Annotated in this window: 97 protein-coding genes, 2 pseudogenes and 1 riboswitch (2 of these 100 running past the window's edge); of the genes and pseudogenes, 49 read left to right on the forward strand and 50 right to left on the reverse strand. The window is 70.9% G+C overall.

The window, feature by feature from the left end:
- On the forward strand, positions 1-917 hold the 3' portion of the coding sequence (locus tag ACIBLC_RS15725) for an acyl-CoA dehydrogenase family protein (RefSeq protein ID WP_399211491.1). The gene continues 274 nt to the left of window position 1, outside the view; 917 of the gene's 1191 nt are visible here — the last part of the coding sequence; the start codon falls outside the window, past its left edge; it ends in the stop codon at positions 915-917.
- 66 nt (positions 918-983) lie between these two features.
- On the opposite strand, the gene ACIBLC_RS15730 is transcribed toward ACIBLC_RS15725, so the two are convergent.
- On the reverse strand, positions 984-1424 hold the full coding sequence (locus tag ACIBLC_RS15730) for a cell division protein SepF (protein WP_399211493.1): 441 nt from the start codon (positions 1422-1424) through the stop codon (positions 984-986).
- A 290-nt stretch (positions 1425-1714) separates the two neighbouring features.
- Between ACIBLC_RS15730 and ACIBLC_RS15735 the strand changes: the two genes are divergently transcribed.
- On the forward strand, positions 1715-2890 hold the full coding sequence (locus ACIBLC_RS15735; RefSeq protein ID WP_399211495.1) for a DUF5685 family protein: 1176 nt from the start codon (positions 1715-1717) through the stop codon (positions 2888-2890).
- A gap of 121 nt (positions 2891-3011) precedes the next feature.
- Here the strand turns inward: ACIBLC_RS15735 and ACIBLC_RS15740 are convergent, their stop codons facing one another.
- Positions 3012-3974, reverse strand: coding sequence for an ABC transporter substrate-binding protein (locus ACIBLC_RS15740; protein ID WP_399211496.1), 963 nt, complete (start codon positions 3972-3974; stop codon positions 3012-3014).
- Positions 3975-4514: 540 nt separating this feature from the next.
- Between ACIBLC_RS15740 and ACIBLC_RS15745 the strand changes: the two genes are divergently transcribed.
- The 10 genes from ACIBLC_RS15745 to ACIBLC_RS15790 all read left to right on the forward strand — a co-directional run bounded on the left by ACIBLC_RS15745 (position 4515) and on the right by ACIBLC_RS15790 (position 15711).
- A complete protein-coding gene (locus ACIBLC_RS15745; protein ID WP_399211497.1) occupies positions 4515-5360 on the forward strand; it encodes an amino acid ABC transporter permease in 846 nt (281 codons plus the stop codon).
- Complete coding sequence (locus tag ACIBLC_RS15750) at positions 5357-7156, forward strand: FAD/NAD(P)-binding protein (protein ID WP_399211498.1); 1800 nt, start codon at positions 5357-5359, stop codon at positions 7154-7156. Before ACIBLC_RS15745 ends, ACIBLC_RS15750 begins: the two co-directional genes overlap by 4 nt.
- A 103-nt stretch (positions 7157-7259) precedes the next feature.
- Positions 7260-8141: an amino acid ABC transporter permease gene (locus ACIBLC_RS15755; protein ID WP_399211499.1), complete on the forward strand. Its 882-nt coding sequence runs from the start codon at positions 7260-7262 to the stop codon at positions 8139-8141.
- Positions 8142-8188: 47 nt separating this feature from the next.
- On the forward strand, positions 8189-8941 hold the full coding sequence (locus ACIBLC_RS15760) for an amino acid ABC transporter ATP-binding protein (protein ID WP_399211805.1): 753 nt from the start codon (positions 8189-8191) through the stop codon (positions 8939-8941).
- Between the two features lie 83 nt (positions 8942-9024).
- On the forward strand, positions 9025-10002 hold the full coding sequence (locus tag ACIBLC_RS15765; RefSeq protein ID WP_399211500.1) for an ABC transporter substrate-binding protein: 978 nt from the start codon (positions 9025-9027) through the stop codon (positions 10000-10002).
- 70 nt (positions 10003-10072) lie between these two features.
- A complete protein-coding gene (locus ACIBLC_RS15770) occupies positions 10073-11152 on the forward strand; it encodes an LLM class flavin-dependent oxidoreductase (RefSeq protein WP_399211501.1) in 1080 nt (359 codons plus the stop codon).
- Positions 11149-12447, forward strand: coding sequence for an NtaA/DmoA family FMN-dependent monooxygenase (locus ACIBLC_RS15775; RefSeq protein WP_399211502.1), 1299 nt, complete (start codon positions 11149-11151; stop codon positions 12445-12447). Before ACIBLC_RS15770 ends, ACIBLC_RS15775 begins: the two co-directional genes overlap by 4 nt.
- 4 nt (positions 12448-12451) lie before the next feature.
- Positions 12452-13234: a DUF1684 domain-containing protein gene (locus tag ACIBLC_RS15780; protein ID WP_399211503.1), complete on the forward strand. Its 783-nt coding sequence runs from the start codon at positions 12452-12454 to the stop codon at positions 13232-13234.
- A 451-nt stretch (positions 13235-13685) separates the two neighbouring features.
- The gene (locus tag ACIBLC_RS15785) at positions 13686-14588 is read left to right on the forward strand and encodes a S1 family peptidase (protein WP_399211504.1); all 903 of its coding nucleotides are present in this window, start codon (positions 13686-13688) and stop codon (positions 14586-14588) included.
- 196 nt (positions 14589-14784) lie between these two features.
- Entirely contained in the window at positions 14785-15711 is a 927-nt protein-coding gene (locus ACIBLC_RS15790; RefSeq protein WP_399211505.1) for a slipin family protein, read from the forward strand.
- A gap of 241 nt (positions 15712-15952) precedes the next feature.
- Here ACIBLC_RS15790 and ACIBLC_RS15795 read toward each other — a convergent pair whose 3' ends face one another.
- Positions 15953-16996: a DUF3533 domain-containing protein gene (locus tag ACIBLC_RS15795; RefSeq protein WP_399211506.1), complete on the reverse strand. Its 1044-nt coding sequence runs from the start codon at positions 16994-16996 to the stop codon at positions 15953-15955.
- Between the two features lie 366 nt (positions 16997-17362).
- Between ACIBLC_RS15795 and ACIBLC_RS15800 the strand changes: the two genes are divergently transcribed.
- Together ACIBLC_RS15800 and ACIBLC_RS15805 are read left to right on the forward strand one after the other, a co-directional pair.
- Positions 17363-20851 (forward strand): DNA polymerase III subunit alpha, encoded by a 3489-nt coding sequence (locus ACIBLC_RS15800; protein WP_399211507.1) that lies wholly within the window; start codon positions 17363-17365, stop codon positions 20849-20851.
- A 5-nt stretch (positions 20852-20856) separates the two neighbouring features.
- Complete coding sequence (locus ACIBLC_RS15805) at positions 20857-21849, forward strand: DNA polymerase thumb domain-containing protein (RefSeq protein ID WP_399211508.1); 993 nt, start codon at positions 20857-20859, stop codon at positions 21847-21849.
- A 69-nt stretch (positions 21850-21918) separates the two neighbouring features.
- On the opposite strand, the gene ctaD is transcribed toward ACIBLC_RS15805, so the two are convergent.
- Entirely contained in the window at positions 21919-23631 is a 1713-nt protein-coding gene (ctaD, locus tag ACIBLC_RS15810) for a cytochrome c oxidase subunit I (protein WP_399211509.1), read from the reverse strand.
- 436 nt (positions 23632-24067) lie between these two features.
- Here ctaD and ACIBLC_RS15815 point away from each other — a divergent pair, with 436 nt between their 5' ends.
- From ACIBLC_RS15815 to ACIBLC_RS15830, 4 genes are all read left to right on the forward strand, one after another.
- Positions 24068-25339 carry a PP2C family protein-serine/threonine phosphatase gene (locus tag ACIBLC_RS15815; RefSeq protein WP_399211806.1) on the forward strand — a complete coding sequence of 424 codons (1272 nt, stop codon included), beginning with the start codon at positions 24068-24070 and terminating at the stop codon, positions 25337-25339.
- Positions 25340-25817: 478 nt separating this feature from the next.
- Positions 25818-26108 carry a hypothetical protein gene (locus ACIBLC_RS15820; protein ID WP_399211510.1) on the forward strand — a complete coding sequence of 97 codons (291 nt, stop codon included), beginning with the start codon at positions 25818-25820 and terminating at the stop codon, positions 26106-26108.
- A gap of 156 nt (positions 26109-26264) precedes the next feature.
- On the forward strand, positions 26265-26657 hold the full coding sequence (locus ACIBLC_RS15825) for a hypothetical protein (protein ID WP_399211511.1): 393 nt from the start codon (positions 26265-26267) through the stop codon (positions 26655-26657).
- Entirely contained in the window at positions 26654-26857 is a 204-nt protein-coding gene (locus ACIBLC_RS15830; protein WP_399211512.1) for an antitoxin, read from the forward strand. The genes ACIBLC_RS15825 and ACIBLC_RS15830 overlap by 4 nt, the downstream gene beginning before the upstream one ends.
- 163 nt (positions 26858-27020) lie before the next feature.
- Here ACIBLC_RS15830 and ACIBLC_RS15835 read toward each other — a convergent pair whose 3' ends face one another.
- The 4 genes from ACIBLC_RS15835 to ACIBLC_RS15850 form a co-directional block, all read right to left on the reverse strand.
- On the reverse strand, positions 27021-28577 hold the full coding sequence (locus ACIBLC_RS15835; protein WP_399211513.1) for an FAD-dependent oxidoreductase: 1557 nt from the start codon (positions 28575-28577) through the stop codon (positions 27021-27023).
- A 195-nt stretch (positions 28578-28772) separates the two neighbouring features.
- A complete protein-coding gene (gene tkt, locus ACIBLC_RS15840; protein ID WP_399211514.1) occupies positions 28773-30989 on the reverse strand; it encodes a transketolase in 2217 nt (738 codons plus the stop codon).
- A gap of 109 nt (positions 30990-31098) precedes the next feature.
- Positions 31099-32772, reverse strand: a complete 1674-nt coding sequence (gene tal / locus ACIBLC_RS15845) for a transaldolase (protein WP_399211515.1) — start codon at positions 32770-32772, stop codon at positions 31099-31101.
- Positions 32773-33514: 742 nt separating this feature from the next.
- Positions 33515-35776 (reverse strand): catalase, encoded by a 2262-nt coding sequence (locus ACIBLC_RS15850; protein WP_399211516.1) that lies wholly within the window; start codon positions 35774-35776, stop codon positions 33515-33517.
- 329 nt (positions 35777-36105) lie between these two features.
- On the opposite strand from ACIBLC_RS15850, the gene ACIBLC_RS15855 reads away from it, so the two are divergent.
- Positions 36106-36579 (forward strand): hemerythrin domain-containing protein, encoded by a 474-nt coding sequence (locus tag ACIBLC_RS15855; protein WP_399211517.1) that lies wholly within the window; start codon positions 36106-36108, stop codon positions 36577-36579.
- Between the two features lie 63 nt (positions 36580-36642).
- Here the strand turns inward: ACIBLC_RS15855 and ACIBLC_RS15860 are convergent, their stop codons facing one another.
- From ACIBLC_RS15860 to ACIBLC_RS15870, 3 genes are all read right to left on the reverse strand, one after another.
- Entirely contained in the window at positions 36643-38259 is a 1617-nt protein-coding gene (locus ACIBLC_RS15860) for a phytoene desaturase family protein (RefSeq protein WP_399211518.1), read from the reverse strand.
- 181 nt (positions 38260-38440) lie between these two features.
- On the reverse strand, positions 38441-38944 hold the full coding sequence (locus tag ACIBLC_RS15865) for an SRPBCC family protein (protein ID WP_399211519.1): 504 nt from the start codon (positions 38942-38944) through the stop codon (positions 38441-38443).
- A 197-nt stretch (positions 38945-39141) separates the two neighbouring features.
- Entirely contained in the window at positions 39142-39612 is a 471-nt protein-coding gene (locus ACIBLC_RS15870) for an MSMEG_6728 family protein (protein ID WP_399211520.1), read from the reverse strand.
- A gap of 212 nt (positions 39613-39824) precedes the next feature.
- On the opposite strand from ACIBLC_RS15870, the gene ACIBLC_RS15875 reads away from it, so the two are divergent.
- Positions 39825-40055, forward strand: a complete 231-nt coding sequence (locus ACIBLC_RS15875) for a DUF6479 family protein (protein ID WP_399211521.1) — start codon at positions 39825-39827, stop codon at positions 40053-40055.
- Between the two features lie 991 nt (positions 40056-41046).
- Positions 41047-41907 (forward strand): esterase/lipase family protein, encoded by an 861-nt coding sequence (locus ACIBLC_RS15880; protein ID WP_399211522.1) that lies wholly within the window; start codon positions 41047-41049, stop codon positions 41905-41907.
- Between the two features lie 58 nt (positions 41908-41965).
- Here the strand turns inward: ACIBLC_RS15880 and ACIBLC_RS15885 are convergent, their stop codons facing one another.
- Both ACIBLC_RS15885 and ACIBLC_RS15890 read right to left on the reverse strand, forming a co-directional pair.
- Positions 41966-43036, reverse strand: coding sequence for a lytic polysaccharide monooxygenase (locus tag ACIBLC_RS15885; RefSeq protein WP_399211524.1), 1071 nt, complete (start codon positions 43034-43036; stop codon positions 41966-41968).
- A 231-nt stretch (positions 43037-43267) separates the two neighbouring features.
- Positions 43268-43402 (reverse strand): hypothetical protein, encoded by a 135-nt coding sequence (locus ACIBLC_RS15890; protein WP_362068809.1) that lies wholly within the window; start codon positions 43400-43402, stop codon positions 43268-43270.
- 137 nt (positions 43403-43539) lie between these two features.
- On the opposite strand from ACIBLC_RS15890, the gene ACIBLC_RS15895 reads away from it, so the two are divergent.
- Positions 43540-44187: a class I SAM-dependent methyltransferase gene (locus ACIBLC_RS15895; protein ID WP_399211525.1), complete on the forward strand. Its 648-nt coding sequence runs from the start codon at positions 43540-43542 to the stop codon at positions 44185-44187.
- On the opposite strand, the gene ACIBLC_RS15900 is transcribed toward ACIBLC_RS15895, so the two are convergent.
- Together ACIBLC_RS15900 and ACIBLC_RS15905 are read right to left on the reverse strand one after the other, a co-directional pair.
- A complete protein-coding gene (locus ACIBLC_RS15900; RefSeq protein ID WP_399211526.1) occupies positions 44180-44689 on the reverse strand; it encodes a DUF402 domain-containing protein in 510 nt (169 codons plus the stop codon). The genes ACIBLC_RS15895 and ACIBLC_RS15900 overlap by 8 nt on opposite strands.
- Positions 44670-45599: a GNAT family N-acetyltransferase gene (locus ACIBLC_RS15905; protein ID WP_399211527.1), complete on the reverse strand. Its 930-nt coding sequence runs from the start codon at positions 45597-45599 to the stop codon at positions 44670-44672. Before ACIBLC_RS15905 ends, ACIBLC_RS15900 begins: the two co-directional genes overlap by 20 nt.
- A gap of 71 nt (positions 45600-45670) precedes the next feature.
- Here ACIBLC_RS15905 and ACIBLC_RS15910 point away from each other — a divergent pair, with 71 nt between their 5' ends.
- On the forward strand, positions 45671-46039 hold the full coding sequence (locus ACIBLC_RS15910; RefSeq protein WP_399211528.1) for a GntR family transcriptional regulator: 369 nt from the start codon (positions 45671-45673) through the stop codon (positions 46037-46039).
- Between the two features lie 382 nt (positions 46040-46421).
- Here the strand turns inward: ACIBLC_RS15910 and ACIBLC_RS15915 are convergent, their stop codons facing one another.
- Entirely contained in the window at positions 46422-47516 is a 1095-nt protein-coding gene (locus ACIBLC_RS15915) for a DUF5925 domain-containing protein (RefSeq protein WP_399211529.1), read from the reverse strand.
- Between the two features lie 218 nt (positions 47517-47734).
- Here ACIBLC_RS15915 and ACIBLC_RS15920 point away from each other — a divergent pair, with 218 nt between their 5' ends.
- Positions 47735-49150, forward strand: a complete 1416-nt coding sequence (locus ACIBLC_RS15920) for a xylan 1,4-beta-xylosidase (RefSeq protein WP_399211531.1) — start codon at positions 47735-47737, stop codon at positions 49148-49150.
- A gap of 77 nt (positions 49151-49227) precedes the next feature.
- Here ACIBLC_RS15920 and ACIBLC_RS15925 read toward each other — a convergent pair whose 3' ends face one another.
- The 7 genes from ACIBLC_RS15925 to ACIBLC_RS15955 form a co-directional block, all read right to left on the reverse strand.
- Positions 49228-53181: a lipopolysaccharide biosynthesis protein gene (locus ACIBLC_RS15925; protein WP_399211532.1), complete on the reverse strand. Its 3954-nt coding sequence runs from the start codon at positions 53179-53181 to the stop codon at positions 49228-49230.
- Positions 53174-53971, reverse strand: coding sequence for a polysaccharide deacetylase family protein (locus ACIBLC_RS15930; RefSeq protein ID WP_399211533.1), 798 nt, complete (start codon positions 53969-53971; stop codon positions 53174-53176). Before ACIBLC_RS15930 ends, ACIBLC_RS15925 begins: the two co-directional genes overlap by 8 nt.
- A complete protein-coding gene (locus ACIBLC_RS15935; RefSeq protein WP_399211534.1) occupies positions 53968-54984 on the reverse strand; it encodes a glycosyltransferase in 1017 nt (338 codons plus the stop codon). The genes ACIBLC_RS15930 and ACIBLC_RS15935 overlap by 4 nt, the downstream gene beginning before the upstream one ends.
- Positions 54981-55799: a glycosyltransferase family 2 protein gene (locus ACIBLC_RS15940; RefSeq protein ID WP_399211535.1), complete on the reverse strand. Its 819-nt coding sequence runs from the start codon at positions 55797-55799 to the stop codon at positions 54981-54983. The genes ACIBLC_RS15935 and ACIBLC_RS15940 overlap by 4 nt, the downstream gene beginning before the upstream one ends.
- A gap of 371 nt (positions 55800-56170) precedes the next feature.
- A complete protein-coding gene (locus ACIBLC_RS15945; protein ID WP_399211536.1) occupies positions 56171-57265 on the reverse strand; it encodes a GNAT family N-acetyltransferase in 1095 nt (364 codons plus the stop codon).
- Position 57266: 1 nt separating this feature from the next.
- Positions 57267-57695, reverse strand: a complete 429-nt coding sequence (locus ACIBLC_RS15950; RefSeq protein WP_399211537.1) for a hypothetical protein — start codon at positions 57693-57695, stop codon at positions 57267-57269.
- Between the two features lie 186 nt (positions 57696-57881).
- Positions 57882-59090: a S8 family peptidase gene (locus tag ACIBLC_RS15955; RefSeq protein WP_399211538.1), complete on the reverse strand. Its 1209-nt coding sequence runs from the start codon at positions 59088-59090 to the stop codon at positions 57882-57884.
- Positions 59091-59400: 310 nt separating this feature from the next.
- Between ACIBLC_RS15955 and ACIBLC_RS15960 the strand changes: the two genes are divergently transcribed.
- Positions 59401-60210, forward strand: a complete 810-nt coding sequence (locus ACIBLC_RS15960; RefSeq protein ID WP_399211539.1) for an SGNH/GDSL hydrolase family protein — start codon at positions 59401-59403, stop codon at positions 60208-60210.
- A 32-nt stretch (positions 60211-60242) separates the two neighbouring features.
- Here the strand turns inward: ACIBLC_RS15960 and ACIBLC_RS15965 are convergent, their stop codons facing one another.
- The 4 genes from ACIBLC_RS15965 to ACIBLC_RS15980 form a co-directional block, all read right to left on the reverse strand.
- A complete protein-coding gene (locus ACIBLC_RS15965; protein ID WP_399211540.1) occupies positions 60243-61877 on the reverse strand; it encodes a serine/threonine-protein kinase in 1635 nt (544 codons plus the stop codon).
- A gap of 57 nt (positions 61878-61934) precedes the next feature.
- The gene (locus tag ACIBLC_RS15970; protein WP_399211541.1) at positions 61935-63713 is read right to left on the reverse strand and encodes a sulfite exporter TauE/SafE family protein; all 1779 of its coding nucleotides are present in this window, start codon (positions 63711-63713) and stop codon (positions 61935-61937) included.
- The gene (locus ACIBLC_RS15975; protein WP_399211542.1) at positions 63710-65320 is read right to left on the reverse strand and encodes a tetratricopeptide repeat protein; all 1611 of its coding nucleotides are present in this window, start codon (positions 65318-65320) and stop codon (positions 63710-63712) included. The genes ACIBLC_RS15970 and ACIBLC_RS15975 overlap by 4 nt, the downstream gene beginning before the upstream one ends.
- A 174-nt stretch (positions 65321-65494) precedes the next feature.
- Complete coding sequence (locus ACIBLC_RS15980; protein WP_399211543.1) at positions 65495-67030, reverse strand: DUF4331 domain-containing protein; 1536 nt, start codon at positions 67028-67030, stop codon at positions 65495-65497.
- 271 nt (positions 67031-67301) lie between these two features.
- Between ACIBLC_RS15980 and ACIBLC_RS15985 the strand changes: the two genes are divergently transcribed.
- The 4 genes and pseudogenes from ACIBLC_RS15985 (at position 67302) to ACIBLC_RS16000 (ending at position 69292) form a co-directional block, all read left to right on the forward strand.
- Complete coding sequence (locus tag ACIBLC_RS15985) at positions 67302-67847, forward strand: sigma-70 family RNA polymerase sigma factor (protein WP_399211807.1); 546 nt, start codon at positions 67302-67304, stop codon at positions 67845-67847.
- Positions 67844-67978, forward strand: a pseudogene (locus ACIBLC_RS15990) (zf-HC2 domain-containing protein); the annotation flags it as partial. The gene ACIBLC_RS15985 and the pseudogene ACIBLC_RS15990, both read left to right, overlap by 4 nt.
- A 400-nt stretch (positions 67979-68378) precedes the next feature.
- Positions 68379-68440: riboswitch (guanidine-III (ykkC-III) riboswitch) on the reverse strand.
- Between the two features lie 307 nt (positions 68441-68747).
- Complete coding sequence (locus ACIBLC_RS15995) at positions 68748-69017, forward strand: hypothetical protein (RefSeq protein ID WP_399211544.1); 270 nt, start codon at positions 68748-68750, stop codon at positions 69015-69017.
- A 131-nt stretch (positions 69018-69148) separates the two neighbouring features.
- Positions 69149-69292, forward strand: a complete 144-nt coding sequence (locus ACIBLC_RS16000) for a hypothetical protein (protein WP_399211545.1) — start codon at positions 69149-69151, stop codon at positions 69290-69292.
- Between the two features lie 365 nt (positions 69293-69657).
- Here the strand turns inward: ACIBLC_RS16000 and ACIBLC_RS16005 are convergent, their stop codons facing one another.
- From ACIBLC_RS16005 to ACIBLC_RS16015, 3 genes are all read right to left on the reverse strand, one after another.
- The gene (locus tag ACIBLC_RS16005) at positions 69658-70866 is read right to left on the reverse strand and encodes a CaiB/BaiF CoA transferase family protein (RefSeq protein ID WP_399211546.1); all 1209 of its coding nucleotides are present in this window, start codon (positions 70864-70866) and stop codon (positions 69658-69660) included.
- 426 nt (positions 70867-71292) lie between these two features.
- Entirely contained in the window at positions 71293-72045 is a 753-nt protein-coding gene (locus ACIBLC_RS16010) for an ABC transporter permease (protein WP_399211808.1), read from the reverse strand.
- Positions 72046-72071: 26 nt separating this feature from the next.
- Positions 72072-73076 (reverse strand): ATP-binding cassette domain-containing protein, encoded by a 1005-nt coding sequence (locus tag ACIBLC_RS16015; RefSeq protein WP_399211548.1) that lies wholly within the window; start codon positions 73074-73076, stop codon positions 72072-72074.
- 62 nt (positions 73077-73138) lie between these two features.
- Here ACIBLC_RS16015 and ACIBLC_RS16020 point away from each other — a divergent pair, with 62 nt between their 5' ends.
- On the forward strand, positions 73139-73855 hold the full coding sequence (locus tag ACIBLC_RS16020; RefSeq protein WP_399211550.1) for a TetR/AcrR family transcriptional regulator C-terminal domain-containing protein: 717 nt from the start codon (positions 73139-73141) through the stop codon (positions 73853-73855).
- Between the two features lie 43 nt (positions 73856-73898).
- Here the strand turns inward: ACIBLC_RS16020 and ACIBLC_RS16025 are convergent, their stop codons facing one another.
- The 3 genes from ACIBLC_RS16025 to hmgA form a co-directional block, all read right to left on the reverse strand.
- The gene (locus tag ACIBLC_RS16025) at positions 73899-75083 is read right to left on the reverse strand and encodes a type ISP restriction/modification enzyme (RefSeq protein WP_399211551.1); all 1185 of its coding nucleotides are present in this window, start codon (positions 75081-75083) and stop codon (positions 73899-73901) included.
- Positions 75084-75107: 24 nt separating this feature from the next.
- Positions 75108-75857: a GntR family transcriptional regulator gene (locus tag ACIBLC_RS16030; RefSeq protein ID WP_399211552.1), complete on the reverse strand. Its 750-nt coding sequence runs from the start codon at positions 75855-75857 to the stop codon at positions 75108-75110.
- 117 nt (positions 75858-75974) lie between these two features.
- On the reverse strand, positions 75975-77291 hold the full coding sequence (hmgA, locus tag ACIBLC_RS16035; RefSeq protein ID WP_399211553.1) for a homogentisate 1,2-dioxygenase: 1317 nt from the start codon (positions 77289-77291) through the stop codon (positions 75975-75977).
- Positions 77292-77441: 150 nt separating this feature from the next.
- Here hmgA and ACIBLC_RS16040 point away from each other — a divergent pair, with 150 nt between their 5' ends.
- The 7 genes from ACIBLC_RS16040 (at position 77442) to ACIBLC_RS16070 (ending at position 86636) form a co-directional block, all read left to right on the forward strand.
- Positions 77442-78047 carry a hypothetical protein gene (locus ACIBLC_RS16040; protein WP_399211554.1) on the forward strand — a complete coding sequence of 202 codons (606 nt, stop codon included), beginning with the start codon at positions 77442-77444 and terminating at the stop codon, positions 78045-78047.
- Positions 78044-78679 carry a TetR family transcriptional regulator gene (locus tag ACIBLC_RS16045; RefSeq protein ID WP_399211555.1) on the forward strand — a complete coding sequence of 212 codons (636 nt, stop codon included), beginning with the start codon at positions 78044-78046 and terminating at the stop codon, positions 78677-78679. Before ACIBLC_RS16040 ends, ACIBLC_RS16045 begins: the two co-directional genes overlap by 4 nt.
- 127 nt (positions 78680-78806) lie before the next feature.
- Positions 78807-81119 (forward strand): molybdopterin oxidoreductase family protein, encoded by a 2313-nt coding sequence (locus ACIBLC_RS16050; protein ID WP_399211556.1) that lies wholly within the window; start codon positions 78807-78809, stop codon positions 81117-81119.
- A gap of 137 nt (positions 81120-81256) precedes the next feature.
- Complete coding sequence (locus ACIBLC_RS16055; RefSeq protein WP_399211557.1) at positions 81257-82678, forward strand: CitMHS family transporter; 1422 nt, start codon at positions 81257-81259, stop codon at positions 82676-82678.
- Positions 82679-82781: 103 nt separating this feature from the next.
- Positions 82782-84014, forward strand: coding sequence for an MFS transporter (locus ACIBLC_RS16060; protein ID WP_399211558.1), 1233 nt, complete (start codon positions 82782-82784; stop codon positions 84012-84014).
- 133 nt (positions 84015-84147) lie between these two features.
- Positions 84148-85536: an aldehyde dehydrogenase family protein gene (locus tag ACIBLC_RS16065; protein WP_399211559.1), complete on the forward strand. Its 1389-nt coding sequence runs from the start codon at positions 84148-84150 to the stop codon at positions 85534-85536.
- Positions 85537-85547: 11 nt separating this feature from the next.
- Positions 85548-86636, forward strand: a complete 1089-nt coding sequence (locus ACIBLC_RS16070; protein WP_399211560.1) for a Zn-dependent alcohol dehydrogenase — start codon at positions 85548-85550, stop codon at positions 86634-86636.
- A 533-nt stretch (positions 86637-87169) separates the two neighbouring features.
- Here the strand turns inward: ACIBLC_RS16070 and ACIBLC_RS16075 are convergent.
- The 3 genes and pseudogenes from ACIBLC_RS16075 to ACIBLC_RS16085 form a co-directional block, all read right to left on the reverse strand.
- Positions 87170-88024, reverse strand: a complete 855-nt coding sequence (locus ACIBLC_RS16075) for a DMT family transporter (RefSeq protein ID WP_399211561.1) — start codon at positions 88022-88024, stop codon at positions 87170-87172.
- A 34-nt stretch (positions 88025-88058) separates the two neighbouring features.
- Positions 88059-88622: pseudogene (locus tag ACIBLC_RS16080) on the reverse strand (ArsR/SmtB family transcription factor); the annotation flags it as partial.
- Between the two features lie 39 nt (positions 88623-88661).
- Entirely contained in the window at positions 88662-89321 is a 660-nt protein-coding gene (locus ACIBLC_RS16085) for a TetR/AcrR family transcriptional regulator (protein WP_399211562.1), read from the reverse strand.
- 67 nt (positions 89322-89388) lie between these two features.
- Between ACIBLC_RS16085 and ACIBLC_RS16090 the strand changes: the two genes are divergently transcribed.
- The 3 genes from ACIBLC_RS16090 to ACIBLC_RS16100 all read left to right on the forward strand — a co-directional run bounded on the left by ACIBLC_RS16090 (position 89389) and on the right by ACIBLC_RS16100 (position 91597).
- Positions 89389-90540, forward strand: a complete 1152-nt coding sequence (locus tag ACIBLC_RS16090) for an acyl-CoA dehydrogenase family protein (RefSeq protein ID WP_399211563.1) — start codon at positions 89389-89391, stop codon at positions 90538-90540.
- A gap of 60 nt (positions 90541-90600) precedes the next feature.
- Complete coding sequence (locus ACIBLC_RS16095; RefSeq protein WP_399211564.1) at positions 90601-90888, forward strand: YiaA/YiaB family inner membrane protein; 288 nt, start codon at positions 90601-90603, stop codon at positions 90886-90888.
- Positions 90889-90970: 82 nt separating this feature from the next.
- Complete coding sequence (locus tag ACIBLC_RS16100) at positions 90971-91597, forward strand: TetR/AcrR family transcriptional regulator (RefSeq protein ID WP_399211565.1); 627 nt, start codon at positions 90971-90973, stop codon at positions 91595-91597.
- Between the two features lie 79 nt (positions 91598-91676).
- Here ACIBLC_RS16100 and ACIBLC_RS16105 read toward each other — a convergent pair whose 3' ends face one another.
- Complete coding sequence (locus ACIBLC_RS16105; protein ID WP_399211566.1) at positions 91677-92138, reverse strand: MaoC family dehydratase; 462 nt, start codon at positions 92136-92138, stop codon at positions 91677-91679.
- Between the two features lie 107 nt (positions 92139-92245).
- On the opposite strand from ACIBLC_RS16105, the gene soxR reads away from it, so the two are divergent.
- Positions 92246-92776 carry a redox-sensitive transcriptional activator SoxR gene (gene soxR, locus ACIBLC_RS16110; RefSeq protein ID WP_399211567.1) on the forward strand — a complete coding sequence of 177 codons (531 nt, stop codon included), beginning with the start codon at positions 92246-92248 and terminating at the stop codon, positions 92774-92776.
- A 45-nt stretch (positions 92777-92821) separates the two neighbouring features.
- Here soxR and ACIBLC_RS16115 read toward each other — a convergent pair whose 3' ends face one another.
- From ACIBLC_RS16115 to ACIBLC_RS16125, 3 genes are all read right to left on the reverse strand, one after another.
- Positions 92822-93889, reverse strand: coding sequence for an RNA ligase (ATP) (locus tag ACIBLC_RS16115; RefSeq protein WP_399211568.1), 1068 nt, complete (start codon positions 93887-93889; stop codon positions 92822-92824).
- Between the two features lie 170 nt (positions 93890-94059).
- The gene (locus tag ACIBLC_RS16120) at positions 94060-94794 is read right to left on the reverse strand and encodes a 3-keto-5-aminohexanoate cleavage protein (RefSeq protein ID WP_399211569.1); all 735 of its coding nucleotides are present in this window, start codon (positions 94792-94794) and stop codon (positions 94060-94062) included.
- A gap of 568 nt (positions 94795-95362) precedes the next feature.
- Positions 95363-95968, reverse strand: coding sequence for a hypothetical protein (locus ACIBLC_RS16125; RefSeq protein WP_399211570.1), 606 nt, complete (start codon positions 95966-95968; stop codon positions 95363-95365).
- A gap of 328 nt (positions 95969-96296) precedes the next feature.
- Here ACIBLC_RS16125 and ACIBLC_RS16130 point away from each other — a divergent pair, with 328 nt between their 5' ends.
- Positions 96297-99092: a penicillin acylase family protein gene (locus tag ACIBLC_RS16130; RefSeq protein WP_399211571.1), complete on the forward strand. Its 2796-nt coding sequence runs from the start codon at positions 96297-96299 to the stop codon at positions 99090-99092.
- Positions 99093-99189: 97 nt separating this feature from the next.
- Here the strand turns inward: ACIBLC_RS16130 and ACIBLC_RS16135 are convergent, their stop codons facing one another.
- A complete protein-coding gene (locus ACIBLC_RS16135) occupies positions 99190-100428 on the reverse strand; it encodes an exo-beta-N-acetylmuramidase NamZ domain-containing protein (RefSeq protein ID WP_399211572.1) in 1239 nt (412 codons plus the stop codon).
- Positions 100429-100673: 245 nt separating this feature from the next.
- On the opposite strand from ACIBLC_RS16135, the gene ACIBLC_RS16140 reads away from it, so the two are divergent.
- Genes ACIBLC_RS16140 through ACIBLC_RS16150 form a run of 3 tightly spaced genes read left to right on the forward strand, consistent with a single transcriptional unit; the run spans position 100674 to position 103730 of the window.
- Entirely contained in the window at positions 100674-101438 is a 765-nt protein-coding gene (locus ACIBLC_RS16140; protein WP_399211573.1) for an SDR family oxidoreductase, read from the forward strand.
- Positions 101435-103102, forward strand: a complete 1668-nt coding sequence (locus ACIBLC_RS16145; RefSeq protein ID WP_399211574.1) for a class I adenylate-forming enzyme family protein — start codon at positions 101435-101437, stop codon at positions 103100-103102. Before ACIBLC_RS16140 ends, ACIBLC_RS16145 begins: the two co-directional genes overlap by 4 nt.
- Positions 103103-103136: 34 nt before the next feature.
- Positions 103137-103730 (forward strand): TetR/AcrR family transcriptional regulator, encoded by a 594-nt coding sequence (locus ACIBLC_RS16150; protein WP_399211575.1) that lies wholly within the window; start codon positions 103137-103139, stop codon positions 103728-103730.
- 17 nt (positions 103731-103747) lie between these two features.
- Here the strand turns inward: ACIBLC_RS16150 and ACIBLC_RS16155 are convergent, their stop codons facing one another.
- Both ACIBLC_RS16155 and ACIBLC_RS16160 read right to left on the reverse strand, forming a co-directional pair.
- Positions 103748-104470, reverse strand: a complete 723-nt coding sequence (locus ACIBLC_RS16155; RefSeq protein WP_399211576.1) for a response regulator — start codon at positions 104468-104470, stop codon at positions 103748-103750.
- Between the two features lie 56 nt (positions 104471-104526).
- On the reverse strand, positions 104527-104793 hold the full coding sequence (locus ACIBLC_RS16160; protein WP_399211577.1) for a sensor histidine kinase: 267 nt from the start codon (positions 104791-104793) through the stop codon (positions 104527-104529).
- On the opposite strand from ACIBLC_RS16160, the gene ACIBLC_RS16165 reads away from it, so the two are divergent.
- A complete protein-coding gene (locus ACIBLC_RS16165) occupies positions 104781-105317 on the forward strand; it encodes a hypothetical protein (RefSeq protein ID WP_399211578.1) in 537 nt (178 codons plus the stop codon). The two genes, ACIBLC_RS16160 and ACIBLC_RS16165, sit on opposite strands and share 13 nt — an antisense overlap.
- A 78-nt stretch (positions 105318-105395) precedes the next feature.
- On the opposite strand, the gene ACIBLC_RS16170 is transcribed toward ACIBLC_RS16165, so the two are convergent.
- The 3 genes from ACIBLC_RS16170 to ACIBLC_RS16180 form a co-directional block, all read right to left on the reverse strand.
- Positions 105396-106610 carry an acyl-CoA dehydrogenase family protein gene (locus ACIBLC_RS16170; protein WP_399211579.1) on the reverse strand — a complete coding sequence of 405 codons (1215 nt, stop codon included), beginning with the start codon at positions 106608-106610 and terminating at the stop codon, positions 105396-105398.
- A 6-nt stretch (positions 106611-106616) separates the two neighbouring features.
- Complete coding sequence (locus ACIBLC_RS16175; RefSeq protein WP_399211580.1) at positions 106617-107639, reverse strand: phosphotransferase family protein; 1023 nt, start codon at positions 107637-107639, stop codon at positions 106617-106619.
- Positions 107640-107785: 146 nt separating this feature from the next.
- Entirely contained in the window at positions 107786-108082 is a 297-nt protein-coding gene (locus tag ACIBLC_RS16180; protein WP_399211581.1) for a hypothetical protein, read from the reverse strand.
- A 119-nt stretch (positions 108083-108201) separates the two neighbouring features.
- Here ACIBLC_RS16180 and ACIBLC_RS16185 point away from each other — a divergent pair, with 119 nt between their 5' ends.
- A complete protein-coding gene (locus ACIBLC_RS16185; RefSeq protein WP_399211582.1) occupies positions 108202-109137 on the forward strand; it encodes an NADP-dependent oxidoreductase in 936 nt (311 codons plus the stop codon).
- 69 nt (positions 109138-109206) lie between these two features.
- Here the strand turns inward: ACIBLC_RS16185 and ACIBLC_RS16190 are convergent, their stop codons facing one another.
- Both ACIBLC_RS16190 and ACIBLC_RS16195 read right to left on the reverse strand, forming a co-directional pair.
- Complete coding sequence (locus ACIBLC_RS16190; protein ID WP_399211583.1) at positions 109207-109596, reverse strand: DUF202 domain-containing protein; 390 nt, start codon at positions 109594-109596, stop codon at positions 109207-109209.
- A 2-nt stretch (positions 109597-109598) separates the two neighbouring features.
- Positions 109599-109991 (reverse strand): YidH family protein, encoded by a 393-nt coding sequence (locus tag ACIBLC_RS16195; protein WP_399211809.1) that lies wholly within the window; start codon positions 109989-109991, stop codon positions 109599-109601.
- Between the two features lie 52 nt (positions 109992-110043).
- Between ACIBLC_RS16195 and ACIBLC_RS16200 the strand changes: the two genes are divergently transcribed.
- A complete protein-coding gene (locus ACIBLC_RS16200; protein WP_399211584.1) occupies positions 110044-110832 on the forward strand; it encodes a hypothetical protein in 789 nt (262 codons plus the stop codon).
- On the opposite strand, the gene ACIBLC_RS16205 is transcribed toward ACIBLC_RS16200, so the two are convergent.
- Together ACIBLC_RS16205 and ACIBLC_RS16210 are read right to left on the reverse strand one after the other, a co-directional pair.
- Positions 110814-111329, reverse strand: a complete 516-nt coding sequence (locus ACIBLC_RS16205) for an NUDIX domain-containing protein (RefSeq protein WP_399211585.1) — start codon at positions 111327-111329, stop codon at positions 110814-110816. The two genes, ACIBLC_RS16200 and ACIBLC_RS16205, sit on opposite strands and share 19 nt — an antisense overlap.
- Positions 111330-111525: 196 nt before the next feature.
- On the reverse strand, positions 111526-112419 hold the full coding sequence (locus tag ACIBLC_RS16210; RefSeq protein ID WP_399211586.1) for a DMT family transporter: 894 nt from the start codon (positions 112417-112419) through the stop codon (positions 111526-111528).
- Between the two features lie 362 nt (positions 112420-112781).
- Here ACIBLC_RS16210 and ACIBLC_RS16215 point away from each other — a divergent pair, with 362 nt between their 5' ends.
- Positions 112782-113809, forward strand: the 5' portion of a protein-coding gene (locus ACIBLC_RS16215; protein ID WP_399211587.1) for an FAD-binding dehydrogenase. Its footprint extends 628 nt past the window's final position; 1028 of the gene's 1656 nt are visible here — the first part of the coding sequence; its start codon is at positions 112782-112784; the stop codon falls past the right edge of the window.

Consider the following 113809-nt stretch of genomic DNA (forward strand, 5'->3'; position numbering starts at 1 on the left):
TGGAACTCGAGGCGGCCGACTCCGGGATCCGGTCGCTCGTGTCCGTGCAGGGGTCGCTGGCGATGTACGCGATCCACCGGTTCGGATCCGAGGAGCAGAAGCAGCGGTGGCTGCCCGGGATGGCCGCAGGTGAGGTGATCGGATGCTTCGGGCTCACCGAACCCGACCACGGTTCCGACCCCGGCTCCATGCGGACGTACGCCAAGCGCGACGGCGGGGACTGGGTCCTCAACGGGCGGAAGATGTGGATCACCAACGGGTCCGTCGCCGGGGTCGCCGTGGTGTGGGCGCAGACCGACGAGGGGATCCGGGGATTCGTCGTGCCCACCGACGCGGCCGGGTTCTCCGCTCCCGAGATCAAGCACAAGTGGTCGTTGCGCGCCTCCGTCACCAGCGAACTGATCCTTGACGACGTGAGGCTGCCCGCCGACGCCGTACTGCCGGAGGTCACCGGGCTGAAGGGGCCGCTGGCGTGTCTGTCACACGCGCGGTACGGGATCGTGTGGGGCGCGATGGGCGCCGCGCGGGCCAGTTTCGAGGCCGCCCTCGAATACGCCAAGACGCGCGAGCAGTTCGGGCGGCCCATCGGCGGCTTCCAGCTCACCCAGGCCAAACTCGCCGACATGGCGGTCGAACTGCACAAGGGGATTCTGCTCGCCCATCACCTGGGGCGGCGCATGGACGCGGGGCGGCTGCGCCCGGAGCAGGTCAGCTTCGGCAAGCTCAACAACGTGCGGGAGGCGATCGAGATCTGCCGGACCGCCCGCACCATTCTCGGCGCCAACGGCATCTCGCTGGAATACCCGGTGATGCGGCACGCCACGAACCTGGAGTCGGTGCTCACCTACGAGGGCACCGTCGAAATGCATCAACTCGTGCTGGGCAAGGCGCTCACCGGACTCGATGCCTTCCGGTAGGAATCTCGCGACTCCGGAGGAACCCGCAAGGACCCCGGCAAGGCAGGGCCGGTGAGCGGCCCTGCCTCAGCTCTGGTTGAAGAAACCGTCCGTGGGACGGCTCGCGGCCTCGCCGCTGACGATCTCCGTGTTGGCAGGGGTCAGCAGGAAGACGCGGGTGGCGACCCGCTCGATGGTGCCGCGCAGGCCGAAGGTCAGGCCGGCCGCGAAGTCCACCACGCGCTTGGCGTCGGCGGGCTCCATGGACGTGAGGTTGATGATGACCGGGACGCCGTCCCGGAAGAGTTCGCCGATTCCACGTGCGTCCCGGAAGCTGTCCGGGGTGACCGTGCCGATCCGGCGGCCCTTCACCTCAGCCGTCTCGGACGCGACCTTCACACGAGGGTCGGTCACCCAGGCATCGCCGGTCTCCGGGCTTTCGGCGTAGTTGTCGTCGTCGTAGTAACGCTCGTCATCGTTGTCGTCGACGAGGCCAAGCCAGGCACTCGCCTTGCGCACCGATCCCATGGACGCCTCCTCTCACAGCGGTCTTTCTTGCTTTCCGCATCCCCATGGTCGTCCATGATGCGGATGTAGCGCCAAGGGGATAGACGCCGCGCGGGGGTTTCGTGACGGTACTGGTGCACAGCGAATTCGTCGAGAGCCCGCGTTTCCCAAGGGTCCTGCTGTGTACGGCTGCTGACTGAGAGTGAAATATGATTCTCGACGGCGTTCGGGTGACGGATGGTGCGTACGGGTGAACGAGGTGGTGGATACGATGCCGCAGCTCAACTTCGTACGCATCACGGGGGAGTGTCGTGTTCGGGATTGTGAGGCCTTGCAGTCATCGCCTCGGTGAAGGACTCAAGACGCAGTGGATGGCGCATTTGTGCGGGCTGTGCCTCGCGCTGCGCGGGGACCACGGTCAGTTCGCCAGGGTCGTCACCAACTATGACGGGCTGCTGGTATCGGTTCTGACGGAAGCTCAGGCCGGACCCGATGGAGGGTTGCGGCGTACGGCGGGGCCCTGTCCGTTGCGCGGCATGCGCACGGCGTCCGTCGCGCAGGGCGAGGGCGCTCGCCTCGCCGCCGCCGTGTCACTGGTGCTCGCGTCAGCCAAGGTGCGCGACCACGTGGCGGACGGGGACGGGCTGTTGGCGCGCGGGCCGGTGGCGCTCGCCGCGCGCCGGGTCGCCAGGAACTGGGGGCGCGCGGGTGCGCGTACCGGCGCGGACGTCGGATTCGACACGGCGGTGCTGGTCGACGCCGTGGACCGCCAGATCGGTGTCGAGGCGCTCGCCGGGCTCGGGACGCCGCTGCTGACCGTCACCGAGCCGACCGAGACCGCGACCGCGGCGGCCTTCGCGCACACCGCCGTCCTCGCCGGACGCCCGGGCAACGCGGTGCCGCTCGCCGAGGCCGGACGGCTCTTCGGGCGGCTCGCACATCTCCTGGATGCCGTGGAGGACCGGGAAACTGACGCCGCGTCGGGCGCGTGGAACCCGCTCACGGGGACCGGGACGTCTCTCGCGGAGGCGCGGCGGCTCGCCGATGACGCGCTGCACGGTATACGGCTGGCGCTGCGCGAGGTCGAGTTCACCGATGCGCGGCTGGCGCACATCCTGCTCGCGCACGAACTGCGGAACTCCGTGGACCGCGCCTTCGGTACGAGCTCGTGCGGGCACCGGGTAGATGTATACGGTCCGCCGACCGGACCGTACGCGCCGCCCGGCGGACCGGGCGGACCACCGTTTCCGCCGGAGCCGCCGCGCCGTGACCGGCGCGGGCTCATCGCGGGCTGTCTGGTGTGGGCGGGGCTGGCCTGTACGTGTCAGATGTGCTGCGGTGAGTTCGAGGACCCGTGGAGCCGGCAGCGCAGGGAAGGACTCTGCAACCAGGGCGACTGCGACTGCAGTGGGTGCGGCGACTGCTGCCAGTGCGGTGACTGCTGCGGCAACTGCTGTGACGGTTGCGACTGCGGGTGCGACTGCTGACGGACGCGCCGGGCTCCCGCGATGCTTGGGGGTTCCGTCCCGCCGCCTGCGCGGGACGGAACCCGGGCTTCGCGGTGGGTGGTCTGTACGGGACGGACCCCGGCCGCGGCGGGCGACCGCCTCAGTCCTTGATCTCCGGCGGCGAGATCTCCGACTTCTCGATCTCCGAGCCGGTCGTGCCCCACTTCTTGAGGATCTTGCCGTACGTCCCGTCGGCGATGAGCTGGTTCACCGCGGCCCGGAAGGCGGGTGCCAGCTCCGTGCCCTTCTTGAAGGCGAAGCCGACGTCGAGGCGGTGGTACTCGCTGAGGAACTTCACGCCCTGCTGGTGAGCGACCGCGTAACGCAGACCGTTGATCGTGCTCATCACGATGTCGCTGCGGCCCTGTTGCAGCGAGGACCAGATCGCGCCCTGCTCGCTGTACGTCTGCACCTTGTACGCGTCCTCGCCCGCGTCCGTGCAGACCTTCTTGTTGTCCTCCAGCGTCGCCTCGAAGGTCGTGCCCGCCGCGGTCGCCACGTTCAGACCGCACAGCTGCTTCAGATCGGTGATCTTCGTCAGTTTGCTGTCGTCGCGGGTGGCGAAGCCCTGGCCGTCGTTGATGTACGTGACGAAGTCGATGGTCGCGCGACGCTCGTCGGTCACACCGAAGTTGCCGATCCCGAGGTCGTACTTGCCGCTGTCGAGGGCCGGCAGGATCGCCTCGAAGCTCGCGGCCTGGTAGTCGAGGTCGATGCCGAGGGCCTTCGCGACCGCGTTCGCGAAGTCGACGTCCTGACCTGCGAGCGTCTTGCCGTCCTCCAGGTAGGCGGTGCCGGGCGGCTGACCGGAGACGCTGACCGCGATGTCGAGGCCGCTGACCCCGGAGGGCAGCAACCTCGCCGCCGCCGCGTCCTTCTTGACGGCCGAGACCACGTCGGTCGTCGGGATTCCGTCGCTGTTGACCGCGGCCTGGGCGTCGGTGCCGCCGGAGCCCGTGCTTTCCGGGTCTCCGGAACCGCATGCCGTGAGCAGCAGCGCCGCGGAGGTCATCAGGGCGAAAGGTATGAGACGGCGACTTCGGGGTCGCGAAAGCGTACTCATGGCGTACGGATCTCCTGAGCAGGCGGAAGGCGGAAGGCGGAAGGCGGAAGGCGGAAGGCAGGCGGAAGCCGGGCAGGGGCAGAGAGCAGGCCGGCGGAAGGCAGCGGGAAAGTGAGATCAGTGCGCGAGGGGGGCGCGGAGAACGCGTGTGAAGGCGTGGGCGACGGTGCTCAGGAGGCACCGGGAAAAAGCAGAAAGCACCCGTCGGACAGGGTGCCGGAGGTCAGCTCAACAGGAAGAGGACCACACTCGACCGAAGTCGATGTGGGAGCGCGTGACCAGCCACTGCTGCGAGTGCATGGGCCAAGTGGAACAGGCATCCGTATTCGCGTCAACTGGCCTGAGACGTACGGCTCACAGTGTGGACACCCTTGACAGTGAGGGGAAACGCCCCCGTACTCTCGACCGACGGCCATGCTGAGGGGCTCGGCCGTCGGGGCGTCCTCGTGACGCCCTGTGTGGTCCGCCCGGTCCCGGTGACCGTGCGGCCCCGTGTGAAGGCACCACCGTGTTCGACTCGACGCATCACGGAGCCTTCGCATGTCGTCCGACACCCTCACCAAGGTGGCCGCGCCGGAAGACGCGGCACCCCCGCGCATCGTCCCGCGGCGCCGTCTCGGCCAGTGGACCGCCGCCGCTGTGGTCCTGGTCCTGCTCGGGCTCGCTCTCAACTCCGTAGTGCGCAACGACGCCTTCCAGTGGGATGTCGTGGGCGACTACTTCACGACCGCCGCGGTGCTGCGCGGACTCTGGCTCACCCTCTGGCTGACCGTGCTCGTCATGGCGCTCGGCTTCGCCCTCGGCACCCTGCTCGCCGCGTTCCGGCTGTCCGCCAACCCCGTGCTGAGGGCGGTGAGTTGGGGATACGTCTGGCTGTTCCGGTCGATGCCGATCCTGGTGCAGCTGCTGTTCTGGTTCAACATCGGGGTGCTGTACCCGGAGATCCTCGGGATCAAGACGGTGAACCTGTTCGGCCCGGTCACCGTCGCCATCATCGGCCTCACCCTGCACGAGGCCGCGTACGCCGCCGAGGTGGTGCGCGGCGGCATCCTCTCCGTCGACCGCGGCCAGATCGAGGCCGCGCAGGCGCTCGGTCTGAGCCGGTGGCGCCGCTGGTGGAAGATCGTGCTGCCGCAGGCGATGCGCTCCATCGTGCCGCCGGCCGGGAACATGCTGATCGGCACCCTCAAGGGCACCTCCATCGTCAGCGTCATCGCCGTGCAGGACCTGCTCTACTCCGTCCAGCTCGTCTACCACCGCACCTACCAGGTCATGCCGCTGCTGATGGTGGCCACGCTCTGGTACGTCGTCGTCACCTCGGTGCTCAGCGTCGGCCAGTACTACGTGGAGCGGCACTACGCGCGCGGTTCGGAGCGCACCCGATGAGCACCGGACGCCCCGCGCTCGTGATCGTCGGCGCCGGGCCGCGCGGGACCGGCCTCCTGGAGCGGATCGCCGCCAACCTGCCCGACCTGTACGGGGATCCGGGCGCGCAGGGCGCCGAGGGCGCCGAGGGCGCCGAGGGTTTCGACATCCACCTCGTCGATCCCTGTCCGCCGGGCGGCGGACGCATCTGGCGCGAGGAGCAGTCACCGCTGCTGTGGATGAACTCGCAGGCCCAGGACGTCACCATGTTCACCGACGAGACGGTGGCCATGGACGGGCCGGTGCTCGAAGGCCCCACGCTGCACGAGTGGGCGGGCCTCGACGGACGCGTCTTCGCGGACCGGCAGCGTCAGGGCACCTACCTGCGCTGGGTGTACGAACGGACCGTGGACGCCCTCCCGTCGGGCATCCGGGTCCAGCACCACCAGCGGCGCGCCCTGCGCGTCGACGGGCCTCGCGGAGGCCGCCAGCGGGTGTGGCTGGAGGGCGTGCCGCACCCGCTCCTCGCCGACCTCGTGGTCCTGGCACTCGGTCACCTCGACGCCGAACTCGACGACGAGCAGCGGGACTTGGCCGCGTACGCGGAGCGGCACGGGCTGGTGCACCTGCCGCCCGACTTCACCGCCGACAGTGACCTGTCCGCGCTGGAGGCGGGTGAACCGGTGCTGGTGCGCGGCTTCGGGCTCGCCTTCGTCGACCTGATGGTGCTGCTGACGGAGGGGCGCGGCGGCCGCCACGAGGGGGAGACGTACATTCCGTCCGGGCGCGAGCCGATCCTGTACGTCGGCTCACGGCGCGGGGTTCCCTATCACTCCAAGATCGGTTACGACTGGGAGGGCGAACGGCCGCCGCTGCCGCGGTTCCTGGGGCCCGCCGAGATCGACGGACTGCTCGCGCGGCCGGACGGGTTCGACTTCCGGCGGGACGTCCAGCCTTTGGTCGAGAAGGAGCTGGGGTTCGCGCATTACCACCGGCTGTTCGCGGCCCACTCCGAGCGGACGCGGATGGCCTGGACGGACTTCGAGGAGAAGTACGCGGGCGCCGACTCCGCCGAGATCCAGGCACTGGTGGCGTCCGCCGTGCCCGACCCGGCCGACCGGCTCGACCTCGCCGCCCTCGACCATCCGCTGGACGGGGTGCGGTTCACGTCGTACGAGGAACTGCAGGCGGGCCTGCGCGCGTACATCGAAGGGGATCTGACACGGCGTCATGATCCGTCCAGCAGCCCGGATCTGGCCGTCTTCCTCGGGCTGCTCTCCGTATACGGTCAACTGGTCCGGCTCGGCGACATCGGCCCGTGGTGGCACGCGTTCTTCAGCTATCTGGCGTCGGGGCCGCCCGGGCCCCGGCTGCGGCAGATGCTGGCCCTGTCGCGGGCCGGGATCCTGAGGTTCGTGGGCGCCGACATGACCGTCACCGCGGAGGACGGCGTCTTCCGGGCGGCCGGCGCCACCCTGCCCGGCGCGAGTGTCGAGGCCCGCGCGCTCGTCGAGGCACGGCTGCCGCACCCCACGGTCGAGCGCACCAGCGATCCGCTGCTGCGCGGGCTGTACGCGGAGGGGGCCGCCGCCACTCCCGAGGGACTGCTCGCCGTGGACCCCGTCGACAGCCGGGTCCTGGACCGCTCCGGCACTCCGCACCCCCGGCGTTTCGCGCTCGGTCCGCACACCGACGCGCGCGGCTCCGGAGCGTTCACCCGGCCGCGCACCGGCGGTCCGGCCTTCCGGCAGAACGACGCTGCCGCCCGTGCGGCGCTGGCGTTCCTGCGCGCGCTCTCCTGTCGGGCCGCGGCCTGAAGTTCCGAGCACGACGCGCTCACCTCCCGGCTCTCCGCCTCCCGGCCCGCCGCCGTACCCGCCCGGCGTTCCGCTCACGTCCCATCACGCCCCGAGGAACCCCATGTCTCTGACCAGTGATCCACCCCGAGCCAGAACGGCTACCGAACCGGAGGATCTCGGCGCGCTCAAGGTCGTGCCCGTCCGCCACCCCTGGCGCTGGGCCGCCGTCGTCGCGACCGCCGTGCTGCTCGCGCAGTTCGCGCACGGGCTCGTCACCAACGCCGGCTGGGAGTGGGAGGTGTTCGCCGACTACATCACCGCGGACGTGGTCCTGAAGGCCGTCTGGGTAACCATCCAACTGACTTTCTACGGAACGGCGTTGGGCTTCGCGCTCGGTATCGTGCTCGCCTTCATGCGGCTGTCGGCGAGCCCGTTCCTGAAGGGCGTGGCCTTCGCGTACATCTGGGCGTTCCGCTCGATCCCGCTGATCGTGCAACTGCTCTTCTGGTTCAACCTCGCCTATCTCTACCAGGAGTTGCAGTTCGGCATCCCGTTCGGGCCCGGCTTCTTCTCCTTCCCCACGATGGACCTGGTGGGGGCCATGAGCGCGGCGGTGCTCGGGCTCGCGCTGCACCAGGCGGCCTATGCGGCGGAGATCGTGCGTGGCGGCGTACTGGCCGTCGACAGCGGCCAGTTGGAGGCGGCGGCAGCGCTCGGCATCCCCAAGCTGCGGCAGATCCGGCGGATCGTGCTGCCGCAGGCGATGCGCTCGATCCTGCCGAACGCCGCCAACGAGGTGATCTCCCTCTTCAAGGGCACCTCGATCGTCTCCGTGATGGCGATCGGCGAACTCTTCTACCAGGTCCAGGTGATCTACGGCCGCAACGGCCGGGTCGTCCCGCTCCTGATGGTCGCCACCGCCTGGTACATCCTCCTGACCACGGTGCTCTCGGTCCTCCAGTACTACGTCGAACGACACTTCTCGAAGGGGGCCACCCGATGAGCGCCACGGTCACGAAGGACGAGGGCACACAGGACCGGACGGGACCGATGGTCGACATCAAGTCCGTCCACAAGAGCTTCGGTTCGCTGGAAGTGCTCAAGGGCGTCGACCTCGAGGTGCGGACCGGAGAGGTCACCGTCATCCTCGGCCCTTCCGGATCCGGCAAGTCGACGCTGCTGCGCACCATCAACCACCTGGAGAAGGTCGACCAGGGCTGGATCAGCGTCGACGGCACCCTCGTCGGCTACCGGCGCTCCGGCGACAAGCTGTACGAACTGCGCGAGCGCGAGATCCTCAGGCAGCGCACCCAGATCGGCTTCGTCTTCCAGAACTTCAACCTCTTCCCGCACCTCACCGTGCTCGACAACATCGTCGAGGCGCCGGTCTCCGCGCTGAAGCGTCCGCGCAGGGACGCCGTGCAGGCCGCGCGGAAACTGCTCGACCGGGTGGGTCTTTCCGACAAGGCGGACGCCTACCCGAAGCAGCTGTCCGGCGGTCAGCAGCAGCGCGTCGCGATCGCCCGCGCGCTGGCCCTGGAGCCGAAACTGCTGCTCTTCGACGAGCCCACCTCCGCACTCGACCCCGAGCTGGTCGGCGAAGTCCTCGACGTCATCAAGGACCTGGCCCACCAGGGCACCACGATGATCGTGGTCACGCACGAGATCGGCTTCGCCCGCGAGGTCGCCGACACCGTCGTCTTCATGGACGACGGCCGCGTCGTCGAGCAGGGCGCCCCTGGAGACGTACTCGACAAGCCGCGGCACGAACGGACCCGGGCGTTTCTCTCCAAGGTCCTCTGAAGCCGCCTTCCGTCCTGTCCGTTCCTTCCTTCCGTTCCTTCTGTCTGTTTCTGAAATTCCCTGCCACTCATAGGAGTTCGCCCATGCTGTCCCGACGCACCTTCGCAGTCTCCGTCGCCGCCCTCGTCACCGCACCGCTGCTCAGCGCCTGCGGCGGTGACAGTGACGCGGCTACCGGGACGGGCGGTTCGGACACCAAGAAGGTCGGCAACATCAACATCGGCCCCGACCAGAACCGCGTTCGCGGCAAGAAGGTCGACGAGATCGCCGCGCTCGTGCCTGCCGCCGTCATCAAGCGCGGCACGCTGAAGCTCGGCCAGAGTGCCGACGCCTCGCCGCCACTCGGCTTCTACGCGACCGACGACAAAACCCGGATCGGCTCGGAGATCGACCTCGCGACGCTCGTCGCGGACACCCTCGGGCTCAAGCTCGACAACGAGGAGGTCTCCTGGGAGAACCTCTTCGTCGGGCTGGACAGCGGCAAGTTCGACGCCGTGTTCTCCAACGTCACCGTCACCGAGGAGCGCAAGGAGAAGTACGACTTCGCGACCTACCGCCTCGACAACATCTCGTTCGAGGCGAAGAAGGACGTCGACTGGGCGGTCAAGGTGCCCAAGGACATCGCGGGCAAGACCATCGCCGTCTCCTCCGGCACCAACCAGGAGAAGATCCTCGTCGACTGGAGCAAGCAGAACGAGGACGCCGGTCTCGAGCCGGTGGACATCAAGTACTTCCAGAAGGACACCGACTACTACCTGGCGCTCCAGTCGGGACGTATCGACGCCTACCTCGGCCCGAGCCCGTCCGCCGCCTACCACGTCGCGTCCGCCGGCCAGACCGTCGTCGTCGGCACGCTCTCCGGCGCCGGCGACGAGCTCCAGGGCAAGATCGCCGCCACCACGAAGAAGGACAGCGGCCTCGTGGACGCCTACGCGGCCGCCATCGACCACGTGATCGAGAACGGCACGTACGCCGAGGTGCTCAAGCGCTGGGGGCTGTCGACCGAGGCCGTCGAGAAGTCCGAGATCAACCCCGCCGGTCTGCCGAAGACCGAGTCGTAGTCCACCCGGGTCCGGCGGGACCCGCACGGGTCCCGCCGCTCCCCGGCTCCCCGCTGAGAGGTTCCACTCAATGACCGCACCGAACGGCCGGGCGCTGCTGCACCTGGCCGCCGCCCTCGACCAACGGGCGGCCTACGACGCCGCCTCCCACGTGGAGCTGGCGCAGCTCGCCGAGCGCGGGGCACTCGACTTCGTGACGGTCGGCGACACCTTCGCGCGTCCGGGGCCCGACGCGCTCGCCGTCCTCGCACGGGTCGCGCCCGTCACCCGCCGGGTCGGTCTGGTGCCGACCGTGACCACCACGCACACCGAGCCCTTCCACGTCCAGGCGGCCGTGGCCACCCTCGACTGGGTCAGCCGGGGCCGGGCCGGCTGGCAGATCGACGTGTCGACGTCCGAGGGCGAGGCGCGGCTGTTCGGCCGTCGGCACGCCGCGCCCGCCGACGCGCTGTGGCGGGAGGCCGGTGAAGTCGCCGACGTGGCCGCCCGGTTGTGGGACAGCTGGCAGGACGACGCCGAGATACGCGACGAAACGACCGGGCGCTTCATCGACCGGGACAAGCTGCATCACGTCGACTTCGAGGGCCCGACCTTCTCGGTGAGGGGTCCCTCGATCGTGCCGCGCCCTCCGCAGGGTCACCCCGTCCGGGTCGTCGACGCGACCGGGGGCCATGCCCGGCAGACCGCGGCCCGGTACGCCGACGTGGCGCTCGTGCGGGTCGCGGGCCCGGCGCAGGCCCGTGCCGTAAGGGCCGAACTGCGGGACGGGGCCGCGCGGTTCGGGCGGGACCCGGACGAGCTGCGCGTCCTCGCCGGACTCACCGTCGACCTCGGTGACGGCGAGCACGCGGCCGAGCGGGGGCACGGCGGCGGCGGACCCCGGCAGACCGCGCAGGGCCCGCTGTACCGGGGCGGCCCCGTCGACCTCGCCGACCTGATCGCCTCCTGGCACCAGGCCGCCGCCGTCGACGGCTTCCACCTCACGCCCGTCGAACCGCACCGTGACCTGGAGCGGCTCGTCAACGGAACGGTGGCACTGCTCCAGCACCGCGGCCTGTTCCGCACCTTCTATCCGGGCAGCACGCTCCGGGAGCACCTCGGGCTCGCCCGGCCCGCCAACCAGTACGCCGTGACAGGGGGAACGTCATGACCGTACGCAGGCAACTGCACCTCGCCGCGCACTTTCCCGGCGTCAACAACACCACCGTCTGGGCCGATCCGCGGTCCGGGTCCCAGATCGGCTTCGCCTCCTTCGAGCATCTCGCGCGCACCGCCGAGCGCGGTCTTTTCGACTTCTTCTTCCTCGCGGAGGGGCTGCGGCTGCGTGAGCACCGGGGGCGTATTCATGACCTGGACGTGGTGGGACGGCCCGAGTCGATCACCGTGCTCAACGCGCTCGCGGCCGTCACCGAGCGGCTCGGTCTGGCCGCCACGGTCAACGCGACCTTCAATGAGCCGTACGAACTCGCCCGCAGATTCGCCACGTTGGACCACCTCAGCGACGGCCGGGCCGCCTGGAACGTGGTGACCTCCGCGGACGCCTTCACCGGGGAGAACTTCCGGCGCGGCGGCTACCTCGACCGTGCCGACCGCTACCAGCGTGCCGCCGAGTTCCTCGCCACGGCACGGGAGTTGTGGGACTCCTGGACGCCGGACGGTCTGCCGCGTCCGTTCGCGCACCGGGGGCGGCACTTCGACATCGCGGGCGAGTTCGCCGTCCCGCGCTCGCCGCAGGGCCATCCGGTCGTCATCCAGGCCGGGGACTCGCCGGAGGGGCGCGAGTTCGCCGCGTCCGCCGCCGACGTCGTTTTCACGCGGCACGGCACGCTTGAGGCGGGCCGTCAGTTCTACGCCGACGTGAAGGGGCGGCTCGCGAGGTACGGCCGGGCGCCCCAGGACCTGAAGATCATGCCCGGGGTCACCGTCGTGCTCGGCGACACCGCCGCCGAGGCCCAGGAGCGGGCCGCCGAGATCCGCCGCCTGCAGATATCGCCGCAGAACGCGATCCTCGCGCTGGAGCAGATCTGGGGTGTCGACCTCTCCTCGTACGACCCCGACGGCCCCCTTCCGGACATCGGCCCGGAGCCCGAATCGACCCTGGTCCAGGGGCGGGTGAAGGTCGCCGATCCCTTCGCGGTCGCCGAGAAGTGGCGGGCCCTGTCGCACGAGAAGGGGCTGTCGATCCGGCAGACGGTGATCGAGGCGAGCGGCCGGCAGTCCTTCATCGGCACCCCGGAGGCCGTCGCCGCCGAGCTCGACGAGTTCGTGACGCGGGACGCCGTCGACGGCTTCATCCTCGTACCCCATCTGACGCCCGGCGGCCTCGACGAGTTCGTGGACCGGGTGGTGCCGCTGCTCCAGGAGCGCGGTGCGTTCCGTACGGAATACACGGGCACGACGCTGCGCTCACACCTCGGGTTGCCGGATCCGGTGTGGAAGGGTTGATCACATGACGACGGACGCATCCGAGGACTGGAAGCACTGGCACGAGCACCGCACCACGACGGTGTCCGCGCCCTATGGACCGCTCGCCCTCACGGGCACCCACTGGATCGAGGACTATCCGGAGGGACAGCTTCCGGGCATCCCGGGACGGTGGGCCGCCGAGGACGACGCGGTCCTCCTGACGGCGGCGGCCGAGGACGGTCTCACCGTCGACGGGAAGCCCTTCACCGGTGAGATCACGCTCGGCGCCGACCTCGGCCCGGCGGACGGAGCCCGCGTCGGGCACGGCGAGCACCGGTTCGTCGTTCTCGTACGGGAGGGGATCTGGGGCGTACGCGAGTTCGACCCCGGCTCACCCGGGCGGCAGGCCTTCAAGGGCATCGAGGCGACCGAGTACGATCCGCGCTGGTCGGTGCCGGGGCACTTCACGCCGTACGGCGAGAGCCGCACCGTGCGTGTCGAGAACGCGGACGGGCGGGCGCGCGGGCTGGGACTCGGCGGGGTGCTCGCCTTCACCCTCGACGGACAGGACCTCACGCTCCAGGTCTCGGTGGAGAGCGACGGCTCGCTCTGGGCCGTGTTCGCCGACTCCACGAGCGGGGACAGCAGCCACCGCTTCCGGTTCCTGCGGCCGGCGGCGCCCGACGCCGAGGGGCGTACGACGGTGGACTTCAACCGGGCCGTGCTCCCGCCGTGTGCCTTCGCGGATCACTTCATCTGCCCGTTCCCGCCGCCCGGGAACACCCTGGGCACGGCGATCGCGGCGGGGGAGCGGAACCTGCTCTGAGTCGTCCGACGGGATCGGGTTCACGGCACGCGCGCGCCGACGGTGGTTCTCGTCGGCGCGCGTTCGTGCGCCCGGATCGTATCTCCCTGTGAGATGGCTGTGTGCATGTCAAGAATTCGCCATTCTCGGCCACTGCCCGGCGCGCCGGGTGGCCGGACCCGATGAGGGGGGTGGTCGCCGGTGATCAGTGCGGTGACATGGTCGGCGCCTGTCAACACGCGTAGCTCCGGGGAGTGACTGACGCATGATCAACCCCCTTGTAACGTTGGTCAGTTGAACCTCAGGTGACCAAAAGGGGCCCTTGCGAACACTGGCCGCACCGCCGAATACTCCCCCCACAGCGCTTGTCAGGAGCACGGCTTGTCCGGAATCCGGACGGGGGTGTCTCTGGCTGCGCCTCACGGGCCCCGACCCCACGCGGGCCCCCGACATCCCCATCGGAGGGACGAACGTGAGGATCAAGCGCACCACCCCCCGCAGCGGTATCGCGAGACGGACCCGGCTGATCGCCGTCACCACCGGACTCGTGGCCGCAGCTGCTGTCACCATCCCCACCTCGAGCGCGAGCGGTGCGGAGCCCTTCAGCGCGTCCGAGCTGAAGAGCGCCAGCTCCTCGGTGCTCAAGGCCGATGTTCCCGGCACCGCCTGGGCGGTCGACGCGAAGACCAACAAGGTCGTCGTCACCGTCGACAGCACCGTCTCCGCGGCGGAGATCGCGGAGATCAAGACCACCGCGGGCGGCAACGCCGGTGCCCTGCAGATCAAGCACGTCCCGGGCAAGTTCAACAAGCTGATCCAGGGAGGTGACGCCATCTACGCGAGCAGTTGGCGCTGCTCCCTCGGCTTCAACGTCCGCAGCGGCTCCACGTACTACTTCCTGACCGCCGGTCACTGCACCGACGGTGCGGGCACATGGTGGTCGAACTCCGGGCACACCACGACGCTCGGGACCACGGCGGGCTCCAGCTTCCCGACCAACGACTACGGTCTGGTGCGCTACACCAACACCACGATCGCCAAGGCGGGCACCGCCGGCGGCGTGGACATCACCAGCGCGGGCACCCCGTCCGTGGGCACCACGGTCTACCGTGACGGCTCGACCACCGGCACGCACAGCGGCCGGGTCACCGCCCTCAACGCGACCGTCAACTACGGCGGCGGCGATGTCGTCTACGGCATGATCCAGACCACGGTCTGCGCCGAGCCCGGTGACTCCGGCGGTTCGCTCTACTCCAGCTCCGGTATCGCCTACGGTCTGACCTCGGGCGGCAGTGGCAACTGCTCCTCCGGCGGCACGACCTTCTTCCAGCCGGTCGTCGAGGCCCTGAACGCCTACGGCGTCAGCGTCTTCTAGGACCGGCCCGCACCACCTGGCCGACTCACGCGGTACCCGCGGTACGCACCACCGGACCCCCCACGCACCATCTGCGGCCAGCAGCAGACGAGCCCCCGCACGCAACTGCCGTGCGGGGGCTCGCCCTTGCTCGGGTGACGGAGTTACCGTCGACGTACGTGCCTGATGCGCCCACTTCGGACCCTGGGGGGCCGTAATGGTGGAGGAGCTGGTGGCGGCGGGAGTTTCCGTCGCGTCGGTGGGGCTGGTCTATGTGATGGCCGGAGCCCGTGTCGTCAAACAGTACGAACGGGGCGTGGTGCTGCGGCTCGGCAGACTGCGCTCGTCGGTGCGCGGCCCGGGGTTCACGATGGTCGTGCCCTTCGTCGACAAGCTGCGTAAGGTCAATATGCAGATCGTGACGATGCCGGTGCCGGCGCAGGACGGCATCACCCGGGACAACGTCACGGTCCGGGTGGACGCGGTCATCTACTTCAAGGTGATCGACGCCGCGGACGCGGTCATCCAGGTCGAGGACTACCAGTTCGCGGTCTCGCAGATGGCGCAGACGTCGCTCCGTTCGATCATCGGCAAGAGCGATCTCGACGATCTCCTGTCCAACCGCGAAAAGCTCAACCAGGGCCTGGAGTTGATGATCGACAGCCCGGCGGTCGGCTGGGGTGTGCAGATCGACCGCGTCGAGATCAAGGACGTGTCCCTGCCGGAGACGATGAAGCGGTCGATGGCCCGGCAGGCGGAGGCCGACCGCGAGCGCCGGGCGCGGATCATCAACGCCGACGCGGAACTCCAGGCGTCCAAGAAGCTGGCGGAAGCCGCCGGGGTGATGTCCGAGCAGCCCGCCGCGCTCCAACTCCGCCTCCTCCAGACCGTGGTGGCGGTCGCCGCCGAGAAGAACTCCACACTCGTACTGCCCTTCCCGGTCGAACTGCTGCGGTTCCTGGAACGCGCACAGCCTCCGGCGCCGGTGCCGGCACCCCAGCCCCCACCGTCCTCGCCGCACGTCCCGGACTCCTCGTCCGTCTCCCCGTCTCAGGAATCGGTGCGGGAGCAATTCCCGCCTGCCGAGGCCCTGGTGGAATCGGATACCGAAAGGGCGAAAACAGGGCAGGACCAGACCTCGTAGGGTGCACAAGGGGCACTCGCCGAGTGTGTTCGCCCCCTGTCAGCCTTGCGAAAGTGGGCGTCGAGTCAGCCTCGCGATGCAGACGTGGGTGGAGGCTTCGGCCCTGGCCCGTTTCTCGGGCGGGTTGTTGGGCCCGGCCCCGCTTCCTCGGGCGGGTTGTCTGGGCCCGGCTCCGTTCCTCGGGCGGGTTCCTCGGTTCCGGCTCCGTTTCCTCGGGCCGGTTCTGGTCCCGCCCCGTTCCTCAGGCGCCGGAGGGGGCCGGAGAGCGGTTCTGGCGGAGGGTCGCCGCGAGGATGGTCACCGCGCTTCCCGCCACCGCCCACGCCGAGAGCACCAGCAGCGAGCCGGTCAGGTCGTTGCCCTTGAAGTAGGCGATCGAGCGGGCCGCCCAGGTGCCCGCGCCCGGCGGCAGGGCCGGGCCGATCGCCTTCCAGAAGGGCGGCAGCATGGGCAGAGGGAAGGCGCCGCCCGCGCTCGGGTTGCCCGCGATCACCACCAGCAGGATGGCCAGGCCGATGCCGACGATCCCGAAGACGCCCTGGAGGGCGAGGGTGGCCGCGCCGACCGCGAAGGTGATCAGGGCGCCGAGGCCCCAGAGGGCGCAGACGCCGCCGGGCAGGGCGCCCAGGACCGGCCCGACGATGACCGCGCCGCCGAGCCCGCCGATGATCGCGATCAGGGCCATCACGATGAGCCGGATCACCGCGCGCCTCGGGTTCGAGGGCCGTGCGCCCGAGCTGATCGCCAGGATCGACGCGGCGAGGTAGCCACCCACGCACCAGCCGACGACCAGGTAGAAGGACGAGAGCCCGTCGAAGTCCCGCGTGGAGGCCGGGGCCACGTCGACGGTCCTCACCGTGCGCCGCTCGGCCTTCTCGAGCGTGCTGGTGAGCGTCTCCAGCGAGGTGGCGAGGACGGTGCCGCCGCCGGAGGCGACCAGGAGTGTGTCGGTGGTGCCCGCCGGATCGATCACCAGGGCTCCGTCGATCTCCCGGTTCAGGATCCGCTCACGCGCCGTGGCCTCGTCGGCGATCGTGCGCGGGTCCAGCGGCTCGCCCGGGATCTGCTTCAGCCGGGTCACCGTCTGCTCGGCCGCCGCCCGTGGCGCGACGACTCCGAAGGGCACGTCCTTGGGCTTCGGGTCGTGCAGCGCGCCCACATAGGAGGCGATGAAGAGCAACTGGAGGGCGATCACGCCGATGACCAGCAGCGTGGCCCGCGGGGTGACCGCTTCCCTGACCTCGCCGAGGAAGGACCTGCCTGGTGCGTGGGCTGTCTGCGTCATGCCCTCACGGTCGGGGCTGCCCGGTGTCCGCGCAGGTGGGGCGGGGCCGAACGGATGCCCCGGGGCCGTTCGGCCGGCGGCGGGGCCGAGCGCCCCGGCGTCCTTCACCGCGTGACCAAGCTCATCGTGGCGGACGTACGGGCGTGGTTCTCGAGGCGGCGGCTCCCAACTGTGCTGGCCGGGCATGGAGCTGACGGAGAGGCAGCTTTTTCGGCCACCGGCGATGGCACTCAAAATACGTTCACACGTTCGAATAAGGTCGCTGACCGGGGCTGATGGAGCTAGGCTAATCGAACGAGCGTACGATAGACGTATCGGGCGTATCGGACACGTGGCTGAAATGGGGCGGAGTGATGGAGGTGTGGCATGGCGGGCTTCGCTCATCTGCACGTCGCGTCCGGTTACTCCGCCCGCTACGGCGCCGCCCACCCCGAGCAGCTCGCCCGGCGGGCTGCCGAGCGCGGTATGACGGCGCTCGCGCTCACCGACCGGGACACGGTCACCGGTGTCGTGCGGTTCGCGCGGGCGTGCGCCGGGTCGGGCGTCCGGCCGGTCTTCGGTGTCGACCTGGCGGTGGAGGCACTGGCGCCCCCGCCGCCCGCCCAGCGCCGCCGCACCCCCGCGCGCGGAGGCGCGCATGTCGTCGAACCGCCCCTGCGGTTCGTGCTGCTCGCGCGGGACCGGGCGGGCTGGGCGCGGCTGTGCCGCATCACCTCGGCGGCCCATGTCGGTGCCGTGTCCGGTACACCGCCGGTGGTGCCCTGGGAGGCGCTGCGCGAGTACGGCGGTCCCGGTCTGATCGTGCTGCTCGGGCCGCTCTCGGAGCCGGTGCGGGCGCTGGCGGCGGGCCGGGAGGACGTCGCGGTGAAGCTGCTGGCGCCCTGGCGGGAGGCCTTCGGGGACGGGATCCGGTTGGAGACTGTCGTGCAGAAACGTTTCGGCGTCGGGCCTGGATCCCTGCGCCTGGCCGCCCGCACCCTGGCACTGGCCGACCGCACCGGCACCACCGCCGTACTCTCCAACGCCGTCCGCTACGCCGACCCCGACCAGCACCGGCTGGCCGACGTCCTGGACGCCGCGCGGCTGCTGCGGCCGATCGACCGGCGCCGGCTGGACAGCGGGCAGCGCTGGCTCAAGGACGAGGGAGCGATGGCGGACAACGCGCGGCTGATCGCCGAATGCGCGGGAGCGGGCCCCGGACGGGCGGCCCGGCTGCTGGCGGACACCGCCGCCACCGCGGCCGCGTGCACCGTTGATCCCGCGGCGGATCTGGGTCTGGGCACGGCGCACTTCCCGGAGCCGGGCGTGCTCGGTGCCGAGCCCGGGGCGGGCGGTGCGGCACGGTTGCTGCGCCGGCGGTCCGAGGCCGGTCTGGTCCGGCGCGGCCTGGACCGTGACCGCGCCGCACTCGACCGGCTGGACGAGGAGCTCGACATGATCTCCCAGCTGAACTACGACTCGTACTTCCTCGCCGTCGGCCAGGTCGTGTCCGACATCCGGGAGCTGGGGATACGGGTCGCTGCCCGTGGCTCGGGCGCCGGCTCGCTGGTCTGCCACGCGCTGGGCATCGCCACCGCCAACCCGCTCGACCACCGCCTGCTGTTCGAACGGTTCCTGAGCGTCCGCCGCAGGTCGCTGCCCGACATCGACATCGACGTGGAGTCCGCCAGACGCCTGGAGTGCTACGACGCGATCTTCGCCCGGTTCGGCAGGGAACGGGTGGCGGTCACCGCGATGCCCGAGACCTACCGGGCGCGCAGGGCGCTGCGGGACACCGGCCTCGCACTCGGCATCGCGCCCGCGGACGTCGACCGGATCGCCAAGAGCTTCCCGCACCTGCGGGCCTCGGACATCACGAGCGCGCTCGCCGAACTGCCCGAACTGCGGCAACTGGCGGCCGAGGCGGGCCGCTACGGACCGCTGTGGGAGCTGGCCGAGGGCCTCGACTCCCTGGTCCACGGCATGGCCATGCACCCCTGCGGTGTGGTCATCAGCGACGCGACTCTCCTGGACCGGCTGCCGGTGCAGCCCACGCCGCAGGGCGACTACCCGATGGCGATGGCGGCGAAGGAGGAGATCGAGGCGCTGGGCAACATCAAGCTCGACGTCCTGGGCGTCCGTATGCAGTCCGCGATGGCCCACGCCGTCACCGAGATCGAACGGACCACCGGCAACCACATCGACCTGGACGACCCGCAACAGGTTCCGCTGGACGACGTCTTCGCGTTCAAGCTCATCCAGGAGAGCCAGACGCTGGGCCTGTTCCAGCTCGAATCGCCCGGCCAGCAGGACCTGTTGTCCCGCTTGCAGCCCCGCGACCCGCAGGACGTCATCGCCGACATCAGCCTCTTCCGCCCCGGCCCTGTCGCCGGAGGCATGCCCGAGCGGTACATCGCCGCCCGGCACGGCGGCACACCGCACTACGCCCACCCGGACCTGGAACCGGTGCTCGCCGACACCTACGGAGTGACCATCTGGCACGAGCAGATCATCGAGACGCTGTCGGTGATGACCGGCTGCGACCGGGCGATGGCCGAGATCGCCCGGCGCGCGCTCGGCGAAAAGGAGCGGCTGCCCAGGATCAAGGACTGGTTCCACGGTCTGGCACGGGAGCGCGGCTACAGCACGGCGGTGCGGGACGAGGTGTGGAAGACCGTCGAGGCCTTCGGCGCGTACGGCTTCTGCCGGGCGCACGCGGTCGCCTTCGCCGTACCGGCCCTGCAGAGTGCCTGGCTCAAGGCGCACCATCCGGCGTTCCTGCTGGCCGGTCTGCTCGAACACGATCCCGGGATGTGGCCCAAGCGCGTCCTCGTCTCCGACGCCCGACGCCGTGGCGTGCCGATTCTGTCCGTCGACATCAACCGTTCGAAGGTGAAGCACACGGTGGAGAAGGCCGACGGAGAGCAGTGGGGCGTTCGGCTCGCGCTGTCCGCGGTGCACGGCATCAGCGAGGAGGAGTGCGCGCGGATCGAGGAGAGCCAGCCGTACGGATCGCTGTCGGACTTCTGGCAGCGGGCGCGTCCCAGCAGGCCGGTCGCCGAGCGGCTGGCGGAGATCGGTGCGCTCACCTGTCTGCACGACGGGCGCCTCACCCGGCGTGATCTCCTGCTCCAGATAGCCGAGTTGCATCGGCAGTCACAGGGCCGAGCCGCTGGCTCAGGTCAACTGCCCATCGACGCGGGGGCTGTTGGGGGAGCGGAGCCCAGTGGGCTGCCGGAGATGACCGGACGCGAGGCCCTCAGTGCCGAGTTGGGCACCCTGGGCATCGACGTCTCCAGGCATCTGATGGAGCATCACCATCGGCTGCTGCGGGAGATCGGCGCGACCGACTCGGCCCATCTGGCCGGACTGCGCGCCGGTCAGCAGGTGTTGGTCGCGGGCGTACGGGGCTCCACGCAGACCCCGCCGATCGCGAGCGGCAAGCGGATCATCTTCGTCACCCTGGAGGACGGCTCGGGTCTGGTCGACCTGGCGTTCTTCGAGGACTCCCATCCGGCCTGCGCGCACACCGTCTTCCACAGCGGGCTGCTCCTGGTCCGCGGCACGGTCCAGGTCCGCGGCACCCGCCGTACCGTCGTCGGCACCATGGCCTGGGACCTGGACGAGATCGCCGCGGCCCGCCGTGACAACGGCCCCGAGGCCGCCCTCGCCCTCCTCGGGGAGAGCCGGCCGCACCCGACCCCGGCCCAGCCGGCTCCGGGACGGCCGCATCCGGCCTCCGCCCAGCCGCACCGCACCCTGGCCAACGGCACCACCGGCGCCCGCCTGCACCCGTACGCCGACCTCCAGCCCGCCGGCACCCGCTCGGCCGACCTGAAGAAGTTCGGCTACCGCAGCCCGGGGAGTGCGGGGTGAACGGGATGGCGGCGCGGCAGCGGCATATCGCTCACCTTCACCTGCATACGGCGATGGGGGAGGCTCAGTACGATGACGTAATCGAACTGATGTCTGGTGTTACGCCTCATGTGCAGGCGGTCCCGCCCGATGCCGTCCAACTCGACCTGACGTCGGCGCTCAGGTACTTCGACCTGTCTCCCTACGACATGGTCCAGGCGGCGATGATGCGACTGAAGGGTCTCTACGGCATCGACAGCAGCGCCGGCCTCGCGAACAACCGCATGCTGGCGGCGATGGCGGCCGACGCGTCCGCGCCGGGCGGGACCACCTGGATCCGCGACGGGCAGGCCCCCGACTGGCTGCACCCCCGCCCGGTCACGGCGTTGCCGGGGGTCGGCCGTGCCGCGGCGGACACGCTCAGCAGATACGGGCTGCACACCATCGGGCAGGTCGCCGACATACCCGCGGCAACCCTGCAGCGACTACTCGGAGCCGGCTCGGCCCGGCTGTTGGCCGAGCGTGCCCGCGGGCATGATCCCCGCCCGGTCAGCCCTTCGGAACCGGCAGCGCATCTGGTCGCCGATCTCGTGCTGGAGAGGGACTGCCTCGACCCGGAGTGGCATCACCGAGCGGTCCTGGGACTTGCCGACCAAATCGGTCAACGCCTGCGTGGTGAAAGCCGGCTCGCCGGACGGCTCACCCTCACCGTGCGATATGCCGACCGCAGCTCCACCACGCGTACGCGCACGCTGCCGGAACCGACCAGCCACTCACCGGTCCTTGTCACAACCGCCCTGGGGCTGTTGACCTCCCTCGGACTTCAGCGGGCGAGAGTCCGCGCCTTCGCGATCCGTGTCGACGATCTGCTGCCGGCCGACAGTGCCTACTGGCAGCTCACGTTGGATCCTGGCGATGCCCGTCTCCGCGCAACCGAGGCCGCCGCGGATCGCGCCCGCCGACGCTTCGGGCCGAGGGCTGTACGCCCAGCCGCCCTGGCGGACCCGCTTGCTCCATGACCACCGGTTCCCGGCACAGGCCTTTATCTGGACGGCAACTCCGCTGTGCCCGTCGTGTGGTGCCGCGCTTCACCCTGGTTCGCCTTTGTGGCTGTCGGCGTCCACCACGTCGCGCTTGCCGGCGTTCTCACGGGTTTCGAGTTCCGCCAGTGCCGGGTGGTGCAGGTCGAAGGCGGGGGATTCGGAGCGGATGCGCGGCAGGGCGGTGAAGTTGTGGCGGGGCGGCGGACAGGAGGTGGCCCACTCCAGTGAGCGGCCGTAGCCCCAGGGGTCGTCGACCTCGACCCGCTCGCCGTACTTGGCGGTCTTCCACACGTTGTAAAGGAAAGGGAGGGTGGACAGGCCGAGGAGGAAAGCGCCGATGGAGGAGAGGGTGTTGAGAGCGGTGAAGCCGTCGGCGGCCAGGTAGTCGGCATAACGCCGGGGCATGCCTTCGGCGCCGAGCCAGTGCTGGACCAGGAAGGTGGTGTGGAAACCCACGAAAAGAGTCCAGAAGTGGATCTTCTCCAGCCGGTGGTCGAGCATGGTGCCGGTCATCTTCGGCCACCAGAAGCTGAATCCGCCGAACATGGCGAACACGATCGTGCCGAACAGAACGTAGTGGAAGTGGGCCACGACGAAGTAGCTGTCGGTGACGTGGAAGTCCATCGGCGGCGAGGCGAGCAGCACGCCGGTCAGACCACCGAAGAGGAACGTCACGAGGAAGCCGCACGCCCAGAGCATGGGTGGCTCGAACGAGATCGAGCCCTTCCACATCGTGCCGATCCAGTTGAAGAACTTCACCCCGGTCGGCACGGCGATCAGGAAGCTCATGAAGGAGAAGAAGGGCAGCAGCACGGCCCCGGTGGCGAACATGTGGTGGGCCCACACGGTCACGGACAGGCCGGTGATGGCGATGGTGGCGCCGACCAGACTCACGTAGCCGAAGATCGGTTTCCGGGAGAAGACGGGGAGGATCTCGCTGATCACGCCGAAGAAGGGCAGAGCGAGGATGTAGACCTCGGGGTGGCCGAAGAACCAGAACAGGTGCTGCCAGAGGATCGCCCCGCCGTTCTCGGGGTCGAAGACGTGAGAGCCGAACTTCCGGTCCGCCTCCAGGGCGAGGAGGGCGGCGGCCAGGACGGGAAAGGCCAGCAGGACCAGCACCGACGTCAGCAGGATGTTCCAGGTGAAGATCGGCATGCGGAACATGGTCATGCCGGGGGCGCGCATGCAGATGATCGTGGTGATGAAGTTGACCGCGCCGAGAATGGTGCCGAAGCCGGCCAGCGCCAGACCCATGATCCACAGATCGCCGCCGATGTACGGGCTGCGCTCGCCGCCGCTCAGGGGCGTGTAGGCGGTCCAGCCGAAGTCGGCGGTGCCCTGCGGGGTGAAGAAGCTGCTCAGGACGATCAGACCGCCGAAGGCGAACAGCCAGTACGAGAGCATGTTCAGCCGGGGAAAGGCGACGTCCGGGGAGCCGATCTGCAGCGGCATGATCGCGTTGGCGAAGCCCGCGAACGTCGGCGTCGCGAACAGCAGCAGCATGATCGTGCCGTGCATCGTGAACGCCTGGTTGTACTGCTCGCTGGAGAGGAACTGGAGTCCCGGCCGGGCCAGTTCGGCCCTGATCGCCATCGCCAGCGCCCCGCCGACCAGGAAGAACGCGAACGAGGTGATCAGATAGAGGTGGCCGATCTTCTTGTGATCGGTTGTGGTCAGCCAGGTGACGATCACCTGGCCCCGGCTGTGGTGCTCAGCCGCTGGAACTGGAGCAATGGGCTCGGTATCGGTCGCCATCAGGTTCCCATCAGCATCAGCGCGGACACGGTGAGGACGGGCGGTGGGACGAGCATCCGCCCGACCTGTCTTGATGTCGGGCGGCGCGTAACCCGTTCAGCCGAAACTATGCCCCGCCGATGAAGAGGTGCCCGGAAACCGAGGGTTCTCGGCCAGGCGGGCCGTCTGGAGAGGCGGACCGTGGTCGCCTGTCGTCCGGGTGCGTCCTCACGGTGATTCGGTGTTCGCTGCGGTCGGGATACCCCCGGGCCGCGATCGGCACTCAGAGCGGCGCGCACCGTCGCCGGGCCGGCCGCCGCGGACGCCTCGGCCGACGAAAAGAGGGAAGGTGGGCACACGGGAGCAGGGCCACCCTGTGCGGACGCAGCGTGTGGACTTCGATGAGGACGGGACGCTGCTGGTGAGCGATCAGTGTCGGGATTCGCGAGGGCGGCGGATGCTGGCGGGTCTGTTGGCCTCGAGTCATCTGATGCCGCTGGAACTGCTGCCTTCCAAGGTGGCCGAGCACGCGGCGATCGCGGGCTTCCCCCAGGTGCTGATCTACCTGGGTGACCTCCAGCGCCAGGTACTGCGGCTGCTGACCGGCGAGGGCCTGGACGCCGGGCAGCCAGTGGCCGGTGAGGAAGCCGAGCTGAGGATCGAGGGCAGCGTGGCGGGGCGCGCCTACCAGCACGGACAGATCCTTGCCGGAGCATCGGACGGTACGGACCGAGGGCACTGGTGGGTTCCGCTTCTGGACGGCACCGAACGCCTGGGCGTGCTGCGGATCACTACTGTCGACGACGACCCCCGCGCGCGGGAGGACATGAACCTGCTGGCCGCCGTGATCGCCCTGATCATCGACAGCAAGCGGAGCAGCAGCGATTCCCTCGCGCGGCTGACACGGACTCAGCCGTTGAACATCGCGGCCGAGATGCAGTGGAACCTGACGCCGCCGCGCAGCTACGCCGACGGCCGGGTGGTGATCTCCGCGGCGATGGAGCCCGCCTACACGATCAGCGGGGACGCCTACGACTACGCCACCGCCGGCCACGTGGTGCACCTGTCGATCTTCGACGCCATGGGCCACGACACCGCTGCCGGCCTGACCGCCCACCTGGCCATGGGGACCTGTCGCAATTCGCGCCGTCAGGGCGCGGAACTCGCCGAGATCACTGAGAGGATCGAGGAGGCGCTGATCGAGCAGTACGCCCGAAAGCGCTACGCCACCGGAATCCTCGCCCAACTGGACACCCGGACCGGCGTGCTGACCTGGGTCAACCGAGGCCATCACCCGCCGATGATCATTCGCGGTAACCGCTGGCACACTCACCTGAGCTGCCGGCCCGCGCACCCGATGGGCACCGGCCTGGGACTGCCCATCACCCTGTGCCGCGACCAGTTGGAGCCCGGAGACCGCCTGGTCTTCTACACCGACGGCATCACCGAAGCCCGCGCACGTGATGGCGAGGAGTTCGGCCTGGAGCGCTTCGCCGACTTCCTCATCCGCCACCATGCGGCCGGCCTGCCCGTGCCTGAAACACTGCGCCGTCTCATCCACGCCGTACTCGACTACCACGACGGCCGGTTGCAGGACGATGCCACCGTGCTGTTCTGCGAATGGCTCGGACCTGTGGCCGCCCCCACCAGCCGAGCCGCAGCCCTGGCCGGCCTGCCGTCCCATGACCCCACCGAATCGAGCTGCGAGGGCGGAAGCGTTTCTCGATGAGCGCCGACGCCCTTCGAGTGGCGTCCGCGAAGACCGTGACCACCTCACGGTGATCGGCGGCAGCGGACTGCGTTCCGGGAACCCGGCTGCCCGCCGGGTACGCCGGGACGGCGGCGGCCCGCGCCCTGTTGTGCGGCACTGTCACGTACCTGCCGCCCGACGGCTACGGCCTGCGGGTTCTGTCCTCACTCGCGCCGCCGCACCGTCGGCGGCTTCTGCGAGGAGTACGCCGGATACGGCGGCGCCGGGCACGGGGGCAGGCGGAACCCGGAGCGATCCCCAGCCTTCCGGGAGCAGTTCGAACATGAAGGGCAGGCGCAGGGGGCCCCGTCCTTCACCTCTTGAGGAGGACGGTCGTGACTGGCAATCCGCTCGAGCAGCGGGGCATCCCGCTGGACCGACAGGTCCGCAACTGGCGTGAGTTGGACGTCGCTCCGATCGACCCGACCCTCCCAGCGCGAGAAGCGAGGAGTTGGACATGAGTGAACTCACCACCTCGCACGCCGGTGCCGACCTGTCCGACGACACCGACGTGGTGTCGCTGCTGACGCGCCGGCACCACGAGTTCCCGCACATCCGCCGCGGCACCGACCGCGCGAGGCCGGCCGCGATGGCCAGGGCCGCCGAAGCCATGGCACCCACCCGGCCGCACCCCGGGACCGAGTCGGGGGCGGCCAACACGGCCCTGGGACCCGTCGCCGCCCTCGTGGACCGCACCAGGGACGCCGTCCGCAGAGCGACGGGCAAAGACGGGAACAAGGGCTTCTAGTCTCCCGCCGGACTTCCGTGCAGATCCTGGTCACAGGCTCTGGCACGGAGATGTCAGCGGGGCGGTGCCGGGTGCGGACAGTCCCCGGTCCGTCCCGTGCAGACCCTGCCGCATGCAGTGACAGGCACATCCACATCGATCGATTCTGGAGGAGCCTTGAGTGACTTCGACCGCCCGCAGGCGCACGACACGAACCGCGCAGCGGAGGTAGCGAACACCGCGCAGGACAAGGCGGCTGAGGGCGCCGGACTGGGTGGCGGGAAGACTGCCGAGGTGGCCCACACCGCCAAGGACCAGGCCGCGAACACAGTCAACGAGGCCACGGCGCAGGCGCGCAACGTGATCGGGGAGCTGCGGGAGCAGCCGCAGGGTCAGTCCCGCGCGCAGGCCCGGCAGTTGGCGGGCAACGTCCGCCGACTGGCCGACGAACTGCACGAGATGAGCGAGAACGGCAAGCCGGACCCGACAGCTGCCGCCGCGGTCCGGCAGGTGGCCGACAGCGGTCGGCAGGTGGCTTCCCATCTGGAGAGCCTGAGGAGGGGACCATGAGCGGACTGGGAGACCTCGCCGGCAAGGTGGAGAAGGCCGCGGAAGAGCACCCCGACAGGGTCGACAACGCGGCCGACAAGGGGCAGGACCTCGTGGAGGACCGCACCGGGCACCAGCACGACGAGCAGATCGACCGGGGTGTCGACGCGGCGCGGAAGTCCTACGGCGGCGACGCCGACGATCCCGGAAGAAGTGCCTGAGCATCTGCGACACCAGGGGGTCCGGAACCGTCAGCGGCTCCGGACCCCCGATGCGTCCCGTGACCCTGGCTTCCCGGCGTGCGGGCCGACCTCGGCCGCGGCCTGGCTGTCCCTGGGCCGTCCTGTTCTTCGGGCCCAGAGGCTCGGATCCTCTCGTACGGGTCTATCCCTGCGGCGCGTCCCGGGGAGCGAGGGGGCGGGTGGCCGGACCCTGGATCACCGTGCCGTCGGTGGCGAAGCGAGAGCCGTGGCAGGGACATTCCCAGGCGGTCTCCGCCGCGTTGAAGGAGACCAGGCAGCCGAGATGGGTGCAGCGTGCCGAGACAGCCTGCGTGGAACCGGATTCGTCGCGGTAGACGGCGCAACGGCTGCCGTTGAGGCGTACTACCGCGCCCGTCCCGGGAGCGATCTCGGCGACCGAGTCGACGTGGGTGGTGGCGAGCCGGTCTCCCACGAAGTGACGGGCCACTTCTGCCTGGTGTTTCAGTAGTGCGGGTGCCTCACGTACGGCCGTCCACAGCCTGCGCGGGTCGTAGAGCGCCGCCCACGGCGGTGTCTCCCCTTGCAGGAGCCGGGCGAGGAGCTGGCCGGCCAGAACCCCGCCGCTCATGCCCCAGCCGCCGAAGCCGGTGGCGACGTAGGTGTGGCGCGCGCCGGGGTGGAAGCGGCCGATCATGGGCACGCTGTCGCTGACGTCGTTGTCCTGAGCCGCCCATCGGTAGGCGGTGTCGCCGACCGGGAAATGCTTGTGCATCCAGGTGTCCAGGCGGCCGAAACCAGCTACGGGATCGCCTTCGCCGGGGGTGAAGCCCTCACCGGTGACGATCAGCAACCGCTGTCCTTCACCGTAGGGAGCAGTGCGTACGGACCGCTTGCCGTTGTCCTCGGTGAGGTACATGCCCGCCGGGTCCTGGTCGGCGGCCAGGGGCGCCGCGACGACCAGTTCCCGGCGCGGTGTGAGCCTGGTGAACAGCAGGGCACGATCGAAAACGGGATAGTGGGTGGCGATCACGACGTCCTTGGCGGTCACGGTGTGCCCGCTCTCGGTGGTGACCCTGCACGGGGTGCCCTCGTGCAGCCCGGTCACCCGGCTCCGCTCGTGGATCACCCCGCCGCGATCCCGCAGATCGTCGGCGAGCGCGAGGAGGTAGGAGCGCGGGTGGAACTGCGCCTGACCTTCGAGGCGTACCGCTCCCGCGACATCGAAGGGCAGCTGGGTCTCTTCCACGTATTCGGCGTCGAGCCCTGCCGCGCGGGCGGCGGTGGCCTCGGCGCGCAGCGCGGACAGGTTCTCCGGCCGGGTGGTGTAGGTGAAGGCGGGGCGACGCTCCCAGCCGCAGTCGATGTGCAGCTCGGCGCAGACGCCGGCGAGGTGTTCGACGGCCTCCTGCTGCGAGCGGGCGTACAGCCGGGCGGCCTGCTCGCCGCGGGTGCTGAGGAGCCGGTCGTAGACCAGTCCGTGCAGCGCGGAGACCTTCGCGGTGGTGTGCCCGGTGACTCCGGCGGCGATGCGGTCGGCTTCCAGAACGACGACGCGAAGCCCGGCGCGGACCAGTTCCCAGGCGGTGCTGAGCCCGGCGATGCCACCGCCCACGACGACCACGTCGGTCTCGGTGTCCACGGCGAGCGGGGACAGAGAAGTGGACGGGGCCGTGGCCATCCAGAACGACTCGTCGCGGCCGGGCAGCGGTTCTGATCCAGAAGTACGGTAAGCGTCCATGCCGGACGAGTCCCTCGATCCACAGAGTTGATGCCCATTTCCGGGCATGTGGGGGAACGCGACCGCGGTCCTGTCACGGCTTCGAGGGCGCCCTCGCTCCTCCTCGCACGGGAGAGGTGAGCCCGGCCCGGTCGAAGGTCTACGGGCCGGGCCACCTACCACCCGGGGCGAGGGCGAAAGACAGGGTGTGGTCGTTCAGGGGCGGTCGCCGGTGCCGCCCGCGGTGGGCGCGGAAGTCCGCTGGTGGCCGCCCGGACGCGGTGCCTCACGGGTATCGCGGACACTGTCGTGGGCCGCCGCCGCGATGGCCCCGGGAGTGATGCCGAACTCGGTGTAGAGACGCTGGTAGTCGGCCGAGGCGCCGTAGTGCTCCAGGCTGACGATCCGGCCCGCGTCGCCGACGATGTCGCGCCACCCCTGGCCGACGGCGGCCTCGACGCTGACCCGTGCCCGGACCGACGGCGGCAGCACGTGGTCCTGGTACTCCTGTGGCTGGGCGGTGAACCACTCCCGGCAAGGCATCGACACCACTCGCGCGGCGAGGTCTTCGGCCGCCAGCAGAGTGCGCGCTTCCAGAGCGAGGTGGACCTCGGAGCCGGTCGCGACGAGGATGACGTCCGGGGTGCCGCCGTCCGGCGCGTCGACCAGAACATATCCGCCCCTGCTCGCCTCCCGCGCGGGGGCGTACGCTCCGCCGTCGCGGTCCAGGACCGGCACGTTCTGGCGGCTCAGGATCAGTCCGGCGGGGCGGTCGCGGTGTTCGAGTACGGCTCGCCAGCACGCGGTGGTCTCGTTGGCGTCGGCAGGACGCACCACGTCCAGGCCCGGGACGGCCCGCAGCGCGGCCAGGTGTTCCACGGGCTGGTGGGTGGGGCCGTCCTCGCCCAGACCGATGGAGTCATGGGTCCAGACGTACGTGACCGGCAGTTCCATCAGCGCGGCCAGACGCACCGCGGGACGCATGTAGTCGGAGAAGGTCAGGAAGGTGCCGCCGTACGGACGGGTCAGGCTCTGCAGCGCGATTCCGTTGAGGACCGCGCCCATGGCGTGCTCACGGATTCCGAAGTGCAGGGTGCGCCCGTACGGGCCGCCCTTCCAGTCCTTGGTCTGGCGGTCGGCCGGGACGAAGGACGGCTCCCCGTCCATGGTGGTGTTGTTGCTCCCCGCCAGGTCGGCCGAGCCGCCCCACAGCTCCGGCAGCACCGGCGCCAGCGCGCTGAGAACCTCCCCCGACGCGGCACGGGTGGCCATGCCCTTGGCCTCGGCGGGGAAGACCGGCAGGGCGTCGGTCCAGCCATCGGGCAGACGCTGCTCGCTCAGGCGGTCCAGGAGCGCCGCACGGTCGGGGTTCGCCGTCCGCCAGGCCGCGAACCTCTCGTCCCATTCGGCGTGCGCCTGTCGGCCGCGGTCGGAGGCCTCGCGGGTCCGGGACAGCACCTCGTCCTCCACGGTGAAGTGCCGCGCGGGATCGAAGCCGAGCAGCGTCTTGGTGGCGGCGATCTCTTCCTCGCCCAGTGCGGAGCCGTGCGCCTTGCCGCTGTTCTGCTTGTTCGGGGCCGGCCAGCCGATCACGGTCCGCAGCATGATCAAGGAAGGCCGGCCGGTCTCCTCCCGGGCGGCCCGGGTGGCGGCGAGCAGCGCGTCGACGTCCTCGACGTAGGTGCCGGTGCGCGTCCAGTCGACGGACTGCACGTGCCACCCGTAGGCGGCGAAGCGGGCCGGGACGTCCTCGCTGAAGGAGACGTCCGTGTCGTCCTCGATGGAGATGTGGTTGGAGTCGTAGAAGACAGTGAGGTCGCCGAGTTCCTGGTGCCCGGCCAGGGAGGCGGCCTCGGCGGTGACGCCCTCCATCATGTCGCCGTCGGAGGCGATCACGTAGACCTGGTGGTCGAAGGGACTGGTGCCCGCTTCGGCGTCCGGGTCGAGCAGCCCGCGCTCACGCCGTGCAGCCATCGCCATTCCCACCGCTGCGGCCAGTCCCTGTCCGAGCGGCCCGGTGGTGATCTCCACACCCCGGGTGTGCCGGTGCTCGGGGTGTCCGGGGGTGGCCGAGTCCCAGGTCCGGTACGCCTCCAGGTCCGGGAGCTCCAGGCCGAAGCCGGCCAGGTAGAGCTGGATGTAGAGGGTCAGACTGGAGTGGCCGCAGGAGAGTACGAACCGGTCCCGTCCCAGCCACTGGTCATCGTGCGGGTCGTGCCGCATGACGTTCTGGAACAACAGGTAGGCCAGGGGAGCGAGGCTCATCGCCGTGCCCGGGTGGCCGTTGCCCGCCTTCTGCACCGCGTCGGCCGCCAGCAGCCGTGCGGTGTCCACCGCCCGTACGTCCACCTCGTCCCACCCCGCCCGCGCCGCCACCGGATCAGCCAGGGACCTGTCGCGGCGCGCCGTGCTGTCGGACTGTTCACTCGCCATGCTGTTGCTCCTTCGCCAGATCAATGGTCGGACGGCCCGGATCACCCACGGCGAGCCCTCAGTACTGCTGCCGTCCGCTCGGAGTGCGCCTGCGTGGCCCCGGCCGAGGTCACCGCGCGGTCGCGACCCGGGGGTTCAGCGTTCGCGTGGCCGCCGCGATCCGGATCTCCTCCAGGGTGGCGCTCTGGTGCTCGGCGCGCTCCAGGAGGGTGTCGAGGTGTTCGGGGTGGAGCCGGTCGTCGGCCTCGGCCAGGACCCGCAGGGTCCGCCAGCAGGCCGCCTTGCCCAGGACGCCCAGGAGCATGGATTCCGCTTCGAGGACGTCGCTGAGCGGAGAGCGCGAGAAGAGGTGGCCGTTGGGCTTGAGGCGGCCGGCCTTTTCGGCCAGCCAGCCGAGCGCCACCTTGGGGTGGTCGGGGGACACACCCAGGTCGGTCATGATCTGGGTGAGGGAGTCACGGTCCTCCTTCACGAGCTGCGCCAGTTCCGTCAGCGCCGCGTCGTCGTGCCGGCCCTTCTGGGCCTGCGCGGCACGACGGAAGAGCTCCAGGCCGGCGGTCGCTCCGGAGAGATGGTCATTGAGATAGATCGCGAGCAGGCCGTCGCCGTCGACAGAGCTCGCGGGCGACTCCCGCACCTGCTCCCCGGGCTGGACGTCGGCGGAGGCGCCGTGCATCTCGCGCTCCACGGTGAGACCGAGCTCCTGCCAGCTGCTCTCGAACTTCGCCAGCCCTTCACGTTCCAGGGTGTCGGTGACGTCCGCGAAGTCGACGCCGACGTGCTCCAGGGCCGCGAGGTGCGCGGTCGCGGCGGCGTGGTCGGTGGCCGTCGGCGCGTGAGCGGGGAGGGTGCCGTGGTCGGCGAACGCGGCCAGTGTCGTGGCGGGCATGGTGTTCACGGTGCCGGCGATGACGAGTTCGCTGACGTACATCGTGTCGGGATAGGCCGGGTCCTTGACTCCGGTGGACGCCCACAGGGGCCGTTGGACCTGAGCCCCCGCCGCGGCCAGTGCCTGCCACCGGGGCTCGGCGATCATCCGCTCGTACGCCCGGTACGCCAGCCGGGCGTTGGCGACGGCCGCCTTGCCCTTGAGAGCCGCGGCCTGCGAGGTGCCGACGGCGTCCAGTCGGCGGTCGACCTCGGTGTCGACCCGGGAGACGAAGAACGAGGCGACGGATCGGATGCCGGACAGTTCGTGCCCGGCTGTCCGTGCCTGCTCCAGACCGCTCTGGTAGGCGTCCATCACGTCGTGGTAGCGGTCGAGGGAGAAGATGAGCGTGACGTTGACGCTGATTCCCTGTGCGACGACCTCGGTGATCGCCGCCAGGCCCTCACGGGTGGCCGGGATCTTGACGAGCAGGTTCTCCCGGTCGACCGCCTTCCACAGCTTGCGTGCCTGCTCGACGGTGGCCGCGGCGTCACGGGCCAGCCGGGGGTCGACCTCGATGGAGACCCGCCCATCGGTTCCGCCGGTGCGCCGGTACACCGGGCCGAAGACCTCGCAGCCGTGGCGCACGTCGTCGGTGGTCAGGGCGAAGACGGCGTCGTCGACGCCGGCGCCTTCGCCGCCGAGGCGGCGCAGCTGCTCGGTGTAGCGATCTCCCTTGGACAGCGCGGAGGCGAAGATCGTGGGATTCGTCGTGACTCCGACCACATGCCGGTCCGCGATCAACTTCTCCAGCTCACCCCCGGCGAGCAGCTCACGGGAGAGGTCGTCGAGCCATACCGACACCCCCGCGGCGGACAGTGCGGCAAGCGGATCGGATACGGGGGGAACGGACATTCGAGAACCTCCTGGAAAAGGTGCGACGCTGCGTGTCCGGCGGACGCACCGATGGACGGTGATCAAGAGAACCGCGGCAGGAATTCCCGCGTCCGAGGTGAGACGACCGCCTCGGAACGCGATCACCCCTTCAGCTACCGACGAGCTCGTTCTCGCCGACTCCGCGTAGGGCATTCGGTCGGATCCCGGACGTCGGCGGGTGCCCTGAAGACAGCGGACGGACGGACCGGACCACACCGAGGCGGGCACACTTCCGATGGCCCGACGCTCAGCACTGCGCCGTCGGCTCGCGCTTTTCGTGATGGATGCCGACTGCTGCGACGGATGCTGCCGTGGCCGTCTGCCGACCCTCACCCGCTCACACCCGCGCCGAGTACCCTCGCGGGGGCGGGGTATGCGGCACGATCACGGCTTTCTGCGAGCGTGTGCGGACAGGCGCGGGTCAGGGTGCCTGGGGCTGGTTCGGCATCGACGTGGCCGGATGGCGCTCGGGCCGGGACGGTCCAGGTGCGCGACGCCGACGCTCGGCGGATGCGTACCACTGGCGGGCCGGCAGGGCGGCCAGGGCGACTTCCACCAGGTCGCCGCCGTAGTACGTCGACTCCGGGGCCCGCGCCAGGTCATGACCGGAGAAAGCGGTTCCGCGCGGGGCGGTGCTGTACAGAAGCGGCCGGAGGAGCTTGTGCTGTGGCCACTGCTCCGCGGCCCCCGACCAGGTGGGTGGGAGCCCGCAGAGGCGGAGTCAGACGGACGGGGTGAAGCGGTCCCAGGCGCGGTGGTGGGCCAACAGTTCGACGACGCCCTCCAGTGCGGCGGCGGCGTCGCCGGGCGAGGCCACCACGCCGGGGGCGTCAGGGGCGATGCCCGCTGTTTCCAGGGCTTCCACTCCGTCCGCCCAGGCACCCAGCGCCTTGCCGTGCCGGTACGCCTCGGTGATCAACAGCAGCACCCGGGGGTCGATCCCGGCGACCACGGCCATGGCGTCATCGACCTTGGCGTCGCGGGCCCCGTAGGCGTCGGCACCCGGCGCGGGCGCCCCGGCGAGGAGGATGGCGTCGAACTCGGTCGAACGGGCGGTGGCGAAGGTCCGCTGTACGGCGACGGGTTCCCCGTCCTGGTCGAGCTTTCCGCCGGTCGGGGCGATGACCAGTGGGACCATGCCCGCGTCCAGCACCGCCTGGCGTACTGACCGCACGTCGGCCAGATCCTGGTCGCCAGCGGTGACGATGCCGACGATCCTGCCGTCCGCCGGCCACCTTCCGCCCAACTGCGACAGCGCGGGACTGGGCTGCGGCTCGCCCACGGGTACGGTCGCCCGCGGGGCGGGCAGTCCGAGCCCGGCGGCTACCTGTTCGCACAGCTCGCTGTCGATGTTGGCGAGTACGAGCAGAGCCCGTTCCTTGATCGCCGTTTCCCAGCACTTGTTCAGCTCGAACGTGTAGGCGGCGACGATGTGTTCGCGTTCGGTCGGGGTCATGCTGAGCCAGAACAGCCGGGGTTGGCTGTAGTGGTCGTCGAAGGAGGCAGCGGCCTCGCGGACCTTGCGGGAGGCGGCCACCTGCTCGGGAACTTCGATGTAGGCACCCGTGTCCGCGCCGGCGAGGAAGGGGCACCCGCCGTCCAGGGAGTTGGGCCGGTAGGGGGCCGCCCCGCGGTGAACGGCGGTCTGGTGCATGCCGTCGCGGAGCATGTCGTTCACGGGAGCGTGGGTGCGGTTGATCGGCAACTGGCCGAAGTTGGGGCCGCCGAGCCGGCTGATCTGGGTGTCGAGGTAGGAGAACAGACGCCCCTGGAGCAGCGGGTCGTTGGTGACGTCGATGCCGGGGACGAGGTGGCCGACGTGGAAGGCGACCTGCTCGGTCTCGGCGAAGTAGTTCGAGGGGTTGGCGTTGAGGGTGAGCAGGCCGATCGGCTGGACCGGTGCCAGCTCTTCCGGCACGATCTTGGTCGGGTCCAGCAGGTCGATGCCCTCGAACATCTGGTCTTCGGTGTCGGGGAAGGTCTGGACGCCGAGTTCCCACTGGGGGTGGGCGCCGGACTCGATCGCGTCGGCCAGGTCCCGGCGGTGGAAGTCGGGGTCCATCCCGGCGGTGATCTGGGCTTCCTCCCAGACCAGGGAGTGCACGCCGAGCTTCGGCTTCCAGTGGAACTTCACCAGGGTCGTCGCGCCCTTGGCGTTCACGAACCGGAAGGTGTGGACGCCGAAGCCCTCCATCATCCGGTAGGAGCGGGGGATGCCGCGATCGGACATGTTCCACAGGGTGTGGTGGGTGGCCTCGGTGTGCAGGGTGGCGAAGTCCCAGAAGGTGTCGTGGGCGCTCTGGGCCTGCGGGATCTCACGGTCCGGGTGCGGCTTGCCCGCGTGGATGACGTCGGGGAACTTGATGGCGTCCTGGATGAAGAAGACCGGGATGTTGTTGCCGACCAGGTCGTACACGCCCTCGCTGGTGTAGAACTTCGTCGCGAACCCGCGGGTGTCGCGCACGGTGTCGGCGGAGCCGCGCGAACCCAGCACCGTGGAGAAGCGCACGAAGACCGGAGTTTCGACGTCCTTGCCGAGGAACGCGGCCTTGGTGATCTTCTCCGCGGTGCCGTAGCCCTGGAAGACGCCGTGGGCGGCGGCGCCCCGGGCGTGCACCACCCGCTCCGGGATGCGCTCGTGGTCGAAGTGGGTGATCTTCTCGCGCAGGTGGTGGTCCTGGAGCAGGACCGGCCCGCGCGGACCCGCCTTCAGCGAATGGTCGGTGTCGTACAGCCGCGCACCCTGGGCCGTGGTCAGGAACTCACCGCCCTGCGCGACCTCCTCCTGAGGTGTCCCGGTGGCCTGTCCGGTGGGGCTGTACGTGTCCGGGCCGCGCTGGTCGGGCTTGGGCGGCAGCGGACCGGTCGGCTCGGTCGGCTCGTCGACCGTCGGTGGAACCGGACCCGGGGCCCCCGGAATCTCGTTACCGGGGTGAAGGACCTCTTGGACCTTCTCGGAGACCTTTTCCGTGACTGCCGTCACGGGGCTCTTCTTCTTGGCGCTCACAGAGTTCCGATCATCGGAGGAGGGGGAAGGCTTTTCCGCCCAAAGGACGAGCCGCGTGATCCGCAGGAGTTGAGTACCCCCTTCGAAGACCCCAATCCAGCCGCACACCCGCCCGCGCCGGAGGTTCACCCGCTGGATCAATTTCACGGGCTCAGCGGCACTCGAGCGTGGCTCGCGCGCTTGGAGCAGGGAGGCGCCCGTCCGGGTCACAGGCCCGTGTTGCGCGGTGTCCCCGTCACTCCGTCGGGTACACGGCGTGAGGGTGGGCGGCCGTCCACCTCCTGACGTACTCGAAGGAGAACCTGGTGGACGGGATCGTGCTGCTCAAGGAAGACCACAAGACGGTGGAGAAGCTGTTCAAGCGGTTCGAGAAGGCCGGCGAGAAAGCCCACGCCGAAAAGCGGAAGATCGCCGATCAGGTGATCGAGGAACTCACCACCCACACCTGGATCGAGGAGAAGATCTTCTACCCGGCCGCTCGGGAAGCCGCACCGGACACCAAGGACCACGTCCTGGAAAGCGTCGAGGAGCACCATGTGGTGCTGTGGATGCTTTCCGAGATCAAAGGACTCGACCCGGCCGATGAGCGGTTCGACGCCAAGATGGCCGTCCTGATCGAGAACGTGCGTCACCACGTCGAGGAAGAGGAGAAGGAGTGGTTCCCCGACGTCCGCAAGGCGATGGGCCGCAACCGCCTCACCGAACTCGGCGAGCAGATGACCGAGGCGAAGAAAAAGGCTCCGGGTGACCCCCTGGCCGTGCCCAGCGCCGACCAGTAATCGGGCCGGCTCAGACCGTTGACGCGGCAGGGCCGCGGACAGCGGTGGCCGCGATACGGACTTTCAGTGCTGCCCCTTGCGGTCGCGGTGGGTCAGCCGGTCCTGGAGGTGGGACAGGGCGCCGGTGCGGTGCCTGCGCAGGGCGGCCCGCGCGGCGTTGGCACCGGGGGCACCATGGACTCCCCCGCCCGGGTGCGCGGAGGCGGAGGCGAGGTAGAGCCCGGGGACGGCTGCCTCCGGGCGGGCGGTGCCAGGGGTGGGGCGGAAGACCAACTGCTGGTGCAGGGCCGTGGTGCCGCCGTTGATGGCGCCTCCGTGGAGGTTGGCGTCCATGCTCTCCAGGGTGGGCGGGGCGAGGATGCGCCGGGCCCTGATGAGACCGCGGAATCCGGGAGCGTAGCGCTCGATCTGTGCCTCGACACGATCCGCCATCACCTCCTGTTCCCGGGCGCTCCAGGAGCCGGTCAACCCGTCGTCCCCGGCGTCGCCCCGCACGTGGTGCGGAACGTGGGTGTAGGCCCATGCGGACTCGGTGCCCCGGGGCGAGCGGCTGGGGTCGGTGGTGGTCATCTGGCCGAAGAGAGCGAACGGTTCGTCGGGGATGCGGCCCATGGCGATCTGCGCGGCGAAGCGGGTGAGGCCGTCCACGCCCTCCGCGAGGTGGACGGTTCCCGCCCGCGCGGCCTCCGGGGAGGTCCAGGGCACCGGGCCGTTCAGGGCCCAGTCGACCTTGAACGTGGCGAAGTCCCACTGGAAACGCCTCAGGTCGGCGAGCAGTCGCCCGGGGAGGTGCCGTTCTGCCACCAGGGAGCCGTAGAGCGCGGGCGCGGACACATCGGCCAAGACCGCCTTGCGGGCCGGGACCGCCTCGCCTCCCGCGGTGCGGACGCCGACGGCCCGGCCACCACGGACGACGACCTCGGTGACCTCTTCCCCGCAGCGAACGGTGCCGCCGCGCCCCTCCAGACGGCGGACGAGGGCGCCGGTGAGCGCTCCGGCTCCGCCGGTGGGTACGGGGAAGCCGTAGGTCTGGCCGAGCATGGACATGAGCCATCCGAAGCCGCCGCTGCCCGCCGCTTCCGGTGCGAGGTCCGCGTGCAGGGCGTTGCCCGCGAGCAGGAGTCTGCCGCCCTCGCCGCGGAACTCCTCCTCGCCGAGACGCCGCACCGGCAGCATCATCGTCCTCGCCAGCCGCAGTCCCCCCGCCGCACGTAGCCTCAGCGCCAGCCGGGCCCCGGCGCGGACCGGCGGGAACGGGGTGAACAGGGCGTCGAGAATGCCCGGCCGCAGCGTCTCCCAGACCTCCCGCAGTTCCATCCACGCGGCTCCGTCGCCAGGCGCGAAGGCCTCCAGACTCGCGGCCGTCTCCTCCGGGTCACGGCTGAGGACGGCGCAGCGACCGTCCAGCAGGGGATGGGCGAGTACCTTCGGGGCGTGGCTCCAGGCGAGCCCCTCACGCTCCAGACGCAGGCGAGCCAGCACGGGGGAGGCGGCGGCGAGGGGGTAGAAGGCGCTGAAGAGGTCGCTGGCGAACGCGGGGTCGACCCCGTGGTCGTGCCGGACCGCTCCTCCGGGCTCGTCCTGGGCCTCCAGGACTTCCACGCTCCAGCCCGCGTCAGCCAGGAGATTCGCCGCGACCAGCCCGTTGGGACCCGCCCCGATCACTACAGCGTCCGGCATGACTGACTCCCGACTTGGTGACTGGTGCCCCGCCGAGGAGCGCGGCTGCCGCTCCGGTCCCCTGTGCCGTTCGGTATCCCGGTCGGCAATGCCCGGCCACGTAGGAGGAGCTGCCCGGGCTCCCGGCCGATGCCGCACGCGTGCGTGCCGTACGACACGACGGGGATCGCCGGGACGGGCTTCAGACCGCGTGCGGCCGGGGTCGCGCCGGAGTGGTGCGAGCGGTGCTTTCGTCACTGGCGCGAGCAGGGTTTTCGTCGTCCTCGCACAGCCGTGCGAGACGGCCCAGCATCGTGCGGTGCCGCACCTGTATCACTGCCTCCACGAGGCCGTTGTGCAGGGCGCCACCCGCCCCGCGCAGGGGATGCTCGTCGAGGATGATCAGTGTGTGCTCGCCCCAGGGCCGCAGCTCCATCGCGATCCTCGCGGTTCCCAGCGGGCCGCTGTCCGCCTCCAGTTCAAGGACGGCGGTGGGTTCGCTGCGGCGCACGACGGTCCGGTTGTGCAGGGTGAACGGGCCGATTTTGATCTCGTAGCGCAGGGCCGCCCCGAGCTCGGGCCATCGCCCCTCCTCCGGCTCGGACCGTGAGGTACCGACAACCCAGTCCCCGTACTGTTCGGCATCGGACAGGACTTTCCAGACGGCCTCTGGGGGCTTCTTGATCAACTGGTGCCGTACGGCCATGGGTTCCTCCGCCGTTCGAAGAGCTGAGCCCTGTTGCGCGTTCCCACGCTAGGCCGCAGTACGCACTCCCGCGCGGGGACATGTGCCATGCCGGTGCCCCGCGGCTGATGCGACACCTTGAGAGGGGCGGGGGCTCACGGCGCCCGGGTGCCACCGGACGAGGGGTGAACAGGGCCGACAACTGTCCTCTTGCTCGCCTACGTGGGAGTCCGGTCGGACGTCGGCCACAGATAGGGCAGGTCGTCGGCGATGTCAGGGAAGACCGGGGAGTAGATCTCCGGTGCCTTGCGCACCAGTGCCGACTGATGGCTGCGGTGGAAGGCGGGATCTCCCAGCCAGGGCGGCAGCTCGCCGTCCTCGGCGAGCTGGTCCTGGAGACGTACGACGACGCCCGGACGGTACCGGGTGAAGTCGGTGGCGAGCGTGGTGGCGCAGGTGTCGGCACGTCCTTCCGATACCCATACGGCGCACACGTCCAGGCCGTAGCGGACCAGGGCCTCTTCGTAGCCGATCCACATCCGAACCGCGGGATGGTGCCGCCAGCCGTAGCCGGGCACGGTCAGACCGCGCAGCACCTGGAGGGACTCGACCCGCTGCTTGCCCAGTCGTGCCTGGTCCAGGACCTCGGCGGATCGGGTGAAGTCGGAATACGGGAGGAAGGTCTGCATACAGGATGCCTACCGCGACCGGCCCCTTCCCATGTTTGCTCGTCCGGTCGCCCACAGCTCAACCGGCGTCGGGGGCCGGCCCGCGCTGTTCCAGCGGTGTGCGGGCGGCCCGTAGGTCACTTGTCGGTCGATGATCCCGAGCCGATCACGTTCGCTTACCGACTGATTTGCTCGTTTCCGGTAGGAACGCGACAGCGGGGTACTCGGCCAACATGATCGCTTCCCAGATGCTCGCGGCCCAAGGCTCGGCCTCGCTCTTCCTGATCGCTGCCGGCTTCGTAGTCGTCGCTCTCCTGATCGGCGCGTTCTGGTACGGCACCCGTCGCGCGGCGAACCGCAAGACTCCGAACGCCCACCCCGCAGGCCAGAGCCCGCAGGCGGCGCCGCGGCAGGACTCCTGGACGACACCCGACGAGAGCGGCGACGGCCAGACGCGTCGTTGACCGGTCGCCCTTGCCGCACTCCGCACTCATAGCACTCTGCAGTCATACCTGCCTCCCGAGCCCGGTCGCCGTGATCCGCGTGGAGTCGTGCAACTACGTCCGACGGGATCACGGCGCCGCGCCGCTCAGAGCGTCGCGGCGCTCGCCCGCGAGGTGACGTTCGTCAGACCCAGGCCATAGGTGATGTCGGCGCCCAGGCGCGCCGCCTCGGCCGGACTGCGTCCCTTGGCCGCCTTCGTGCTTCTCAGCTCGGAGGCGTCGAGCGGCGTGGTGACGGCGTCGCGGAGTGCGGTAGGCCACGTCGTGCGGACGGGCGGCCACCTGTGTCGTTGGGAGCCACGGCCGCGTTGGTGAGGTGGCGGGCCGGCGTTCGGATCCCGCCGGGAGTTCCCCGGCGGGCGTCAGGTGACCCCAGTTGCGCTCGGCGCTGGCCGACAGCTTCATCACCGTGGAACGGGTGAGCGGGTGCCGGAAGCCCAGGTGGCTCGTGAGGGAATCGACCCGTACGAGTCCGAGCCGCCAGGCGGAGGGCGGCCCCGCCAGGACTTCGGGGTCGTCCATGGCCCGCTCAAGGATGGGCAGATCGCCCGAGGCGTTCAGGACGGCGCGAGCGGGAGCAGTCTTCGAGTGGCCTCAGGGAGCCCGCCGACCCGGGCGGAGAAGATCCCTCTACGTATCGCGGCCGACGCGGTCGTCGATCTCATCGGGTGGGCCTCCGCCCGGCCGTGAACCGAACTGCTCGGCGAGGGTGAAGTTCGCGCGTTGCGCGACCGATTGGGGTGCGATGCGCCCTACGGTCCTATCGAGCCTGTCTGGTGACGATTCGTCAGTGGCAGTATCACAGTTCTCGGCTGCCACTTAAGTCTTTACCGACGCGTAACTTCACACTTGGACTACTCGCCCGTAACTTGACGAGTGAACAGCATCCTCGTGATCCGGATCACAGGGCGTACACCGTCGTAACTCCCTTGAGCCGCAAGGAGATCACTCGATGCTGCCCTGGAAGCGCCTGCTCAGACCGCTGGCCGCAGTCCTGCTCACCGCCACGGCCGTCATCGTCCCCGCCGCCACCGCCGAGGCCGCCGCGCCGAGTGCGGGAGGCTGGAACAACTACGACTGCAAGCCCTCCACCGCACACCCCCGCCCCGTCGTCCTCGTACACGGCACCTTCGCCAACTCCGTGGACAACTGGCTCACCCTGGCGCCCTATTTGGTGAACCGGGGCTACTGCGTCTACTCCCTCGACTACGGGCAACTGCCCGGCGTCCCGCTCATCCACGGCCTCGGCCCGATCGACAAGTCGGCCGGACAGCTCCAGGCCTTCGTCGACAAGGTGCTCGCCGCGACCGGCTCCGCCAAGGCCGACCTCGTGGGCCACTCGCAGGGCGGCATGATGCCCCGCTACTACCTCAAGTTCCTCGGCGGAGCCGCCAAGGTGAACGCCCTCGTCGGCATCGCGCCCGACAACCACGGCACCACCCTCAGCGGCCTCGCCAACCTGCTGCCGTACTTCCCCGGCGCGGAGGACCTGATCTCCACGGCGACCCCGGCACTCGCCGACCAGGTCGCCGGATCCGCCTTCCTGACCAAGCTCAACGCCGGCGGCGACACCGTCCCGGGCGTCCACTACACGGTCATCGCCACCAGGTACGACGAGGTGGTCACGCCGTACCGCTCACAGTTCCTCACCGGTCCCGACGTCAACAACGTCCTTCTGCAGAACCTGTGCGCCCTCGACCTCTCCGAGCACGTGGCGATCGGTCTGCTCGACCGCATCGCCTTCCACGAGGTGGCGAACGCGCTCGACCCGGCGCACGCCACCGCTACCACCTGCGCGTCCGTGATCGGCTGAGCACGCGGCCGGGGTCCGTCCGGCCTGAGCCGCCGGACGGACCCCGGAGTCGTCACGCTCAGCGGCCGTGGCGTCCGCCGGTCACCGCGCGGCGGCGGACCGATGCGAACAGGGCCGCCGCGCCGAGGGCCAGGGCGGCGGCGCCGCCGACCGCGACGTACGACGTGCTGCTGTCGCCGCCCGTCTCGGCGAGGTTCTCCGAGGCGCCGGCAGCCTGGGCCTGGTTGGCCGTCGTGGCGGGTTCCGACTGCTCGGACTCCGGTTCCGTGGTGGCCGCGGTGGGTTCCGCGGACGTACTGGCGTCGTTGTCGCCGTGGCCGTGGTGCTCGACGGTCGACTTGTCGGCACCGGCCTCGATCTGCTCCTCGGAGGGTGCGGAGGCGGTTGGCGCGGCGGCCGGGGAGGAACTGCTCGTCGTACCGCTGCCGGCGCCAGTGCTGCCGGTGGTCCCGCTGTCAGTGGTGGTGCCGCCGCCGGTGCTGCCGCCGTAGGTGACGTCCGAGCAGGAGTAGAAGGCCTCCGGGCTGTCCGAGCGCTGCCAGATCGCATACAGCAACTGCTTGCCGGAGCGCTGTGGGAGGGTGCCGGAGAACGTGTAGAAGCCGCCCGACGCGGTCGGGTCGGTGGCCGTGGCAACCGGGTTTTGCAGATCCAGGTCGTCCCAGGCCAGCGGCTGGGACGGGTCGTAACCGGCCTTGGTGACATAGACCTTGAAGGTGCCCTTGTGCGGCGCGGTCACCCGGTATTTGAACGTGTACGAACCGCTGCTCACACTCGTGGACGGCCAGTCGGTGCGGGCCAGGTCCAGGCCCTTGAACTCGTCGCTGTTCGCGCTGCACAGCTTGCCGTCCGGAATCAGCGCCTGGTGCTGCCCGTTGGCGTCACCGATGCGTATGCCGTTCCAGTCGTAGAGCGCCTGCGTGCCGCCCGCCGCGACAACTGCTTTGCAGGCGGCCGACTTTGGGCTCTCCGGACTCTCCGCATAGCACTGGGAGACCCGGCTGACCGGATCTCCCATCGTGCCGTGCGCGGCGGCCGGTACGGCGGCGAGCGCGGTCAGGGCGAGCGGAGCGACACCGATGACGGCGATCGCGGCGGCTCTGCGGTGGGTGGACGGGGCGGCGGTCATGGGGGAACTCCTCGGAACGGTCCCGGATGCGTGAGCTGATCCCGTGGGGGGCGATCAGCAAACTAGCCCGAAGAAACCGTCGAATCGCCTGCTGGAGGCGGGAGGCGGAGATCCTTATGGCCGCGTTAAGGGAGCGCTGAGGCTGCGATCAGGTAGGTGGTGTTCGCGCCCTGACAGCGGGGCGGGCGTCGCCGGACGGCGTTCGCTCCGTAGCCGCTGGGCGTGGGCCGCTCACCCGTCCGGCCACCACGTGCGGTGGATGTCCTTCCGGACCTCCGGACGCTCGGCCGGGCGCTCGTCGGCTTCGTCCCGCACACGGCGGGAGTCCGACTTCCTCAAGGGCTTCTGCACGGTTACGCGGCGCATGGCGGCCTCCTTGCGTCTACCCGTTCCCTTTGTGGTACCGAGGTAGACCGTTTCGGGGAGAGTTCCTCATCGATCCTGATCTGTCTGTGGTGCCGGTCACGATTCGACTGTCAGTGGTGGGTGTCACCCTGAGGCGCATGGTGAGTAACAACGACATGAATCCCGTGATTCCGACGGCCAATGTCGACTGGGACGCCGAGTCCGCCGGTTTCGACGAGGAGCCGGACCACGGGCTGCGCGACCCCGTCGTGCGAGAGGCCTGGTCAGCCCGGTTGCGGGCCTGGCTGCCGGAGCGGACATGCGACGTCCTCGACCTGGGCTGTGGCACCGGCAGCCTGTCACTCCTCGCGTCCGAAGGGGGGCACCACGTCACCGGAATCGACCTATCGCCGGGCATGATCGGCCTCGCCCGCGCCAAACTCGCCGGGCGTGACGCGGTGTTCCTCCTCGGTGACGCGGCGGTACCGCCCGTCGGCGAGCAGCGGTTCGACGCGCTGCTCGGCCGTCATGTGCTGTGGGCGCTGCCCGACCCCGGGCGCGTACTGCGGCACTGGTGCGGGCTGCTGCGCCCCGGAGGACGGCTGGTCCTGGTCGAGGGGGTGTGGGGGACGGTGAGCCCGGTCGGCATATCCGCCGACCGGCTCACCGCCCTCCTGGAGCCCCTCGTGGCGGACATCCGGGTCGAGCGGTTGTCCGACGACCCGCGGTTGTGGGGGCGGGAGGTGACGGACGAGCGGTACGCGGTGGTGGCCGCGGACGTCCGGGCGAGCGGGTCCGCTAGGTGAGCAGGCCCTCGAAGTCACCCCTGTGGGCTAGGAGTTCGAGTTCGTCCAGGGCGTTCTCGGCGGCGGCCGCGGCCGCCGGATCCGTCGTCGCCAGGCCGCTCGCCGCGAACTCGTCCTCGTCCAGGCGGAGTACGGCCGTGCCGTCGCCGGAGAGCCACAGGTCCAGGTCGAGATCCTCGACGACGAGTTCGGTGGCGGAGACCGCGGCCGGGCGGGTGATGTCGCAGTACCAGCCCTTCAGCGCGCCCTCGGCGTCACGGACCTCCTTCACCGCGTACCAGCGGTCCCGCCAGTAGTACTCGGTGAAGACATCGCCCGGCTCGAACCGTACGAAGCCGAAGTCGCGGACGCCCTCGCCGGCCCACGGGGCGCGTACGGTGACGCGGTTGCCGTCGTCGGCGAGCAGCTCGGCGGGGTAACGGATCTTCGTACGGCCCGCCTTGACAAGGACGATCTCCAGCGCGGCGAACCGGGCGTCGGGTTCAGGCGAGTTCGCGGACATGACGCACCTCCGTGGCGCAGATCTCGTAACCCAGCCACCTGTTGATCGCGATCATCGGTCCGTTGCCCGAGTCGTTGCCCGTGAACGCCTCTGTGAAGCCGGCGGCGCGGGCGCGGTGCAGGGAGTCGGTCTTGGCGAGCTTGGCGAGACCGCGGCCGCGGTGGGCGCGGGCGGTGCCCGTCATCATCGTGCTGTAACTGGTGCCGCCGTTCGTGCGGGCCAGGCTGAACGCGGCGGGGCGGCCGTCGACGACCGCGACCGAGGTCAGCTCCGCGCTGAAGAGCGGGTGGTTCCAGGTCTCCCGGAGCCAGGCCTCGAAGTCGGTGAACTCCTGCGCGACGTCGCTGGGTTCGTCCGCCATGGTCTCCGCGTCGAGGTCGAACAGGGGGCGCGGGTCGGTGGCGTAGTCGGCGCCGGTGCGGAGTTCGACGTCCGGGGGGAGGGGCTGACGGGGTGGCAGGGCGCCGGCCGCCAGGTCCAGGCGGAGGAAGTGCGCGGAGCGGCTCGCGCGGTAGCCGTACTTCTCGGCGAACGCGCGGTTGCCGGGGGAGTCCAGGACCCATGCGAAGAGCTTCGTGGCGCCGAGGGCCGTCAGGTGCTCCTCGGCGGCGCGCACCAGGAGCGAACCCGCGCCCTGGCGGAGGCGGTCCGGGGCGACGTACACGTTGAGGTAGCCCTGGCCCGGGTCCGGGCTGTCGTGCACGATGCCGACCTGGGCCGTGCCGATCAACTCGCCGTCCCGTTCGGCGAGGAGGGGGCGGTAGTGGGCCTCGGGGTTCGCGTGCGTGACGTCGTACCCGACGGATTCGGGGGTGTGGAGCATGAAGGGGAGGGCGAGGGTGCGGACTCGGGCGAAGCCCTCGGCGTCCCGCCGGTCGTGGGGGCGGACGTCGCGAACGATCACTGTCATGACGGCTCACGCTACGCGTGGGCCGTGTTCGGGTGCCTCTCATTTTCCGTCGGGTGCGGGACAATCACCCCGTGACGCTGAAGATCCACATCGATGAGGGGGCCGCGCCCTACGAGCAGGTGCGCGCCCAGATCTCCGAGCAGGCCCGGTCGGGGGCGCTGCCGGTCGGCTACCGGCTGCCCACCGTGCGGGGGCTGGCCGACTCGCTGGGCCTCGCGCCCAACACGGTCGCCAAGGCGTACCGGGCCCTGGAAGTGGACGGGGTGATCGAGACCCGGGGCCGCAACGGAACGCTCGTCGCCGCCGCCGGTTCCGCCGCGGACCGCGAGGCCGCGACCGCCGCCCAGGCCTACGCCGAGCGCGTACGCCGCCTCGGGCTCACGGAGTCCGCGGCGGCGGACGCGGTACGGGATGCCCTGCGGGCGGCGTACGGGGGATAGGCGCGCTGTATGCCGGGGCGCTGTGGGTTGGCCGGGGTGCCGCCGGCCAACCCCTGCCGAGTTCGGTGGTCCCTCGCCGGGGCCGGTGGGTCCCTGGCGGGCCCCGTGGGCCTTGCCGGGGTCAGCCTGGGCAGCCGAGCCGAGCCGAGCCGAGTCCGGCACCGCCGATGGCAGCTGTTGTGGCGGATCGCTGTCGCGTCGAGGTCGTCGCCGCAGCCGTGCCCGCTGCCTAACCCGTCCCCCGGACGCCCCGCTCGCCGCCGTAGCCCTCGCGTGCTGTCAGCCGGCCCCGCCTTCCGAAGCCCGCGCGCGGCCAGTCCCGGTAGCCGCCGCGGGCTCCCGCTGCCGAACCCGGGTCCAGCCCCCGCGGCCCCGCCCGCCCCTACAGATACAACCCCGCGTCCGCTCCCTCCCGAGGGTCCGGTACCTGGGTCGGGGATGTGCCTCGGCGGAGGGCGTACAGCTCTGCGAGGGTGGCGCCCTCGCGGGAGATGCCTTTTTCCGTGCCGAGCCAGTTCGTGGCCTCGCGGCGGGTGAGGGGGCCGACCTCGATGCGGGCGAGGCATCGGCCGGGGCGGACGACGGCGGGGTGGAGGCGCTCGAGGTCCTCGTTGGTGGTGACGCCGACGAGGACGTTGCGGCCCTGGCCGAGCAGGCCGTCGGTGAGATTGAGCAGGCGCGAGAGAGCCTGCCCCGCCGTGTGCTTGGCCTCGCCGCGGATCAGCTCGTCGCAGTCCTCCAGCAGGAGCAGCCGCCAGCGGCCCTTGCCCGTGCCGTCCTCCTCGCCGATCGCGATGTCCATCAGATAGCCCACGTCGGAGAAGAGCCGCTCGGGATCGAGGACGCAGTCCACCTGGCACCAGTCGCGCCAGGAGCGCGCGAGGGTGCGCAGGGCGGAGGTCTTGCCCGTTCCGGGCGGCCCGTGGAGCAGCAGCAGCCGGCCCGCGATGTCCTCCGGCGTCGTCTTCATCAGGCCGTCCATCGCGTCCGCCACCGGCGTGGTGTAGTTCGACCGCACCTCTTCCCAGGTGCCGGCCGAGATCTGCCGGGTGGTGCGGTGCGGGCCGCGCCGCGGCGACACGTACCAGAACCCCATCGTCACGTTCTCCGGCTGGGGTTCGGGCTCGTCGGCCGCACCGTCCGTGGCCTGGTCGAGGACCTTCTCCGCCAGCTCGCTGCTGGTCGCGGTGACCGTGACATCGGCGCCGCGGTTCCAGCGCGAGACGAGCAGGGTCCAGCCGTCGCCCTCGGCGAGCGTCGCGCTGCGGTCGTCGTCGCGGGCGGAGCGCAGCACGCGCGCGCCCTGCGGGAGCAGCGTCGCCCCGGACCGTACGCGGTCGATGTTCACCGCGTGCGAGTGAGGCTGCTCGCCCGTCGCGAAGCGGCCGAGGAACAGCGCGTCGATGACGTCCGACGGTGAGTCGCTGTCATCGACGTTGAGCCGGATCGGCAGTGCGTCGTGCGGGTTGGCAGACATGCCGCCATGATCCGTCACCGAGGGAACCTGTGCACGGCATTTCCGCTGCCTGGTCCGGGTGTCCCGCACGAGCTCAACCGGCATTCGGCCGGGTGTCCGAACAGCCGCCGCACGCCCGACGGTGTCCCGGCCGGCGGAGGACGGCCGGAGGGCGAGACAGGGACGCGGTCATCCGGAACCTGTCACACCGCCGATCCGCGCCGTTACTGTTGCCCTTGATGGGACGTCATGGGTGGAATTCGGGGGCACGGCGGTGGCAGCTCACCGCGGTGCTCGGCGTGGGAGCGGCCGCGCTCGCCCTGCTGGTGACGCTGCTCCACACCCTGCCCGGGGACGGCGCGGGCACCGCGGGCACGACCCGCGACGGCGACAAGGTGCACGGCACACCGGCCGTTCCGGCGAAGGCGGCGGAGCCGGAGGTCGGCTGGGGCTTCACGCACACCCAGTTCAGCGCCGACGAGGGCGCCACCGCGGCCACCGAGCGCGTGCGGGGGCGGCTCGCGGAGCAGCCGTTGCCGCAGATCCAGCACATCATGGGCTGGGGGGCCGGCAATCCCGAGCCGGCCAGGGGGCGTTACGACTTCGTCGAGATGGACCGCCGCATCGATTTCACGCGGGAGTCGGGCGGCACTCCGGTCGTCACCCTGTGCTGCTCACCGGACTGGATGAAGGGCGGCGACTCCGGCGACACCGACTGGAGCCAGGCCGCCCTGGAGACCGCCCCGGACCGCGCCCACTACGACGACTTCGCCGCGCTCGCCGTGACCGTCGCCAAGCGCTATCCGGACGTACGCCACTTCATCGTCTGGAACGAGTTCAAGGGTTTCTGGAACGACGAGAAGGCCCGCTGGGACTACGAGGGCTACACCGAGCTCTACAACCTGGTCTACAAGGCGTTGAAGAAGGTCGACGAGGACATCATGGTCGGCGGTCCGTATCTCGTCATGGACAGTCTCGACCCGCGCCAGACGCACGACGCCTCGCCGACGGTGAAGGGCACCTGGGGCACCATGGACCAGCGCGTCCTCGACGCCTTCGACTACTGGAACAGGAACAAGGCGGGCGCGGACTTCGTCGTCGTGGACGGCTCCAGCTACACCAAGGACGACGACCTGCTGCCCGACGAGTTCGCGGCCACCGACAAGTTCACGGCCGTCGGCGAGTGGGTGCGCGAACGGACGGGTGACCTGCCCCTGTGGTGGGCCGAGTACTACGTCGAACCGGCCGACGGCAACGACGAGCGCAAGGGCTGGTCCGAGACCCGCCGCGTCGCCGTGCAGGCCGCGGGTCTGATCGCGATGGCCCGCGGCGGCGCCACCTCCGGCTTCTACTGGAACCCGGAGCGGGAGAAGGGCCCCGACTGCGCCGGCTGTCTGTGGACGCCGACCGACCGTGGTGACGGGGGCGAGGCGATGCCGATGTTCGGCCTCCTGTCCCGGTTCGGTGACGAGTTCCCGCCGGGGACGACGTACGAGACGGTGTCCGTCGCCGTCGCCGACATGCCCCGGGTGCGCGTTCTCGCCACCGGCACGACGGCCCTCGTGGTCAACACGCTGGACCGGTCGATCAGCGCGAAAATCGACGGGAAGCGGGTCGAGTTGGGCGCGTACGGGGTGAAGTGGCTGGAGCGCTGAGCCACTTCACCCCGTATCTCGTGCCGTGGGGCTGTTTCACCCTCGTACCACCGCGCCGTCATGGACCTGCTTCATCGTCACTTCATCGTCAGGAACCGCTGCACCAGCGAGGCCAGCAGTACCGCCAGCAGGGGCAGCGCGAACCAGAAGCTGCTCTGCAGCCAGCGGAGTTGCCGCACTCCGGGCCGCACGGCCACCCGTACGACCTCTCGCGCGGTCAGCATCAGGATGAGCGCGACGGCCGCGAGGCCGCCCACCACCGACCACGGTGTCCACGTCACCTGGGGCCCGATCGGCCCCGGATCGGCCTTCGGGATCTCGCCCGCGGGCTGCTCGCGCAGGGCGTAAACCGTCGCGTCGTCGTTGACGAAGACCTTCCTCAGCTCCTGCCGTCGGTCGAGGTTCCCGATGAGCCGGGACTCCCAGGTCGGCGAGTAGCCCACGTCCAGCTGGAGGTAGACCACCTGGCTCCGGTTGATCATCAGGTACGAGTTGGGGCCCGCGTCCCTGAGGGCCTTGACCAGGCTCGACACCAGGACCGGGTCCACGGGCGCCAGCGTGGGAAGGTACTCCACCTTCTCCATGTCCCGCGCGCCCCAGGGCATCGAGGGCGTCACGTTCTCGACCGTGTCGTTGCTCATCCACAGCAGGCGTGCGGTCGGATCGTCGTGCGCGTACACGTAGTTCATGGCGGCGACCTCGCCCGGCCTGATCCGCTCGAAGGACTCGTTGCCCCAACGGGCCACCAGGAAGCCGCCCATGAGGATCAGGCCCGCCATGAGGGCCGCGATCGGCGCGAGGCTCACGCGGTCCCGGTCGCGTTCCTTCGCGGTCACGCCGGTGCGCGGGAAGAGGCCGAGGGCGGCGAGCAGAGCCGCGCCCGGGAGGGCGAACATGAAGACACGCAGGGCCATTTCGCCGCCGTACGACTGCATACCGAAGCCCAGGAACGGCACGAAGGTGAGGACGAGCAGCGAGCGCTCGCGGTATTTGTTCTCGCGTCGGCGCCACCAGCCGTAGCAGGCGAAGGTCATCACACCGCCGGCGAGCAGCACCCGCGCGTAGAGGACGAGCTTGTGGGTCGAACTGCCGCCCTCGATACGGCCTGAGACCGACGAGGACACATTGCCGCCCACGCCGCCGATCCCGCCGAACAGGTCGTCGAAGTGGCCCGACCAGTACGGCTCGGCCATGAAGCCGACCCAGGCGGCGACCAGTACGGCGAACAGGATGGGCAGGCCCCGCAGTTCGGAGCGGCCGACGAGGACGAGGGCCGCCAGAACACCCAGCATCACGAACGGCGTGAGCTGGTGTGCGGGGACGGTCACCGCGAACAGGCCGATCAACACCAGGAGCAGTACGGCCTGTTGGCGGCGGTCCGTCGGCTCGACCTCCGCCTCGCCCGGCCGCCTCTTCGTCCACAGCACGCGCGGCGCCCGGAACCAGACGAGCATGATCGCCACGAAGGTGAGATAGAGCAGATAGGTGAAGCCCTGCGGGGAGAAGTAGTCCTGGCCGACCCAGCCGCTGAGTACGAAGATCCAGATGCCGGTCCACTTGGCGCGCCAGCTCGCCCGCATCGAGCGTACGAGCAGGAACATCGGTGCCAGGTAGAGGAGTTGGATGGTGAGCGGCCACCAGCGGATCACCTCGGTGAGGTCGGTGACCCCGCAGGCCTTCGCGAGGAACGCGGCCGCCGCGAAGAAGCCGGGCCAGCTCCAGCGGGCATCCAGGTCGGGTACGGCGGATCCGGTGCGGTCGATGTAGTCCAGGAACCCGAGGTGCTGCCAGGCCGTCGCGAACCGTGGCTCGGTCTCGATCACCGCCGGAAGCGCGTGCAGGGAGACCACCGTCGCGAGCAGGGTCACCAGGAGGAGCGCCTTGTGCTCCCGGGCCATCCAGAGCAGTGAGGCGAACACGGTGACCAGCAGAGCGGCGCCGACGAGGGTCGGCAGGGGCAGCACCGAGATGAGGCCGAGCCCGCCCATCCGGTCGAGGGCGCTGTCGTCGAGGCTGAGCACGGGCGCCCAGTAGAGGAGCAGGGCGGAGATCAGGAGGAGGCCGAGGAGCACACCCGGTTTGGACGGATGCGTTAGCCGTTCGCGCGGGGAAAGGGGCGGGGTCGGGTCGTCCGCCGGCCGCGGGTCCACCGTGGCCGGCCGCACCCACCCGGCCAGGTCGCCGGCCCGGTCGCCGATTGCACCGTCGGATGAATCGCCGGATGAACCGCCGGGTGAACCGCCCAGAGTCTCCGAAGGAGCGCCTTCCGCCCTCTCGGTCTCGAAGCGGGAGTCCTCTCCCTCGTCGGTCTCGAAGCGGGCACCTTCCGCCTCCTCCGCCTCCTCCTTCGTCTCGAACGGGGCGTCCACCTCCGGAGCTTCGGCCGGGCCGAGCGAGGCCTCCGAACCGGGCTCGCGTGCCTCGACGGGCAGTCCGAGCGACGGCCTGCCCAGGGCCCACGTCGGGCGGTGGTCCGGCCGGACCCTGGGCGTCCCCGTGGGCGGCGTCCCCGGTCCCGGCCGCACATCCGGCCGACGCTCCAGGTGATCGAAGTCGACGCGGACACCGAGGGCGAGGGTGTCGGAGTCCAGCGCCCACGCGGGCCCGCGCTTCGGCGTGGGGACCTCGCGCGCCCCCAGGTCGGCGAGATCCCCGTCCGGGGCCGCGCCCGCGGGTACCTCGGCGGGCGCGGCCCGCAGGATCCTGTAGAGCCGGGGCGCGGCGATCGCCACGATCACGGCGAGGCTGGCGACCTCGGCGATGCCCGCGCCGGTCAGGCCCATACGGGGCAGGAGGAACACCGTCAGGCCGAGCACCAGAGTGCACAACAGGCCCTGCAACCAGGCGAGTCCGGCCGTACGGCTCTGCGCGCGCAGCACCGCGAAGTACGTCTCCATGACGACCCGCAGCAGTCCGCCCACGGCGAACCAGCGCAGCAGCGGCGTCGCCGCGTCCGCGTAGCCCTGGCCGAAGACGCGCAGGATGAACGGCGCGCCGAGGAACAGCAGCGCGCCCACCGGCAGCATGATCCGCACCATCCGCTTGAGCGCGGCCCGGGTGTTCGCCGCGAGGCGCGCCGGTGCGTGCGAACCCTCGACTGTCAGTGAGGCGCCCATGTTGATGGCGAGCAGGTTGACCGTGCCGCCTATCGTCGCGGTGATGTAGAAGTACGCGTTGTCGGCGGAGCTGACCTGCGAGGCCACGATGACCGGGACGAGGTAGACCACGGCGAGCGAGAACAGCGAGCCGGTGTAGTCGCCCGCGAGGAAGCGCGCGATCTCCCTCACCGAGGGCGGCTCCGCGTCCTCCTTGGTCGCCTTCACCTGGCGGGGGACCAGTCGCCGGAAGACCAGCCAGCCCAGCGGCACCGTGGACACGGCGATCGCCGCGACCCACGACACGAAGACACCGGTCGCGGGGACCGCGGCGGCCATGGCGACCAGCAGCACCAGCTTCACCGCGGAGAACACCGTGTTGCCCACCGGCACCCACAGCGCGCTGCGCAGGCCGGTCAGCACCCCGTCCTGGAGCGTCAGCAGCGACCAGGCGACCACGGCGAGGACGAAGCCCACGCCGGCCACCGGTCCGTGCAGGAACCGGTACGAGGGGCCCCACACGCTCAGGGTGAGCAGGAAGACGACGGCGGCCAGCGCCACGACGACCGAACTGCCCGCGTACGTACGGATGATGAGGCGTCCGGTGGCGCGTCCGGCGACCGGGATGAAGCGGGCCAACGCGCCCGTCAGTGTCACCGCCGTGAGGCCCGCGAGGAGCTTCATCGCGGCGATGGCCGCGGAACCCTGGCCGACCGCCGTCTCGGAGTAGTAGCGGGCGGCGACCAGCCAGTAGCCGAGCCCGAGCACCGCGGAGATACCGGTGTTGAGCATCAGGGCGTAGGCGTTGCGGAACAGCTGGTTCCCCCCGCTCCCGCCGTTGCCCCGGCCGGGCAGACGGAGACGGCGGCCCGTGCGCTGTGCGGGCGCCTCGGTCGTGGGCGACGAGGCCTGCGTTGTGGTCGTCGTGTCAGACACGGGAACGGATGGCCTTCCGGCGGACCTGTCGTGCTCTCCGGACCATGGCGTACCCCTTGGTGAGGGCGCGGTCCCTGGCGAAGTTGAGGGCGATCGCTCGGCCTTCGACCAGCTGCCCGAACTCCTCGATACCGGTGCTGCGGCGCACGGTGACGCGCCGCAGGGCGTACGGTCCCTGTCCGCGGCGCGCCAGCGCGTTGCCGACGGCGAGCGCCTGGTCGAAGCCCGCCTCGCGCACCGCACGGCGCACCCGCGGGCTGGAGTAGCCGTACGGGTACGCGAACGACACGGGACGGGCGCCCAGTTCGTCGGCGACGATCTCCCGGCAGCGCGTCACCTCGAACCGGAGCGACTCCTCGGCGAGCTGGTCCATCTGCGGGTGGGTGTGGCTGTGCCCCCCGATCTCCACCTGCCCGGCGGCGAGTTGGCGCACCTGGTCCCAGTCCAGCATGGTGTCGAGGCCGCCCCCGGTGTCGTACGCGCCCCTGAGCCATCCCGTCGACACGAACAGCGTGGCCGCGAAGCCGTGCTTGGCGAGCACGGGCAGTCCGTGCCGGTGCACGCCCTCGTAGCCGTCGTCGAAGGTGACCAGGACGGGCCGCTCAGGCAGCGGCCCGCCGTCCCGCCAACCCGCTCCCAGCCGGGCGGTGTCGACCGGCGTGAACCCTCGTTCGTCGAGCAGGTCCATCTGCTCGGCGAAGGCGTCGGGGGTGACGGACAGCTCGCGCGTCGCGTCGTTCGGCTCGCGCGCGATCGAGTGGTACATGAGGATCGGCACGGGTCCGTTCATGCCGCGGCCTCCTTGTCGTCGGTCGTCGGGGACGGGACCCCCTCAATCTCCACGACGGAGAAGGTGGCGCCGCCCCTGCGCGCCCGGATGCTCCCGAGTGCGTACCCGCCCGCGGCCGTCAGCACTCCGGTGACGATGGCGACCGCGCGGCCGGCGCCGCCCGGGCGGGCCAGCACCGCGTCGCGCAGCCCGCGGGCGACACCGGCGGGCAGCACCCGGCTGGTGTAGCGGCGCTCCGACTCAAGCCCCTTGCCCGCGCCGACACTTCGGGCGACGAGGGCTTTGGAGAGGCCCTCGGCGTAGGTCCGGGTGCGGAAGTACGCGAAGTGCTCGCGCACCGGTGGCACCCGGTGATGGATGACCGCGCGGTCGTCGATGAGCAGGATCGCGTCCGGTCTGGCGCGGGTGAGGCGGATGCACAGTTCCGTCTCCTCGCAGCCCAGCGGGCGTTTGTCGCCGTCGCGGCCGATGCCCGTCGCGAAGCCGCCCGCCGCGTCGAACGCGGTGCGGCGGAACGAGGCGTTGCCGCCGAGGACGTTGCGGACCCGCACCCGGCCGGGGGGCAGTCCCTTGTATGTGCAGCCCACCACCCAGTCGAACTCCTCGGGGAACCAGGCGGGCCGGCGGCCCGACGCCCAGATCGGCATCGTACGGCCGCCGACGGCCATGACACGCGGATCCTCGTACCCCGCGGCGAAGTGCCGCAGCCAGTCCCGCTCGGCCACGGCGTCGTCGTCGAGGAAGGCGATGATCTCGCCGTGTGCGACGGCGATCCCGGTGTTGCGGCCGGCGGACAGGCCGCGGGGGCCCGCGTTGGCGAGCACCCGCACGTCGTCGGCTTCCTCGTACTCGCGGGTCAGGCGGTCGAGGAGCGTGGTGTTGTGATCCACCACCAGGAGTGTCTCCCGTGCGGGCAGGGACTGTGCCCGCACCGAGGAGACCGCCGCGAGGATGTCCTCCCAGCGGTCCTCGGTGTAGACGCAGACCACCACGGAGATGGACTGCTCGCTCAAGACACCTCGCCCCGACTCGAGTTGAGCTGAGCGGCGTGCGGTGTGCGGCGCAGCGCACGCCGGTTGGAGCGCTCCTTGAGGATCACCTTGAGCACCCGCAGCCCGTCCCGCACGGCCCGCAGATTGCTCGACCCGTGGATGCGGAGGTACTCGTGGCTCGGGATCTCCTGGACCTTGAGACCCGCCTTGACGACCCGGATGTTCATCAGGGTCTCGACCTCGAAGCCGGTGCAGTCGAGGTCGATCTTGTCCAGGCAGTGCCGCCAGAACGCGTTGTACCCGTAGCAGAGGTCGGTGTAGCGGGCGCCGAACTTGGCGTTGACGGTGGCGCACAGCACATGGTTGCCGAGCTTGCGGATCGGCGTCATGTCGGACGTGCCACCGCCGTTGGCGAACCGCGAGCCCTTGGCGAAGTCCGCCCCCGACACCAGCGCGGAGACGTACGACACGATCTCGCTGCCGTCGGCCGAGCCGTCCGCGTCGACCATCACGATGATGTCGCCCGTGCACGCCTCGAACCCGGTGATCAGGGCATCGCCCTTGCCCTTGCCGAGTTGTTTGACGACCTTCACGTCCGGCCAGAGTTCGCGGGCCACTTCGACGGTGTTGTCGGTGGAATTGCCGTCGACGAGAACCACTTCGTGAATCCAGGCGGGAAGTGTCTTGAAGACGTAGGGAAGATTCTCGGCCTCATTCATGGCCGGAATCACCACGCTCACCGGAGGCGTTATCGCCAGGTGAGAGGAGATGGGCCGGTACTTGCCGGCCATGGTCGGATCATCGCCCGAAACCGCTGGGCGCAGGACTGAACTCATGAGTCTGTTTCCCTCTCGTCCGGTGGACCGCCCGCCCCTGGGCGGTCCGGCTCTTTGTCCGGTTCGAAAGGGGGGTTCTCACTTACGGCATGACGATATGGAACTCCGTGCGTGCCGGGTGAGCTGGCAAAGCTGCCGGCTTTCGGAAATGTGAAAGCCGGTCGCGCGGACGACTCGGCACAACTGGTCACCGAGCACGGCACCCCCCTACCGCGCCCCGCTCCGGGCCGTCGTCGCGATCCTGAGCCCTCCCCTGGATCGCATATGCGTCGATGGCCCGATGCGGGTGAGATGTACGACGGTATTGATGAATGAGACCGTATGGCAAGACCTGGAACGTGGCCTCACGTTTTTGTTGGTTTGACCGTTACCTAACTCCTCGAACGGATCTTGCCCATCCGTTTGAGTATCCTGTCGGCCGGTTCGAACAGTTCCGGCCTTGCCAGCACCGCATTGCGCAGTGCCCGGACCGGGGCGCGGCGCGCCCGGTGTCCGATGGCGATCGGGTGACGTCGTGTCACCCACCCTTCGGAAACGGCGAGTTCCCGCGTCTTCAGGGAGTCCTTGTATTCCTTCTGGCCGCGCCCAAGATCCAGATAGGCGATTCCGTCGGCGGCGGCCGCCTCGGCCATCCGCAAATGCAGGATCAGGCCGGGCGAGTATTTCGAGAACGCCGGATCGTACGCCGGGAACCAGCAGGCCAGCACCCGCTCGGAGCGCAGCCCGAAGTGCCCGGCGACCGGCCTGCCGTCCGCGTACAACACCGACAGGACCCCCGCGAACTGCTCGGAGCGGGTGTGGAAGAGCTGCTCCACCAGCCGGCTGATCCAGGGGTGCGCGAAACGGTCGCTGCGCCCCGTCCTGCGGTACTGCGCCGACTTCCAGCCCATCAGCGTGCGCAGCGCCTCGGGGTCCCGCTCGTCGTGGACGTAGCGCATCCCGTCGGTGTCCCGGCCGAGCTTGCGCTCCTTGGCCAGCGTCGACTTGGTGAACTTCGGTGACCGCTCGCGCAGTTGGCGCAGATACGTCTCGTAGCCCTGGTCGACGTCGATGACCGGGGAGGGGAAGGTGCCGGAGGCTCCCACCTCGAACGCGGGCTGTCCCTCCACCAGATGGTCGAACTCCCACACGGCGAGCCCGCAGGCCCGGAGCAGTTCCCGGGCGTCCCAGGTGAAGCCGGGCCGGTGCACGACCCCCTGGCAGTCGGAGACGCCGAGCCCGACGGCCCGGCCGATGCCGGTTCCGGTGCGCTGGAACGGGAAGTACGCCGCTCCCTCGCCGTCCTCCCGTACGACCGCGATCCGCACGCCGCGCCGGCAGCGGCCCATCGCGAGCGCGAACTCGGGGGACAGGAACGGATTCGCCAGCTCGGGCGAGCCGTTCAGGTGGGCCTTCGCCTGGAAGGCGGTCCATGCCGCCCGGTCGGCGGCGGTCAGCTCGCCGGGGCGGTACACGCTGATGTCCACGTCAGGAAGCCCGCCTTCCGGCCGTACGGCCACGCAGGTGGCGTACCAGTACCAGCAGGAGCGTGAGGGTGCTGATCGCGGTCACGGCCACGATCCCGCCGGGCGTCGACCACTGGTGCAGGGCCAGCATCCCCTGGGCCACCAGCATGTTGACGGCGACCGCTCCGGCGACCGACACCAGCAGGCGGCCGAAGGGTTCGAGGCCGCGCAACGCGGCGGCGATGGCTGTGGACGGCGCGGCGAGCAGGAAGAACAGGGTGAACGGAGCGCGCAGCGGTGAGTCCACGTCGGCGAGTGCGAGCACCGCGCCGACTACGGCGACGACTGTCGCGGCGCCCCCGAGCAGCGGCAGCAGGTCCCTCCCCGGATCCCGCCCCGCCCTCTCCGTGGTGCCCGATGAAGATGTCTTGATGCGTCGTATGGTCTGCATTGGCGACTTTGCCCCCCGAAGCGCCGGATGCCGGGCTTCAATGTCGCGCAGCGTACGGCGGGCCGTCAAGATGTGGAAGCCGTTCGCACGACTCACCTCTGTAGGTGAACACCAGTTCCCCGGAAGCGCGTCCGCTTCTGGGGAACTGGTGTTCAGGTCAGGCGAGTTGGGACACTCGCTGCGGCACTACGGGACGATCTTGAGGAGCTTGTTCGGCGAGCCGGAGCCGGGGCTGGTGACCACGTTGGACGTGGCACCGTTCACCAGGGCCGTGGAGACCTGCGCCGGAGTGGCGGAGGTGTGGCTCGCGAGGTAGATGGCGGCCGCGCCCGCGACGTGCGGCGTGGCCATCGACGTTCCCGAGAGCGTGGCGGTGGCGGTGTCGCTGGTGTTGTATCCGGCGATGATCGAGGAGCCGGGGGCGAAGATGTCCAGGACCGAGCCGTAGTTGGAGTAGCTGGCCTTGGCGTCCGTGCTGGTGGTGGCACCGACCGTGATCGCGGCGGCGACCCGGGCGGGGGAGTACGAGGAGGCGTTGGCGCTGCTGTTGCCCGCCGCGATCGCGTAGGTCACGCCGCTGGCGATGGAGTTCGACACGGCCGTGTCCAGCGTGGTGGAGGCGCCGCCGCCGAGGGACAGGTTGGCGACCGAGGGACCGCTGTGGTTGCTGGTGACCCAGTTGATGCCCGCGATGACGCCCGCGGTGGTGCCGGAGCCTGCGTTGTCGAGCACCCGGACCGCCACGATCTTCGCCTTCTTGGCGACACCGTAGGTCGAGCCCGCGATGGTGGTGGCCACATGGGTGCCGTGGCCGTTGCCGTCCTGCGCCACGGAGTCGCCCTCGACGGCGTCATAGCCGTTCGCGGCGCGCCCGGCGATCTGGGTGTGCGTGATGCGTACGCCGGTGTCGATGACGTACGCCGTCACGCCGGTGCCCGCCGTGTCGGGGTAGGTGTACGTGGTGGAGAGCGGCAGCGCCGCCTGGTCGATGCGGTCCAGACCCCAGGGGGCGCTGGTCTGCGTGGTGTCGGTGAGGTGCACCGTCTGGTTCTGCTCGACCGTGGCGACCGCCGGGTCGGCGGCGAGTCTCGCGGCCTCCTGAGCCGAGAGCGTGGCCGTGTAGCCGTTCAGCGCGGCGCCGAACGTCTTCTTCACCGTGCCGCCGTACTCGGTGATCAGATCCTTGCCCTTGCTCGACGAGGCCTTGAAGCCGGCCGTCTTCTCCAGCGTGACGATGTAGCTGTCCTTGACGGCTGTGGGGGAGCCTGCGGCCAGCACCGTGCCCGTGGCCGGGGCGGCCTGGGCGGGGAGCGCGGTGATGCCGCCGACAAGGGCGGTGGTCGCCACGGAGGTTATCGCGGCGATCCGGATCTTCTTGCTACGCAGTTCTGCCATTACGAGGGAGTCCTCCTCGGGCGGCGGCGCCTGGGTGGGGCGCGCGCTGTGTGGGGGTGCGCGGTGATCGGCGCACAGCCCGGAGTGTCGCGTTCCACTCGGGGCCCGGGTAAAGACTCGGCGATCTCCCCCGTCGACTCAAGGGAGTTGGATCCTTGTCACGACTCTGTCATGAGCACGTAATCAAACGCATAGTGAACACACAGGGTGAGGCCCGGAAAGAGCCCGAAAGTCTTGGCATGGACACTTCCTGTCAACACGCGTAGCTGGTACGAAAGTTGAGGCAGAGATCCTGCTAGACGGAGGTTCCATGAGACGTTCCCGAATTACGGCATACGTGACCTCACTCCTCCTCGCCGTCGGCGCCGCCCTCACCGGGGCAGCGACGGCGCAGGCGTCCCCAGCCCTTGCGGCCACCGGCTATGTGGCCCTGGGCGACTCCTACTCCTCCGGGGTCGGCGCGGGCAGCTACATCAGCTCCAGCGGCGACTGCAAGCGCAGCACGAAGGCGTATCCCTACCTCTGGGCGGCCGCCAATTCACCCTCGTCGTTCAGTTTCACGGCTTGCTCAGGCGCTCGTACGGGTGACGTCGTCGCCAATCAGCTGACCCCGCTCAACTCCTCCACCGGCCTTGTCTCCGTCAGCGTCGGAGGCAACGACGCGGGCTTCGCCGACGTCATGACGACGTGTGTGCTCCAGTCCGAGAGCTCCTGCCTCGCGCGGATCGCCACCGCGAAGGCGTACGTCGACTCGACACTCCCCGGCAAGCTCGACACCGTCTACTCGGCGATCAGCGCGAAGGCCCCGTCCGCCCAGGTGGTCGTCCTGGGGTACCCCCGCTTCTACAAGCTCAACGGCAGCTGCCTGACCGGCCTTTCCGAGGCCGAGCGAGCCGCGATCAACGGTGCCGCCGACTACCTGGACAACGCGATCGCCAAGCGCGCCGCCAACCACGGCTTCACCTTCGGCGACGTCAGGGGCACCTTCACCGGTCACGAGATCTGCTCGGGCAGCGCCTGGCTGCACAGCCTGAACCTGCTGAACATCGGTGAGTCGTACCACCCGACCGCGTCGGGCCAGTCCGGCGGATACCTGCCGGTGTTCAACAGCGTGGCCTGACCTCATTCGGACCCTGTCCGGCCGGACAGGGCTCAAGGAGATTCGGAAACGGAGGCCCCGCCCGTCGGGGTCTCCGTCACGCAGGTCACCGAGAACGGCACCGAGTCGGACTTCGTGTGCACGGGACTGCGGATCTCCACGCCGATCCCGTTCTCGTAGGTCCCCGACTCGTCGTACGTCGTCACGACGACCGTCACCTGCTGCGTCCTGTCGCCGCTCGCGGGGAACGACAGGGTCTTCCAGCCCGGGTCGGACACCTGCCCCGTCTTCGTCACCCAGCGGTACTCGACCTCCGCGGGCACCCGCCCGACCGTGAACGTCGCCGTGAACGTGGGTGCCTGCGCGTCAGGAGGCGGGCAGGCACCGGAGTACTCGGTGTGCGCACCGGCGACCGTCACCCGCGCGGACTGGGCGGGCGGGGTCGTGGTCGTGCGGCTCTCCTCGGGCGGCGCGCTGGTGGAGGGGCTCTGGCCGCCGGCGTCCTGGTCGTCTCCGTTGTCGTCGTCGCCCGTGTCCGAACTCGCGCCGCCCGCGCCGTTGTTGGTGTCACTGCTGCTGGCGGAGCTCGCCTTGTCGTCGTTGCCGCCGTTGTCGCGGTTCAGCAGGGCGTACGTCAACCCGCCCAGCGCCAGGGCGAGTGCCACCATCCCCGCTATCAGCACGACGGCGGCGCGGCGATTGCGGTCGGGCTCCGCCGTGCCGCCGGTCGAGGCGACGGTGGCGTCGGCCGGCCGGTACGGCATCGGCGGTGTTGGTCCGGAGGGAGACTGGGGGAACGCCGCGAGCGTCGGCGCCTCGGGGACCACGGGCGGCGGGCCGAAGCCCATGGCGGCCAGGGTGCCGCCGGCCGCGACGATCCGCAGGTCGTGCTCGGCCTGTTCGGCGCTGAGCCGCTCGGCCGGGTCCTTGGCCAGCAGGCCCTCGATGACGGGGGCGAGCGGGCCCGCGCGGTGCGACGGCGGCAGCGGCTCGTCGACGATGGCCCGCAAGGTGCTCAGCGGAGTGTTCTGGCGGAACGGCGAGTTGCCCTCGACCACCGCGTACAGCAGTACCCCGAGCGACCACAGGTCCGACTCGGGTCCGGGCGTTCGGCCCAACGCCCGCTCCGGGGCCAGGAATTCGGGCGAGCCGATGAGCTCGCCGGTCATGGTCAGCGCGGAACTGCCCTCGACGGTGGCGATCCCGAAGTCCGTCAGCACGATCCGGCCGTCGTTCGACATCAGGACGTTGCCCGGCTTCACGTCGCGGTGCAGCACCCCGGCCTCGTGCGCGGCCCGCAGCGCGGTGAGCACCTCGACGCCGATGTGCGCGGCCCGCTGCGGCGGGAGCGGACCCTCGGCGTCCAGCAGGTCGGAGAGGGCGATGCCGCGGATCAGCTCCATCACGATCCAGGGGCGGCCGTCGTCGGTGGCCACGTCGTACACCGTGACCACGTTGTGGTTCGTGATGCGGGCCGCCGCCCACGCCTCGCGCTCGAGGCGCGCGTACATCCGCTCCGCGTCGTACGCCGGGATCCCGCCCGGTGCGCGGACATCCTTCACGGCGACCTCGCGCTGGAGCACCTCGTCGCGGGCACGCCACACCGTGCCCATGCCGCCCTCACCCACGGGGGACAGAAGCCGGTAGCGTCCCGCGATCAGACGTTCACTGCCCTGCTCTTCGGACACGGGTGTCCCCCCATTCGTATCCGCTGCGCATCGGCGTGATTTCTTCCCAAAAGTAGCTCAGCCGAGTACGGATGCAGCCCCCCGGAACACCAATCCAGCGCCCAGGGCTACGACCACCAACGCCGATGCCAGCGGGGCGCTCCTGCGCAGCAGAGTAAGGGCGGGCCCGCCGGCCCACCGTGGGCGCCTGGCGAGTACCCGGTTCACGCCGTCGCCCAGCTTCACGACGGCGAACCCGGCCGCCGTGAGCGTCAGCGCGAGCCCGACGCCGTACGCGAGGACGAGGAGCAGCCCGAACCAGGCCTGCCCCAGCGCCGCTGCGCCCACCAGGACGACCACGGCGGAGGGGCTGGGCACGAGCCCGCCGGCGAACCCGAGCAGGATCGTGCCGCGCAGGGTGGGTGCGGTGGGGTGGGTGTGGGTGAAGCCGCCGTGAGTGTGTTCGAGGAGACGGGGGGCCCGCTTCGGCTGTGGGGCGGGGGAGTGCGGGCGGGTGCGGGACTCCGTGCGGGTGGCCACCGCCGTGGACGCGTGGGCGTGCGCGAGCACCAGAGGGCGTTCGTGCCGCTCGGCCCGCGGATGCTCGTGCGGGTTTTCGTGGTCGTGCGGATGGTGCGCGGGCGGGTCGTCGTGGCTGTCGGTGTGCGGGTGGTCGTGACGGTGCGCGTGGTCATGGTCGTGGCTGTCCGCGTGGCCGTGGCCGTGGTCGTGCGGGTGGCCGTCCCCGTGCTTGTGCGTGGAACCGTGGCCGTGGGAGTGACCGTGCCCGGGTGACCGGTTGCGCCAGGCCCGGCGTACGAGGGTCGCGCCGGCCAGCGTCACCAGGAGCCCGCTGGTGACGCCCAGCCAGGCGATCACCGAGGGCGCCGCGGCCGAACCGGCCGTGACCATGAGGCCGAGGGCGACGACCCCCAGCGTGTGGGTGACCGTCACCGACGCGGCGAGCGGCAGGACGTCACGCAGCCCCGCCCGGCCCCCGCGGGCCGCGGCCGTCGCCGCCATCAGCGTCTTCCCGTGGCCCGGCGCGAGCGCGTGCATGGCGCCGAGGCCCACCGCGATGAGCAGGGCGAGAGCGGCGAATCCGATCGTCAGATCGTGCCGGGCCACCAGCGAGTCGAGCGCCCGCGTCCAGCGGTCGGCGCCGCGCGGGAGAACCGAATCGGCGGGCGCGGCACGGCCGTTGTCGGCCAGCGCGGGGCCACCGGCCCGCACCCGCAAGGACGTCGACGCGGTGTCGGCCGGCGAGGAGAGCAGTTCCTGCGGGTACTCGGTGAGCTGCCGGGACACCGACTCCTCCGGTACGTCCGAGGAGTCCAGCGTCATCCGGTCGCCCCGGGCGGTGATCTCCCGCCAGCCAGGCCCCTTGTCGGCCCCCGCGCCCCGGAAACCGATGTCCACGGTGTCCTGTTCGGGGAGCGCCGCCGTCAACCGGCACTCAACACGAAGGGTGTTGAGGCCCGCCTGTCCGGGCCGCACCCGCGCGACGCTCGTGCCGACGGAGAGCGGCACCTCGCCGCCGCCGACGGTCACCGCGCTGTCCCGCGCGGCGCTCTCGCACCGCTCACGGGCCCAGTCCGTCAGCCCGAGCCTCTTGATCCGCGGCTCGGCCTGGGTGGCCGGGATCTCGGCGAGGTCCTCGACGTGGTCGACGCGGAGTTGGCCGGGTGCGACGACCAGACCGTCGTACCGGTTCACGGTGAAGTTGCCGAGCGGGTGCGCGCTCGCGTGCCCCGAGGGGACGAGGACGAGCGCGCAGGCGGCGGCGAGGACGGCCGCGCAGGAACCGAACACGCGACGGGTACGGGAGGAGCCGAACACCACACGGGTACGGGTCACTTGCGGGCCTCCATAGCCTCGCGGGCCTCGGCGGCGCCCAGCGGCGAGAAGCCCGGATTGAGGTCCAGGGCCGATTTCAGGGAAGCGCCGGCCTGCTTGTCGTGGCCGGTGGCACGCTCGATCATGCCGCGGTGGTAGAGGAAGGACGCGTTGCGATAGCCGGTGGCGGTCGCCTCGCGGGCGTACGGCAGGGCTTCCTTGTCACGGCCGTTGACGTGCAGCGCCCAGGCGAGGGCGTCCGCGGTGTGCACGGTGTGCCGGCGGTCCCACTCGGCGCGGGCCGCCTTCAGCGCGGCCTTGCGGTCACCGTGGTCGGCGGCCGCCAGGGCGGTGTCCAGGTCGGCGTTGACGCCGTTGGCGCGGGCCAGCGAGACCCACGCGTCCACCAGGGCGTATTGGTCGCGGGCCTTCTGCGGGTCGCCCTTCTTGTCGCGTGCCTCGTACAACTCGCCGAGCTCGACCAGTGGTTGAGGCAGCGGATAACGCTCCACGACCTGTTCCATGCCGGTGATCGCCGCCGCGCTGTCACCCTGGGCGGCCTGGGTGCGGGCGCGGCCCTCGAGTGCCGGGAGATAGGTGTCGTCGGCGGCGAGCGCGCGGGCGTAGTACGTCAGTGCCGCGTCGTACTCGCCCTGGTTCCAAGCGAGTTGGCCGAGCGCGGAGGCCACGTAGGTGACGTCGCCGCGCGTCGTCGCCGTGTCCAGTGCCTGCTCCAGGACACGCCGGGCGGTCTTCGCATCGCCGCGCAGCTCCTGGACGTAGGCGTACCGGGTGAAGACGGGGACGCCCGGGCGGCGCGAGTCGGCCGTGTCCGCGGCCTTCGACGCGTCGTCGTAGCGGCCGAGTTCGACGAGGGCGTCGATACGCGAGGCCAGCGCGCGTTCGCTGTACGGGTTCTGCCTCAGCGCCCGGTCCGCGTACTTCAGGGCGCCGGTGAAGTCGTGTCGTGCGGCGGCCAGGGCGGCGCGGCCCGCGAGCGCGGGATCGTTGTCCGGGCGCAGCTCCAGGGACCGGTCGAGCGCCTGCTGCGCCTGCGGGTATCGCGAGGGATCGCCCTTTGTACGGGCCTGCTCGATGTACGCGAGCCCGAGCGTCGACCAGCTTCCGAAGTCCCTCGGCTGGCTGCGGAGATGGGCCTGGAGCGAGGTGATGCTCGCGTCGAGGTCCCCGCCCGCGAGCAACTGCGGTGACACGCCGACGGCGGCCGCGACGGAGGCCGTACCGCCGCCGTCCCGGAGGGCGCCGACCACGATGGCCCCGGCGGTGAGAGCCACGGCCAACGTGGAAGCGCAGAAGGCGAGTTGGGCACCGCGCCAGCGCCGCCCGGACGCCGAAAGCCGCTGGACGGCGGCGACGCGCGGATCGGCCGCGTCACCGGGTGCGCCGGCGGGTACATCGTCGGGTGCGTCCTCGGGTGCGTCGCCGACCACGTCGCCGGATACCGGGTTCGGCGCCTCGGCCTCGGACGCCGCCTCGTCCCCGGGCTCCTGGGTCTCCACGGCACCCGCCGGGCTCCCCCCGGGCTCGGGCATGGCCTCCCCGGTGCGGTCCGCGGGCTCGTCGCCGCGCTCGCTCTCCGGTGCGCTGTCGTTCGTACGCGGGGACATGCCCTCTCCTCAAGGTCCTGGTTCCGAACGGTCGTTGCGGGTGCGGAGCGGCGCGGCCCGCGCCGTGGGGGATGAGTACGTGCGGGCCGCGCCAGTCGGTGGGCCGGGCCGTGGGGTGCCCGGCCGGTGGTCCGCGGTCGGGTCAGTGGCCCGGCCGCGGATCCGCGAGCCCGGTCAGTAGGCCCGGTTGTGCATCCGGCGGCGCCACCACATCAGGCCGGTGCCGATCAGCAGGAAGCCGGCCGCGCCCGCCGCCGCGGAGGCCGCGATCAGCATGGTGTCGGTCTCGCCGGAGGTCCCCGCGGGCGTCAGCGCGTCACCGAGCTGGCTGCGCACGTCGGTCCCGCTGGTCGTGCCCTTGGCGAGCGCACCACGCGAACCCGCGGTGGGGTTGGCCAGGTACGGGAAGGAGTGACCGAACTTCTTGTCGTTCTTGTCGACCGCGTCGCCCAGGTCGTTCTTGGAGCCGACCAGTTCGCCCTCGACGACCTGGAGCGCGATGTCCAGCACGTCGTCGCTGAGCCGGCGTCCGTTCGGGAAGCCCGCGGTGTCGCCGTCCAGCACACCGAGCCGCTTGGGCTTGGCGACCGGCTCGATCGAGGTGTTGAGCCGCAGCTCCTCCGCCGGGGTGACGTGCGGCGGCTGGTTGAGGCCCTCCACACCCTTCAGGAACACGTCGACGAGGTCGTTGCGCGGCTCCGTCGGCGCCGGGATCTTGTAGATCGCCTCGATGAGCTTGGGCAGCTCCGGGTTGGTCACGTTCTTCAGGAAGTCGCCGTCGTTCCAGGGTGAGGACGCGTTGAACTTGTCCTTGTCCTTGATCGGGTTGACGACCTCGTTGACCAGCGGCATGCCCAGCCGGGAGACCTGCGTCCAGTGACCGCGCGCGTCCTTGCGCTGGGTGGTGGACCAGATGCCGACGATGGGCTGCTCGGCCGACTCCTGGATCATGTGGCTCGGCACCTGGAGGGCTATGGAGTTGACGTTGTAGCCCTTGAGCGTGTCCCGCCCGACCTCGGACAGGTTCCCGCCGTACAGCAGGTCGAAGACCCGCAGATCCAGGAAGAACGGGTCGTCGGCCTGACCGGCGAACGTCGTCGAACCGCCCGCGAGCTCGTGGACCGCCTGGTCGCGCAGCTTGCCGTAGTCCGGCATCGACGCCTTGCCGACGTTCGACGGCGCCACCGGCACATCGTCGGCGACCTTCGTCTTCGACACCAGCTTCTGGTTCTTCAGCCGCAGCAGATCGATGTCGTACGTCTGCGTGATGTTGAGGTCCGGGTCGTCGAGGCTCTCGACCGCACCCGTGTTGTAGAGGAAGGTGTCGCCGTTCTTGACGTGCGTCTTGAAGGTGTAGCGGTAGAGCAACTCCCCCTGCGCGTCACCGTCGTTGTCGATGTGGATGTCGTACTGCGCGTCCTCGGCGAACGTGAAGAAGTTCGGTCCGCCGGCCGGTTCCTCGAAGGGGATCCAGTTCGCGACGATGGTCGTCGTATCTGGCTTGTCCGGGCTCACGAACGCGTACACGTCCGTGTTGTCGTACTGCGGAGCCCCCGAGATGAGCGGGGCCTCCCGGTGGCTGGAGGCGGAGGCCGCCCCCGGCTCCAACATGGTCACGCCGGCGGCTGCGAGCCCCCCGGCGGCCAGCGCACCACAGACGAGGGTCGCGAGACTCCTGCGTCCCGCGCCACTCCTGAAGATAGGTGTCATGCTGTCCGTCCTCACGTCCCGATTGCCTGACGCACGCCATTCGGAGCGGTCGCCGGACTGGATTGGTCGAATCCCAAACGTTCTTACGGCGGCTTTCACAGGTTGTTTCAGCGGCGGGGCCTGTTTCTCCGACGACCCGCCCCGACGGCAGGTCCGTTTCCTGGCCGCGGACCCGCGTTTTCGGTTCGCCGATCCGTAACCCATCCGTGAGCGCGTTCGCTGCGAACACGTCAGTGAACGAACGGGCCGTGCGCGGCCGGAGAAGGGGGAACTGGTGGAGGCGGACGAACTCCTGGTGCTCGTGGCCGGAGGCGACCAGAAGGCATTCGAGGAGCTGTACGGACTGGTGTCCGGGCCGGTGTTCGGGCTGGTGCGCCGCGTGGTGCGGGACCCGGCCCAGTCGGAGGAGGTCGCGCAGGAGGTTCTGCTCGAACTGTGGCGCTCCGCCGCGCGGTTCGACCCGGGGCGGGGCAGCGCCCTCTCCTGGATACTCACCCTCGCGCACCGCCGGGCCGTCGACCGGGTCCGCAGCGCCCGCGCCGCCAGCGAGCGCGAGCGGCGCGAGGGACAGCGCGCCCACCACCCGGCCTTCGACCAGGTCGCCGAGGAGGTCGAGGCCGGGCTCGAACGCGAGTGGGTCCGCCGTTGCCTCGACCGGCTCACCACACTGCAACGCCAGTCCGTCACCCTCGCCTACTACGACGGCTACACCTACCGTGAGGTCGCCGAACGGCTCTCTCTGCCGCTCGGCACGGTCAAGACCCGCATGCGCGACGGACTGACCCGGCTCCGCGACTGCCTGGGAGGTGCCGCATGAGTCTTCTCGACCGACTGCTCGGCCGCGATGTGCACTCACTCGCCGCCCCCTACGCGCTGGACGCCCTCGAACCCGACGAACGCCGCCGCTTCGAGCGCCACCTGCGCGACTGCCCGCGCTGCAACGCCGAGGTCCGGGCGCTCACCGAGGACGCGGTGCGCCTTGCCTGGTCCACCGCCGCACCGGCGCCGGCCGCGCTGCGGGACCGGGTGCTGACCGCCGTACGGACGACACCGCAGGAGCCGTCGCCCCGGGTCGCGCCACGTACGCGTCCCTCCCGCCGGCCCGAACGCACGCGTGCACCCCGCTTCCGGCCGCTCCTCGCCCCGCTCGCCACCACCACGGCCGCCGCGGCACTCGTCGTCGCCTCGCTCTTCGCCGTGCAGGCGACGCGGACGCAGGACCAACTGGACCAGGAGCGGGCCCAGGCACGTGAGATCGCCCACGTTCTCGCGGCACCCGACGCCCGCGCGGCCGGTGACCGGGACGCCCAGGGGCGCGGGATCGGCGTGGTCGCCTCCGCGTCGGAGCGGCGCGCCGTCGTGACACTGAGCGGGTACGGCACCCCGTCCGGGGGGCGCGTTCACCAGCTCTGGCTTATGCGCCCCCGTGAGAATCCGCGCTCCCTGGGGCTCTTCGACGGCGACACGCCATTGATCGCCGACGGACTGAACACGAGCGCGACGTCACTCGCCGTAACTGTCGAGCCGGGTGGCGGCTCAGAGCAGCCCACTACCGCACCAGTTGTCCAACTCGCCCTGAAATCGGTTGGATTCGGAGAGTAATCGTCAACACCCTTACAGAGAAGGTGAATCCTTTGCCCGCGATACACGAGTGCCACGAGGGAGCGATAGGGTTAGCCTGCCCGGGCCGGGTGGACTCGTACGGGTGGGGAGTGACATGGAACAGATAACAGTGCGCAGCAGGGCACGTGTCCCTGCGATCACGTGCGGGAGCAGCGCGACCAGCTCGCGTCTCGACCGCCATCTCGCGGTGCTGGGCGGCCCTGCCGTCCCGCAGCGCGAGACGGCCGAGGCGACTTCGCTGATGCGTGAGCTCACCTCGCGTGACACCGCGCGCGACAGCAGCAGCAGGGTTGCGCGAGTGAGGCGTGTCTCGCTCTTCGCGCCGCTGAAGCGGCTGCGCCGTTCGCTGTTCGGCGGCCGCTGAGCAGCGGGTCGGCACCGGCGTTTCCGACCCGCGCTCCGGCGGTCCCACCGACCCCGCCCAGCGTTGCTCTTCCGTGCCCGTCATCCCCCCGGGCACCGACGCCCGGTGAGCCACCGGGCGCGGGTCAGGCCATGACTCACCCGCTCGGCACCAACGTGTCCGCCGTGATCCCGGTCGGCATCGACACGCCCGCCGCTTCCCCGCCCGGCGGCGGCGATACCCGCACCTCCACCTGGATGCGCTCTCCGAGCGCGGGTCCGGCCCCGCGTATGTGAGGGTCTGGCCTCCTGTCGGCCGCTCGGTGGCGAATCTCCGCGCGTGGCGAGTCTTTGCGCAGCGGTGAAGCCGGTTCCGGGCGGTGACTTCCGGCGCCGACGTGAAGTCCCCTGCCCGGCGGTCAGTTGCCGCGTCCGGCGGTGAAGTCCTTTGCCTGGGGTGGCGGCAGTTCCCGCGTCCCGCGGTGCAGCCCTTCGCCAGGAGGCCAGTTGCCGCGCCCGGTGGTGCAGCCCTTCGCCCGGCGGTGCAGCCCCTCGCCCGGCGTGAGCTCCCGCGTCGGCGGTGAAGCCCCTCGCCCGTCGGTCGGTTGCCGCGTCTGCGGTGGAGCCCGCCGCTCGGCGGGGAGGTCCCGCGCCCGCTCCGTCTACCGAGCCACGCCGTCCCGCAGCAGTTCCGCGATGTCCCTGTCCGTCAGCCCCAGTCCCCGCAGTACCGCCCCGGTGTGCTCGCCCAGCCCGGGCACCGCCCCCATCCGCGACTCCTCCCCGCCAGGCAACGTGATCGGTGGCAGCATGGCCCGCAACGGCCCCGCCGGTGAACCGACTTGTCGCCAGCGGTCCCGGGCCGTCAGTTGCGGATGCTCCGCGACCTCCTGTACGTCCCTCAGTCGCGCGCACGCGATACCGGCGTTCTCCAGCCGGGCCACCGCCTCATCGGCGCCGAGCGCACCCAGCGCCTCAGCCACCAGTGCGTCCGTGCGCTCCCGGTTCGCGACCCGCGCCGGGTTCGTGGCGAACGCCGGATCGTCCGCCAACTCGGGTCGGTCCAGCACCTGTTCAGCGAGCCGTCGCCATTCGCGGTCGTTCTGCACCGACAGCAGTACCCGTCCGCCGTCCGCCGTCGGATAGGCGTCGTAGGGCGCGATGACGGCGTGCGCGAGACTCGTGCGCGCCGGGGGAGTTCCTCCGTGCATCACATGGTGCAGGGGATGCCCCATCCACTCGGCGAGCGCGTCCAGCATCGACACCTCGACCGGACCTCCGCGCCCCGTCGTACCGCGCCGCACCAGCGCCGCGAGCACCCCGGAGAACGCGTACATGGCCGCCGCGATGTCGGCGACCGGAATCCCCGCCTTCACCGGCAGGTCCGGCGTCCCCGTCACCGACACGAGCCCCGCCTCGCACTGCACGAGCATGTCGTACGCGCGTTTGCCGGCGTACGGCCCCGACGCCCCGTACCCCGAGATGTCCACGGCGACCAGCCGCGGATGCGCGGCGCACAGCGTGGCCGCGTCCAGGCCGAGCCGTGCCGCCGCGCCCTGCGCGAGGTTCTGCACGAAGACGTCGGCGTCCACGATGAGACGGCGTACGACCTCGAGGCCGCGCGGGTCCTTCAGGTCGAGGGCGACGGACTCCTTGCCCCGGTTGCACCAGACGAAGTGCGAGGCCAGACCGGCCGCCGCGGTGTCGTAGCCGCGGGCGAAGTCCCCGCCGTCGATCCGCTCGATCTTGATCACCCGGGCGCCGAGGTCCGCGAGTTGACGGGTCGCGAAGGGCGCCGAGACGGCCTGCTCGACGGCGACGACGGTGATGCCGTCGAGGGGGAGGGGCAGTGGCTGCATGCGGTGGATCATGTCTCCCGCACGCCCCCTTGTCACCCATGGGACGGGTGCGGAGCCCTCCGGCGTGCACCGCCCGCCGCGCCTTCGGAGCGCACTCCGGCGCTCACCGCCTGCTCGCGTCCGCCGTGCCCCCACCACCTGCGTGCGATGCGCCCGACGCCCAAGCTCAACCGCGTGTGCCACGCGCCCCGCCACACGTGGTCGACCGTGGTTGACGACGCGCCCCGGTGCTCACGGCCGCCGTGTGTGACGACGCGCCTCAGCCCTCAGGACCGCCGTGCGTGACGACGCGCCCGAGCCCTCAGGACCGCCGTGCCCGACGACGCGCCCGAGCCCTCAGGACCGCCGTGCCCGACGACGCGACCCGGCCCCACGGTCGCCCACACGTGCCACGCGCCCCGCCGCTCACCCTCACCGCGTCCGCGGGGCGCCCGCCGCTCACCGTGGGCCGTGCGCGTACCGGCGGACGGCGAGCGGCAGGAACACCGCGATGAGCAGGGCGCACCAGGCCAGCGACCCCGCGACGGGATGCGTCACCGGCCACGCTCCGTCCACGGGCACCGGCGCGTTCCCGAAGAGTGCGCGCAGCGCCGTGGTCACCGCGCTGATCGGGTTCCACTCGGCGATCGTCCGCAGCCAGAGCGGCAGATTGTCCGTCGGGATGTACGCGTTGGACAGCAGCGGCAGGAGGAAGGTCGCCCCGCCCAGTTGTCCGGCCGCCTCCTCGCTGCCCGTGAGGAGACCCAGCAGGATCCCGACCCAGCTCATCGCGAACCGGAACAGCAGCAACAGGCCCACGGCGCCCGCCGCTTCGAGTGCCGCCCCCTCGATCCGCCAGCCCACCGCGAGCCCGACCAGCATCAGCGGCACCATGCCGGCGGCCGTGACGACGAGGTCGGCGGCGGCCTGCCCGAGCGGCACCGCTGCCCGGCTCATCGGCAGGGTACGGAAACGGTCCATGACACCCCGGTGCGAGTCCTGGGCGGCCTGGAACATCCCGGTCATGATCCCGTTGGCGGCGGTGGCCACAAGGAGCCCCGGAACCAGGAAGGCGCGGTACTCCCGCCCGGGCGTCGCGAGCGCGCTGCCGAAGACATAGCCGAAGAACAGCAGCATCGTGACCGGCATGGACTGGGTCAGGATCAGCAGCCCCGGGTTGTGCCGGATGCGGCGTAGGTGCCGGCCCAGCATCGCCGTCCCGTCGTACGCCAACGCGCTCACGTCACCAGCTCCTTGCTGTCGCTCAGGTGCGAGTCGGAGCCCGGACCCGTGTGCGAGCCCGGGTCCGAGGCCCTGCCTCCCGTAAGCCGCAGGAACACGTCGTCCAGCGTCGGCGGACGCAGGCTCGCGTCGAGCAACGGAACTCCGGCGGCGTCGAGTTCGCGGACCAGCCGGGGCAGCGTCAGGGTCGTGTCGGCGGTGACCGCGCCGACCGCGCACCGCTCGTCGTCGAACGAGGGCGCGTTGCCGGTCAGTCGGTCGAGGACGGCCGCCGCTCCGGACATCGCGTCCGCGTGGGCGACGACCACCTCCGCGTACGAGCCGATGAGTGCCTTGAGTTCGGCGGGCGATCCCGTGTGGGCGACCGTGCCCCGGTCCACGAGCGCGATGCTGTCGGCCAGTTGATCGGCCTCCTCCAGGTACTGCGTGGTGAGCAGCACGGTCGTGCCCTCACTCTTGAGCGCGCGCACGGCGGCCCGGATGTGGTTGCGGCTCGCGGGGTCGAGCCCGGTGGTGGGCTCGTCCAGGAAGAGCACCTCGGGGCGCCGGATCAGGCTCGCCGCCAGGTCGAGGCGGCGCCGCATACCGCCCGAGTACGTGGACGCGGGCCGGTCGGCGGCCTCGGTCAGCCCGAAACGGTCGAGGAGTCCGGCCGCCCGTGCCGCCGTGTCACGCACCCGGTGCAGTCGCGCGAACAGCCGCAGGTTCTCGCGCCCGGTGAGATCGCCGTCCACCGAGGCGTTCTGCCCGGTGACCCCGATCGATCGACGCACGGCCCCCGGCTCCCGTACGAGATCGTGCCCGGCGACCCGCGCGGACCCCGCGTCCGGCCGCAGCAGTGTGGTGAGCAGCCGTACGGCCGTGGTCTTGCCCGCGCCGTTCGGCCCGAGAATCCCGCAGACCGTGCCCTTGGCCACCGCGAGATCCAGCCCCCTGACGGCATGGACTTCCCCGAAACGCTTCTCCAGACCTTCACTAAGTACATCGTACGTAGTTGTCATGGGAGACCATAGCGCACTACGTACGGCGTACGTAACTACGATGGTTCCGAGGTGATCGACCGATGTCAGGGCGCAGTGCCGTACCCGAAGTGATCTGGGCTCGTCCCGAGCGTGCGGGCCGTGGTCCGCGACCGGCCTACAGCCGTGCGGACATCGCGGCCGCCGCGGTGCGGATCGCGGACGCGGAGGGGCTCGACGGAGTCTCCATGCGGCACGTCGCGGCCGAACTGGGCTGCGGCACGATGTCGCTCTACAACTACGTCCCCCGCAAGGAGGACCTCCATGAGCTGATGGTTGACGCCATCAGCGGTGAGCACGACCTGTGGGAGCCCTCGGGCGACTGGCGTGCCGACCTGCTCCGGGTCGCCCATCAGACTCGCGCCCTCATGCACCACCACCCCTGGCTGCCGCGCCTGATGTCCCCTGTCTACGGCTTCAGCCCCAACGCCCTGCGCTATCTGGAGCACTGCCTGACGTGCCTGGACCCCCTCGACGCGCCCTACGGCACGAAGTTCGAGCTGATCGCGATGGTCAACGGTGTCGTGACGACGTATGTGGGGAACGAACTGGCCACCGCCGAACGGACTCGCTCGCTGCCCTGGTCCGAGGAGCAGGAGAACGCGGTCCGGATCGGTTATCTGGGCGGCCGGATCGCTACGGGGGCGTATCCGCGGATGGCCGCCGCGTTCATGGAGGACAACGGTCCGATCGACCTGGAGGCGGTCTTCGAGCGGGCGCTCGGGCGGGTCCTCGACGCGTTCGAACCGAAGAGCGGTTGACGGGAGAGCCGGTGGCGGGCGAGCGGCCGGCGAAGGGGACGGCCTAGATCAGGGCGAACTGGCCCTCGGGACCCTCTTCGTGATGGTCGAGAACGGAGGCCGGACGCCGCGCCGCCTCCGGCACCGGAAGGACGCCCGCCTCGCGCAACTCCGCCGCCGTGATCGGGGTCCGCACGGTCAACTCCGCCTGCTGAGGCATGAGTTCCGCGAGCAGCGCCAGCACCGTGACGACTTCGAGCAGCTCGGACGTCCAGGCCTGCGGCCAGGTGGCGGGCCGGATCGCGTCCAGGGTGCCCGGCTCGGCCGGTCGGGTCCGCACCGCGAACCACTGCTCCAGTACGCGGACCCCGCCCACCTCGAAGTCCCAGGCCTCCGGTGGAACGGGGGAGATCCGGCCCTCGTCGATCCGGAGCGCCTCCTCGTCACGGTCGTAGCGCACGTCGACCGGTACGGCGGGGAGCGGTGAGCGGACGTAGGGGCGCCGCCCCCCGGGAAGCTTGGGCCGTTCCCCGTCACGCCGCATCAGCCACAGCAGCCGGCGTCCCAACTCGACGCCGTGATCCCAGAGTCCGGGGTCCGCGGTGAGCGGGACGGAGAGTCCCGACCGGCCTTTCCGCGCGACCGCCACCGTCCAGGCGAGGACGTCGACGGGGTCGGGGGAGTGCCCGAGGCGGGTACCGAGGTGCTCCAACAGGCCCGGTGCCAGGTTCGGTTCACGCCCGCCGGGGCGGCGGTAGAGGGGCCGGACGCGGCCTCCGCGACCGGCGCTCAGGGGCAGCACGGAAGCGACCAGCAACACCGGCCCCGACGAGTCGGGTACGGCCGTCTGCTCGATCGCGAACAACTGCCGCTCGTCGGCGACCCGCCACAACTCGGGGCGTGCCGCGTCGATCAGCCGGTGGTCCGGAATGAGCCACTGCTCGTCGAAGGGACCGCCCAGCACCCGGACCGGCTCCGCGCAGGGACCGGACTCGCGCGCCAGCCGGCCGGTTCCGCTCTCCTGCCCCGGCAACTGCGTCACCGCCGACCGCGGTGTGCGTGAACGGGTGACGCCGAACAGCGCCTCGCGCTCCGCCCCTTCGGCCTTCATGAACGCGTCCCAGCGGGCCTTCAGGGACGCGGCGTCGGGCGCCGTCGGCCACCCCCGGCCCAGCCTGGGCGGGGCGGCCGACCACGGCATGAGGTCCGCCAGCGGCGGAGCGGCGTCGTCGTGCGTCACGCTCGGCATCGTACGACGCTGTCCACGAGGTGGTCAGTGGGCGTCGAGCGCGACCGTGAAGGAGAAACGGTCACCCCGGTAGTGGATGCGGGCCACGTCCAGGGCGCGGCCGTCCTCGCCGTGGATGACCCCGGTGTAGTGCAGGATCGGGCTGAGCAGCGGGACCTGGAGCAGCCGCGCCGTCTCCGGGTCCGCGAGCCGGGCCTCCACGGTGTCGGTGATCCGGCTGATGCGCACGCCCACCACATCGCGCAGCACCTTGGTCATGGGCCAGCGCACCAGGTCCTCCGGGTCGATCAGCGCCGCCAGTTCCGGACGCACGTAGTTGCGCGCGTGGTTCGTGGGCTCGCCCGTGGCCTCGTCGCCGCGCAGCCGGTGGTACGAGCCGACCTCGGCCAGATCGGGGAAGTACTCGGCGAGTTCGGCGGACACCGGCACCGGGCCGTGGTCGAGCAGTTCCGTGGTCATGCCCGACTGCTGCGCCACGATCGCGTCGACCGAGCCCAGCAGCCTTACCGGGGCGCCTCGTTGAGCGCTCGGCTCGATGAACGTGCCACGGCGTCGGTGCCGGGTGATCAGCCCCTCGGCCTCCAACTCCTTGAGCGCCTGCCGCATGGTCAGCACGCTCACCCCGTAGTGCTCCGCCAACCGCTCCTCGGTGGGCAGCCGCAGCGGGTCCCGCGCGGAGCGGCCGAGGATCGAGGCGCGCAGGGACTGCGAAACCTGGTACCAGAGCGGCAGCTTGCGGTTCAGGACGATCGAGTCCGGGGCGAAAGAGGTCACCAGGGTATCCGTACCGGTCGTGGGCGTTCAGAGCAACGGGCAACAGGCAATGGGCAATGGGCAACGGAAAGGACGGACACGACGGGCGACGGCGAGCCCGGGAAGGGGCGTCGACCCTCACTCGCCCGCACGGAAGTTCCGCCGCAGCCCCTGCCACACATCGTCGTACGCCGGTTGCAGATGCTCCGCGTGCGCCGCTTGCGCCGTGGCGGTCACCGGCCAACGGGTCTCGAACATGAAGGCGAGCCCGTCGTCGACCTTCTGCGGCACGAGCTCGGCGGCGCTGGCCCTGTCGAAGGTGTCGCGGTCCGGCCCGTGCGCCGACATCATGTTGTGCAGCGAACCGCCCCCCGGCACGAACCCCTCGGCCTTGGCGTCGTACGCGCCCTCGATGAGCCCCATGTACTCGCTCATCACGTTCCGGTGGAAGTACGGCGGCCGGAACGTGTTCTCGCCCACCAGCCAGCGCGGCGCGAAGACCACGAAGTCCACCCCGGCCAGTCCCGGGGTGTCGCTCGGCGAGGTCAGCACCGTGAAGATCGACGGGTCCGGGTGGTCGTAACTGATGGTGCCGAGCACGTTGAAACGGCGGAGGTCGTAGACGTAGGGCACGTGATTGCCGTGCCAGGCGACCACGTCCAGCGGCGAGTGGTCGTACGTCGCCCGCCAGAGGTTGCCGCAGAACTTGTTCACCACCTCCACCGGTCCCTCGACGTCCTCGTAGGCGGCGACGGGCGCGAGGAAGTCCCGGGCGTTCGCCAGCCCGTTGGCGCCGATCGGGCCCAGGTCGGGCAGTTGGAAGGGCGCCCCGTAGTTCTCGCACACATAGCCGCGGGCGCTCTCGTCCAGCAGCTCCACACGGAAGCGGACGCCACGGGGGACGAGTGCCACGTGTCCTGGCTCCACGTGCAGCAGCCCGAACTCGGTGCGCAGCAGCAGCCCGCCGCGCTCCGGCACGATCAGCAGCTCACCGTCGGCGTCGCTGAACACCCGCTCCATCGAGGAGTTGGCGTGATACAGGTGCACCGCCACGCCGGTGCGCTGGGTGGCGTCGCCGTTGCCGCCGAGCGTCCACAGGCCGCTCACGAAGTCGGTGCCGGCGGAGGGCTCGGGCAGCGGGTTCCAGCGCAGCCGGTTGGGGTCGGGCACTGTCTCGGTGAACGGAGCCGTGCGGAGTGCGCCGTTCCCCGTACGCGTGAAGGCGGGGTGCGCGGCCGACGGGCGGATCCGGTACAGCCACGAGCGGCGGTTGTGCGCTCTCGGCTCGGTGAAGGCCGTACCGCTCAACTGCTCCGCGTACAGCCCGAGCGGTGCCCGCTGCGGCGTGTTGCGGCCGTGCGGCAGGGCGCCCGGGACGGCCTCCGAGCTGTGTTCGTTGCCGAATCCCGAGAGATGGGCAAGCCCCTCGGCCGTCTTCCTCGCGTCCCCGCTCATGACCACTCCCTCGTACCTGATTCCTATGCTTCACCATAGGAATCGGTTCCGGCGCACGCAAGAGGTAGTACGACTCAGGGGTCGCCGTGTCGTCCGGAACCCGACTCCAGGGGGATCCGACTGTCAGTGCGATGTTCTACGCTCCCCGGCATGTCGTGGACGCGTGGACTGCTCGCCGCGCTCGCGGTCTGTGCCCTGCTCGGCGGACCGACGGGCTGCGGTTCCGGGGATGCGCCCGAGCCGAAAGGCACGGTGTCGGCCTCGCCGGTGGGCGAGCTGCTCGACGAGACCGACGAGGCGGGACGGCGTTATCGGGAGATCGAGAAGAAGGGCGCACCCGAGGTCGCGATCGAGGTCCAGCCGGAGTCCGGGAACGGCTGGGACGTACGGCTGACCCTCCAGCACTTCCGTTTCTCGGCCGCCGGCGCCCGTTCGGAGGCCGTCGCGGGACGCGGTTTCGCCGTCCTCTACCTCGACGGCCGCGGCATCGCCACTCTCCGCACCGCCGAGTACCACCTTCCAGGCGATCTCGTCCCGCGTGGAACCCACCAGGTCACCGCACGCCTCTATGCCGACGACCACACCGTGTGGTCCGTCGAGGAAGAGCCGGTGGAGAGCACCGCGGACATCACCGCGTCGCAGGCCGGTCCGGAATCGGACGCCGCGGAGCCTCCGGAGTCCTCGACGAGTACGAGCCGCGGCGCGGCCCGTACCGAGACCAGAGGTTCACCGGACCCCGGCGGAAAGGCATCATGAAGCCCGTGCCCCACGCGACCTCGCTGCGCCGAGCGCCCGTGCAACGCCGCAGCGCAGAACGACTGACCAGAATCCTCGACGCCTGCGCCGACCTCCTCGACGAGGTGGGCTACGACGCGCTGAGCACCCGGGCCGTGGCCCAGCGCGCCGGCGTACCCATCGGATCCGTCTACCGCTTCTTCGGCAACAAGCGCGCGATGGCCGACGCGCTCGCCCAGCGCAACCTGGAGCGCTACGCCGAGCGCGTCACCCACCGGCTCCGGGCGACCGACGAGGAGAGCGGAAGCACGGGCGCGGGCGGCTGGCGCGTGGCCGTGGACGCCGTGCTCGACGAGTACATAGCCATGAAGCGCACCGCGCCGGGGTTCTCGCTCGTCGACTTCGGCAACCAGATCCCGGTCGGGTCCCGCGCCGAGCCCAACACCCGCGTCGCCGACCGCCTCACCGAACTCCTCGCCGGCTATCTCGACCGCACCCCCGACGAGAACCTCCGCCGTGTCTTCCTGGTCTCCGTGGAGACCGCCGACACCCTCGTCCACCTGGCCTTCCGGGTCGCCCCGGAGGGTGATGAGCGGATCATCGACGAGACCCGGGTCATGCTGCGGGCGTATCTGGAGCGCGTGCTCGACTAGGAGGTCACGGCCGACGTGCCGCGGCTGAGGCGTCGCGACCGAGGAGTCCGCCGTACGGCGGGAGCGCCGCCCGCGGATTTCCGACCTCACCCCCGGCACCCCCTCCCCTCCATGCATACCGGTCGGTATGCTCGGCGTCAGTCCGTGTGCCAACGCTGCCACCGCCTCCCGGGAGGACCTCGTGTCCCGCACCACCGGCACCACCCCCGACGCCCGCACCGCCCTGCGGATCTGCCCCCTCTGCGAAGCCACCTGCGGGCTGACGCTCACCATCGAGGGCACCCGGGTGACCGGCGCCCGGGGCGACCGCGACGACGTGCTCAGCAAGGGGTTCATCTGCCCGAAGGGCGCCTCCTTCGGCGCCGCCGACGCGGACCCGGACCGGCTGCGCGCCCCCCTCGTCCGCAAGGACGGCGAACTGCGCGAAGCCACCTGGGAGGAGGCCTTCGACGCGGTGGCCGCCGGGCTCCGGCCCGTCGTCGAGCGCCACGGTCCGAACGCCGTCGGCGTGGTCCTCGGCAACCCGAACGTGCACACCATGGCCGGCGCCCTCTACCCGCCCGTCCTGCTCACCGGCCTCGGCACCCGCAGCGTCTTCACCGCCTCCACGGTCGACCAGATGCCCAAACACGTGTCGTGCGGACTGCTTTACGGCGACGCCAACGCGATCCCGGTGCCCGACCTGGACCACACCGACCACCTCCTGCTCATCGGCGCCAACCCGGTGGAATCCAACGGCAGCCTGTGCACCGCCCCCGACTTCCCCGGCAAGCTCAAGGCGCTGCGGGCACGCGGCGGCACCCTGACCGTCATCGACCCGCGGCGGACCCGTACGGCCAGACTCGCCGACCGTCACGTGGCGATCCGCCCGGGAACGGACGCGCTGCTCCTCGCCGCCATGGCGAACGTCCTCTTCGAGGAGAAGCTCGTCGCGCTCGGCGACCTCGCCCCGCACGTCCAGGACACCGACGCCCTCGCCGACGCCGTACGGGACTTCAGCCCCGAAGCCGCCGCCGAGGCGTGCGACGTTCCCGCCGACACGATCAGGGCGCTCGCCCGTGAACTCGCCGCCGCGCCCACCGCCGCCGTCTACGGCCGCATCGGCAGCTGCACCGTGCCGCACGGCACCCTGGCGAGCTGGCTCGTCGACGTCCTCAACATCCTCACCGGCAACCTCGACCGGCCCGGCGGGGCGCTCTTCCCGCAGGCCGCCACCGACAGGACACCCCGGCCCGCGGGACCCGGCCGCGGCTTCGCGCTCGGACGCTGGCACTCACGGGTGAGCCGGCACCCCGAAGCCAAGGGCGAACTGCCGCTCGCCGCCCTCGCCGAGGAGATCGACACCGCCACCGAACAGGGCGAACCGATCCGCGCGGTCATCGCCGTGGCCGCCAACCCCGTCCTCTCCGCACCCGACGGCGACCGCCTCGACAAGGCCCTGGGCTCGCTGGACTTCATGGTCAGCGTCGACCCGTACCTGAACGAGACCTCACGTCACGCACACGTCGTGCTCCCGCCGCCCCCGCCCTCGCGGAGCGCCCACCACGACTTCGCCTTCAACACCCTGGCCGTACACAACCAGGTCCGCTACACCCCCGCCGCCGTCCCGCTGGAGCCGGGCCGCCTGGCCGAGACCGAGATCCTCGCGCGGCTGACCCTGGCCGCCACCGGCATGCACGGCACCGACCCGGACGCCGTGGACACCATGGTCATCGGCAGCACCCTCGGCAAGTCCGTCACCGAGGCACACTCCCCGGTGCACGGCCGCGACCCGAAGGAACTCGCCGCACAGCTCACCGGCGGCAACGGCCCCGAGCGACGGCTCGACATGATGCTGCGCCTCGGTCCGTACGGCGACGGTTTCGGCGTACGACCCGACGGGCTGACCCTGGAGAAACTGCTCGCGCACCCGCACGGCATCGATCTCGGCCCCCTGCGGTCGCGGCTGCCCGCGCCCCTGAAGACCCGCAGCGGGAAGATCGAGCTGCTGCCCGGACCGATCGCCGACGACCTTCCCCGGCTGCGGGACGCGCTGCGTGAACGCCCCTCCGCCCTCGTCCTCGTCGGCCGCCGCCACCTGCGCTCCAACAACAGCTGGATGCACAACGTGCCCGCACTCACCGGCGGCTCCAACCGCTGCACCCTGCACATCCACCCCGAGGACGCCGAGCTCCTCGGGCTCACCGACGGGGCGGCCGTCCGCGTCAAGGGCGCCGGGGGAGAGGTGACCGCACCCGCCGAAGTCACCGACTCCGTACGGCGGGGAGTGGTGAGCCTGCCGCACGGATGGGGACACGACCGCCCCGGCACCCGGATGAGCCACGCCTCGCTCGACCCCGGAGTCAACGTCAACCAGCTCCTCGACGGCAGCCTCCTGGACCCCCTGTCGGGGACCGCCGTTCTGAACGGCGTACCGGTGGAGCTGACCCCTGTGAGCTGAGCAAAGCTGTGACCTGGAGTTTTGCGCTTATTGCTCGCGTGTCAACGTCTTGTTAAGACTTGTGTGGCCGACCTAACGTCACTCGCACCGCCGCCCCAGGTGGGAGTTCAAGGGCGAACGACGTTAGGTATCCACTCATGCTGACCATCCTCGGCTTCACCATGATCGCGACCTTCCTGGTCCTGATCATGCTGAAAAAAATGTCGCCGATCGCGGCGCTCGTGCTGATCCCGGCGCTCTTCTGTGTGTTCGTCGGCAAGGGCGGCAAGCTCGGTGACTACGTCATCGACGGCGTCACCAGCCTGGCCCCCACCGCGGCGATGCTCATGTTCGCGATCGTCTACTTCGGAGTGATGATCGACGTCGGGCTCTTCGACCCGATCGTGCGCGGCATCCTGAAGTTCTGCAAGGCCGATCCGCTGCGCATCGTGGTCGGTACGGCCGTGCTCGCCGCGATCGTCTCCCTGGACGGCGACGGCTCCACCACCTTCATGATCACGGTCTCGGCCATGTACCCGCTCTACAAGCGCCTCAAGATGAGCCTCGTCGTGATGACCGGCGTCGCCGCCATGGCCAACGGCGTGATGAACACCCTGCCCTGGGGAGGCCCGACCGCCCGGGCCGCGACCGCCCTCAAGCTCAACGCCAGCGACATCTTCATCCCGATGATCCCGGCACTCGCGGTCGGTCTCCTCGGCGTTTTCGTCCTCTCGTACGTCCTAGGCCGCCGCGAGCGCGCGCGGCTGGGCGTGCTGACGCTGGACGAGGTGCTGGAGCCGCAGGAGCCGGAGACGGTGCTGGTCGGTGCCGGGGCCGGTACCGGCGGCCCTGTGGATCTGGCCAAGAAGGGTGCGGGCACAGGTGGTTCGGGCTCCGGCACGGACGCGGACGCCGAGGACCCCGAGGAGGACGACGGCTTCGCCGTCCTCGACCCCAATCGGGCCACCCTGCGCCCCAAGCTCTACTGGTTCAACGCGCTGCTCACGCTCGTCCTGCTCACCGCCATGATCATGGAGTGGCTGCCGATTCCGGTGCTGTTCCTGCTCGGCGCCGCCCTCGCGCTCACCGTCAACTTCCCCCACATGCCCGACCAGAAGGCCCGCCTCGGCGCCCACGCCGAGAACGTCCTCAACGTCTCCGGCATGGTCTTCGCCGCCGCCGTCTTCACCGGCGTCCTCCAGGGCACCGGCATGGTCGACCACATGGCCGACTGGCTGGTCTCCAACATCCCCGACGGCATGGGCCCCCACATGGCCTTCGTCACCGGCGTCCTGAGCATCCCGCTCACGTACTTCATGTCGAACGACGGCTTCTACTTCGGCATCCTCCCCGTCCTCGCCGAAGCCGGCCACGCACACGGGGTCTCGTCCCTGGAGATCGCCCGCGCCTCCCTCGTCGGCCAGCCCCTGCACATGTCGAGCCCGCTGGTCCCCGCCGTCTACGTCCTCGTCGGCATGGCCAAGGTCGAGTTCGGCGACCACACCAGGTTCGTGGTGAAGTGGGCGGCGCTCACCTCCCTGGTGGTGCTGGGCGCGGGAATCCTGTTCGGGATCATCTGACGCCTGACGGACGCCGACGCGACGGACATCACGGCGAGGGACGCCGACGCCGCAGACGCCGACGCGCGGATGACCGTCACTCGTCTTCGGATGGAGGATCACTGTGGGGCCCGGTGGAAACCGCGGCTGGTTGCTGCGACTCGTCATCGCCTTCGGCTTCGCGCAGGGGGCGGTGTCGATGGCGCGGCCCGCCGTCTCCTACCGGGCCCTCGCCCTCGGTGCCGACGAGCGCGCGATCGGCGTGATCGCGGGCGTGTACGCCCTGCTGCCCCTGTTCGTCGCGGTACCGCTGGGCCGCCGTACCGACCACGCGCGTTGTGCCCCGCTGCTGCCCGCCGGTGTGGTGCTCATCGCGGGCGGCTGCGCCCTCAGCGGCAGGGCGAACTCCCTTACGGAGATGGCGGCCTGGAGCGGGGTGATGGGCCTGGGACACCTCTGTTTCGTCATCGGCGCCCAGTCGATCGTCGCCCGGCAGTCCGCGCCGCACGAACAGGACCGCAACTTCGGCCACTTCACGATCGGCGCCTCCCTCGGCCAGTTGGCCGGTCCGATCGCCGCGGGCTTCCTCATCGGCGGTCCCGACATGGCGGGCACCAGCGCCCTGGCCCTGCTCGTGGCCGGCGCGGTGGCCGCCGTCTCGTTCACCTCGCTGTGGCGCATCGAACACCGTGCGCCGGCCAAGTCCCGTACGGCACAGGGCGACCGCGTTCCCGTGCACCGGATACTGCGCACCCGGGGCGTTCCCGCGGGCATCTTCATCAGCCTCGCCGTGCTGTCCGCGACGGACATTCTCACGGCGTACCTGCCGGTCGTCGGTGAACACCGCGGTATCGCGCCGTCCGTGGTCGGCCTGCTGCTGAGCCTGCGCGCGGCGGCGACGATCGCCTGCCGACTGGTGATGACGCCGATGCTGCGACTGCTCGGCCGGACCGCGCTGCTCACCTCGACCTGTCTGGCGGCGGGCGTGCTGTGCGCGGGCATCGCACTGCCGGTGCCGGTCCGGGCGCTGGCCGCGATACTCCTGGTGCTCGGGTTCTGCCTCGGCGTCGGGCAGCCGCTTTCCATGACGACGGTGGTCCAGGCCGCCCCCGACGGCGCCCGCTCCACGGCCCTCGCCCTCCGGCTGACCGGCAACCGGCTCGGCCAGGTCGCCGCGCCGGCCGCCGCGGGCCTGGTCGCCGGAGTCGCCGGGGTGGCCGCGCCCTTCGTGATGCTGGGCGCGCTGCTGCTGGTGTCCTCGGGGATCGCGCTGCGGTCACCCGCCGGACCGGCCGCCCCGGGACCTGGTGAGCCCCTGCGCCGCCGGGTTCCCTCGCGCCGTAGGAGCGACATCTGACTCACGCGGACCGGCGAGGCGGCCCGTGTTCCCCCGAGTCGGTGACTTCCTGCTGCTCCGCACCCTGGCGCCAGAAAACTAACATCGCTAGTTTAGGGGCGGCCGACGCTGCCCCGCCCAGGAGGAACAGGGAATGAAAGCTCACGACGGCATGTACATCGGCGGCGAATGGCTTCCCGCCGTCGGCGCGGACACGATCGAGGTCGTGAACCCGGTCGACGAGCAGGTGGTCGGCCGAGTCCCCGCGGGGACCGCCGCGGACGTCGACCACGCCGTACGGGCCGCCCGTGCCGCCTTCCCCGGCTGGGCCGCGACGCCGCCCGCCGAGCGCGCCGCGAAGCTGGCCGCCCTTCGTGACGTCCTCGTCGCGCGCAAGGACGAGGTGGCCGAGACGGTCACGGCCGAACTCGGCTCGCCGCTGCCGTTCTCGCAGGCGGTGCATGCGGGCGTGCCGGTCCTGGTCGCGGGTTCGTACGCCGAACTGGCGGCGACCCACGCCTTCGAGGAGAAGGTCGGCAACTCGACCGTCTACCAGGAACCCGTCGGTGTGGTCGGCGCGATCACGCCCTGGAACTACCCGCTGCACCAGATCGTCGCCAAGGTCGCCCCGGCGCTGGCCGCCGGCTGCACGGTGGTGCTCAAGCCCGCCGAGGACACCCCGCTGACCGCCCAGCTCTTCGCCGAGGCGGTGGCCGAAGCGGGCTTCCCGGCCGGGGTCTTCAACCTCGTCACCGGCCTCGGCCGGATCGCCGGCCAGGCCCTCGCCGAACATCCGGACGTGGACCTGGTCTCCTTCACCGGCTCCACGGCGGTCGGCAAGCAGATAGGCGCGGTGGCCGGCGCGGCGGTCAAACGCGTCGCCCTCGAACTCGGCGGCAAGTCCGCCAACGTCATCCTGCCGAGCGCCGACCTCGCCAAGGCCGTCAACGTCGGCGTCGCCAACGTGATGTCCAACTCCGGCCAGACGTGCAGCGCCTGGACCCGCATGCTGGTGCACACCTCGCAGTACGAGCAGGCCGTCGAACTGGCCGCCGCGGCCGCGGTGAAGTACGGCGACCGCATCGGCCCGGTCGTCAACGCCAAGCAGGCTTCACGGGTGCGGGGTTACATCGAGAAGGGCGTCGCGGAAGGCGCCCGCCTGGTCGCCGGCGGGCCCGAATCCCCGCGCGAGCAGGGGTACTTCGTCAGCCCGACCGTCTTCGCCGACGTCACACCCGACATGACGATCGCCCAGGAGGAGATCTTCGGGCCGGTGCTGTCGATCATCCGGTACGAGGACGAGGAGGACGCCGTCCGGATCGCCAACGGCACGGTGTACGGGCTCTCGGGTGCCGTCTGGGCGGCCGAGGAGTCGGAGGCGGTGGCGTTCGCGCGACGGCTCGACACCGGGCAGGTCGACATCAACGGGGGGCGCTTCAACCCCCTTGCCCCGTTCGGGGGTTACAAGCAGTCGGGGGTCGGGCGCGAGCTCGGCTCGCACGGGCTGTCCGAGTACCTCCAGACCAAGTCCTTCCAGTTCTAGGCCCGAGGAGCATGCACGTGGTTCGCGCCGCCGTACTTCCCGCCGTAGGCGCTCCTCTGGAGCTCGCCGAGATCGACCTGCCGGAACCCGGTCCCGGACAGGTCCGCGTACGGCTCGCCGCCGCCGGGGTCTGCCACTCCGACCTCTCCCTGTCCGACGGCACCATGCGGGTGCCCGTTCCCGCAGTCCTCGGCCACGAGGGCGCCGGGTTCGTCGTCTCCGTCGGGGAGGGCGTCACGCACCTCGCGCCCGGTGACGAGGTCGTCCTCAACTGGGCGCCGTCCTGCGGAAACTGCCACGCCTGCACGCTGGGCGAGGTGTGGCTGTGCGCCAACGCGCTGAGCGGCGCGGGTGACGTCTACGCGCGGCGCGCCTCCGACGGCAGTGACCTGCACCCCGGGCTGAACGTCGCCGCGTTCGCCGAGGAGACCGTCGTGGCCGCCGGCTGCGTACTCCCCGTACCGGACGGCGTGCCCCTCATCGACGCCGCGCTCCTCGGGTGCGCGGTCCTCACCGGATACGGTGCCGTCCACCACTCCGCCCGGGTTCAACAGGGGGAGACCGTCGCGGTGTTCGGGGTCGGCGGGGTCGGACTCTCGGCGCTCCAGGCCGCCCGGATCGCGGGCGCCTCGAAAATCGTCGCGGTGGACGTCTCACCCGCCAAGGAGTCCCTCGCCCGCGAGGCGGGCGCCACCGACTACGTCGTCGCCTCCGACACCACCGCCCGTGAGATCCGCGCCCTCACCGGCAAACAGGGCGTCGACGTGGCCGTCGAGTGCGTCGGCCGGGCCGTCACCATCCGCACCGCCTGGGAATCCACCCGGCGCGGCGGCCGCACCACCGTCGTCGGCATCGGCGGCAAGGACCAGCAGGTCACCTTCAACGCTCTGGAGATCTTCCACTGGGGCCGGACACTCTCCGGCTGCGTCTTCGGCAACTCCGACCCGGCACGCGACCTGCCCGTACTGGCCGAGCACGTACGGGCGGGACGCCTGGACCTGGGAATGCTGGTGACGGAGCGCATCGACCTGGAGGGAATCCCGGGAGCGTTCGAGAACATGGTGGCGGGGAAGGGCGGGCGGGCGCTGGTGGTGTTCTAGGGGTGGGGGCCGGGGTCCCGACCCCGGGTGGGGCTGGGTTCGATCCTGGGTGGGGGCGGGGTCCGGCCCCGGTTGGGGGTCGCGGTCCGAACCCGGGTGGGAGGTCGGGACCCGGTCAGCAGGCGTGGCGGGTTTGGGCCTGGGCGCAGGCCCTCGGGGTGGTGGGTTCGAGTCTGAGCGCAGCCCCCGGGGTGGCGTGTTGGGGTCCGGGAGCACCCCTGCGATGGCGGACTTCGGTCTGCTGGGCGGCAGCCCCCGGAGCGGCCGGATCCGGGTATCTGCCACCGGGCGTGGCGGGGTGAGGTCCGGCGCGGCGCGGACACCACGCGAGGGCCGTGCGGACGTGCTCGCCCGCGCGCGCCGGGTCTGACCACAAGCCTCAGGGCGCCTGGTCAGCCTGACCACAAGCCTCCAGGGCGCCTGGTGCGGCCCGAGCGCAGGCCTCCAGAGCGGCCGGGTGCGGCCCGAGCACAAGTCCCCAGAGCAGCCCGGTCCGCCCCGAGCCCCGGCCCCCGGGCGCCGCCGTTCCGGTCTCAGGCCCGTTCCGGCGTCGGCTCCGTCGCGGCGGCCCTCGGCCGGGAGCGGGACACCGCCACCCCGGCCAGGCACAGCAGCCCGCCGGCGAGCGTCAGAAGTCCCGGGACCTCGCCCAGGAACAGCCAGGACATCAGCACCACCAGTGCGGGCACCGCGTACGTGGTCGCGCCCATCCGGCCCGCCGTCGTACGGGCCAGCGCGTACGCCCACGTCGTGAACGCGAGCGCGGTCGGAAACACGCCCAGGTAAAGCATGTTGAGCGTCGCGGACACCGGCGCGTCGGCCGCGTCGTGCACGAGCTGCCCCGCGAACGGCAGGCACGCCACCGCCCCGATGAGGCAGCCGAAGGTCGTGGCCTGGAGCGGGCTAGCCACGCCGAGGACCGGCTTCTGGGCGACGACCCCGGCCGCGTAGGTGACGGCCGCGAGCAGGCACAGGACGACTCCGAGCACCGAGGAACCGCCCTTGCCGGACATCGAGAGGCCCACGGCGACCGCCCCCGCGAACGACACCGCCATCCCCGCGAGCAGCCTCGGCGGCATGGCCTCACCGAGAAGCCGGGACCCGAGCAGGGCGATGAGGATCGGGCCGATGTTCACGACCAGCGCCGCCGTACCCGCGTCCACCTGCTGCTCGCCCCAGTTGAGGGCGACCATGTAGACGCCGAACCAGAGCACTCCGGACACGGCGATCCCCCGCCAGGCCGCACGCGGTGGCCAACCCACCCTCCGTACAAGGCAGATGGCGCCCAGCGTGACGGCTCCCGCCAGCAGCCGGCCGAGCGCGAGCGCACCCGGCGAGTACGCCGAACCCGCGCTGCGGATCGAGACGAAGGCCGAGGCCCAGAGCACGACGGTGACGGTTACGGCGGCCGCGGCGCGCGGATCGGTCGGTCCAGTCGAGGCAGGCCCGGGTGAGGGGACGACGTCCGGTGCGGTCGAGGCCGATGCCCACGGTGTCGAACCAGTGGAGCCCGGCGTCCGTGAGCGCGAAACCGGTGTCCTGGCGGAGGAGCCCGCGGCTGGTCAGGGCGTCGGTGAGGGCGATGCCGAGGCGTCCGGCGAGATGGTCGTAGCAGGTGCGGCCGCGCGCCATGGCCGATCCGGCGCCTGCCGCCCGCAGGGTGCGCGGCCGCTTCGCGGCGCTCGGCGCGACCTGGGCGGCGAGATCCTCGACGAGCTGCGCGACACCGGTGCCGGCCAGCCGTACGTAGCGGTGCCGGCCCTGTCGCTCCTCGGTGAGCAGACCGCCGGCGACGAGCTTGCCGAGGTGCTCACTGGCGGTCGACGCGGCGACCGCGGCATGCCGCGCGAGTTCCCCCGCGGTCCACGCCCGCCCGTCGAGCAACGCCAGCAGAAAAACGGCCCGCGTCTCGTCGGCGATCAGCCCCGCCAGCGCCGCGAGCCCCGGTCCCACCGGGTCCTTCGCTCTCGTCATGCCACCCAGCATGCGCCGGGAACACTTCGGCGCCCGCCGAAAGGTGGAAGCTCAGGCGGGAAGGGTGTCCGGGTCCTCCCGCCGCAGCCCCTCGAACTGCGACGTCAACCCGTCGAGCAACGCCCTGAGCCCGGTCTCGAAAGCCCGCTCGTCGATCTTCTCCTGGTGCTCCGCGAGCAGGTGCGCCTGCCCGAGGTGGGGGTAGTCGGCGGGGTCGTACGCGGTGGCGTCGTCGACGAAGCCACCGGCGAAGGAGCCGAGGGCGGAGCCCATCACGAAGTAGCGCATCAGCGCGCCGATGGACGTGGCCTGGGACGCCGGCCAGCCCGCCTCGACCATCGCGCCGAAGACGGCGTCCGCGAGCCGGAGCCCGGCGGGCCGCCGCCCCGGCCCCCGCGCGAGCACCGGCACGATGTTCGGGTGGTCGCGCAGCGCCGCCCGGTAGGACACGGCCCAGTCGTGCAGCGCGGTACGCCACTCACGGCCGTCCTCGAACATCGACAGGTCGACCTGTGCGCTGACCGAGTCGGCGACCGCCTCCAGGATCTGGTCCTTGGTCGCGAAGTGGTTGTAGAGGGACGGGCCGCTCACCCCCAGCTCGGCCGCGAGCCGCCGGGTCGAGACGGCCGCCAGGCCCTCGGCGTCCACCAGCGCACGTGCCGTGTCGACGATGCGGCCGGTGCTGAGGAGGGGCTTGCGCGGTCGGGCCATGGCGCACATAGTAGGGCTGCGCTTGTAAACTAGCAGTGCTAATTAAAACGTCATGGGGTGACTCGGCATGGACCTGGGACTCAGCGAGGAGCAGACCGCCGTGCGGCGGCTCGCCAGGGACTTCGTGGAGCGCGAGATCGCCCCCCATGTCGTCGAGTGGGACCGCGCGGAGAACGTCGACCGGTCGATCGTGAAGAAGCTCGGCGAGGTCGGCTTCCTCGGGCTCACGATCGACGAGGAGTACGGCGGCAGCGGCGGCGACCATCTCGCGTACTGCCTGGTGACCGAGGAGCTGGGCCGCGGCGACTCCTCGGTGCGCGGCATCGTCTCCGTCTCACTGGGCCTGGTCGCCAAGTCGGTCGCGCACTGGGGGAGCGAGGAGCAGAAGCGGCGGTGGCTGCCGGGACTGACCTCGGGCGAGTACGTCGGGTGCTTCGGTCTCACCGAGCCCGGCACCGGCTCCGACGCGGGCAACCTGTCGGCGAGGGCCGCCCGCGAGGGCGATGACTACGTCATCAACGGCACCAAGATGTTCATCACCAACGGCACCTGGGCCGACGTGGTCCTCCTCTTCGCCCGGTCGACCGACGCCCCGGGCCACAAGGGTGTCTCCGCCTTCCTCGTGCCGACCGACACTCCGGGTCTGTCCCGCCGGGCCATCCACGGCAAGCTCGGCCTGCGCGGACAGGCCACCGCCGAGCTGGTGCTCCAGGACGTGCGCGTTCCCGCCTCCGCGATGCTGGCGCCCGAGGGCAAGGGCTTCGCCGTCGCCATGTCCGCGCTCGCCAAGGGGCGGATGTCGGTGGCCGCGGGCTGTGTCGGCATAGCCCAGGCGGCGCTGGACGCGGCGGTGACGTACGCGACCGAGCGGGAGCAGTTCGGCAAGACCATCGCCCGTCACCAGCTGGTGCAGGAACTGCTCAGCGACATCGCCGTCGACGTGGACGCGGCACGCCTGCTGACCTGGCGCGTCGCCGATCTCGTCGACCGCGGGCTGCCGTTCGCCACCGAGTCCTCGAAGGCCAAGCTGTTCGCCTCGGAGGCCGCCGTGCGCGCCGCGAACAACGCCCTCCAGGTCTTCGGCGGTTACGGCTACATCGACGAGTACCCGGTGGGCAAGCTGCTGCGCGACGCCCGCGTGATGACCCTCTACGAGGGCACCAGCCAGATCCAGAAACTGGTCATCGGGCGGGCGCTGACCGGGGTCTCCGCTTTCTGAGTACGTGTCTGAGTATCTGGGCGGATACGGTCCCGCGGCCCACGGCGCACGCTGGATCCCATGAGTGAGACACCGGTCAAGCAGCAGTCCACCGCCGCCTTCTACGGCCAGGCGGTCATCTCTTTCGCGGTCGCCATCGTCGCGACCGCCATCGGCATCTTCAAACTGGACGCCGACGCCTGGGTGCGTTCCTTCATGGGCATCGCCGTCCTCTATCTGGTGACCTCGTCCTTCACGCTGGCGAAGGTGATCCGGGACCGGCAGGAGGCCGGGCAGATCGTCAGCCGGGTCGACCAGGCGAGACTGGAGAAGCTGCTCGCCGAACACGACCCCTTCGAAAAGCTCTGATCCGCGCTGAGCGGGCACTCTAAGCGCTCGCTCAGGTTCAGAGGTATGGTGTCCCCCTGCCAGTGGAAGGGGCGAACCAGCGATGAGTACGGCGGAGGAGACGGCCGGCGGCGAGAGGCAGCCGTGGGCCGAGGTCACCCCGGACGCGGCTCGGCGGCTGCTCGTCGCCGCCGTGGAGGCCTTCGCCGAGCGCGGGTACCACGCGACGACCACCCGGGACATCGCGGGCCGCGCGGGCATGAGCCCGGCCGCGCTGTACATCCACTACAAGACCAAGGAAGAGCTGCTCCACCGGATCAGCCGGATCGGGCACGACAAGGCGATCGACATCCTGCGGACCGCCGCGGAGCGTGACGACAGCGCCGGGGAACGGCTCGCGGACGCCGTGCGGTCCTTCGTGCGGTGGCACGCCGCGCAGCACACCACCGCGCGGGTCGTGCAGTACGAGCTCGACGCGCTCGGTCCCGAGGCCCGTGCGGAGATCGTGGCCCTGCGCAGGCAGAGTGACGCGGCCGTGCGCGGCATCATCCAGGACGGCGTCGCGGCGGGCGAGTTCGACGTGCCGGACGTGCCGGGCACCACCCTCGCCGTGCTCTCGCTCTGCATCGACGTGGCGCGCTGGTTCAACGTCGACGGACCCCGGACCCCCGACGAGGTCGGCGCACTCTACGCCGACCTCGTACTGCGGATGGTGGGGGCCAAGCGGTAGCCACGGGGCCGCCGCGGGTCCGGGCCGCCGGGCGCCGTGAATTCGGCCCGCCGGGCCGCCGTGGATCCGGCGGAGGCGCTCAGAAGTAGTAGCGGGACACCGACTCCGCCACGCACACCGGCTTGTCGCCGCCCTCGCGTTCGACCGTCACCGCCGCCGTGACCTGCACCCCGCCACCCGCCTCGGTGACCTCCGTGAGGACGGCGGTGGCGCGCAGCCGCGAGCCCACCGGGACGGGCGCGGGGAAACGGACCTTGTTGGTCCCGTAGTTGACGCCCATCTTCATACCGTCGACGCGCAGCACCTGCGGCACCAGCGTGGGAAGCAGCGAAAGCGTGAGGTAACCGTGCGCGATGGTCGTGCCGAAGGGGCCCGTGGCGGCCTTCTCCGGGTCCACATGGATCCACTGGTGGTCACCCGTGGCGTCCGCGAACAGGTCGATCCGCTTCTGGTCGATCTCCAGCCAGTCGCTGTGTCCCAACTGCTCGCCCACCGCGGCCTTCAGCTCGTCGGCGGACTCGAAGATCCTCGGCTCTGCCATGTCCCTTGCCTCCCGCGTGTGAATGTCTAAGCGACTGCTTAGCATGGTCGGGCGCGGACCGGATGTCAACGGACCCCACGGGTGGCGGGGTGGGTAGGGTTGGAGGGGTGCCCCAGATCCCTGAGAAGATCCACGAGCTGACCGTCGGACAGCTGTCGGCCCGCAGTGGCGCCGCCGTCTCCGCCCTGCACTTCTACGAGTCCAAGGGCCTCATCACCAGCCGCCGCACGACCGGCAACCAGCGCCGCTACCACCGTGACGCGCTGCGCCGTGTCGCCTTCGTGCGGGCCGCCCAGCGTGTCGGTATCCCGCTCGCCACCATCCGCGAGGCGCTCGCCGAACTCCCGGAGGAGCGCACCCCGACCAGGGAGGACTGGGCCCGCCTGTCGGAGGCCTGGCGCTTCGAACTCGACGAGCGCATCAAGCAGTTGAGCCGCCTACGGGACCACCTGACGGACTGCATCGGCTGCGGTTGCCTGTCCCTGGAGAACTGCGTGCTCTCCAACCCGGACGACGTCTTCGGCGACCGCCTCACCGGTTCCCGCCTGCTGGCGGAACGAGCCCGCCCGGCCGAGAAGCGGGACAAGCGGGCCGCACTCCCCGCCGCGCCGCGCAAGGAGCCCGAGGACTGCCGATGACTCGCGCCCCGGGCTCCGTACGACCCCTCGTCGTCCGAGGTTCCCCTACTCGTACTCCGTGCCGCCTTTCCGCGTGAGATAGGCGGGACTGATCGCCTTCGCGATGGCCCGGCCGCCCGTCACCGGGCTGTACCGCTCGGTGGACGGGCGTACGACCACCCCCTCGCGCAGGTGCAGCCCGCGCCCGGAGACCGTCTCCCGGCCCGAGGCGATCTCCAGGACGCGATCGATGTCGTACGGACCCTCGAACAGCCTGGGAACCAGCGGCAGTTCGCCCTCCAGCAGCGTCGCCGCGTCGAGCCAGCGGACCTCGCCGTCGATGTCGGCGGAGACGTCGAACACGGCGTAACCGAGTGTCTCCCGGCGGCCGTCGGCACCGTACGCCAGGTCCTGCACGCCTGCCCCGTACACCTCGCCGAAGACGCCGACCCGGCGCGCGCCGAGCCGCTCGGCGAGCCGGGCCGCGGCCTCGGGAACGCCGTGGCCGAGCAGTGCCCGCCAGTACAGGTTGCGTGGATCTTCCTTGAGGGCAAGGGACTTGGCGCCGAAGCCCTTGGAGGAGACCTGGACGCGGCCCTCGTCCACGAGGTACGTGAGCAGGCAGGCCGAGCCGTGCAGCTTCTCGGTCAGGACGACCGGCTCGCCCGGCGCGAAGATGTCCGGATACCGCTGGATGTTCTCGATGTCGACCCAGGGCAGCAGGTCGGGCGCGGACTCGACGTCACCGCTCATGGTGGGCGGGATCGGCGGTACCCATTTGACGATGCCGAGCGCTTCCGCGAAGTCGGTCCCGTCCTCGGCGGCCTTGGCCAGGTCGACGTCCGCCAGCGCCTTCGGGAGACAGACGATGCCCTGTGACAGCTCACCGCGCAGCCGTACGGCCTTGACCCGGTCCGCGCCGCTCCCCGCGAGCCGCCCGGTCAGGCCCAGTTCCTCGATCAGCCCGGCCGGCAGCACGGACTGCTCCGGGATGTAGAGGGCCCGCTCGCCGGTGCGGTAGGCGCCCTTGGCGACCACCGCCCGATACAGGCCGACCTGGGCCAGTTCGAGTGCGTCGGCGTTCGGATGCTCATGGATGGTCAGTACTTCGGCGGTGACGCGCAGTGTCGACATCGGGCACTCCTACGGTTCCTCAGCTGTGTCTCATCGTCCCCAAGTCTCCGGGCGGGAAAGGGCTGGAACGAGCGGATTCATGGCTGGTAGCGTTTCTCGGCTTCGGCTTCGCCGTCGAGCGGGCGCGGACACGGGGTTCGGCGCAGGCTCCGGCGAGGTGGCTTCCCGCGCTACGGCGACCGCCGGTCCCGCCCCTGCCGGTACTGGACGAGCCCTTCCGTCACCAACTGGCCGTTGGAAACGGCCCGTTCGCCGTCCGGCAGCAGCAGGGTGTCCTCCAGGCCGATCCGGGTGGCGAGGCCCTGCCGCCCCGCGAGGCGAAGCACCGGCCAGGTGCCGCCGTCCATGCCGTGCAGCAGGACGGGGCGGCCGTGGGCGGAGCCCAGGTCGGCGAGCAGGGCGCGGGCCGACTCCTCCGCCGTGTCGGCCGAGGTGTCCAGCACCTCGGCCAGCACCCGCAGCACCCGTGGCCCGAGCGGCGACACCGCGAACCGCGCGGCGCCGTCCGTGCCGGACCAGATGCCCGCCTCCACACCGATCCCGCGGTCGAGGAGCGCGGCGGCGACCTCCTCGGCGCCCGGCTCGTGCCAGTTGACCGAGGCGTGGTCGGGCAGCACCGTCCAGGAGCGGACGCGTGCCACGCGCGCCGCGGGATCCGGCTCGGCCCAGGCGCCGGTGGTCACGCCGACCGGGACGCCCACCCGTGCCCGTATCGCCTCGAGTGTCGGCGTCACCGCCGTGGGCGACAACGTGTCGTGCCCACAGGGCGACTTGGGATGAACATGGATGTCCGACGCGCCGGCCGCGACAGCCTCGCCCGCGGACGCCGCCATCGAGCCGGGCGACAGCGGCACGGCGACACCGTCACCGGCGCCCCGAGCTCCGTTCAGACAGACCTGCACCATGCCCCGATAGTGACACCCCCCACTGACAACGAGCCCCTGCCACCGACAACGGCACACGCACCCCTGCCTCGGCGCCTACGGGCCGGTCACCGCCCGACGATCGGGCCCGCGCCACCGCCCCCCGGCGCCTTCGGGCCAGTCGCCGCCCGACGACCGGTCGCGCCACCGCCCCCGGTACCTGCCGCCGACGGCCAGGCACTTCCGCCACGCACAACGGACCGCCGCCGCCGTCGGCCGCGCACACGCCGCCGCCCCGGCGCTCACGGGCCAGTCACCGCCCGACGACCGCGCACACGCCGCTACCCCCAGCGCCTACCGCTGACGACTAAGCAGCCACCGTTTGTGACAGGCCCGCGCCACCGCCCCACCACCTACCCTCGACAACCGGCCACGCGCCGCTGACAACCCGCACCCCCCACCGACGACCCCACCCGGCCGATGGGCGCCCGGCAAGGGCGCGGGGAGTGCGTCACGCGTCCCTGTCGCGCGGCGTTCCCGCACCGCGCGCCCGGCCTCGGGTCGGTCGCGGTGGACGGCTCACCGGCCGTACCCGATTTCCGTGGCGCTCTCACGCCGAGACGAGCAGCCGCCGTCCGCGCCGGGCCTCCGCCAGCGCCTCCGGGGTGAGAACGGGCCGCGGCACTACGATTCCGCAGCGGCTGCAGACAGGACCCGACGACGGTTCGTGGGCCAGGTCGTACTTCCAGTCGAGGCGCTCACCCGCGCACACCGGGCACACCGCGCCCGGCTCGCGCTCCAACGCGGCGATCAGCCGGCGCAGCACCTCGGCCAGCGATTCATGGGGGTGGACCCGCGGGTCGTCGCACCACGCGACCCCGAAGCCGCCCCAGGTCAGCCGGTGCCAGTCGTCCACGCTGCCCGGCCTGCGCAGCCCGTCGTGCTTTTCCTTCTTGCGCCGCTCGGCGAACCCGACCTCATAGGCGAGCCAGACCGAGCGGGCCTCCTCCAGTTCGTCCAGTGCGGCCACGAGCCGCGCCGGGTCGGGGGAGCGGTCCTCGGGACCGAACCCGGCCCGCGAGCTCAAGTGGTCCCAGGTCGCTCGATGCCCGTAAGGGGCGAACCTCTCAAGGCACTTGCGCAGTGAGTAGCGCCGCAGTGCCAGATCACTCCGCGGATCTCGCACCTGTCTCGCCAGACTCCGGAAACCGGCCATCGCCCTGCACCTCCGTCACACCTGTACCTGTACTTCGGTCACTTCGGCGTCGTCGTACGGACTTCGCCGAATAGACGTATCGACAAGCGATTCGGCTCCATCCGATTTCCGATGACCTCCCATAAGCCATCCGCCGAACCCCTCATAAACTCCCTCCGCGCACTGTGAGCTGCCTGTTCTCCGCCTGTCGGATGTCCCGGCGGGCGAAGCGCCGAGGAACGGGACCTCACCTCGAGTACCCGATCCCAAAAAGTGACGCATGTTCATCTTCAAACTCGGGGATACCGGCGGTAACGTCCGGCCCCACCCCCCGTCGCGAGGAGCTGCCATGTCACGGCGCACCCCACGCACCATCCTGGACAGACTGAGAACTCCCCGCAGATTGCCCAAGTTCCTGAAGGCCACATCTGTATGCCTGCTCATTGCCGGCCTTTTGACTCCCCTTACCCAAGCGTCAGCCGCGGGTACGGCGGTCACCGCGGCGGCCGCCAACGACTACTGCGGCAGTCAGTGCTCCGACATCCTGCCGCCGGGTGAGAACGGCAACGCCACCCTCGCCCAGATCCTGCTCAACCAGGTCTTCGGCTCCCAGCCCGCGCACGCCGAGGACCAGCTCGGTCCCTACGCCAACCTGGCCTCGGGCTACTCCGCGCTCACCGACGCCAAGATCAACGACTTCTTCAACGACTCCTCCTTCGGTGTCGCCGCGGACCAGGTCGAGTCGACCACGAAGCCCGCCGGACGCACCGACGTCACGATCGTCCGTGACAAGAAGACCGGCGTCCCGCACATCACCGGCACCACCCGCTACGGCACCGAGTTCGGCGCCGGGTACGCCGCCGCACAGGACCGGCTGTGGCTCATGGACGTGTTCCGGCACGTAGGACGCGGCAAGCTGACCCCCTTCGCGGGCGGCGACCCCTCCAACCAGGCCCTTGAGCAGCAGTTCTGGCGCACCGCGCCCTACAGCGAGGCCGAACTCCAGGCCCAGATCGACAGCGTCACCACCAACAACGGCGCCCGCGGCCAGCAGGCGCTCGCCGACGTCAACGCCTACCTCGCCGGCGTCAACGCCTACATCGACGCGTCCGACAGCGGCCGCTACTTCCCCGGTGAGTACGTACTGACGGGCCACAAGGACTCCATCACCAACGCCGGGACCATCGAGCACTTCAAGCTCACCGACCTGGTCGCGCTGGCCTCCGTCATCGGCGCCCTGTTCGGCTCCGGAGGCGGCGGCGAGGTCAACAACGCCATCTCGCTGCTCGCCGCACAGTCCAAGTACGGCGTGACGGAGGGCACCAAGGTCTGGGAGTCCTTCCGCGAGCGCAACGACCCCGAGGCCGCCCTCACCCTGCACGACGGCCAGAGCTTCCCGTACGCGACGAAACCCGCCGTCGCGCAGGGCCAGGCACTGCCCGACGCGGGCACGGTGGCTCAGGAACCGCTCGTCTACGACCGTACGGGCAGCGCGGCCACCACGACCGCCACCAGCACCTCGGCCGCGGCGGCCGGCACCGCCCTCTCCTCGGCCAGGAAGGGCATGTCCAACGCCCTGGTGGTGAGCGGCGACCACACGGCGAGCGGCCATCCGGTAGCCGTCTTCGGCCCCCAGACCGGCTACTTCGCGCCGCAGCTCCTCATGCTCCAGGAGATCCAGGGCCCGGGGCTCAGCGCCCGCGGTGCCTCGTTCGCCGGGCTGAGCTTCTACGTCGAACTCGGCCGGGGCCAGGACTACTCCTGGAGCGCCACGACCTCCGGCCAGGACATCATCGACACGTACGCCGTCGAGCTCTGCCAGGACGACTACCACTACCTCTACCACGGCACCTGCACGGCCATGGACAAGATCGAGCAGACCAACGCCTGGGTGCCCACCGTCGCCGACGGCACCGCCGCGGGCTCGTACCGCATGCAGGTCTACCGGACCAAGTACGGTCCGGTGGAATACCGCGCGACGGTCGGCGGCAAGAAGGTCGCCTACACCAGCCTGCGCTCCTCGTACATGCACGAGGCCGACTCGATCATCGGCTTCCAGATGCTGAACGACCCGGACTACGTGAAGAGCCCGCAGACCTTCCAGGCCGCGACGCAGCACATCAACTACACCTTCAACTGGTTCTACGCGGACTCGACCCACACCGCGTACTACAACAGCGGCGACAACCCCGTCCGCGCCACCGGCATCGACGCCGAGTTCCCGGTGTGGGCCCAGGCCGCGTACGACTGGCAGGGATGGAATCCGGCCACGAACACCGCCACCTACACCGCGGCGTCCGCGCATCCCAACTCCATCGACCAGGACTACTACATCTCCTGGAACAACAAGGTGGCCAAGGACTACACGACGGCCCCCTGGGGCAACGGGTCCGTCCATCGCGGCAACCTCATCGACGACCGGGTGAAGAGACTCGTGACGGCGGGAGGCGTGACCAGATCCTCGCTGGTGAAGGCGATGGCCGACGCCTCGGTCGCCGACCTGCGAGGGGAGGACGTGCTCCCCGACCTGCTGAAGGTCGTCAACAGCCAGCCGGTCACCGACACGGCGGCCGCGGCGGCGGTGAGCAAGCTGTCCGCCTGGGTGACGGCGGGGTCGAAACGCACGGAGACCTCGCTCGGCTCGAAGACCTACGCCAACGCCGACGCCATCCGGATCCTGGACGCCTGGTGGCCGCTGCTGGTGAAGGCCGAGTTCGAACCGGGCCTCGGCACCGACCTCTACACCGCCATCACCAGCAACCTTCCGATCGACGAGGCGCCCTCGGCCGGACACGGCCCGACCGGCTCGCACGCCGGAAGCTCCTTCCAGTACGGATGGTGGAGCTATGTCGACAAGGACATCCGGGCGGTGCTCGGTGAGTCGGTGCAGGGCGGGCTCGCGCAGAAGTACTGCGGCGGCGGCACCCTCACCGGCTGCCGGAACATCCTGATCAGCACGCTCGAGGAGGCGGCCGGCAAGACCGCGGCCCAGGTCTACCCCGGGGACGACAGTTGCGCCGCGGGCAACCAGTGGTGCGCAGACTCGGTCATCCACCGCACCCTCGGCGGCATCAAGCACTACGGCATCAGCTGGCAGAACCGTCCGACCTTCCAGCAGGTGGTGGAGTTCACGTCACACCGGTGACGGTGTAACGCCGCCCGGCCCGACGTAGTGCCCACGGCGGTTGGCCAACGAGCTTTTCTTCCAAGGTCGTTGGCCAACCGGCCCTGGTCTGCGAGCCTCATCGGTACACGAGGTACTTCCCGCGCACGCGCCGGAACGCCGTCAACTCGTCCTGCCAGGCGGCCACGACCTCGTCGGTGGTCGCCCCCGCGTCGATCATCGTGCGGACACTCGTGGACCCGGTCAGCCTGTCGATCCAGTTGTCGGTGCGCCAGGCGAAGCCGCTCCAGGACTCCCTGGCGGTCACCAGAAGGGCGATTCCGGTGCGGACCGGGTCGTAGGCGGCCCGGTCGTGCACGTGGATCTGTACTCCGCCGATCGTCTTTCCCTGGAACTTGGAGAAGGTGGGAGCGAAGTACGCCTCCCTGAAGTGCACGCCGGGCAGCCCGAGTCGGCCGACGGCCTCGGCCCAGTGCCGGTCGATGCCCTCCGCGCCGAGCAGTTCGAACGGACGGGTCGTGCCCCGGCCCTCCGACAGGTTCGTTCCCTCGAAGAGGCAGGTCCCGGAGTACACCAACGCGGTGTCGGCCGTCGGCATGTTCGGGCTCGGCGGCACCCAGGGGAGTCCGGAGGCGTCGTAGAAGTCCGACCGCCGCCAGCCCGACATCAGTACGGTCTCCAGCGCCACCGGCGCCGTCAGGAACTCCCCGTTGAACAGCCGGGCCAGCTCCGCCACGGTCATCCCGTGCGCCTGCGCGATGGGCTCCCGTCCGACGAACGTCGCGAACTCCTTGTGCAGCACCGGGCCTTGGGCCGCCCGGCCGGTCACCGGGTTCGGCCGGTCGAGCACCACGAAACGCTTTCCCGCCAGCCGGGCCGCCTCCATGCAGTCGTACAACGTCCAGATGTAGGTGTAGAAGCGCGCGCCCACGTCCTGGATGTCGAAGACGACGGTGTCCACGCCGGAGGCGGTGAAGATGTCGGCGAGCGGCTGACCGCTCTTCAGGTACGTGTCGTAGACGGGCAGTCCGGTCGCCGGGTCGTCGTAGCGGCCCTCGGAGCCGCCGGCCTGCGCGGTGCCGCGGAAGCCGTGCTCGGGGCCGAAGACGGCGATCAGGTTCACCCGGTCGTCGGCGTGCATGACGTCGACGATGTGGCGTACGTCCCTGGTCACGCCGGTGGGATTGGTGACGACGCCGACGCGCTGCCCGTCGAGGGGCGCGTAGCCGCCTGCGGCCAGGCGTTCGAAGCCGGTACGCAGCCCACGGCCGCCGGTTCCCTTCGCAGCGGCCGGAACCGGTGTGAGAGCCGCCGCGGCGGTACCGGCGGCGAGCAGTGCCCGTCTGGACAAGCGCATGGTGGGACCTCCGTGATCGCGGAAGGTTGGCACGGGCACGCTAGGCGCTCCGCTGTCGGTTCGGAAGCCGCGGACCGTCCATGGCTGGTCGCGCCCGCGCGGCGGAGCCGTGAATGTCACACCCCGCGCCCCTTCGGGTGCTCCCCGGCCCCCCTTCCCTCGCTACATACCGACTGGTTAGTCTGGCGGACGCAGCAGTAGCCGGCTGCGAGCAGAGCCGATTCTCGTCGCGTCGAAGGAGACCGATGGTGGAAGCCGTGCAGGATGCCGGAGTGATCGTCACCGGAGCGGGGGGCGGGATCGGGGCCGCGCTGGCCCGCCGCTTCGCCGCCGCGGGAGCCAGAGTCGTCGTCAACGACCTGGACGCCGCCAAGGCGAAGGCGGTGGCCGACGAGATCGGCGGCATCGCTGTCCCGGGCGACGCGTCCACGATCGTGGCGGACGCCAGGGACGCGCTCGGCGGCACGGTCGACGTGTACTGCGCCAACGCGGGCGTCGGCTCGGGCGGGACCGAGGCGGCCGGCGAGGAGGTCTGGGCGCTCGCCTGGGACGTCAACGTCATGGCGCACGTACGCGCGGCCCACGAGCTGCTCCCGGCCTGGCTGGAGCGCGGCAGCGGCCGTTTCGTCTCCACGGTCTCGGCCGCCGGGCTGCTCACCATGATCGGCGCCGCGCCGTACGCCGTCACCAAGCACGGTGCGTACGCCTTCGCCGAGTGGCTCTCGCTGACGTACCGCCACCGCGGTCTGAAGGTCCACGCGATCTGTCCGCAGGGCGTGCGCACGGACATGCTCGCCGCCACCGGCAGCGCGGGTGACCTGGTGCTCCAGCCCACCGCCATCGAGCCCGAGGCCGTCGCGGACGCGCTCTTCGCCGGGATCGGGGAGGACCGCTTCCTGATCCTGCCCCACCCCGAGGTCGCCGATTACTACCAGGTGCGGGCCGCCGAGCCCGACCGCTGGCTGGCGAACATGAACCACATCCAGCAGAAGTGGGAGGCCGGCCGATGACCGTGTCCCCCTACGCCGCCAAGCCCTGGCTGAACCTGCTCAACGACGTCCAGCGCGGCCCGGTAGAACCTCCCGACTCCCTGGTGCACGCCCTGCGCGCGGCCGTCGGCGCCGCGCCCGACCGTCCCGCCCTCGCCTACTTCGACGGCCGGCTGAGCTACCGCGAGGTCGACGAACTGAGCGACTCCGTCGCCGGGTACCTCGCCGCGCGCGGCCTGGAGCGCGGCGACCGGGTCGCGATCATGCTCCAGAACTCTCCGCACTTCGTGCTCGCCCTGCTCGGCGCCTGGAAGGCCGGCGCGATCGTCGTACCGGTCAACCCGATGTACAAGTCGGCCGAGGTCGCCCACGTCCTGCGGGACGGCGAGGTCGCGGCGCTGATCTGCTCCGACCGCGCCTGGGACACGTACCTGCGCGAGACGGCCGCCGACTCACCCGTGCGCATCAAGCTCACCGCCTGCGAGTTGGACTTCCAAACCCGCGGCGACGCGCGCGTGCTGTCCTTCGAACGGCTCCCGGCCGCCGCGGACGCCGACGACCTCGTGGCCGTCGCGCGGCAGGGCCACAGGGCGCCCGGGAGCCGGGACCCGGGCCCCTCCGACATCGCGCTGATCAGCTACACCTCGGGGACCAGCGGCGCGCCCAAGGGGGCCACCAACACGCACGGCAACATCATGTACAACGCCGAGCGGCAGCGGACCGGCCTCGCACTGCCCGAGGCGCCCGTCTACTTCACGATGGCGCCCCTGTTCCACATCACCGGGATGGTCTGCCAGCTCGCGGCCTGTCTGACGAGCACGGGAACGCTGGTCCTCGCGTACCGCTTCGAGGCGGGCGTCGTGCTCGACGCGTTCGTCGAGCACCGGCCCCTCTACACCGTCGGCCCCTCGACCGCCTTCATGGCCCTCGCCGCACATCCCGCCGTCACCCGCGAGCACTTCGCCTCCTTCCGGAACATCTCCTCCGGCGGCGCGCCACTGCCACCCGCCCTGGTGGAGAAGTTCCGGGCCGGCTTCGGGCCGTACATCCGCAACGGCTACGGGCTCACCGAGTGCACCGCCCCCTGCGCCTCCGTACCGCCCGCCCTGGAAGCGCCCGTCGACCCGGTCTCCGGGACCCTCGCGGTGGGCGTACCGGGCCCCGACACCGGCGTACGCATCGTCGACGACGCGGGCCAGGAGGTGCCGCTCGGCGACCAGGGCGAGATCGTCGTACGGGGACCGCAGGTCGTGCCCGGTTACTGGCGCCGCCCCGAAGCCACCGCCGAGACCTTCCCCGGCGGCGAGCTGCGCACCGGCGACATCGGTTTCATGGACTCCGAGGGCTGGCTCTACGTGGTCGACCGCAAGAAGGACATGATCAACGCGTCCGGCTTCAAGGTGTGGCCGCGCGAGGTCGAGGACGTCCTCTACACCCACCCCGCGGTGCGCGAGGCGGCCGTCGTCGGGATACCCGACGGGTACCGCGGCGAGACCGTGAAGGCCTACGTCAGCCTGCGCCCGGGGGCCGACGAGCTCCCCGAGGCGTTCGCCGCGTACTGCGAGGAGAGACTGGCCGCCTACAAATATCCGCGGCAGGTGGAGATCCTGCCCGACTTGCCGAAGACGGCGAGTGGGAAGATCCTCCGTCGGGAACTGCGTTCCCGGCCGCAACAGAGCAAGTAGCACAGCAGGACATCGAGGAAGGCAGGTGGCGGCAGTGCCCAGGACTACGGACGGTGACAGCGCGCCCGTCCCGCAGCGGCTCTTGGCCGCGGCCACCCGGCTCTTCGCCGAGCAGGGCTACGACCGGACCTCCGTGCAGGAGATCGTCGAGGCGGCGGGCGTCACCAAGGGGGCGCTCTACCACTACTTCGGCTCCAAGGACGACCTCCTGCACGAGGTCTACGCGCGCGTGCTGCGCCTCCAGCAGGAGCGCCTGGACGCCTTCGCGGACTCCGACGCGCCCGTCGAGGACCGGCTGCGCGCCGCGGCGGCCGACGTCGTCGTCACGACCATCGACAACCTCGACGACGCGGCGATCTTCTTCCGGTCGATGCACCAGCTCAGTCCGGAGAAGCTCAAGCAGGTGCGGTCCGAACGACGCCGCTACCACGAGCGCTTCCGCGCGCTGATCGAGGAGGGCCAGAAGAAGGGCGTCTTCTCCACGGCCACCCCCGCGGACCTGGTCGTCGACTACCACTTCGGTTCCGTGCATCACCTGTCGACGTGGTACCGGCCCGACGGCCCGCTCACGCCGCAGGAGGTCGCCGACCAGCTGGCGGACCTGCTGCTGCGCGCGCTGCGGCCCTGAGGGCCGGGTTTCCCGGCTCACGGACCGGCGGTCGGCCCGAGGCCCGCCTCGCGGGCCCAGGCCGCCGCCTCCGTGCGGTCCGCCACGCCCAGCTTCGCGAGCACCGCGGACATGTGGTTGCTGACGGTCTTCGGCGACAGACCGAGCCGGGCCGCCACCGACGCGTTGGGGGTCCCCGCGGCGATCAGGGTGAGTACGTCCCGTTCGCGCGGGGTGAGCGCCGGGCACGGGTCCGCCTGCGGCAGCGGACGGCTGAGCTGCCCGAGCACCCGGCGCGCCACGCCGGGACCGAAGATCGCCTCCCCGGCGGCCACGGATCTGATCGCCCGGACGATCTCGTCCTGTCCGGCGCCCTTGAGCACATACCCGCGGGCCCCGGCACGCATCGCCGCGAACACCGAGTCGTCCTCCTCGACCATGGTGAGCATCAGCACCGCCACCGCCGGCGCCAGCCGGCCGATCTCCCGAGTCGCCTCGACGCCGTTCATGTCCGGCATCCGGATGTCCATCACGACCACGTGCGGGCGCAGGGTCACCGCCGCCCGCACCGCCTCCCGCCCGTCGGAGGCGACCCCTACGACGGACACGCCCGGCGTCCCGTCCCGCACCGACTCCAACAGCGCGGCCAGCCCCGTACGCACGACGGGGTGATCATCGGCGAGTACGACCCGCAACCCGCCGCCTCCCGCGCCGTCCCCGGAGCGCACCTCGCGTCCGGGTTCCTCCTGCTGCGCGTCCATCCCCGCCTCCCCAAGCGTTCGCCGACCCCCCGTGCCGCCGTGCCGTTCGTCTCGCGTCACGGTGGCTCCCCGAGCGGCAGGGTCGCCACCACGCGCCCCCGCCCCGCCACGCAACTGCCGCCGAGCTCCGCGGCGCGCTCCTGCATGGAGGTGATGCCCACGCCGGGGCGCCACGCGGTCTCCTCGTCGACGGGGGAGCCGTCGTCGCGGACCTCCAGGCGCAGCCCGTCGCCGATCTCGATGCGCAGGTCGACGTGGGAGGCCCGGGCGTGCCGGGCTTTCAGTGAACCGGCGTCTGACGGGCCTCGCCGTGGGCTCGGCACTCGCGCTCGGCGGCACGATGGCGGTGCCTGCCGCGACGGCCGCTCCCGCGGGGGCGCCGACGGCGTGCGGCCACAAGCTCGGCAACAGCTTCATCCACGAGCGTTGGAGCGACCTGGGCGGCGTGAACGGCATGCTCGGCTGCCCGCGCACCGAGGTGCTGACCGTCAAGGCGAGGAACGGGACGAAGCTCGGCAAGCGGCAGTACTTCGAGAGCGGGAACGTGAGCTGGTCGCCCCGCCAGGGCCAGGAGATGGTGGTCGCCGCCTGGGAGCGCAACGGCTACGCGTACTTCAACTGGGGCCCCACGAACCCTTACCACTACGACGCCTTCCTGGTCCGCTACACCAGCGCCGCCGACGCGGGCGGCACCCAGGTCACCAAGCGCGGCGGCACCTCCGGCGGCATGTGGATCCGCAAGCACACCAGCGGGACCTACAGCTTCAGGGTCGAGGGCTGCGACAACGGCACGTTCGGACTGAAGTGCAGGCAGGGCTGGACGCTCACGGCGACCACCCGGAACTGACCGCGCCCGGGGGACGGGGCCGTTGAGGGGCACACAGCCCCTCAACGGCCCCGCCGCGCCTCGCTGGTGCCACAGGTGTCACAGATGCTTCTTGATCTCCCGGCGGGCCAGCGACCGCTGATGCACCTCGTCGGGACCGTCGGCGAGCTTCAACGTCCTCGCGCTCGCCCACAGTTCGGCCAGGGGGAAGTCCTGGCTCACGCCGCCCGCGCCGTGCAGCTGGACCGCCTTGTCGAGGATGTCGACGACCGTGCGCGGAGTGGCGATCTTGATGGCCTGGATCTCGGTGTGGGCGCCCTTGTTGCCGACCGTGTCCATCATCCAGGCGGTCTTCAGGACCAGCAGGCGCAGCTGCTCGACGGCCACCCGGGAGTCGGCGATCCAGTTCTGGACCACGCCCTGCTGGGCCAGCGGCTTGCCGAAGGCGGTACGGGACACGGCCCGGCGGCACATCAGCTCGATCGCCCGCTCGGCCATCCCGATCAGCCGCATGCAGTGGTGGATCCGGCCGGGGCCGAGCCGCGCCTGGGCGATGGCGAAACCGCCGCCCTCCTCGCCGACCAGGTTGCCGACGGGGACGCGGACCTGGTGGAAGGCGACCTCGGCGTGGCCGCCGTGCGAGTGGTCCTCGTAGCCGTACACCTGCATGGCGCGCCGGATCTCGACACCGGGAGTGTCGCGCGGCACCAGCACCATGGACTGCTGACGGCGCGGGTCGGAGCCCTCCGGGTCGGTCTTGCCCATCACGATGAAGATCCTGCAGTCCGGGTTCATCGCACCGGAGATGTACCACTTGCGGCCGGTGATGACGTACTCGTCGCCCTCCCGCTCGATGCGCGTGGTGATGTTCGTGGCGTCGGAGGAGGCCACCTCGGGCTCGGTCATCGCGAACGCCGAACGGATCTCGCCCGCGAGGAGGGGCTCCAGCCACTGCTTGCGCTGCTGCTCGTCGCCGAACTGTGTGAGCACCTCCATGTTGCCCGTGTCGGGGGCCGCGCAGTTCAGCGCGGTGGGCGCCAGGTGCGGGCTGCGGCCGGTGATCTCGGCGAGCGGCGCGTACTGGAGGTTGGTGAGTCCCGCGCCGTACTCGGAGTCCGGCAGGAAGAGGTTCCACAGCCCCTGCCGGCGTGCCTCGGCCTTCAACTCCCCGACCACGGCCGGGGTGTCCCACGGCGAGGCGAGCCGAGCGCGCTGCTCCTCCGCGACCGTCTCCGCCGGATAGACGTACTCGTCCATGAAGGCGAGCAGCTTCCCGCGCAGTTCCTCGGTGCGCGCGTCGAATGCGAAGTCCATGGCGGATCAGCCTTCCTGAAGGGTGGTCAGGCCGTGCTCGATGAAGACGGGGGTGAGTTCGCCGATGCGGTCGAAGCCCGCGCCGACCGTCTGGCCCTGCGTGTAGCGGTAGTGGATGCCCTCCAGGATCACGGCGAGCTTGAACCACGCGAACGCCGTGTACCAGGAGACGGCGGACACGTCGCGCCCCGAGCGCGCGGCGTACCGCTCGATGATCTCGGCCGGATCCGGGTGTCCGGCCGCCGAGGCGGTCGTGCTGATGGGGGAGTCGGGAAGCTCGAGCGGCTGGCTGTACATGACCATCAGCCCCAGGTCCGTCAGGGGGTCGCCGAGCGTGGACATCTCCCAGTCCAGGATCGCGTTGATCCGGTCGTCGGGACCGATCAGCACGTTGTCGAGGCGGTAGTCGCCGTGCACGACGGCGGACGCGGGGGAGTCCGGGAGCGCGCGCCCCAGGGCCGCGTGCAACTCGTCGATTCCGGCCAGCTCGCGGTTCCGGGACGCGTCCAACTGCTTGCCCCAGCGGCGCAGTTGGCGGTCGAGAAAGCCCTCGGGCCGGCCGAAGTCGGCGAGGCCCACCTCGGCGGGATCCACCGCGTGCAACTCGACCAGCGTGTCCACAAGGCCGAATACCGCGTCGCGGGTGCGCTCGGGGCCGAGCGGGACGAGTTCCTGCGAGGTGCGGTACGGCGTGCCCTCCACGAACTCCATGACGTAGAACGGCGATCCGAGTACCGACTCGTCCTCGCACAGCAGCAACGGGCGCGGCACCGGCACCGGCGTCGGGTACAGCGCGCTGATCACCCGGTGCTCGCGCTTCATGTCGTGCGCGGTGGCCAGCACGTGCCCGAGCGGCGGCCGCCGTACGACCCACTTCGCGGCGCCGTCCGTGACCTCGTAGGTGAGGTTCGACCGTCCGCCCTCGATCAGCCGGCCGGTCAGCGGGCCGTTCGCCAGTCCGGGCCGCTCGCGGTCGAGCAGGGCACGCAACCGGTCGAGATCAAGACCTGGCGGATGGTCTGGGCACATCGTCGCTCCTACGCGCGGGGAAACAGGACATGACTATGATGCCGACCAGTCGGTATGTCGTCCAGCGGGTGTGCGAAACGTGATCGGCGTCTCCCCCGGAGCCCTGGGGGCCGTGAATCGGGGGAGACGCCGGTGACCGGACCGTCCTAGTGGTCGTCCCAATGACCCTCGTGCTCGGCGTGCCGGTGTCCGTCGTGCACGTAGTCGACGTGGTCGCCGTGCTCGACCGCGGGGTGCCCGCAGCCCTCGCCGTGCTGGTGCCCGTGCTCGTCGTGCGTGGTGTGACCGCTCGGCTCGCACTCGTCCCAGTGGCCGGAGTGCTCCCGGTGCAGGTGCCCGTCGTGTGCGTAGTCGAGGTGGTCGTCGTGCCGTACCGCGGTGTGACCGCAGGCGGGGCCGTGGGCGTGCTCGTGGGCGGAGTGCTCGGCGTGGAGGGTGGTCATGGCGCTCACCTTCGGAGGTGGTGGGGTGGGGAACGACGGCTCAGAGTAGCGGCAAAAAGCGCCTCAAATCATCCCATTCCGGCTTGCGCGCCGCCCGTGCGGCGCGGAGTGTCGATGGCATGAAGGCGATCAGCTACAGCCGGTACGGCGGGCCGGACGTCCTGGAGTACGGGGACGTACGCGACCCCAAGGTCGGACCCGACACCGTGCTCGTGAAGGTGCGCGCGGCATCCGTGAACCCCGTCGACTGGAAGTGCCGCGAGGGTTACCTCGACGGCATTCTCGACGCGGCCTTCCCGGTGATCCCCGGCTGGGACGTCTCCGGTGTGGTGGTCCAGCCCGGCGCGGCCGTCACGGAGTTCGAGGTCGGCGACGAGGTCATCGGATACGTCCGCGAGGACTTCCTCTCCCGCGGCACCTTCGCCGAGTACGTCGCGGCCCCCGTGCGCACCCTCGCCCGCAAACCGCTGAACCTCTCCTTCGAGGAGGCGGCGGGCCTGCCCCTGGTCGGGCTCACCGCGTACCAGGTGCTGGTCGAGGTCCTCGACGTGCGGGCGGGCGAGACGGTACTCGTCCACGCCGCGGCGGGCGGCGTCGGCTCGGTCGCGGTCCAGCTCGCCCGGCACCTCGGCGCCCGCGTGATCGGCACGGCTGGCGAGTCCAACCACGACTTCGTACGGTCCCTGGGCGGCGAGCCGGTCACCTACGGCGAGGGTCTCGCCGAGCGGGTACGGGCGCTCGCACCGGAGGGTGTCGACGCGGCCTTCGACACGATCGGCGGCGACACGACGAAGGTCTCCGCCGAACTGCTCGCTCCGGAGGGCCGGTTGGCTTCCATCGCCGACCCGGACGTGGTCGGTTTCGGCGGCCGCTACTACTTCGTCCGCCCGGCCGCGGACGACCTCCAGCACCTGTCCGACCTGGCCGGGCAGGGCGTCGTCTCGGTCCATGTCGCCGAGACCTTTCCGCTGGACCGGGCGGCCGAGGCGCATCGGCTGAGCGCGGAGGGCCGTACGCGAGGGAAGATCGTGGTGACGGTGGACTGGACGGACTGAGGGGATGCGGATCCCGATCCCGATCCGGGGAGGTCCCGGCCGCTCGGAACACCGGTCGTCCTCGCCTCCTCAGAACACCAGTGCCGCGGCGCACACCGCCAGCGCCACCGTGCACAGCGTCGCCGCCGTCGCGTGCCGGGGTGTGAGCGCCGGCGGGCCGCCCGAGCCGGCCGCCGCCGCGAGCACCCGGATGCGGCGGTGGGCGATGGCGAGGAAACCCAGCCAGAGCGCGCAGCACAGGGCGCAGACCAGCACCCCGGTCACCGACCCGCCGCCGTGCAGTGTCGTCTTCGCGGCCAGCACGGCGGCCACGGTGCTCGACAGGGTCGTACGCCGCCACGCGAGCCGCGTGCGCTCCGGTTGCAGGCCCGGGTCCCGCGCCCCGCGCCGTTCCGCATCCGGTGCCACGCCCTGCTCCGTGTACCGTGCCGCGCCCTGTTCCGCGTCCCGGGCGGGCATCGTCATCCTTCCCAGCCGGCGAACACGACGACGACCATGGCCACGGCGACGATCGCGACCACGATGCTCAGTACGGCCGGAAAGCGCGACACGGGCAGATCCTCGCCCTTGCGCATCGCCATTTCGCACCGCACCCAGTGGTTGACCGCGCGGAGCGAGCAGAGCACGCCTGCCGCGAGCAGGGCGAGCGCGAGGCCGACGCGCCAGCCCCACTGGAGATCCGGCAGGAACTGGTCCACCGCGAAGCCGCCGCCGATCAGCGCGAGCGCGGTGCGCAGCCACGCCAGAAAGGTCCGCTCGTTCGCCAGCGAGAAGCGGTAGTCGGGTGTGGTGCCCTCCGCGTCGACGTCCCGGGGCGCGAACCACAGCTGGACGTTCCGTACGAATCCGATCACGCCCTGGACCCTACCGGGAGCGTTGTCGGTGCGGCTCGCTACCGTTCGGCGCATGGATGTTCCCACGTCACTGGCCCGGTACGCCGCGCCCGGCCACGGCATCGCCCCGGCCGAGGAGCTGCTCGGGCTGGCCGGATTCTGGCCCGCCTACTTCCTCCCGGGCTGGGACGAGTTCATGGAGGAGCCCGAGCTCTTCGGTGCCGACGAGGCGGACGTCGACGCCGCGACCGAGGCGCTCTACAGCGCGCGGGAGGTCTGGCCGGCGTACCGCATACCGCTGGCCGGGGGACACCTGCTGTGGACGGTCCACCGAAACTTCCCCGACGACCCCGGCACCGACTACCTGATCACCCACCCGGACTGGGACCGGGACGCGCCGCTGGCCTCGCTGGAGGGACACTTCAGCGGCCCGGGGCTGTCCTGGCCCGAGCTGGTCGCGGTCGCCGACTCGGCACCGGCGCGGGCGGAGGGCGTCCGCGACCCCGCGCTGCGGCTGCTCCTGCTGCTGCCCGCGTTCGGGGACGCGGACGTGCCGGTGGCCGAGGCGGTGTCCCGCATAGCCGGCGCGCTCACCGCCGTGGGGGTCGCGGCTCGGGCGGCGCCCGCAGTGGCCCGGCGGCTGCTCGACCACCCGTTCTGGGACGGGCCGACGTGGGAGACGCGGGGAGAGAGCCCGCTGAGCGGTGGCACGGCCGGGCCGAGCCCCCTCGCGGTGTGCGACGGGCAATACAGCCCGCGCGTCCTGCCCCTGTACCTGGGCGGCGACCCCGCCCACGCTCATGCGCTGGCGGACGCCCTCGGGAGGAGTGCGTCGGGAGCGGATCAGGCCCGCGAGCGGTAGTCCTTGAGCCGCTCGTACGCCGCGAGGCCGTCCGGGACCCAGGTCCGGTCGGTGAGCCGGCGCTCCACCTCGTCCTCGGGGAGGAACTCGTGCCAGGCGACCTCCTCGACCTGCGGGTCGACCGGGAGATCGCAGCGGACCTCGTAGACGGCGGACCACCAGCTCCGGCCCGCCCCGTTGTCGTAGAGGAACTTGAAGAGGGGAACGGGACGCGGGAGCCCGGAGACGCCGAGTTCCTCCTCGGCCTCCCGCAGCGCCGCCGCGTCGTACGTCTCACCCGCGCCGACGACTCCGCCGACGAACATGTCGTACAGAGAGGGGAACACCAGTTTGGTCGCTGTCCGGCGGTGCACGAAGATCCGGCCCTCGGCGTCCCGGGCCTGGATGAACACGCACCGGTGGCGCAGCCCGAGCGCGTACGCCTCCCCACGCGGGGACTGCCCGGTGACCTGGTCGTTCTCGTCCACGATGTCGAGGATCTCGTCAGCGGCGCTCATGCCTCCATCCAAGCAGGGCCGGGCCACGCCGACGGGCCGACCCGGATCCGGGTGCCGCGAGCCGGGCTGCCGCGGGCCCGGGGTGCCGCGAGCCGGTCCGTCGCGAGTCCGGCCGTCACCGGTGGGGCCGATGTGACTCCGGCCGTGGTGACTCCGGCTGTGGCGATTTCGGCTGAGCCGAGGCCGCCCGTCGCCCTCAGTGCGGCTGGAGGTCCAGCGTCGGCTTCCTGGCGGACGTCCCGCGGGGCATCGCCGGATGCAGTCCGAGCAGCACGATCCCCGCGACGACGGCCGCGAGCCCCGCCGCCTGCCAGGCGAGCGCTCCCGTGTCCGTGCGCAGTTGGTCGCCGAGGAACCCGACCCCGCAGACGATCCCGGCCAGCGGCTGGGCCGCGGTGAGGGCCGGCAGCGACATCCGCAGGGGCGCGGTCTCGAAGGCGCTCTGCACCAGCACGAGGCCCGTCACCCCGAGGACGAGAACGCCGTACGGCTGCCAGCCGGTGAGCAGTTCGGTCCAGCCGCCCTCGCCGAACCGCTGCCCGCTGACCCGGGTGAGCGCGTCCTGCACGCCGTACAGCAGACCCGCGGCCAGCGAGAGCAGCACGGGCGCGGAGCTGAGCCGGGTCCGCTTCGCGTACGCGGTCAGCATGAGCGCGAGGCCGACCATGATCCCGATGATCAGCCAGTGTCGCAGGGGATCGCTCACCGCGTCACCGCCCTCCGGCTGTCCGGCGACGATGAAGGCGCTGACGCCGCCCGCGAGGAGCAGGAGTCCGGCCCAGCCCTGCCGGCCCAGCGGCTGCTTGGTCTGGTGGCGGGAGAGCGCGAGCGCGAAGAGCAGGTTCGTCGCCAGCAGGGGTTCCACCAGGGAGATCTCGCCCTTGCCCAGGGCGATCGCGCCGAGGACCATGCCGCACACCATGAGCCCGATGCCGCCCAGCCACCGGGGCACCCGGATCAGGTCCAGGAGCAGGCGGGGGGAGAGGAAGTCGCTGAGGGGGGCGTGCGAGGCGGCGTTCTGCTGGAGCACGAACCCGAAGCCCAGGCAACAGGCCGCGCTCACGGAAAGGACCAGAACGAGAACCGACACGCTGAGTACCTCGATACATCGGGAGTCAGAGCGGGCCACGGGTGCGTTTCGCGCCGACTGTGGTGCCATGGGCCGGGGCCTGCCCCGACAGTACCCGGATCCGGGCGGTTGACTCGGTCACTCCTCTTGCCGAAGGATCTGACCGATCAGTAACAACGAGTGGTCGGGCACCTCGGCGACCACCGCCTTCCGCACCATCAATGTCTCATCAACCAGCGACGAAGCCGGTCCGTTCGTGACGAAGCCCTCATGAGTCCGCGCATGACGTATCTCATGTCCCATGATGTACCTCATCGCGTGGCTTGTGACGTCCTCCGTGACGGTGCGGGTCCGGCCTGTCGGAATGCCGAGAGGACGGGCCCATGGCCTACGACGCAGATGTGATCGTGATCGGAGCGGGCCTCGCGGGGCTCGCCGCGACCGCCGAGCTCGTCGACGCCGGCCGCAAGGTGATCCTCCTCGACCAGGAGCCCGAGCAGTCGATCGGCGGCCAGGCGCACTGGTCGTTCGGCGGGCTCTTCTTCGTGAACTCGCCCGAGCAGCGCCGCCTGCGGATCAAGGATAATCACGCGCTGGCCCTCCAGGACTGGATGGGAACAGCCGGTTTCGACCGCGCGGAGGACCACTGGCCACGCAAGTGGGCCGAGGCGTACGTCGACTTCGCGGCCGGCGAGAAGCGCTCCTGGCTGCACCGGCAGGGCGTCCGCTTCTTTCCCGTGGTCGGCTGGGCCGAACGCGGCGGCTACGACGCCAACGGGCACGGCAACTCGGTGCCCCGCTTCCACATCACCTGGGGGACCGGGCCGGGCCTGGTCGCGCCCTTCGAGCGGCGCGTGCGGGCCGGCGTCGCCCGCGGCCTCGTGCAGCTGAGGTTCCGCCACCGTGTCACCGGTCTGACCCGCAGCGCGGGCGCCGTCGACACCGTCACCGGCGAGATCCTGGAGCCGTCCGGCATCGAGCGCGGCCAGGCGAGCAGCCGTACCGTCAGCGGCGCCTTCGAGCTGAGGGCCCAGGCGGTGATCGTCACGTCCGGCGGCATCGGCGGCAACCACGACCTCGTACGCGCCAACTGGCCGGAGCGGCTCGGCACCCCGCCGGAGCGGATGGTCGCGGGCGTACCCGCGCACGTCGACGGCAAGATGCTCGCCATCGCCGAGGAGAGCGGCGCCCGTCTCATCAACCGCGACCGCATGTGGCACTACACCGAGGGCATCCAGAACTGGAACCCGATCTGGGAGAACCACGGCATCCGCATCCTGCCGGGCCCGTCCTCCCTCTGGCTCGACGCCCGCGGCAAGCGGCTGCCGGTGCCGCTCTTCCCCGGCTTCGACACCCTCGGCACGCTCGAACACATCATGAGGACCGGGTACGACTACACCTGGTTCGTGCT

This window comes from Streptomyces sp. NPDC050535 (genome assembly GCF_044457665.1).
Taxonomy (GTDB): domain Bacteria; phylum Actinomycetota; class Actinomycetes; order Streptomycetales; family Streptomycetaceae; genus Streptomyces.

Excerpts from the sequence above, each read along its gene's own strand:
- ctaD (WP_399211509.1), bottom strand. The coding sequence starts at position 23,631 with ATGGCGACCGATACCGAGCCCATTGCTCCAGTTCCAGCGGCTGAGCAC.
- ACIBLC_RS16020 (WP_399211550.1), top strand. The coding sequence starts at position 73,139 with ATGTCAGGGCGCAGTGCCGTACCCGAAGTGATCTGGGCTCGTCCCGAG.
- ACIBLC_RS15805 (WP_399211508.1), top strand. The coding sequence starts at position 20,857 with ATGGCGGCGCGGCAGCGGCATATCGCTCACCTTCACCTGCATACGGCG.
- ACIBLC_RS15865 (WP_399211519.1), bottom strand. The coding sequence starts at position 38,944 with ATGGCCGTACGGCACCAGTTGATCAAGAAGCCCCCAGAGGCCGTCTGG.
- ACIBLC_RS16180 (WP_399211581.1), bottom strand. The coding sequence starts at position 108,082 with ATGACCACCCTCCACGCCGAGCACTCCGCCCACGAGCACGCCCACGGC.
- ACIBLC_RS15780 (WP_399211503.1), top strand. The coding sequence starts at position 12,452 with ATGACGACGGACGCATCCGAGGACTGGAAGCACTGGCACGAGCACCGC.
- ACIBLC_RS15770 (WP_399211501.1), top strand. The coding sequence starts at position 10,073 with ATGACCGCACCGAACGGCCGGGCGCTGCTGCACCTGGCCGCCGCCCTC.
- ACIBLC_RS15775 (WP_399211502.1), top strand. The coding sequence starts at position 11,149 with ATGACCGTACGCAGGCAACTGCACCTCGCCGCGCACTTTCCCGGCGTC.
- ACIBLC_RS15835 (WP_399211513.1), bottom strand. The coding sequence starts at position 28,577 with ATGGACGCTTACCGTACTTCTGGATCAGAACCGCTGCCCGGCCGCGAC.
- ACIBLC_RS15815 (WP_399211806.1), top strand. The coding sequence starts at position 24,068 with ATGCTGGCGGGTCTGTTGGCCTCGAGTCATCTGATGCCGCTGGAACTG.
- ACIBLC_RS16085 (WP_399211562.1), bottom strand. The coding sequence starts at position 89,321 with ATGGCCCGACCGCGCAAGCCCCTCCTCAGCACCGGCCGCATCGTCGAC.
- tkt (WP_399211514.1), bottom strand. The coding sequence starts at position 30,989 with ATGGCGAGTGAACAGTCCGACAGCACGGCGCGCCGCGACAGGTCCCTG.
- ACIBLC_RS15895 (WP_399211525.1), top strand. The coding sequence starts at position 43,540 with ATGGTGAGTAACAACGACATGAATCCCGTGATTCCGACGGCCAATGTC.
- ACIBLC_RS15755 (WP_399211499.1), top strand. The coding sequence starts at position 7,260 with ATGTCTCTGACCAGTGATCCACCCCGAGCCAGAACGGCTACCGAACCG.
- ACIBLC_RS15745 (WP_399211497.1), top strand. The coding sequence starts at position 4,515 with ATGTCGTCCGACACCCTCACCAAGGTGGCCGCGCCGGAAGACGCGGCA.
- ACIBLC_RS15885 (WP_399211524.1), bottom strand. The coding sequence starts at position 43,036 with ATGACCGCCGCCCCGTCCACCCACCGCAGAGCCGCCGCGATCGCCGTC.
- ACIBLC_RS15875 (WP_399211521.1), top strand. The coding sequence starts at position 39,825 with ATGATCGCTTCCCAGATGCTCGCGGCCCAAGGCTCGGCCTCGCTCTTC.
- ACIBLC_RS16095 (WP_399211564.1), top strand. The coding sequence starts at position 90,601 with ATGAGTGAGACACCGGTCAAGCAGCAGTCCACCGCCGCCTTCTACGGC.
- ACIBLC_RS16105 (WP_399211566.1), bottom strand. The coding sequence starts at position 92,138 with ATGGCAGAGCCGAGGATCTTCGAGTCCGCCGACGAGCTGAAGGCCGCG.
- ACIBLC_RS15750 (WP_399211498.1), top strand. The coding sequence starts at position 5,357 with ATGAGCACCGGACGCCCCGCGCTCGTGATCGTCGGCGCCGGGCCGCGC.
- ACIBLC_RS15795 (WP_399211506.1), bottom strand. The coding sequence starts at position 16,996 with ATGACGCAGACAGCCCACGCACCAGGCAGGTCCTTCCTCGGCGAGGTC.
- ACIBLC_RS16120 (WP_399211569.1), bottom strand. The coding sequence starts at position 94,794 with ATGGTGCAGGTCTGTCTGAACGGAGCTCGGGGCGCCGGTGACGGTGTC.
- ACIBLC_RS16055 (WP_399211557.1), top strand. The coding sequence starts at position 81,257 with ATGCTGACCATCCTCGGCTTCACCATGATCGCGACCTTCCTGGTCCTG.
- ACIBLC_RS15870 (WP_399211520.1), bottom strand. The coding sequence starts at position 39,612 with ATGCAGACCTTCCTCCCGTATTCCGACTTCACCCGATCCGCCGAGGTC.
- ACIBLC_RS16205 (WP_399211585.1), bottom strand. The coding sequence starts at position 111,329 with ATGAGCGCCGCTGACGAGATCCTCGACATCGTGGACGAGAACGACCAG.
- ACIBLC_RS16100 (WP_399211565.1), top strand. The coding sequence starts at position 90,971 with ATGAGTACGGCGGAGGAGACGGCCGGCGGCGAGAGGCAGCCGTGGGCC.
- ACIBLC_RS16115 (WP_399211568.1), bottom strand. The coding sequence starts at position 93,889 with ATGTCGACACTGCGCGTCACCGCCGAAGTACTGACCATCCATGAGCAT.
- tal (WP_399211515.1), bottom strand. The coding sequence starts at position 32,772 with ATGTCCGTTCCCCCCGTATCCGATCCGCTTGCCGCACTGTCCGCCGCG.
- ACIBLC_RS15800 (WP_399211507.1), top strand. The coding sequence starts at position 17,363 with ATGGCGGGCTTCGCTCATCTGCACGTCGCGTCCGGTTACTCCGCCCGC.
- ACIBLC_RS15730 (WP_399211493.1), bottom strand. The coding sequence starts at position 1,424 with ATGGGATCGGTGCGCAAGGCGAGTGCCTGGCTTGGCCTCGTCGACGAC.
- ACIBLC_RS15740 (WP_399211496.1), bottom strand. The coding sequence starts at position 3,974 with ATGAGTACGCTTTCGCGACCCCGAAGTCGCCGTCTCATACCTTTCGCC.
- hmgA (WP_399211553.1), bottom strand. The coding sequence starts at position 77,291 with ATGAGCGGGGACGCGAGGAAGACGGCCGAGGGGCTTGCCCATCTCTCG.
- ACIBLC_RS16000 (WP_399211545.1), top strand. The coding sequence starts at position 69,149 with ATGACTCACCCGCTCGGCACCAACGTGTCCGCCGTGATCCCGGTCGGC.
- ACIBLC_RS16125 (WP_399211570.1), bottom strand. The coding sequence starts at position 95,968 with ATGGCCGGTTTCCGGAGTCTGGCGAGACAGGTGCGAGATCCGCGGAGT.
- ACIBLC_RS15905 (WP_399211527.1), bottom strand. The coding sequence starts at position 45,599 with ATGACAGTGATCGTTCGCGACGTCCGCCCCCACGACCGGCGGGACGCC.
- ACIBLC_RS16130 (WP_399211571.1), top strand. The coding sequence starts at position 96,297 with ATGTCACGGCGCACCCCACGCACCATCCTGGACAGACTGAGAACTCCC.
- ACIBLC_RS15950 (WP_399211537.1), bottom strand. The coding sequence starts at position 57,695 with ATGCAGACCATACGACGCATCAAGACATCTTCATCGGGCACCACGGAG.
- ACIBLC_RS15790 (WP_399211505.1), top strand. The coding sequence starts at position 14,785 with ATGGTGGAGGAGCTGGTGGCGGCGGGAGTTTCCGTCGCGTCGGTGGGG.
- ACIBLC_RS15900 (WP_399211526.1), bottom strand. The coding sequence starts at position 44,689 with ATGTCCGCGAACTCGCCTGAACCCGACGCCCGGTTCGCCGCGCTGGAG.
- ACIBLC_RS16155 (WP_399211576.1), bottom strand. The coding sequence starts at position 104,470 with ATGGACGCGCAGCAGGAGGAACCCGGACGCGAGGTGCGCTCCGGGGAC.
- ACIBLC_RS16005 (WP_399211546.1), bottom strand. The coding sequence starts at position 70,866 with ATGATCCACCGCATGCAGCCACTGCCCCTCCCCCTCGACGGCATCACC.
- ACIBLC_RS16050 (WP_399211556.1), top strand. The coding sequence starts at position 78,807 with ATGCTCGGCGTCAGTCCGTGTGCCAACGCTGCCACCGCCTCCCGGGAG.
- ACIBLC_RS16145 (WP_399211574.1), top strand. The coding sequence starts at position 101,435 with ATGACCGTGTCCCCCTACGCCGCCAAGCCCTGGCTGAACCTGCTCAAC.
- ACIBLC_RS15955 (WP_399211538.1), bottom strand. The coding sequence starts at position 59,090 with ATGGCAGAACTGCGTAGCAAGAAGATCCGGATCGCCGCGATAACCTCC.
- ACIBLC_RS15975 (WP_399211542.1), bottom strand. The coding sequence starts at position 65,320 with ATGTCCCCGCGTACGAACGACAGCGCACCGGAGAGCGAGCGCGGCGAC.
- ACIBLC_RS15890 (WP_362068809.1), bottom strand. The coding sequence starts at position 43,402 with ATGCGCCGCGTAACCGTGCAGAAGCCCTTGAGGAAGTCGGACTCCCGC.
- ACIBLC_RS15930 (WP_399211533.1), bottom strand. The coding sequence starts at position 53,971 with ATGAACGGACCCGTGCCGATCCTCATGTACCACTCGATCGCGCGCGAG.
- ACIBLC_RS15920 (WP_399211531.1), top strand. The coding sequence starts at position 47,735 with ATGGGACGTCATGGGTGGAATTCGGGGGCACGGCGGTGGCAGCTCACC.
- ACIBLC_RS15830 (WP_399211512.1), top strand. The coding sequence starts at position 26,654 with ATGAGCGGACTGGGAGACCTCGCCGGCAAGGTGGAGAAGGCCGCGGAA.
- ACIBLC_RS16015 (WP_399211548.1), bottom strand. The coding sequence starts at position 73,076 with ATGACAACTACGTACGATGTACTTAGTGAAGGTCTGGAGAAGCGTTTC.
- ACIBLC_RS16040 (WP_399211554.1), top strand. The coding sequence starts at position 77,442 with ATGTCGTGGACGCGTGGACTGCTCGCCGCGCTCGCGGTCTGTGCCCTG.
- ACIBLC_RS16070 (WP_399211560.1), top strand. The coding sequence starts at position 85,548 with ATGCACGTGGTTCGCGCCGCCGTACTTCCCGCCGTAGGCGCTCCTCTG.
- ACIBLC_RS16140 (WP_399211573.1), top strand. The coding sequence starts at position 100,674 with ATGGTGGAAGCCGTGCAGGATGCCGGAGTGATCGTCACCGGAGCGGGG.
- ACIBLC_RS16190 (WP_399211583.1), bottom strand. The coding sequence starts at position 109,596 with ATGCCCGCCCGGGACGCGGAACAGGGCGCGGCACGGTACACGGAGCAG.
- ACIBLC_RS15860 (WP_399211518.1), bottom strand. The coding sequence starts at position 38,259 with ATGCCGGACGCTGTAGTGATCGGGGCGGGTCCCAACGGGCTGGTCGCG.
- ACIBLC_RS16065 (WP_399211559.1), top strand. The coding sequence starts at position 84,148 with ATGAAAGCTCACGACGGCATGTACATCGGCGGCGAATGGCTTCCCGCC.
- ACIBLC_RS16200 (WP_399211584.1), top strand. The coding sequence starts at position 110,044 with ATGGATGTTCCCACGTCACTGGCCCGGTACGCCGCGCCCGGCCACGGC.
- ACIBLC_RS16135 (WP_399211572.1), bottom strand. The coding sequence starts at position 100,428 with ATGCGCTTGTCCAGACGGGCACTGCTCGCCGCCGGTACCGCCGCGGCG.
- ACIBLC_RS15880 (WP_399211522.1), top strand. The coding sequence starts at position 41,047 with ATGCTGCCCTGGAAGCGCCTGCTCAGACCGCTGGCCGCAGTCCTGCTC.
- ACIBLC_RS16045 (WP_399211555.1), top strand. The coding sequence starts at position 78,044 with ATGAAGCCCGTGCCCCACGCGACCTCGCTGCGCCGAGCGCCCGTGCAA.
- ACIBLC_RS15960 (WP_399211539.1), top strand. The coding sequence starts at position 59,401 with ATGAGACGTTCCCGAATTACGGCATACGTGACCTCACTCCTCCTCGCC.
- ACIBLC_RS16090 (WP_399211563.1), top strand. The coding sequence starts at position 89,389 with ATGGACCTGGGACTCAGCGAGGAGCAGACCGCCGTGCGGCGGCTCGCC.
- ACIBLC_RS15765 (WP_399211500.1), top strand. The coding sequence starts at position 9,025 with ATGCTGTCCCGACGCACCTTCGCAGTCTCCGTCGCCGCCCTCGTCACC.
- ACIBLC_RS15980 (WP_399211543.1), bottom strand. The coding sequence starts at position 67,030 with ATGACACCTATCTTCAGGAGTGGCGCGGGACGCAGGAGTCTCGCGACC.
- ACIBLC_RS16010 (WP_399211808.1), bottom strand. The coding sequence starts at position 72,045 with ATGCTGGGCCGGCACCTACGCCGCATCCGGCACAACCCGGGGCTGCTG.
- ACIBLC_RS16170 (WP_399211579.1), bottom strand. The coding sequence starts at position 106,610 with ATGGACTTCGCATTCGACGCGCGCACCGAGGAACTGCGCGGGAAGCTG.
- ACIBLC_RS16185 (WP_399211582.1), top strand. The coding sequence starts at position 108,202 with ATGAAGGCGATCAGCTACAGCCGGTACGGCGGGCCGGACGTCCTGGAG.
- ACIBLC_RS15760 (WP_399211805.1), top strand. The coding sequence starts at position 8,189 with ATGGTCGACATCAAGTCCGTCCACAAGAGCTTCGGTTCGCTGGAAGTG.
- ACIBLC_RS16175 (WP_399211580.1), bottom strand. The coding sequence starts at position 107,639 with ATGTGCCCAGACCATCCGCCAGGTCTTGATCTCGACCGGTTGCGTGCC.
- ACIBLC_RS15915 (WP_399211529.1), bottom strand. The coding sequence starts at position 47,516 with ATGTCTGCCAACCCGCACGACGCACTGCCGATCCGGCTCAACGTCGAT.
- ACIBLC_RS15995 (WP_399211544.1), top strand. The coding sequence starts at position 68,748 with ATGGAACAGATAACAGTGCGCAGCAGGGCACGTGTCCCTGCGATCACG.
- ACIBLC_RS15820 (WP_399211510.1), top strand. The coding sequence starts at position 25,818 with ATGAGTGAACTCACCACCTCGCACGCCGGTGCCGACCTGTCCGACGAC.
- ACIBLC_RS15940 (WP_399211535.1), bottom strand. The coding sequence starts at position 55,799 with ATGAGTTCAGTCCTGCGCCCAGCGGTTTCGGGCGATGATCCGACCATG.
- ACIBLC_RS16025 (WP_399211551.1), bottom strand. The coding sequence starts at position 75,083 with ATGCCGAGCGTGACGCACGACGACGCCGCTCCGCCGCTGGCGGACCTC.